Origin of the sequence: Salinarimonas sp. NSM (assembly GCF_052380005.1) — a bacterium.
Classification (GTDB): Bacteria; Pseudomonadota; Alphaproteobacteria; order Rhizobiales; family Beijerinckiaceae; genus Salinarimonas.
Window position 1 is genome coordinate 1 of record NZ_JBQTCJ010000012.1, and the last position, 85135, is coordinate 85135.

92 protein-coding genes and 1 riboswitch are annotated in these 85135 nt (G+C 71.8%); of the genes, 35 read left to right on the forward strand and 57 right to left on the reverse strand.

The window, feature by feature from the left end:
- On the forward strand, positions 1-386 hold a 386-nt coding region (locus ACTZWW_RS06875; protein WP_444780202.1), incomplete at its 5' end, for a helix-turn-helix domain-containing protein.
- Between the two features lie 6 nt (positions 387-392).
- Here ACTZWW_RS06875 and dcd read toward each other — a convergent pair.
- The 5 genes from dcd to ACTZWW_RS06900 form a co-directional block, all read right to left on the reverse strand.
- Positions 393-950: a dCTP deaminase gene (dcd, locus tag ACTZWW_RS06880; protein ID WP_444780203.1), complete on the reverse strand. Its 558-nt coding sequence runs from the start codon at positions 948-950 to the stop codon at positions 393-395.
- 25 nt (positions 951-975) lie between these two features.
- Positions 976-1230: a hypothetical protein gene (locus tag ACTZWW_RS06885; protein WP_444780204.1), complete on the reverse strand. Its 255-nt coding sequence runs from the start codon at positions 1228-1230 to the stop codon at positions 976-978.
- Positions 1231-1503: 273 nt separating this feature from the next.
- Positions 1504-1893, reverse strand: a complete 390-nt coding sequence (locus ACTZWW_RS06890; RefSeq protein ID WP_444780205.1) for a VOC family protein — start codon at positions 1891-1893, stop codon at positions 1504-1506.
- Positions 1894-1983: 90 nt separating this feature from the next.
- Positions 1984-2433 carry a hypothetical protein gene (locus ACTZWW_RS06895; RefSeq protein WP_444780206.1) on the reverse strand — a complete coding sequence of 150 codons (450 nt, stop codon included), beginning with the start codon at positions 2431-2433 and terminating at the stop codon, positions 1984-1986.
- Positions 2434-2547: 114 nt separating this feature from the next.
- A complete protein-coding gene (locus ACTZWW_RS06900; protein WP_444780207.1) occupies positions 2548-3255 on the reverse strand; it encodes a metal-dependent hydrolase in 708 nt (235 codons plus the stop codon).
- Between the two features lie 105 nt (positions 3256-3360).
- Here ACTZWW_RS06900 and ruvX point away from each other — a divergent pair, with 105 nt between their 5' ends.
- On the forward strand, positions 3361-3861 hold the full coding sequence (gene ruvX / locus ACTZWW_RS06905) for a Holliday junction resolvase RuvX (RefSeq protein ID WP_444780208.1): 501 nt from the start codon (positions 3361-3363) through the stop codon (positions 3859-3861).
- On the opposite strand, the gene ACTZWW_RS06910 is transcribed toward ruvX, so the two are convergent.
- Both ACTZWW_RS06910 and uvrC read right to left on the reverse strand, forming a co-directional pair.
- Positions 3858-5174: a replication-associated recombination protein A gene (locus ACTZWW_RS06910; RefSeq protein WP_444780209.1), complete on the reverse strand. Its 1317-nt coding sequence runs from the start codon at positions 5172-5174 to the stop codon at positions 3858-3860. The two genes, ruvX and ACTZWW_RS06910, sit on opposite strands and share 4 nt — an antisense overlap.
- An 85-nt stretch (positions 5175-5259) precedes the next feature.
- Positions 5260-7374 (reverse strand): excinuclease ABC subunit UvrC, encoded by a 2115-nt coding sequence (uvrC, locus tag ACTZWW_RS06915; protein ID WP_444780210.1) that lies wholly within the window; start codon positions 7372-7374, stop codon positions 5260-5262.
- A gap of 305 nt (positions 7375-7679) precedes the next feature.
- Here uvrC and ACTZWW_RS06920 point away from each other — a divergent pair, with 305 nt between their 5' ends.
- A complete protein-coding gene (locus ACTZWW_RS06920; RefSeq protein ID WP_444780211.1) occupies positions 7680-8612 on the forward strand; it encodes a ribose-phosphate pyrophosphokinase in 933 nt (310 codons plus the stop codon).
- Positions 8613-8625: 13 nt separating this feature from the next.
- Positions 8626-9336, forward strand: coding sequence for an SDR family oxidoreductase (locus tag ACTZWW_RS06925; protein ID WP_444780212.1), 711 nt, complete (start codon positions 8626-8628; stop codon positions 9334-9336).
- A gap of 13 nt (positions 9337-9349) precedes the next feature.
- Here ACTZWW_RS06925 and ACTZWW_RS06930 read toward each other — a convergent pair whose 3' ends face one another.
- The 12 genes from ACTZWW_RS06930 to ACTZWW_RS06985 all read right to left on the reverse strand — a co-directional run bounded on the left by ACTZWW_RS06930 (position 9350) and on the right by ACTZWW_RS06985 (position 22763).
- Positions 9350-10135, reverse strand: coding sequence for a TVP38/TMEM64 family protein (locus ACTZWW_RS06930; protein ID WP_444780213.1), 786 nt, complete (start codon positions 10133-10135; stop codon positions 9350-9352).
- A 73-nt stretch (positions 10136-10208) separates the two neighbouring features.
- Complete coding sequence (locus ACTZWW_RS06935) at positions 10209-10925, reverse strand: thiamine ABC transporter ATP-binding protein (protein WP_444780214.1); 717 nt, start codon at positions 10923-10925, stop codon at positions 10209-10211.
- Positions 10919-12496: a thiamine/thiamine pyrophosphate ABC transporter permease ThiP gene (locus tag ACTZWW_RS06940; protein WP_444780215.1), complete on the reverse strand. Its 1578-nt coding sequence runs from the start codon at positions 12494-12496 to the stop codon at positions 10919-10921. The genes ACTZWW_RS06935 and ACTZWW_RS06940 overlap by 7 nt, the downstream gene beginning before the upstream one ends.
- Entirely contained in the window at positions 12493-13530 is a 1038-nt protein-coding gene (thiB, locus tag ACTZWW_RS06945) for a thiamine ABC transporter substrate binding subunit (RefSeq protein WP_444780216.1), read from the reverse strand. Before thiB ends, ACTZWW_RS06940 begins: the two co-directional genes overlap by 4 nt.
- 63 nt (positions 13531-13593) lie before the next feature.
- Positions 13594-13701: riboswitch (TPP riboswitch) on the reverse strand.
- Positions 13702-13776: 75 nt separating this feature from the next.
- Entirely contained in the window at positions 13777-14601 is an 825-nt protein-coding gene (trpA, locus tag ACTZWW_RS06950) for a tryptophan synthase subunit alpha (RefSeq protein ID WP_444780217.1), read from the reverse strand.
- Between the two features lie 58 nt (positions 14602-14659).
- Positions 14660-15901, reverse strand: coding sequence for a tryptophan synthase subunit beta (trpB, locus tag ACTZWW_RS06955; RefSeq protein ID WP_444780218.1), 1242 nt, complete (start codon positions 15899-15901; stop codon positions 14660-14662).
- Positions 15898-16596: a phosphoribosylanthranilate isomerase gene (locus ACTZWW_RS06960; protein WP_444780219.1), complete on the reverse strand. Its 699-nt coding sequence runs from the start codon at positions 16594-16596 to the stop codon at positions 15898-15900. The genes trpB and ACTZWW_RS06960 overlap by 4 nt, the downstream gene beginning before the upstream one ends.
- Before the next feature lie 135 nt (positions 16597-16731).
- Positions 16732-19410 carry a DNA ligase D gene (ligD, locus tag ACTZWW_RS06965; RefSeq protein WP_444780220.1) on the reverse strand — a complete coding sequence of 893 codons (2679 nt, stop codon included), beginning with the start codon at positions 19408-19410 and terminating at the stop codon, positions 16732-16734.
- Positions 19411-19423: 13 nt separating this feature from the next.
- A complete protein-coding gene (gene ku / locus ACTZWW_RS06970) occupies positions 19424-20467 on the reverse strand; it encodes a non-homologous end joining protein Ku (protein ID WP_444780221.1) in 1044 nt (347 codons plus the stop codon).
- Between the two features lie 169 nt (positions 20468-20636).
- Positions 20637-21644 carry a glucokinase gene (locus tag ACTZWW_RS06975; protein WP_444780222.1) on the reverse strand — a complete coding sequence of 336 codons (1008 nt, stop codon included), beginning with the start codon at positions 21642-21644 and terminating at the stop codon, positions 20637-20639.
- A gap of 160 nt (positions 21645-21804) precedes the next feature.
- Complete coding sequence (locus ACTZWW_RS06980; RefSeq protein ID WP_444780223.1) at positions 21805-22425, reverse strand: exopolysaccharide biosynthesis protein; 621 nt, start codon at positions 22423-22425, stop codon at positions 21805-21807.
- A gap of 68 nt (positions 22426-22493) precedes the next feature.
- On the reverse strand, positions 22494-22763 hold the full coding sequence (locus ACTZWW_RS06985) for an usg protein (RefSeq protein WP_444780224.1): 270 nt from the start codon (positions 22761-22763) through the stop codon (positions 22494-22496).
- 348 nt (positions 22764-23111) lie between these two features.
- On the opposite strand from ACTZWW_RS06985, the gene groES reads away from it, so the two are divergent.
- Both groES and groL read left to right on the forward strand, forming a co-directional pair.
- Positions 23112-23426, forward strand: coding sequence for a co-chaperone GroES (groES, locus tag ACTZWW_RS06990; protein WP_444780225.1), 315 nt, complete (start codon positions 23112-23114; stop codon positions 23424-23426).
- A gap of 44 nt (positions 23427-23470) precedes the next feature.
- On the forward strand, positions 23471-25096 hold the full coding sequence (gene groL / locus ACTZWW_RS06995; protein WP_444780226.1) for a chaperonin GroEL: 1626 nt from the start codon (positions 23471-23473) through the stop codon (positions 25094-25096).
- Between the two features lie 94 nt (positions 25097-25190).
- Here the strand turns inward: groL and ACTZWW_RS07000 are convergent, their stop codons facing one another.
- Both ACTZWW_RS07000 and ACTZWW_RS07005 read right to left on the reverse strand, forming a co-directional pair.
- Complete coding sequence (locus tag ACTZWW_RS07000; RefSeq protein WP_444780227.1) at positions 25191-25577, reverse strand: DUF2852 domain-containing protein; 387 nt, start codon at positions 25575-25577, stop codon at positions 25191-25193.
- Positions 25578-25679: 102 nt separating this feature from the next.
- The gene (locus ACTZWW_RS07005; protein WP_444780228.1) at positions 25680-26321 is read right to left on the reverse strand and encodes a TetR/AcrR family transcriptional regulator; all 642 of its coding nucleotides are present in this window, start codon (positions 26319-26321) and stop codon (positions 25680-25682) included.
- Positions 26322-26553: 232 nt separating this feature from the next.
- Between ACTZWW_RS07005 and guaB the strand changes: the two genes are divergently transcribed.
- From guaB to ACTZWW_RS07025, 4 genes are all read left to right on the forward strand, one after another.
- Positions 26554-28047 (forward strand): IMP dehydrogenase, encoded by a 1494-nt coding sequence (guaB, locus tag ACTZWW_RS07010; protein WP_444780229.1) that lies wholly within the window; start codon positions 26554-26556, stop codon positions 28045-28047.
- Positions 28044-28478, forward strand: coding sequence for an MAPEG family protein (locus ACTZWW_RS07015; RefSeq protein ID WP_444780230.1), 435 nt, complete (start codon positions 28044-28046; stop codon positions 28476-28478). Before guaB ends, ACTZWW_RS07015 begins: the two co-directional genes overlap by 4 nt.
- A gap of 77 nt (positions 28479-28555) precedes the next feature.
- A complete protein-coding gene (locus ACTZWW_RS07020; protein ID WP_444780231.1) occupies positions 28556-28867 on the forward strand; it encodes a hypothetical protein in 312 nt (103 codons plus the stop codon).
- A gap of 1 nt (position 28868) precedes the next feature.
- Positions 28869-29429, forward strand: coding sequence for a type II toxin-antitoxin system VapC family toxin (locus ACTZWW_RS07025; RefSeq protein WP_444780232.1), 561 nt, complete (start codon positions 28869-28871; stop codon positions 29427-29429).
- A gap of 18 nt (positions 29430-29447) precedes the next feature.
- Here ACTZWW_RS07025 and ACTZWW_RS07030 read toward each other — a convergent pair whose 3' ends face one another.
- The 3 genes from ACTZWW_RS07030 to ACTZWW_RS07040 form a co-directional block, all read right to left on the reverse strand.
- A complete protein-coding gene (locus tag ACTZWW_RS07030) occupies positions 29448-30929 on the reverse strand; it encodes a type II toxin-antitoxin system HipA family toxin (protein WP_444780233.1) in 1482 nt (493 codons plus the stop codon).
- Positions 30926-31228, reverse strand: coding sequence for a helix-turn-helix domain-containing protein (locus ACTZWW_RS07035; protein WP_444780234.1), 303 nt, complete (start codon positions 31226-31228; stop codon positions 30926-30928). Before ACTZWW_RS07035 ends, ACTZWW_RS07030 begins: the two co-directional genes overlap by 4 nt.
- 117 nt (positions 31229-31345) lie before the next feature.
- Positions 31346-32602, reverse strand: coding sequence for a branched-chain amino acid ABC transporter substrate-binding protein (locus ACTZWW_RS07040; protein WP_444780235.1), 1257 nt, complete (start codon positions 32600-32602; stop codon positions 31346-31348).
- 204 nt (positions 32603-32806) lie between these two features.
- Here ACTZWW_RS07040 and ccoN point away from each other — a divergent pair, with 204 nt between their 5' ends.
- From ccoN to ccoP, 4 genes are read left to right on the forward strand one after another with little or no spacing between them, the layout of a single operon-like run.
- Complete coding sequence (gene ccoN / locus ACTZWW_RS07045; RefSeq protein ID WP_444780236.1) at positions 32807-34435, forward strand: cytochrome-c oxidase, cbb3-type subunit I; 1629 nt, start codon at positions 32807-32809, stop codon at positions 34433-34435.
- A 15-nt stretch (positions 34436-34450) separates the two neighbouring features.
- Complete coding sequence (gene ccoO / locus ACTZWW_RS07050; RefSeq protein WP_444780237.1) at positions 34451-35188, forward strand: cytochrome-c oxidase, cbb3-type subunit II; 738 nt, start codon at positions 34451-34453, stop codon at positions 35186-35188.
- Between the two features lie 10 nt (positions 35189-35198).
- Positions 35199-35351, forward strand: coding sequence for a cbb3-type cytochrome c oxidase subunit 3 (locus ACTZWW_RS07055; protein ID WP_029029263.1), 153 nt, complete (start codon positions 35199-35201; stop codon positions 35349-35351).
- Between the two features lie 4 nt (positions 35352-35355).
- Entirely contained in the window at positions 35356-36231 is an 876-nt protein-coding gene (gene ccoP / locus ACTZWW_RS07060) for a cytochrome-c oxidase, cbb3-type subunit III (RefSeq protein WP_444780238.1), read from the forward strand.
- Between the two features lie 74 nt (positions 36232-36305).
- On the opposite strand, the gene ACTZWW_RS07065 is transcribed toward ccoP, so the two are convergent.
- Positions 36306-36560, reverse strand: a complete 255-nt coding sequence (locus tag ACTZWW_RS07065) for a hypothetical protein (RefSeq protein ID WP_444780239.1) — start codon at positions 36558-36560, stop codon at positions 36306-36308.
- 131 nt (positions 36561-36691) lie between these two features.
- Complete coding sequence (locus tag ACTZWW_RS07070; RefSeq protein ID WP_444780240.1) at positions 36692-38092, reverse strand: hypothetical protein; 1401 nt, start codon at positions 38090-38092, stop codon at positions 36692-36694.
- Positions 38093-38393: 301 nt separating this feature from the next.
- Between ACTZWW_RS07070 and infA the strand changes: the two genes are divergently transcribed.
- Genes infA through ACTZWW_RS07085 form a run of 3 tightly spaced genes read left to right on the forward strand, consistent with a single transcriptional unit; the run spans position 38394 to position 39350 of the window.
- On the forward strand, positions 38394-38675 hold the full coding sequence (infA, locus tag ACTZWW_RS07075) for a translation initiation factor IF-1 (protein WP_029029259.1): 282 nt from the start codon (positions 38394-38396) through the stop codon (positions 38673-38675).
- Positions 38676-38730: 55 nt separating this feature from the next.
- Positions 38731-39045: a hypothetical protein gene (locus ACTZWW_RS07080; RefSeq protein ID WP_444780241.1), complete on the forward strand. Its 315-nt coding sequence runs from the start codon at positions 38731-38733 to the stop codon at positions 39043-39045.
- On the forward strand, positions 39045-39350 hold the full coding sequence (locus tag ACTZWW_RS07085; RefSeq protein ID WP_444780288.1) for a type II toxin-antitoxin system RelE/ParE family toxin: 306 nt from the start codon (positions 39045-39047) through the stop codon (positions 39348-39350). Before ACTZWW_RS07080 ends, ACTZWW_RS07085 begins: the two co-directional genes overlap by 1 nt.
- A gap of 124 nt (positions 39351-39474) precedes the next feature.
- Here the strand turns inward: ACTZWW_RS07085 and ACTZWW_RS07090 are convergent, their stop codons facing one another.
- The 7 genes from ACTZWW_RS07090 to ACTZWW_RS07120 form a co-directional block, all read right to left on the reverse strand.
- On the reverse strand, positions 39475-39684 hold the full coding sequence (locus ACTZWW_RS07090; RefSeq protein ID WP_444780242.1) for a cold-shock protein: 210 nt from the start codon (positions 39682-39684) through the stop codon (positions 39475-39477).
- A gap of 268 nt (positions 39685-39952) precedes the next feature.
- The gene (locus tag ACTZWW_RS07095) at positions 39953-41170 is read right to left on the reverse strand and encodes an NADP-dependent isocitrate dehydrogenase (protein ID WP_444780243.1); all 1218 of its coding nucleotides are present in this window, start codon (positions 41168-41170) and stop codon (positions 39953-39955) included.
- Between the two features lie 152 nt (positions 41171-41322).
- The gene (locus ACTZWW_RS07100; protein WP_444780244.1) at positions 41323-41958 is read right to left on the reverse strand and encodes an RES family NAD+ phosphorylase; all 636 of its coding nucleotides are present in this window, start codon (positions 41956-41958) and stop codon (positions 41323-41325) included.
- Positions 41955-42596, reverse strand: a complete 642-nt coding sequence (locus tag ACTZWW_RS07105; RefSeq protein WP_444780245.1) for a hypothetical protein — start codon at positions 42594-42596, stop codon at positions 41955-41957. The genes ACTZWW_RS07100 and ACTZWW_RS07105 overlap by 4 nt, the downstream gene beginning before the upstream one ends.
- Positions 42597-42701: 105 nt before the next feature.
- Positions 42702-43397 carry a retropepsin-like aspartic protease family protein gene (locus tag ACTZWW_RS07110; protein WP_444780246.1) on the reverse strand — a complete coding sequence of 232 codons (696 nt, stop codon included), beginning with the start codon at positions 43395-43397 and terminating at the stop codon, positions 42702-42704.
- Positions 43397-43621 (reverse strand): DUF1289 domain-containing protein, encoded by a 225-nt coding sequence (locus ACTZWW_RS07115; RefSeq protein ID WP_444780247.1) that lies wholly within the window; start codon positions 43619-43621, stop codon positions 43397-43399. The genes ACTZWW_RS07110 and ACTZWW_RS07115 overlap by 1 nt, the downstream gene beginning before the upstream one ends.
- Before the next feature lie 14 nt (positions 43622-43635).
- Positions 43636-44475, reverse strand: coding sequence for an adenosylcobinamide-GDP ribazoletransferase (locus ACTZWW_RS07120; protein WP_444780248.1), 840 nt, complete (start codon positions 44473-44475; stop codon positions 43636-43638).
- 173 nt (positions 44476-44648) lie between these two features.
- On the opposite strand from ACTZWW_RS07120, the gene cobT reads away from it, so the two are divergent.
- Positions 44649-45686, forward strand: a complete 1038-nt coding sequence (gene cobT, locus ACTZWW_RS07125; protein ID WP_444780249.1) for a nicotinate-nucleotide--dimethylbenzimidazole phosphoribosyltransferase — start codon at positions 44649-44651, stop codon at positions 45684-45686.
- 546 nt (positions 45687-46232) lie between these two features.
- Here cobT and queG read toward each other — a convergent pair.
- Together queG and ACTZWW_RS07135 are read right to left on the reverse strand one after the other, a co-directional pair.
- The gene (gene queG / locus ACTZWW_RS07130) at positions 46233-47405 is read right to left on the reverse strand and encodes a tRNA epoxyqueuosine(34) reductase QueG (RefSeq protein WP_444780289.1); all 1173 of its coding nucleotides are present in this window, start codon (positions 47403-47405) and stop codon (positions 46233-46235) included.
- Positions 47402-48094 (reverse strand): glutathione S-transferase family protein, encoded by a 693-nt coding sequence (locus ACTZWW_RS07135; RefSeq protein WP_444780250.1) that lies wholly within the window; start codon positions 48092-48094, stop codon positions 47402-47404. The genes queG and ACTZWW_RS07135 overlap by 4 nt, the downstream gene beginning before the upstream one ends.
- A gap of 184 nt (positions 48095-48278) precedes the next feature.
- Here ACTZWW_RS07135 and ACTZWW_RS07140 point away from each other — a divergent pair, with 184 nt between their 5' ends.
- Positions 48279-49085 (forward strand): undecaprenyl-diphosphate phosphatase, encoded by an 807-nt coding sequence (locus ACTZWW_RS07140; protein ID WP_444780251.1) that lies wholly within the window; start codon positions 48279-48281, stop codon positions 49083-49085.
- A gap of 223 nt (positions 49086-49308) precedes the next feature.
- Here ACTZWW_RS07140 and pepN read toward each other — a convergent pair whose 3' ends face one another.
- A complete protein-coding gene (pepN, locus tag ACTZWW_RS07145; RefSeq protein ID WP_444780252.1) occupies positions 49309-51948 on the reverse strand; it encodes an aminopeptidase N in 2640 nt (879 codons plus the stop codon).
- 208 nt (positions 51949-52156) lie between these two features.
- Here pepN and ACTZWW_RS07150 point away from each other — a divergent pair, with 208 nt between their 5' ends.
- Complete coding sequence (locus ACTZWW_RS07150) at positions 52157-52360, forward strand: hypothetical protein (protein WP_444780253.1); 204 nt, start codon at positions 52157-52159, stop codon at positions 52358-52360.
- Positions 52344-52748, forward strand: coding sequence for a type II toxin-antitoxin system VapC family toxin (locus tag ACTZWW_RS07155; RefSeq protein ID WP_444780254.1), 405 nt, complete (start codon positions 52344-52346; stop codon positions 52746-52748). Before ACTZWW_RS07150 ends, ACTZWW_RS07155 begins: the two co-directional genes overlap by 17 nt.
- Positions 52749-52755: 7 nt before the next feature.
- On the opposite strand, the gene ACTZWW_RS07160 is transcribed toward ACTZWW_RS07155, so the two are convergent.
- Positions 52756-54288: an acyl-CoA carboxylase subunit beta gene (locus ACTZWW_RS07160; RefSeq protein ID WP_444780255.1), complete on the reverse strand. Its 1533-nt coding sequence runs from the start codon at positions 54286-54288 to the stop codon at positions 52756-52758.
- A 241-nt stretch (positions 54289-54529) separates the two neighbouring features.
- Between ACTZWW_RS07160 and ACTZWW_RS07165 the strand changes: the two genes are divergently transcribed.
- On the forward strand, positions 54530-54979 hold the full coding sequence (locus ACTZWW_RS07165; protein WP_444780256.1) for a hypothetical protein: 450 nt from the start codon (positions 54530-54532) through the stop codon (positions 54977-54979).
- Positions 54976-55407: a type II toxin-antitoxin system VapC family toxin gene (locus ACTZWW_RS07170; protein WP_444780257.1), complete on the forward strand. Its 432-nt coding sequence runs from the start codon at positions 54976-54978 to the stop codon at positions 55405-55407. The genes ACTZWW_RS07165 and ACTZWW_RS07170 overlap by 4 nt, the downstream gene beginning before the upstream one ends.
- A gap of 6 nt (positions 55408-55413) precedes the next feature.
- On the opposite strand, the gene ACTZWW_RS07175 is transcribed toward ACTZWW_RS07170, so the two are convergent.
- From ACTZWW_RS07175 to ACTZWW_RS07190, 4 genes are all read right to left on the reverse strand, one after another.
- Positions 55414-56208, reverse strand: coding sequence for an ATP12 family chaperone protein (locus ACTZWW_RS07175; RefSeq protein ID WP_444780258.1), 795 nt, complete (start codon positions 56206-56208; stop codon positions 55414-55416).
- Positions 56209-56291: 83 nt separating this feature from the next.
- Positions 56292-56960, reverse strand: a complete 669-nt coding sequence (locus ACTZWW_RS07180) for an HAD-IA family hydrolase (RefSeq protein ID WP_444780259.1) — start codon at positions 56958-56960, stop codon at positions 56292-56294.
- Position 56961: 1 nt separating this feature from the next.
- Positions 56962-57306: a hypothetical protein gene (locus ACTZWW_RS07185; RefSeq protein ID WP_444780260.1), complete on the reverse strand. Its 345-nt coding sequence runs from the start codon at positions 57304-57306 to the stop codon at positions 56962-56964.
- Positions 57303-58583, reverse strand: a complete 1281-nt coding sequence (locus ACTZWW_RS07190) for an RluA family pseudouridine synthase (RefSeq protein ID WP_444780261.1) — start codon at positions 58581-58583, stop codon at positions 57303-57305. The genes ACTZWW_RS07185 and ACTZWW_RS07190 overlap by 4 nt, the downstream gene beginning before the upstream one ends.
- Positions 58584-58722: 139 nt before the next feature.
- Between ACTZWW_RS07190 and ACTZWW_RS07195 the strand changes: the two genes are divergently transcribed.
- Both ACTZWW_RS07195 and ACTZWW_RS07200 read left to right on the forward strand, forming a co-directional pair.
- Positions 58723-59901 carry an Acg family FMN-binding oxidoreductase gene (locus tag ACTZWW_RS07195; protein ID WP_444780262.1) on the forward strand — a complete coding sequence of 393 codons (1179 nt, stop codon included), beginning with the start codon at positions 58723-58725 and terminating at the stop codon, positions 59899-59901.
- A 3-nt stretch (positions 59902-59904) separates the two neighbouring features.
- Positions 59905-60390: a MarR family winged helix-turn-helix transcriptional regulator gene (locus ACTZWW_RS07200; protein ID WP_444780263.1), complete on the forward strand. Its 486-nt coding sequence runs from the start codon at positions 59905-59907 to the stop codon at positions 60388-60390.
- A gap of 6 nt (positions 60391-60396) precedes the next feature.
- On the opposite strand, the gene rpoH is transcribed toward ACTZWW_RS07200, so the two are convergent.
- From rpoH to ACTZWW_RS07220, 4 genes are all read right to left on the reverse strand, one after another.
- A complete protein-coding gene (rpoH, locus tag ACTZWW_RS07205; protein ID WP_444780264.1) occupies positions 60397-61308 on the reverse strand; it encodes an RNA polymerase sigma factor RpoH in 912 nt (303 codons plus the stop codon).
- A gap of 231 nt (positions 61309-61539) precedes the next feature.
- Positions 61540-61968: a CBS domain-containing protein gene (locus ACTZWW_RS07210; RefSeq protein WP_444780265.1), complete on the reverse strand. Its 429-nt coding sequence runs from the start codon at positions 61966-61968 to the stop codon at positions 61540-61542.
- A gap of 107 nt (positions 61969-62075) precedes the next feature.
- Positions 62076-62936: a rhomboid family intramembrane serine protease gene (locus ACTZWW_RS07215; protein WP_444780266.1), complete on the reverse strand. Its 861-nt coding sequence runs from the start codon at positions 62934-62936 to the stop codon at positions 62076-62078.
- A 71-nt stretch (positions 62937-63007) separates the two neighbouring features.
- Positions 63008-63898 (reverse strand): hypothetical protein, encoded by an 891-nt coding sequence (locus ACTZWW_RS07220; RefSeq protein ID WP_444780267.1) that lies wholly within the window; start codon positions 63896-63898, stop codon positions 63008-63010.
- Between the two features lie 130 nt (positions 63899-64028).
- Here ACTZWW_RS07220 and ACTZWW_RS07225 point away from each other — a divergent pair, with 130 nt between their 5' ends.
- Positions 64029-64625, forward strand: coding sequence for a nitroreductase family protein (locus ACTZWW_RS07225; protein WP_444780268.1), 597 nt, complete (start codon positions 64029-64031; stop codon positions 64623-64625).
- 11 nt (positions 64626-64636) lie between these two features.
- Positions 64637-65242 carry a flavin reductase family protein gene (locus ACTZWW_RS07230; protein ID WP_444780269.1) on the forward strand — a complete coding sequence of 202 codons (606 nt, stop codon included), beginning with the start codon at positions 64637-64639 and terminating at the stop codon, positions 65240-65242.
- A 6-nt stretch (positions 65243-65248) separates the two neighbouring features.
- On the opposite strand, the gene ACTZWW_RS07235 is transcribed toward ACTZWW_RS07230, so the two are convergent.
- The 3 genes from ACTZWW_RS07235 to ACTZWW_RS07245 are packed head-to-tail and all read right to left on the reverse strand — an operon-like array spanning position 65249 to position 67013.
- Positions 65249-65719 (reverse strand): ribonuclease toxin HepT-like protein, encoded by a 471-nt coding sequence (locus ACTZWW_RS07235; RefSeq protein ID WP_444780270.1) that lies wholly within the window; start codon positions 65717-65719, stop codon positions 65249-65251.
- Positions 65716-66066, reverse strand: a complete 351-nt coding sequence (locus ACTZWW_RS07240) for a nucleotidyltransferase family protein (protein WP_444780271.1) — start codon at positions 66064-66066, stop codon at positions 65716-65718. The genes ACTZWW_RS07235 and ACTZWW_RS07240 overlap by 4 nt, the downstream gene beginning before the upstream one ends.
- A gap of 59 nt (positions 66067-66125) precedes the next feature.
- Positions 66126-67013, reverse strand: a complete 888-nt coding sequence (locus ACTZWW_RS07245) for a branched-chain amino acid aminotransferase (protein ID WP_444780272.1) — start codon at positions 67011-67013, stop codon at positions 66126-66128.
- Between the two features lie 196 nt (positions 67014-67209).
- Here ACTZWW_RS07245 and ACTZWW_RS07250 point away from each other — a divergent pair, with 196 nt between their 5' ends.
- Genes ACTZWW_RS07250 through ACTZWW_RS07260 form a run of 3 tightly spaced genes read left to right on the forward strand, consistent with a single transcriptional unit; the run spans position 67210 to position 70045 of the window.
- Entirely contained in the window at positions 67210-67848 is a 639-nt protein-coding gene (locus ACTZWW_RS07250) for a MarR family winged helix-turn-helix transcriptional regulator (protein WP_444780273.1), read from the forward strand.
- Complete coding sequence (locus ACTZWW_RS07255) at positions 67845-68600, forward strand: response regulator (protein WP_444780274.1); 756 nt, start codon at positions 67845-67847, stop codon at positions 68598-68600. The genes ACTZWW_RS07250 and ACTZWW_RS07255 overlap by 4 nt, the downstream gene beginning before the upstream one ends.
- Positions 68601-68605: 5 nt before the next feature.
- Positions 68606-70045: an ATP-binding protein gene (locus ACTZWW_RS07260; protein WP_444780275.1), complete on the forward strand. Its 1440-nt coding sequence runs from the start codon at positions 68606-68608 to the stop codon at positions 70043-70045.
- A gap of 6 nt (positions 70046-70051) precedes the next feature.
- Here ACTZWW_RS07260 and ACTZWW_RS07265 read toward each other — a convergent pair whose 3' ends face one another.
- From ACTZWW_RS07265 to ACTZWW_RS07280, 4 genes are read right to left on the reverse strand one after another with little or no spacing between them, the layout of a single operon-like run.
- Complete coding sequence (locus tag ACTZWW_RS07265; RefSeq protein WP_444780276.1) at positions 70052-70669, reverse strand: ABC-type transport auxiliary lipoprotein family protein; 618 nt, start codon at positions 70667-70669, stop codon at positions 70052-70054.
- 55 nt (positions 70670-70724) lie between these two features.
- Entirely contained in the window at positions 70725-72974 is a 2250-nt protein-coding gene (locus ACTZWW_RS07270) for an MlaD family protein (protein ID WP_444780277.1), read from the reverse strand.
- A gap of 9 nt (positions 72975-72983) precedes the next feature.
- The gene (locus tag ACTZWW_RS07275; protein ID WP_444780278.1) at positions 72984-73796 is read right to left on the reverse strand and encodes an ABC transporter ATP-binding protein; all 813 of its coding nucleotides are present in this window, start codon (positions 73794-73796) and stop codon (positions 72984-72986) included.
- Between the two features lie 4 nt (positions 73797-73800).
- On the reverse strand, positions 73801-74877 hold the full coding sequence (locus tag ACTZWW_RS07280; RefSeq protein WP_444780290.1) for an MlaE family ABC transporter permease: 1077 nt from the start codon (positions 74875-74877) through the stop codon (positions 73801-73803).
- A gap of 218 nt (positions 74878-75095) precedes the next feature.
- On the opposite strand from ACTZWW_RS07280, the gene dgcA reads away from it, so the two are divergent.
- Both dgcA and ACTZWW_RS07290 read left to right on the forward strand, forming a co-directional pair.
- The gene (dgcA, locus tag ACTZWW_RS07285) at positions 75096-76082 is read left to right on the forward strand and encodes an N-acetyl-D-Glu racemase DgcA (RefSeq protein ID WP_444780291.1); all 987 of its coding nucleotides are present in this window, start codon (positions 75096-75098) and stop codon (positions 76080-76082) included.
- 239 nt (positions 76083-76321) lie between these two features.
- Positions 76322-77551: a phenylacetate--CoA ligase family protein gene (locus ACTZWW_RS07290; protein ID WP_444780279.1), complete on the forward strand. Its 1230-nt coding sequence runs from the start codon at positions 76322-76324 to the stop codon at positions 77549-77551.
- 363 nt (positions 77552-77914) lie between these two features.
- On the opposite strand, the gene ACTZWW_RS07295 is transcribed toward ACTZWW_RS07290, so the two are convergent.
- From ACTZWW_RS07295 to ACTZWW_RS07310, 4 genes are all read right to left on the reverse strand, one after another.
- Entirely contained in the window at positions 77915-78262 is a 348-nt protein-coding gene (locus tag ACTZWW_RS07295; RefSeq protein ID WP_444780280.1) for a NirD/YgiW/YdeI family stress tolerance protein, read from the reverse strand.
- Between the two features lie 40 nt (positions 78263-78302).
- The gene (locus tag ACTZWW_RS07300; RefSeq protein ID WP_444780281.1) at positions 78303-78440 is read right to left on the reverse strand and encodes a hypothetical protein; all 138 of its coding nucleotides are present in this window, start codon (positions 78438-78440) and stop codon (positions 78303-78305) included.
- Positions 78441-78522: 82 nt separating this feature from the next.
- Positions 78523-79869 (reverse strand): sensor histidine kinase, encoded by a 1347-nt coding sequence (locus ACTZWW_RS07305; RefSeq protein ID WP_444780282.1) that lies wholly within the window; start codon positions 79867-79869, stop codon positions 78523-78525.
- Positions 79866-80543 carry a response regulator transcription factor gene (locus ACTZWW_RS07310; RefSeq protein ID WP_444780283.1) on the reverse strand — a complete coding sequence of 226 codons (678 nt, stop codon included), beginning with the start codon at positions 80541-80543 and terminating at the stop codon, positions 79866-79868. The genes ACTZWW_RS07305 and ACTZWW_RS07310 overlap by 4 nt, the downstream gene beginning before the upstream one ends.
- A 255-nt stretch (positions 80544-80798) precedes the next feature.
- On the opposite strand from ACTZWW_RS07310, the gene ACTZWW_RS07315 reads away from it, so the two are divergent.
- The 3 genes from ACTZWW_RS07315 (at position 80799) to ACTZWW_RS07325 (ending at position 84869) form a co-directional block, all read left to right on the forward strand.
- Positions 80799-82232, forward strand: coding sequence for a glycoside hydrolase family 68 protein (locus ACTZWW_RS07315; RefSeq protein WP_444780284.1), 1434 nt, complete (start codon positions 80799-80801; stop codon positions 82230-82232).
- On the forward strand, positions 82222-84312 hold the full coding sequence (locus ACTZWW_RS07320) for a LamG-like jellyroll fold domain-containing protein (protein WP_444780285.1): 2091 nt from the start codon (positions 82222-82224) through the stop codon (positions 84310-84312). Before ACTZWW_RS07315 ends, ACTZWW_RS07320 begins: the two co-directional genes overlap by 11 nt.
- Positions 84313-84401: 89 nt before the next feature.
- The gene (locus ACTZWW_RS07325) at positions 84402-84869 is read left to right on the forward strand and encodes a DUF1203 domain-containing protein (protein WP_444780286.1); all 468 of its coding nucleotides are present in this window, start codon (positions 84402-84404) and stop codon (positions 84867-84869) included.
- Positions 84870-84885: 16 nt separating this feature from the next.
- Here ACTZWW_RS07325 and ACTZWW_RS07330 read toward each other — a convergent pair.
- The coding region (locus ACTZWW_RS07330; RefSeq protein WP_444780287.1) for a hypothetical protein at positions 84886-85135 on the reverse strand (250 nt) is incomplete at its 5' end.

Sequence of the window (85135 nt, forward strand, 5' to 3'; positions counted from 1 at the left end):
CCGCGGACGCGGCGGCGATCCTCGCCCGCCTGCCCGAGATCGCGCCGCGCGCGTCGCGGCTGGAGGAGGCGCTCGCCTGCCTCGCGCAGGCCCGCGACGTCGTCGGCGCCGCGGCGCTGGCGGGTGTCGCGCCGCGCACGCTCCAGCGGCTCGTGCGGGACGAGACGGGCCGGCCCCCCGACTTCTGGCGCCGCCTCGCCCGCGCCCGCCGCGCCGCCCGCATGCTTCTCGCGGGCGCGCCGCCCGCCGAGGCCGCCTTCGCCGCGGGCTACGCCGATCAGCCCCACCTCACCCGCGAGCTCGCCCGCTGGCTCGGCACGACGCCGGGCCGGCTCGTGCGCGACGAGGCCGTGGCGGCGATGGTGCTGGCGACGGGGTACGGGTGAGGGGGGTCAGGCGGGTTTCGCGGCCAGGCCGGCGGCTGTCTGATCTGCGAAGATGCCCGTGTACCCGCGATCGGGGGTGCCGACCGTCTGCTCGAACACCAGCTGGCAGATGAACATTCCCGGATCGAGCATCACCTGATGCGGACCGAAGTTGAAGATCTCCAGCTGGATCTGGCCCTTGAAACCCGAATGGATGATCGGGGCGGTGACGTGGATGCCGACACCAAGACGTGCCAGAGAGCTCTTGCCCTCGACGCGCGCCGCGAGACGCGAGAGGTGCGGGATCGCGACCTTCTCCAGCGTCCAGGCGAGCACGAAGCTCTTCGGCTCCAGCGGATAGGAGCCGTTGTGCTCGACCTGGAACTTCGCGAAATCCGCGTAGCTGTAGCTTCGGTCGCCCGGACGGACCAGGAGCCCGCCCGTCGCCTGCCACTGCATGAACCTGCTCGCGAGGCGCAGGTCGATGGCCGTCGAGCTCACGGCCACGTCGAGATCGGGTAGCGGATCGATCTCGACCATCCGCTGCGTCAAAGCGATGCGAATCTCCCGATCGGTCAGGATCACGGCCCGCTCCTGTGAGGTGGCCGACTCAAGCCACTTCGTGAGCGTTAGCAAACTCCGACTGCGAAATCCACACGCGCACACGCCCGGAGACGGATTCTCGCGGAAGCTCGATCAGGGCGAGCCCGTCGCGCATTCCGACGATCGGTCCGACATCGAGCGCTCCACCGACGACGAGGCTCGAGTCGACGATGATTTCCTCGGCACCATCGCGGGTCTCGATGCGCACGAGGGCCTCCGACGGACCCGGCCCTTCCAGCAGGCGCTCGCACTTCACCAGCATCGACTTCTCCTCGCTTCTTCGATTCTCGCCGCGTCGGGTGCCGAGCATAGCGTGTGCACTCGAGCACGCCACCGCGAGAGTGAAACACTCAACATGAATCTCGGGTTGCAAACCTGGTTTGCGGATCACGGCCGGTCGACCCTAGAGCCCTATCCGACCTGACGGAATCAGGTCGAATGGGGCTCTAGATTCCTCGTCGGAGCATCATCTCCTCCACCAACCGGATTCCACGTGGTGGGATGGTGCTCTAGCAGCTGCGTGTGAACGCCGCGCTTACGCCGCCCCGCCCACCGCCGAGCAGATCTCCACCAGATAGCCGTCGAGATCCGTCACGTAGGACGTCGTCTGCCCCCACTCCTCCCGCCGGGGCGCCTGCTTCGGGATAGCGCCGGCGGCGACCGCACGGGCGAAGGCGCCCTCCACGTCGTCCGTCTCGAAGGCGATCTCGAAGCTCGGGCGCAGCGGGTCCGGCGCCGCCGGGTCCTTGCCGAGCGTGCGCATCAGGCGCCGGGAGGAGAAGGACAGCGTGGTCGAGCCGGTGGCGAGCTCGCCGTAGTCGTCGGAGGGGTGCAGCATGCCCCGCGCGAGGCCGAAGGCGCGCTCGTAGAACGCGAGCGTGGCGGGGACGTCCTCGACGTAGAGGATCGTGTACCTGAGCTTCATCGTGATCTCCGTTGCGGATGCGGGCGCCACCCTGCTCCCGGCGCGCCGCCCCGTCTTGAAGAATCGCGACAGGTTCTCGGGAACGGGCCCTCAGGACGCCCGCGGGACGACGAAGGCGATCGCGTGGCCCGGCGGCGGGAACGGCGCCTCGATGGCGTCGCGGGTCACCCGTGGCAGCGCCGGGGGACCGAGCACGTGCAGCGCGAGGATGACGAGGATCGCCGTGAGCACCGCGATCCGTATGCGGCTGTCCGCGGCGGCGGCGCGCAGGCGTCGCGCGAGGTCCGCGTGCGCGTCCGGCCTCCGCCTCGCCACCGGCGCGAGCGCCGTCGGCACCGGGGACCGCGGCGGGCGCGGACGCGCGCCCGCCAGATCCGTGGCCGAGATCACCGGCGCCGCCAACGCGTGGCGCACGGCGGTGCTCACGACCGGCCGCACGACCCGGCTGCCGGGATCGAGGTCGAGCACCGGCAGGATCATGTCCGCAGCCGGAACGGCGCGGCGCGCGACCTTCGGCGTTGGGACTATGGTCTCGGGCAAGGCGGCCTCGGCGCGTTGGTTAAGCGATCCTTAACGCGCGACCCTGCCAGAGCGTCGCGCGGCGTGCCAGCGCGGCACGCGATCATGGTTAACGCCCCTGAACCAAGAGCCCGGTCATCCCCCGATGCGCACCGGCATGCACTTGTGCGGCACCACGACCTGCGTCGCCGCACCCTGCATCGCGGCGACGAAGCCGTCCGCCGTCGCGGCGATCAGCGGGAACGTGCCGTAGTGGCAGGGGATCGCCGTCCCGGCGTCGGGGAAGTAGCGCCTCATCGCCAGCGCCGCGACCTCGGCGCCCATGGTGAAGCGGTCGCCGATCGGGACGAGCACGACGTCGGGCCGGTGCAGCTCGGCGATCAGCGCCATGTCGGAGAAGATGTCGGTGTCGCCCATGTGATAGACGGTCGGCTCGCCCGGCGCCTTGACGATGAGGCCGTTGGCGCTGCCGAGCGGGAAGCCGACGCCCTGCTCGACCAGCCCGGCGGAATGGTCGGCCCGCACCATCGTCACCGTGAAGCCGCCCTGGTCCACCGTGCCGCCGGTGTTCATCGGGTCGAACGCCTCGACGCCCTGCGCGGCCAGGTACATGCACAGATCGTAATTGGTGACGACCTTGGCCCCATGCTCCTTGGCGATGGCCACCGCGTCGCCGACGTGGTCGCCGTGGGCGTGGGTGATGAGGACGTGCGTGACGCCCTTCGTCGCCTGCGCGAGGTCGCCCTCGAAGGCGGGGTTGCCGGAGAGGAACGGGTCGATCAGGACGACGGCGTCGCCGAGCTCGAGCCGGAAGGCGGAATGTCCGAACCAGGTGATCTTCATGGGTCGCGCTCCCTCGTCGCTTGCCTTATGAACGCATCCGCGCGGCGGAGGCTCCGTCCCGCCGACCCGGACCACGGACATGATTCGCGATCGAGACGATAGCGCATGAGCGCGGAGCTGGAGACGCTCGCCGCGACCCTGCCGCCCCGCGGGCGGCTGATCGGCGTCGACCTCGGCACGAAGACGATCGGGCTCGCGCTCTCCGATCCCGATCGGCGCATCGCGAGCCCGCTCGAGACGATTCGCCGCTCGAAGTTCGGCCCCGACGCGGCGCGCCTCGCCGCGCTGGTCGCCACCCACGAGGTCGCCGCGATCGTGGTGGGGCTGCCGCTCAACATGGACGGCAGCGCCGGGCCGCGGGTGCAGGCGACGCGCGCCTTCATGCGCAACCTCGCGCCCCTCGTCCCGTGCCCGATCGTGCCGTGGGACGAGCGGCTCTCGACGGTCGCGGTCACCCGCATGCTGATCGAGGCCGACGCGTCCCGCGCCCGCCGCGGCGAGGTCGTCGACAAGGTGGCCGCGGCCTACATCCTGCAGGGGGCGCTGGAGCGGCTCGCGGCGCTGGCGCAGAGGCGGGACGATCACGAGGACCGCCCGGGGGACTAGCCGCCCCGACGCTCGCGCCTGAGCTTCTCCCACCAGTCGAGCCGTTTCCTCACCTCGCGCTCGAAGCCGCGGTCCACCGGCTCGTAGAAGCGCTGGCGCCCGAGCGCCTCGGGCCAGTAGTCCTGGCCGGAGAAGGCATCGGGCGCGTCGTGGTCGTAGGCGTAGCCGGCGCCGTAGCCCTCGCTCTTCATGAGCTTGGTCGGCGCGTTGAGGATGGTCTTGGGCGGCATCAGGGAGCCGTGCTCCTTCGCCGCCCGCATCGCCGCCTTGTACGCCCCGTACACCGCGTTCGATTTCGGTGCGGTGGCGAGGTAGACCGTGGCCTGCGCGAGCGCGAGCTCGCCCTCCGGCGAGCCGAGGAAGTCGAACGCGTCCTTGGCGGCGTTGGCCACCGCCAGTGCCTGCGGATCTGCGAGCCCGATGTCCTCCACCGCCATGCGCACGAGCCGGCGCGCGATGAACAGCCGGTCCTCGCCGGCGTCGAGCATGCGGGCGAGGTAGTACAGCGCGGCGTCGGGGTCCGATCCGCGCACCGTCTTGTGCAGCGCGCTGATCAGGTTGTAGTGGCCCTCCTGCCCCTTGTCGTAGAGCGGCGCGCGGCGCTGGACGATCTCGATCAGCGTCTTCGTGTCGAACGTCTCCCCCGCCCGGGCCGAGCGCCAGACCTCCTCGGCGAGCGTGAGCGCGGCGCGCCCGTCGCCATCCGCCATGCGCGCCAGCGCGGCGCGAGCGTCCGCGTCGAGCGGCAGCGGCTTCCCCTGAGCCTCCTCGGCGCGGGCGAGCAGCCGCTCGATCGCGGCCTCGTCGAGGGAGCGGAAGGTCAATACGCGGGCGCGCGAGAGGAGCGCGGCGTTGAGCTCGAAGGAGGGGTTCTCGGTCGTGGCGCCCACCAGAGTGATGGTGCCGTCCTCCATCACCGGCAGGAAGGCGTCGAGCTGGGCGCGGTTGAAGCGGTGGATCTCGTCGACGAAGAGCAGCGTGCCCAGCCCCATGGCGCGCCGCTGCCGTGCGGCCTCGAACACCTTCTTGAGGTCGGCGACGCCGGAGAAGATCGCCGAGATCTGCACGAAGTCGAGCGCGGTCTCCCCGGCGAGCAGACGCGCGACCGTGGTCTTGCCGGTCCCCGGCGGCCCCCAGAAAACGAGCGAGCCGAGCGAGCCCGAGGCGATCAGGCGGGTGAGCGCCCCGTCCGGCCCGACGAGATGCTCCTGGCCGACCACCTCGGCGAGGGTCCGCGGCCGCAGCCGATCGGCGAGCGGGCGGGCGAGATCGGCGTCGGGCGCGGGGCCGGCGGGGGAGAAGAGGTCGGGCATGAGGGCAATCTACCGCGCTGCGGGCGCCGGGCGCCAGCGCCACCGCCGCACGCGCGCGGGGACGAGGCGGACGGCAGGGGGCGCGTCAATCGTGGAAGTGGTCGTAGACCGCCTTGGCCGTCGCGGCGTTGACGCCCGGCGTCTTCATCAGGTCCTCGAGGGCGGCGCGCTGGATGGCCTTGACCGTGCCGAAGTGATGGAGGAGCGCGCGCTTGCGGGCGGGGCCGATGCCGGCGATCTCGTCGAGGGGGTTCTGCACCATCGCCCGCTTGCGCTTGGCGCGATGGGTGCCGATGGCGAAGCGGTGGGCCTCGTCGCGCAGGCGCTGGACGAAGTAGAGCGCCGGGTCGCGCGGGGGCAGCTTGAACGGGCTCCTGCCCTCGACGAAGAAGGTCTCGCGACCCGCATCGCGGTCTCGCCCCTTGGCGATGCCGACGACGGCGACGTCGGTGACGCCGATCCCGGCGAGCGCCTTGCGCGCCGCCGCGACCTGCCCGGCGCCGCCGTCGATGAGCACGAGGTCCGGCCAGGCGGGGAACTCCTCGTCGGAGGAGGCTGCGGCCTCGAGCGCCTCCTCCTCGTTCTCGGCGTCCTCGGCGATGTCCTCCTCGGCGACGTCTTCGGCGATCAGCGCCTCGTCGATCTCGCGCGCCTCCTCCGGCTCGTCGGCCACCGCCTCGTCGCGCGCGTGCACGAGCCGGTCCGGATGCTCCTTCACCAGCCGCGCGAAACGCCGGCCGAGCACCTCCTGCATCATCCCGAAGTCATCCCCGGGCGTCAGGTCCTGCGACTTGATGTTGAAGGTGCGGTAGTGCTGCTTCATGAAGCCGCCGACACCCGCGACGATCATGGCGCCGACCGCGTTCGTCCCCATGATGTGCGAGTTGTCGTAGACCTCCACCCGCCGCGGCGCGCGCGCCAGGCCGAAGGCCTGGGCGAGCACGTCGAGCAGCTTCGCCTGCGAGGAGCGCTCCGCGAGGCGCCGGCCGAGCGCCTCCTTGGCGTTGCGCAGCGCCGCCTCCACCATGGCGCGGCGCTCGCCGCGCTTGGGGGCGTGCACCTCCACCTTGTGGCCGGCCTTCAGCGTCAGCGCCTTCTGGACGAGGTCGCGCTCCTCGATGTCGTGGGAGAGCAGCACGAGGCGGGGCGGCGGCTTGTCGGCGTAGAACAGCGAGACGAAGGAGGCGAGCACCTCCTGTGGGGCGAGGCCCTTGTCGGCCTTGGGGAAGTAGGCCCGGTTGCCCCAGTTCTGCCAGTTGCGGAAGAAGAACACCTCGACGCAATAGGCCCCGGCCTGCTCGTCGATGGCGACGACGTCCGCCTCCTCCACGGACTGGGTATTGATCCCCTGCGAGCCCTGGATGGCGGAAAGCGCCGCGATGCGGTCGCGATAGCGCGCCGCGCGCTCGAACTCGAGCGCCTCCGCCGCGTCCTGCATGTCCGCCGCGAGCCGCTCCTTCACCGCGGTGGAGCGCCCGGCGAGGAACGCGTGCGCCTCCTCGGCGAGCGCCGCGTACTCGTCCTTGCCGATCTCCCCCGTGCAGGGGCCTGCGCAGCGCTTGATCTGGTGGAGCAGGCAGGGCCGCGTGCGGTTGTCGTAGTAGCTGTCCGTGCAGGTGCGCAGCAGGAAGGCGCGCTGGAGCGCCGTCATCGTGCGGTTCACCGCCCAGACCGAGGCGAAGGGGCCGAAGAACGCGCCCTTGCGGTTCCGCGCCCCGCGATGCTTGACGAGCTGCGGCGCGCGCTCGGCATCCTCGGTGAGCAGGATGTAGGGCAGGGACTTGTCGTCCCGCAGCAGCACGTTGTAGCGCGGCTTGAGCTGCTTGATCAGGTTCGTCTCGAGCAGCAGCGCCTCGGTCTCGGTCTGCGTGGTGACGAACTCCATCGCCGCCGTGTCGACGATCATCCGGGCGATGCGGTTCGAGTGCGCGTAGCCGCGCGCGTAGGAGCCCACGCGCGACTTCAGGTTCTTGGCCTTGCCGACGTAGAGCACCTCGCCCGCCGCGTCGATCATGCGGTAGACGCCCGGCGCGTTGGGTAGCGTCTCCCAGAAGCGCCGGATCACCGACATGCCGGCCTTCAGCTCGGCGGGCGTCTCGAAGTCGAAGGCCGCGCGCGTGCCTTCGGCGTCCGCGGCTTCCGGCGGACGCGGCGCGTCGGGATCGGTGTCCGGCGGGGGGGATTCGGGGTCGTCGCTCATCGTGGGCGAGATGTATGCGACCGCCGGGCGAGGGGGAAGGGCGGCGATGCCGCGGCGGAAGCGGCCTGTCCAGACGGCAATGGGCTCATGGAGGCGGCGCGCCGGCCCAGACTTTGTGCGCCGCACCGAATTGACAAACATCCCGGCAGGACGTTCGATGCAACCCGTACTCGTCGAGCTGCGACCGGACGAGAACGCGCGCGGCACGACTGCTTGCCCGATGGCGGCCTACCCGATATGACCCCTCGCGACACGCGCGCGGGTCCGCTCCACGCGCCCACCGAAGCACGAAGGCTCCGTGATCGATGAAGCTCGTCGCCGGCAACTCCAACCGCCCGCTCGCCGAGGCGATCGCCGCCTACCTCGACGTCCCGCTCGCGCGCTGCCTGGTCAAGCGGTTCGCGGACATGGAGATCTTCGTCGAGCTCCAGGAGAACGTGCGCGGCGAGGACGTGTTCATCGTCCAGTCGACGTCGTTCCCGGCGAACGACCACCTGATGGAGCTCCTGATCCTGATCGACGCGTGCCGCCGCTCGTCGGCCAAGCGCATCACGGCGGTGATCCCGTATTTCGGCTACGCGCGCCAGGACCGGCGTACCGCCGGCCGCACGCCGATCTCGGCCAAGCTCGTCGCGAACCTGATCACCGAATCCGGCGCCGACCGCGTGCTGACGCTCGACCTGCACGCCGGCCAGATCCAGGGCTTCTTCGACATCCCCACCGACAACCTCTTCGCCGCCCCCGTGATCACCCGCGACATCAAGGAGCGGCTGCCCGCGGGCGAGCGCATGGTGGTCTCGCCGGACGTCGGCGGCGTGGTGCGCGCCCGTGCGCTGTCCAAGCGCCTCGAGACGACGCTCGCCATCGTCGACAAGCGCCGCGACCGGCCGGGCGAGTCCGAGGTGATGAACATCATCGGCGAGGTGCGCGGGCGCTCCTGCATCCTCATCGACGACATCATCGATTCGGGCGGCACGCTGTGCAACGCCGCGGAAGCCCTGCTCGCGGAAGGCGCCACCGAGGTCTCCGCCTACATCACCCACGGCGTGCTCTCCGGCGGGGCGGTCTCGCGCATCGCGAACTCCAAGCTCAAGGAGCTCGTGATCACGGATTCGATCATGCCGACCGAAGCCGTGAAGGTCGCCCGCAACATCCGCGTCGTCTCCATCGCGCCCCTGATGGGCGAGGCCATCGCCCGCACCGCGAGCGAGAGCTCGGTGTCGAGCCTGTTCGATTGAGGCGGGGGCGGGCATGAATGCGTCTGCGCGGAAGGTCGCCCTCGTCACCGCCGGCGGGTCCGGCATGGGGGCGGACGCCGCGCGTCGCCTCGCGGCCGACGGCTTCCGTATCGGCATACTGTCCTCGTCCGGCAAGGGCGAGGCGCTCGCCGGCGCGCTCGGCGGGTTCGGCGTCACCGGCTCGAACCAGGTGGTGGCCGATCTCGCGCGGCTCGTCGACGGCGCCATGGCGCGCTGGGGCCGGGTGGACGTGCTCGTGAACTCCGCCGGGCACGGGCCCAAGGGCGACGTGCTCGCCATCCCCGACGAGGACTGGCACGCGGGGATGGACGTCTACCTCCTCAACGTCGTGCGTCCGACCCGGCTGGTGACGCCGATCATGCAGGCGCAGGGCGGGGGCGCGATCGTCAGCATCTCCAGCTTCGCCGCCGTGGAGCCTGACCCGGTCTTCCCGACGTCCGCCGTGTTCCGCGCCGGGCTCGCGGCCTTCACCAAGCTCTACGCGGATCGCTACGCGCCGGACAACATCCGGATGAACAACGTGCTCCCGGGCTTCGTCGACAGCCTGCCCGAGAGCGAGGCGCGCCGCGCCCGCATCCCGATGGGGCGCTACGCGAAGGCCGCGGAGGTGTCCTCGCTCGTCGCCTGGCTCGCCTCGGAGGAGGGCGCCTACATGACCGGGCAGAACCTGCGCCTCGACGGCGGGCTGACGCGCTCGCTGTGAGGGAGGCGCGCGGTCACCCCCGCGCCGCCCGCTCCCGCCAGCGGCGCACCACGACGGGGATCAGCGCCAGCACCGCGAGACCGACGAGCGCGGTGATCACCTCCGGCGTGAGCACGCCCCGCGCGGAGAGCTCGCCGCCCTGGGCGATCACGCTCTCGAAGCCGGCTCCCACCGAGGCGAAGACGAAGGCGCCGGGCACGATGCCGATCAGCGTCGCCACGACGTAGGTGCGCAGGGGAACGCCCAGGAAGGCCGGGGCGAGGTTGACGACGAAGAATGGGAAGACCGGGACGAGCCGCAGGAAGAGCAGGTAGTTGAACGCGTCCTTTCGGAAGCCCTCCGCCATGCGGGCGATCGCGCCGCCCGCCTTCTCGCGCAGGGCGTCGCCGAGCGCCGTGCGCGCGATCAGGAAGACGCCGGTCGCGCCGATCGTCGCGCCGACGACCGCGAAGGCGGTGCCGGCGAAGACGCCGAACAGGAAGCCCCCCGTCATCGTCAGCACCGCGCCGCCCGGCAGCGAGGCCGCCACCACGATCGCGTAGACCGCCACGTAGGCGAGTGCCGCCAGCACGAAGCCGTCGGCGACGAAGGCCTGCAGCCGCTCGGAATTGGTGCGCAGCGTCTCGAAGGAGACGTACTCGTCGAGCCCCAGCGCGAAGGCGCCGGCGATCACCGCGGCGAGCACCGCGAGCGGGCCGAACCGGCGCAGCATCCCCCGGGCGGGCCTGGCCCCGGCTCGGCCGGAATCGGCGGAGGCGCCGGCGCGCGTGTCGTCCTGTGTGTCCTGCATCGCGGTCATCGTCTTTCTCCCGGTGTCGACGCTGCTTCGCACGGGCACCGGGCTTGTAACGCGTGGGCGGTTCGGGGGCCGGTCACGACTTCGCGGGCGCGCCGTGACCGACGAAGGCGGCGATCGCCGGATCGCGTGCCGGGTCGAGCGCGGCGCGGGGCACATCCTGCACGAGGACACGCCCGCGCGCCACGAAGGCGAGGGAATCCGCCCGGTCGAGCACGTCCTCGGGCGTGTGGATCGTGATCAGCACGGTGATGCCGCGGGCCCGGCGCAGGGCGTCAACGATGGCGATCATCTCGCGGCGCAGGCCGGGATCGAGGGCGCCGAACGGCTCGTCGAGGAGCAGCAGGGGCTTCTTCGACACGAGCGCGCGCGCGAGCGCCACGCGCTGGCGCTGGCCGCCGGAGAGCTGCTCGGGTCGGCGTTCCGCGAGCCCCGCGAGGTCGACCGCCGCGAGCGCGTCGGCCACGCGCGCGCGATCGGCCTCGCCGAGGCGCAGCGACGGGCGGATGCCGAGCGCGACGTTCTGCGCCGCGGAGAGGTGCGCGAACAGGTTGTTGTCCTGGAACATCATCGCCACCGGCCGCTCGGCCGGCGAAAGCGGCAGGAGATCGCGCCCGTCGAAGGCGAGCCGGCCGGAGAGAGGCGTCTCGAAGCCGGCGATCATGTTGAGCAGCGTCGTCTTGCCCCCGCCGGAGGGGCCGACGATGGCGAGCATCGCGCCGGGCGCGGCATCGAGCGTGTAGAGCGCTTCGAAATCCGGCCAGGCGAGGCGGCAGGCGTCGACGATCAGCATCGGGCCATCCGTGTGGCGAAGGCGGAGAGCGCGAAGGCGGCCGCGACGAGCAGGAGCCCGATCGCCGCCGCCTCGTCGAGCCGGTAGGCGCCCAGGCGCTCGTAGAGCAGATAGGGCAGGGTGCGCAGCTCCGCCCCTCCGAAGAGCGCGACGATGCCGAAATCGCCGAAGGAGATCGCGGCCGCGAAGGCGGCGGCGCCGGCGAGCGGACGGCGCAGCACCGGCCAGTCGACGATGGCGAGGCGACGCAGGCCGGTGAGCCCGAGCAGGGCCGCCAGCCGGCCGTGGCGCTCGGCGCTCGTGGCCAGCGCCGGGGCGAGGAATCGGTAGGCGAAGGGCAGGGCGCCGATGGCGTTGACGAGGGGGAGCAGCAGGAAACCGGCCTCCGTTGCGCCGACCCGTCCGCGCAGGAGCAGGAAGAGCCCCGCCGTCAGTGCGAAGGGCGGGATCGCCAGCACCAGCGCGGGCAGCACGTCGTAGGCCGCAGCGAGCCGCCCGCGCCGTCGCTCCCGCGCCGCCTGCGCCGCTCCCGCGAGGGCGATCGCCATCGCGCAGGCGAGCACGGCCGAGACGAGCGCGATCGCGAGGCTCGTCGTCGCGGCGCGGGCGAGGTCGCCGTCGAGCACCCGCGGCAGCGCGGCTGCGCCCTCGAGCGTCGCTGCGAGCAGCGGCAGGACGAGCGCGCCGCCGAGGAGGAGCACCGCCGCGTCGAGCCGGCGCAGGCGCCGGTCGCCGGCGTCCGGGCGCGCGATCGGCAGGCGCTCGGTCGGGGCGACGGGCGCGCGCGTCACCGCCCAGTGCAGGACGAGGGTCAGCGACAGGCAGACGGCGAGCTGGAGGCCCGCGAGCATCGCCGCACGGGCGAAGTCGAGCTCGACCCGCAGCGCCGAGAAGATCGCCACCTCCAGCGTCGCCTTGCCCGGCCCGCCGCCGAGCGTCAGCACTATGGCGAAGCTCGTGAAGCACAGTAGGAAGACGAGCCCGGCGAGGCCCGGCGTCTCCCGCTTCAGGATGGGCCAGTCGAGATGCGCGAAGGTCGCCCGCGGCCCGAAGCCGAGGATCGCGGCGAGCCGCCAGTGCTCCGCGGGCGCGCGCGACAGCGCGTCGAGGTAGACCCGCGCGGCGAGCGTCGCGTTGAGGAAGACGTGGGCGATGAGGATGCCGGGCCAGCCGAACGGGTTCGGCCGCAGCGGAAGCCCCGCCGCCTGGAGCCCCGCCGCCAGCCATCCCGAGCGGCCGTAGACGGCGACGACCGAGAACACGACCACGATCGCCGGCATCACCGCCGCCGCGCCGAGCGCCGCCAGCGCGAGGCTGCGCCCCGGGAAGCGCCGCCGCGCCAGCGCCAGCGCCAGCGCCGCGCCGAGGGCGAGCGACAACAGCGTCGAGAGGGTGGCCTGGCCGAGCGAGAAGACCAGGATGCGGCGCAGGTACGCGTCGAGCGCGAGCACGCTCGGCCGGTCCTGCGCCGCCCCGATCAGCGCGCCGAAGGCGGCCGCGGCGAGGGCCGCGAGCGCGAGCGCGACGAGCGCGCCGGGATGCGGCGGGCGCAGGCCGCGCGCGCGCCTCACCGTGTCGTCGCCTCGAGCCAGGCGTCGATCAGCGCCCGGCGCTCGGCGGAGACGCGTTCGGGATCGAACAGGAAGGCCGCATCCGGCGCGATCAGCCCCTCGAAGCTCTCCGGCAGCCCGTCGTCGGGCAGGCGCGCCGGGTACATCCAGTTGCCTTCGGGGATGAGGCTCTGGAAGCCGTCCGAGAGCATGAAACGCAGGAAGTCGCGGGCGAGCTCGGGCGTGTCGGTCGCGCGCGTCGCGCCGGCGATCTCGACGTGCAGGTAGTGCCCTTCCGTGAAGCGGGCGGCCTCGTAGCGGGTCTCCCCCTCGACGGAGCGATGGTAGGCGGGCGAGGTCGCGTACGACAGCACCATGTCCGCCTCGCCCTCGAGGAACAGGCCGTAGGCCTCCGACCAGCCGGTCGTGAAGGTCACGACGCGCGGCGTCAGGGCGGCCCAGGCGTCGGCCATCCCCTCCCCGAAGACGGCGCTCGACCAGAGCAGCAGCCCGAAGCCCGGCGCGCTCGTGCGCGGGTCCTGGAGCACGACGCGCGGCCCGTCGGGGTCGTTGAACAGCGCCTCCAGGCTCTCCGGCGGGGCCGCGAGCCGGGTCGTGTCGTAGACGAAGGCGAGATGGCCCCAGTCGTAGGGCAGGAAGATCTCGTTCTCCCAGGCGACCGGCATGTCGAGCGCGCCCGGGTCGACGCCGTGGGGCGCGAACAGGCCGAGCGCGCGGGCTTCCGCCGCGAGGTTCATGTCCAGGCCGAGCACGACGTCGGCCTGGGTCGAGGGACCCTCCAGCCGCAGGCGGCCGAGCAGCGAGCCGGCGTCGTCGGCGGTCACCCAGTCGAGATCGCAGCCGCAGGACGCCTCGAAGCGCTCGGCGATGGCCTCGCCCGGGCCGTAGCGGCCGACGAAGGAGGAATAGGTGTAGACCGTGAGCGTCGGTCGGTCCTGCGCGGCGGCTGGTGCGTAGGGTGCGACGAGCGCGCCGCCGAGCAGCGCGGCGAGGATGGGGAGACGGGCGGGAACGAGGCGGGCTCGGGTGTGCATCGGCGGCTCCGGTTCGCGAGAGCCGGGGCGCGACGGGCGACGATGTGCGGAGGCGGCCGCAGCGCGCGGCCCGTCGCTCATCCCTACGCCGGCACGACCCGGATCAGGTTCGACGGGTTGGCGCGCACCCGCGCCTCTCAGCTCCCGTGCGGAGCACCCCGTGAGACAGCCCGGGTGTAGACCCGCCCGCGCGCCGGCGCAAGCGTCCCCGTACGACATCTTCCGTTCAGAGAGGAGCCGGGCGGGTCAGCGGGCGGCGCTGCGCACGCCCTCGGCCAGCTCGCCCACGAGGCGGGCGACGCCCTGCACGGTCTCGGCCGTCGCGGCGCCGTCCTCGAGGCTCGCCTCGAGCGTCGCGACGAGCGCGGAGCCGACGACGACGCCGTCGGCGCCCTGCGCGATGGCGGCGGCGTGGGCGCCGGTCTTGACGCCGAAGCCGACCACCACGGGCAGGTCGGTGTGGCGCTTGATGCGCTCGACCGCGCTCGCGACCTTGCCGAAGTCCGGCGTCGCCGCGCCGGTGATGCCGGTGATGGAGACGTAGTAGACGAAGCCCGCCGTGTTCGCGAGCACCGCCGGCAGGCGCCGGTCGTCGGTCGTCGGGGTGGCGAGGCGGATGAAGGCGAGGCCCGCCTCGAGGGCGGGGAGGCACAGCTCGGCGTCCTCCTCCGGCGGCAGGTCGACGACGATCATGCCGTCGACGCCCGCCGCCTTCGCGTCGGCGAGGAAGCGCGGCACGCCGTACTGGTAGATCGGGTTGAAGTAGCCCATCAGGATGACGGGGGTCTCGGCGTCCTCGGCGCGGAAGCGGCGCACGAGATCGAGCGTCTTCGCGGTCGTCTGCCCGGCCCTCAGCGCGCGCAGGCCCGCGGCCTGGATCGCCGGGCCGTCCGCCATCGGGTCGGTGAAGGGCAGGCCGACCTCCAGGATGTCCGCCCCCGCCTTCGGCAGGGCGCGCAGGACCGCGAGCGAGGTCTCCGGGTCGGGATCGCCGGCCATGACGTAGGTGACGAGGGCGGCGCGGCCCTCCGCGCGGGCCTTGGCGAAGCGGGTGTCGATGCGGGCGGTCATGGCGTGCGTTCCGATGGGCGGCGGGCGGGCGGCTCGGCGAGCGGCTTCGCGAGCGGGCTCACAACCCGCCCCGCAGATGCTCCGCCACGGTGAAGATGTCCTTGTCGCCGCGCCCGCACAAGTTGATCACCATCAGGTGGTCGCGCGGCTTGTCCGCGGCGATCTCCACAGCCTTGGCGATGGCGTGGGCCGGCTCGAGGGCCGGGATGATGCCCTCGAGCTTCGACATCAGCTGGAAAGCGGCGAGCGCCTCGTCGTCGCGCGCGGAGAGGTAGGTCACGCGCCCGACGTCCGCGAGCCAGGAATGCTCGGGGCCGATGCCGGGATAGTCGAGCCCCGCCGAGATCGAGTGGGCGTCGGTGATCTGCCCGTCCTCGTTCATGAGGAGGTAGGTGCGGTTGCCGTGCAGCACGCCGGGCCTGCCGCCGGAGATCGAGGCGGCGTGCTCACCGGTGTCGACGCCGCGCCCGGCCGCCTCGACGCCGTAGATCGCGACGCTCTCGTCGTCGAGGAAGGGGTGGAAGAGGCCGATGGCGTTCGAGCCGCCGCCGATCGCGGCGATCAGCGAATCCGGCAGGCGGCCTTCCGCCTCCTGCATCTGCCAGCGCACCTCGTCGCCGATGACGCACTGGAAGTCGCGCACCATGGCGGGGTAGGGATGCGGGCCGGCGACCGTGCCGATGCAGTAGAACGTGGTCTCGACGTTGGTCACCCAGTCGCGCAGGGCCTCGTTCATCGCGTCCTTGAGCGTCTTCGAGCCGGAATGGCAGGGCACCACGGTGGCGCCGAGCATCTCCATGCGGAAGACGTTGGGCTTCTGCCGCTCGACGTCGACCGCGCCCATGTAGACGATGCACTCGAGCCCGAAGCGCGCACACAGCGTCGCGGTGGCGACGCCGTGCTGGCCCGCGCCCGTCTCGGCGATGATCCGCTTCTTGCCCATGCGCCGGGCGAGCAGGATCTGTCCGAGCACGTTGTTCACCTTGTGCGCGCCGGTATGATTGAGCTCGTCGCGCTTGAGGTAGATCTTCGCGCCCTTGTCGGGCGCCGCCGTCTCGCGCACGTGCTCGGTCAGCCGCTCGGCGTAGTAGAGCGGGCTCGGACGGCCGACGTAGTGCGTGGCGTAGGCGCGCAGCTCGCGCTCGAACTCCGGGTCGGCCTTGGCCGCCTCGTAGGCCGCCTGGAGCTCGAGGATGTTCGGCATCAGGGTCTCGGCCACGAAGCGGCCGCCGTAGATGCCGAAATGCCCGGTCTCGTCCGGGCCGTTGCGGAAGGAATTGGGCTTCTGCGGAGCGGTCACGGCGTTCCTGCCTCGTCCTGTGCGCGCCAGGCGGCGCGGGCGGCGGCCCCGAAGGCCGCGATGGCGATGGGGTCCTTCGATCCCGGCGCGGTCTCGACGCCGGAGGAGACGTCGACGGCGCGCATGCCCGTGGCTGCGATCGCGGCGCCGACGTTGTAGGCCGTCAGCCCCCCGGAGAGCATGGCGGGCCGGCCCGGATCGAGGGCGGCGACGAGCCGCCAGTCGAAGGCGAGCCCGTTGCCGCCGGGCAGCGCCGAGGGGTCCTTCGGCGGCTTGGCGTCGAACAGCAGGCGGTCGCACACGGCGGCGTAGGGCGCCACGCGGCCGAGGTCCGCCTCCTCGGCGATGCCGATCGCCTTCATCACGGGGATGCCGAAGCGCTCCCGGATGGCGGCGACCCGCTCGGGCGTCTCGCCGCCGTGGAGCTGGAGGAGATCGGGGCGCACCCGTTCGGCGAGGGCGCAGAGGAGGTCGTCGTCCGGATCCACCACGAGCGCCACCGCCTCGGCGCGCCCGCGCGCCCGCTCGGCGAGCGCGGCGGCGGCGTCGAGCGCGACGTGCCGGGGGGAGCGGGGGAAATGCACGAGCCCGACCATGTCGGCGCCCGCCGCGAGCGCCGCATCCAGCGTCTCGAGCGTGCTCAGGCCGCAGATCTTGACGAGGCCGGTGGCGCTCGCGGAGGAAGGGCTGCTCATGGGCGAGAGGCTTACGTCAGGGGGCGGGGCTTGTGAAGGGGGCGGCCGGTCGCGGGCGCGGCGCTCGCGCCGTCCGGCGACCCCGCGTCCTCCCCGCAGGGAAGGAGGCCGCGCGGAGGTGGCGGTCGGTGGGCGTCATTTGCGCCGGCGCGGGGGCTTCGGCAGCGTCTGCTTCGTCTCCGCCAGGCCCGCCCAGGGGTCTCGCTTCAGATGCGCGAGGCGGGCCGGGAGGTTCTCGACCGTGAAGTGGTCCGGCGCGATCTCGGGGCCGAGCTCGTCCCAGGCGAGCGGGGTCGCCACCGGCGCGCCGGGGCGCGCGCGGGTGGAATAGGCGGCGACGGCGGTGGCGCCGCGGCCGTTGCGCAGGTAGTCGATGAAGATCCGGCCCACCCGGGCCTTCCTGGCGAGCGTGTCTGTGTAGCGAGCGGGCTCGTCCTTCGCCATCGCGCGCGCGAGGCCCGCGGCGTACGCCTTGGCCTCCTCCCACCCCGCCTTCGGCACGAGCGGCGCGACCACGTGCAGGCCCTTGCCGCCCGTGGTCTTCACGACGCTCTCGAGCCCGTCGGCGGCGAGCCGCTCGCGCACGGCGCGGGCCGCCTCGATCACCTCGGGAAAGCCGACGTCCTCGCCCGGATCGAGGTCGAAGACCAGCCGGTCGGGCCGCTCGGGGTCGTCGAGGGTCGAGCCCCAGGGGTGGATCTCGAGGACTCCGAACTGGACGAGGCTCACGAGCCCGCGCAGGTCGCGCACGGCGACGAGCCGGTCGTCGCCGACGGTGGGCGTCATCACCGCCCGGTCGAGGCCGGCCCAGGGGTGCTTGGCGAAGAAGCACTCCTTCTGCGCCCCCGCGGGGCAGCGGATGACGGCGAGCGGACGGTTGGCGATCTGCGGCAGGATCCACTCCGCCACCTCGACATAGTAGTCCGCCAGCCCCTGCTTGGTGATTCCCTGGCCCTCCCAGAGGATGCGGTCGGGGCTCGTGAGCTCGATCCCCGCGTAGGCATCGCCGTCGCTCGCGCCCATGGCCTTACCTCCAGCCTTTCCTCGGGCCTTCCCGCGGGCACGCCTCGCCGGCTCGTCCGCCGACGGCGGCGGCGCCTCGCGCACCACCTCGCGCGGGTCCTTGTCCTCGCGCAGGCCCTTGTAGGAGGCGTGCCGCAGGAGGCCGTCGGGCGTCCAGCCCCGCAGCTCGACCTCGGCGACGAGCTCGGGCCGGGCCCAGCGCACCTTCGCGGCGGCGGCGCGCGGGAGCGGCTCGGCGAAGGGCGGCGCGTCCGCGTGCACGGCCTCGATCGCGTCGTGGAGCGCCTTCGCGTCCGCTTCCTTGAAGCCGGTGCCGACCCGGCCGACGTGCACGAGGTCGTCCCCCTCCCAGACGCCCAGCACGAGCGAGCCTACCGCGTTGCGCCGGCTCGTCGCGGGGACGTAGCCGGCGACGACGAATTCCTGACGCGCCGAGCATTTGGTCTTGCGCCAGTCCTCGCCGCGGCCCGAGCGATACGGCCGGTCGGCGCGCTTTGAGATCACGCCCTCGAGGCCGATCCGACAGGCGTGGCGTACCATGGCCTCGCCATCCGCAGCGATGTGCTCCGACAGGCGCACCCGCCCGCCCGCCGGCGCGTCGTCGAGGAGGAGCGCGAGCAGGCGCTTGCGCTCGGCGAGCGGCACGCCGCCGAGATCGACGCCGTCGAGATGGAGGAGATCGAAGGCCTGGTAGACGATCGCCGACGTGTCGCCGGACTTCAGCGCCGCCTGCAGCGCGCCGAAGTCGGACACGCCGCGCGCGTTCTCCACCACGGCCTCGCCGTCGATCAGCGCGGTGCCGAGGCCGAGCCCCGCCAGCGCTTCCGCGAGCGGGCCGAATCTCCGCGTCCAGTCGAGGCCCTTGCGGGTGAGGAGCGCGACCTCCTCCCGTTCGATGCGGGCCTGGAGGCGGTAGCCGTCGAACTTGATCTCGTGGAGCCATTGCGCGCCAGAGGGCGCCTTCTCGGAGAGGGTCGCGAGGCAGGGCGGGACGAAGACGGGGAGCGCGCCCGGCTTCGCGCCGGGGAGGTCGGCGTGGGAGGGCGGCGCCGTCCGCGTGGGCGACCGGCCGGAGGTCTCGCGCACCGGAGGCTTCTTCGCCGTAGGCTTCGCCTTCGGGTCCGCGAGCTTCGTGTCCCAGTCGGCGCGGCGCACGTCGCCGGCCTTCAGGTCGGCGATGGTGCGCCCCGAGACGACCGAGGTCTCCTCCTCGGCCAGGATGTCGCCCGTCCCCGCGGGGCGGGCGGCCTCGTCGTCGGACTTGATCAGGAGCCAGTTCTCCTTCGAGCTCGCGCGGCGCTCCTTGCCCGCGCCGGTGCGCACCAGATGCCAGCGCCCGCCGAGCCGCGCGCCGCGAAGCGTGAAGGTGAGGCGCCCGCGCTCCATGCCGGCCCGCGGGTCGCCCTCCGGCTCCCAGACGCCCTCGTCCCATACGATCATCGCGCCGCCGCCGTAGGAGCCCTCCGGGATCAGGCCCTCGAAGGTGAGGTAGTCGAGCGGGTGGTCCTCGGTGCGGACGGCGAGGCGTCTGTCGCCGGCGACGAGGCTCGGGCCGCGGGTCACCGCCCAGGAGAGCAGCACGCCGTCGAGCTCGAGCCGCAGGTCGTAGTGCAGCCGTCGTGCCGCGTGCTTCTGCACGCAGAAGCGCAGCCCCGCGCGCCCGCTGCGGGCGGCGGCGCGGCCGCTCGGCTCCGGCGTAGCGGCGAAGTCGCGCTTGTCGCGATAGCGCCCGAGTGGATCGTCGCCGACGCGAATGGCTTCGCGAGCGGCCTCGGCGATGCGGCGTGCCATCGGGGCCCCCCGCTCAGCTCGCCTTGCGCTGCTTCGCCGCCGGCTTGCGCGCCGAGGTGCGGGCGCCCTGCGTCTCGCCCGAGGCGCTCGCCTTCGAGGCCGAAGCCTTCGAGGCAGAAGCCTTGGACGTCGAGGCCTTGGACGTCGAAGCCTTGGACGTCGAAGCCTTGGACGTCGAAGCCTTGGAGGAAGCCTTGGAGGAAGCCTTCGAGGCCGACGCCTTGGGCGCCGTCGCCTTCGTCCGCCCCGGCGAACCCTTCCGCGTGGGTTCGCCGTCCTCCTCCGCCGCGAGCGAGCGCTTGAGCGCGTCCATCAGGTTGACGACGTTCGAGGGCGGCTGTGCCTTCGGCCGCGGCGCGTCGGCGGCGCCCGCCTGCTTGGCGCGGATCATCTCGACGAGCGCGTTCTCGTAGCGATCCTCGAAGGTCTCGGGCTCGAAATGCCCGGTCTTGGTCTCGACGATGTGGAGCGCGAGGTCCTTGACCTCGTCGGGATAGTCGACGTCCGGAATGTCCTCGAACACCTCCTCCTCGCCGCGGATCTCGTAGGCGTAGTGCAACGTCGTGCCCATCAGCCCGTCGTCCAGGGCCTCGAGCAGGATCAACCGCTCGCGCCGCGCCATCACGATCCGCCCGATCGCGACCATGCCCTTCTCGCGGACGGCATCGCGGATCACGGCGAAGGCCTCCTGCGCCACCTTGTCGTCGGGGACGAGGTAGTAGGGGCTGTCGAGGTAGCGCTCGTCCACCTCCTCGCGCGGAACGAAGGTCTCGATGTCGATCGTGTGCGTCGACTCGAGCTTGAGGGCGTCGATCTCCTCGTCCTCGACCTGGACGTACGCGTTCTTGCCGACCTTGTAGCCCTTGACCTGATCCTCGGGCTCCACCGGGTCGCCGGTCTCGGCATCGACGTAGACCCGCTTCACGCGATTGCCGGTCTCGCGGTTCAGGGTGTTGAAGCGCACCTTCGAGGACGACGTCGCCGCGGGGAAGAGCGCCACGGCGCAGGAAACAAGCGAAAGCTTCAAGTAACCTTTCCAGATCGCGCGCGCGGCCATGAGGTGATCTCCAGATCTCGACCCGCATTCGCGAGTCGAGACGACTCGGGCGCGGAGTCGATCGACTCGCCAGGCGACTCGAACGTGATTCGCCGCGAGTCGTTCCGGGGGTGCGAAGACTCTCGCATGTCAAGAAGAAACTCGTCTCCGCCCGAGCGAGGGGAGCCGGTCAGATCCGCCAGAGGCGCGACGCGTAGTCGATGACGAAGCGGTCCGGCTGCGCCCCCACGGCGGCCATGGCGCGCAGGATGACGTCGTCGGAGGGCAGGCGCATCAGGGGCACGGCGCGGGCGAGGGCCTCGACCGGCGCCTTGTCGTCGAACAGCGCCCGGAAGCGCGCCTCGTCGATCAGCGGCGCCAGCGAGGCGATCACGCCGCCGCGGATCACGACGCCGCCCGTCGCCGAGAAGACGATGCCCATGTCGCCCGCGAATCGCGCGAGATGCTTGAGGAAGGCCGCGACCGTGGCGCGGGCGTGCGCGCTCTCTCCGGAGACCGCCTGGGCGGCGACGCGAGGCGGGTCGCTCTCGACGGCGGCCGGGTCGAGCCCGAAGTCCGGCGCCATCGCCTTGTGCAGACGCACCAGCCCCGGCCCGGAGAGGATCGCCTCGGAGGTGATGCGGCCGAAATGCCGCTCGAGTCGCGGGAAGACGCGGTAGTCCTCCTCGTCGAGCGGCCCGAAGCCGACGTGCCCCGCCTCTCCCGGCAGCGGCGCGGCGCGCCCGGCGACGGTGACGAGCGCGGCCATGCCGAGCCCCGTCCCCGGCCCCAGCACGAGCTTGGGGCCGCCGCCGGGCGGGACGGGCGGCCCGATCGGGATCGCGTCCTGCGGCTCGAGCACGGCGAGCGCCAGAGCGGCCGCCTCGAAGTCGTTCAGAAGCAACCCTTGAGCGAGGCCGAAATGGCGCGCGAGATCCGCGCCGTCGAAGGTCCACTGCGCGTTCGTCAGCCGCGCCTCGCGACCGAGCACCGGCCCGGCCGCACACAGGACGAGGCTCCGCGCCCCCGAGGGCGTCGCCGCGATCGCCTGCTCCACCGCCTCCCACGCGGTCGGCGTCTCCTTCGTGCGCAGCCGGCACACGGGAACGAGCGGCGCGCCCGGCGCCTCGGCGAGCGAGAAGCGGGCGTTCGTGCCGCCGACGTCGGCGACGAGGAGGGGATGGGGGAACGAAGTCATGACCTCTCAACGCGCGAGGGGCGGAAGGGGTGTCCTCGACCGTGATAGGCGACGGGAGCGGGCTGGGGCAACAGTCGGGGCGGCTCGGGACGGACCGTCGTCGATCAAGGGCGCCGACCGCCACCTCCCCTCCGCGGCCCCCGCGGGGGAGGCAGGGTGGCTAGAACGGGCGGGCGGCGAGCCAGCTCGCGGGGACGAAGGCCTCGAAGGCAGCGGTGAGGCCGAGCCCCAGGCCGGCGATCAGGCCGATCGCCAGGAGGCCCACCGTCACGCCCGCGCCGACGAAGGCGCCGTCGCGCTCGATCATGCCGAAACCCATCAGCACGATCGCGATCGCCGGCGGCGTGTTGCCGACCACGGGGATCGGCAGCGCCATGATCGCGGCGAGGACGAGGATCAGCACGCCGAGCGGTCGGCGGGCGCGCAGACGCGTGAAGGAGATCGCCCGCGGGCGCGACCAGCGCTCGATCCGCCGCAGCTTCGGTGTCGTCCAGGCGACGACCCGCTGGAGGAAGGCGGTACGCACCGTCCGGCGCGCGAGCCGGCGCGGCATCCACAGCGATCGCCGCAGCGCCAGGAACTGGAGGGCCACGAGCACGATCAGCGCCGCCGCCAGGGTGGAGAAGCCCGGCGGCGTCGGGATCAGCATCGGCGCCGCGAACAGGATCAGCAGCACGCCGAAGGAGCGCGCCCGCAGCCGCGTGACGATCTCGCCTAGGGTGAGCGTCTCGGACGTCTCGTTCTCGACGAGGCGCTCGAGGATCTCTGAGGTGCGCTGCACGGGACCGGCCGGGGGTGCGAGTTCGAGCGCCCCTCAGATAGGAGTGCGCCCGCCCGCACGCCAGCCTGTCAATGCAGCGTCACGATCCCCCCCACCGCCTTGAACTCCGCGGGGCGGATCAGCGCCTGGTGCGCCACCGTCACCGAGTGGAGCGGACCCTCGAGCTCGCGCCGCCAGAAGGCGAGGAAATCGTTGAGCTCCGGGAAGGTCGGGGCGAGGTCCCAGTCCTGCCAGACGTAGGTCTGGAGGATGCCGGGATGGTCGGGCAGGCGATACAGGATGTGGGCCGTGGTCAGGCCGTAGCCTTCGAGCTGCTTCGCGAACGCGGTCGACGCCATGCGGGGGCCTCCGAGCGTGTGACGGCACTCGCCGGCTCGCCCAGGTGGCACTCCCGACGCGAACGCCGGCCCGTCGATGATGCCACAGAGGGCGGCGGTTGCAAGCCGCAAAAAAGAATTGCCATGCGATCTCAATATATTGGCAGCGTTAGTTCTCGAGTGCTGCCACGTTGCGAGAGTGCTCTGCTAGCACTCCGGACAAGCGAGTGCCAAAATTTTCGCGACCCCCTCTTGAAGCGCGGCCGTGGCCGAATTACCTCCGCGCTCGGGCGGGGGCGGCGCGACATCCGCGCGCACCCGCCGCGTGAGGATCATGACGATCTCGCATCATTCGGAGACTGAGAAGCCATGAAGTTCCGTCCCCTGCACGACCGGGTGGTCGTTCGCCGCATCGAGGCCGACACCAAGACGGCCGGCGGCATCATCATCCCCGACACCGCCAAGGAGAAGCCCCAGCAGGGCGAGGTGGTGGCGGTCGGCCCGGGCGCCCGCGACGAGAAGGGCGAGCTGGTCGCGCTCGAGGTGAAGGCCGGCGACCGCGTGCTCTTCGGCAAGTGGTCGGGCACCGAGGTGCGCATCGACGGCGAGGACCTCCTGATCATGAAGGAGTCCGACATCATGGGCGTGCTCGACGCCGCCGAGGCGGCGCGCAAGGCCGCCTGATCCCCCCGAACATCAACGTCATGTCTCTTTCGGAGTGACGACAAATGGCTGCCAAGGACGTCAAGTTTTCCGCCGACGCGCGCGAGAAGATGCTGCGCGGCGTCGACATCCTCGCCGACGCGGTGAAGGTCACGCTCGGCCCGAAGGGCCGCAACGTCGTGATCGAGAAGTCGTTCGGCGCGCCCAGGATCACCAAGGACGGCGTCACCGTCGCCAAGGAGATCGAGCTTTCCGACAAGTTCGAGAACATGGGCGCCCAGATGGTGCGCGAGGTCGCGTCCAAGACCAACGACCTCGCCGGTGACGGCACCACGACCGCGACCGTGCTCGCCCAGGCCATCGTGAAGGAGGGTGCCAAGTCCGTCGCCGCCGGCATGAACCCGATGGACCTCAAGCGCGGCATCGACATGGCCGTCGAGGCGATCGTGGCCGACCTCAAGAAGAACGCCCGCAAGATCGCCAACAACGACGAGATCGCCCAGGTCGGCACGATCTCGGCCAACGGCGACGCCGAGATCGGCCGCTTCCTCGCGGAAGCCATGGCCAAGGTCGGCAACGAGGGCGTGATCACGGTGGAAGAGGCCAAGAGCCTCGAGACCGAGCTCGACATCGTCGAGGGCATGCAGTTCGACCGCGGCTACCTCTCGCCCTACTTCGTCACCAACGCCGAGAAGATGCGCGTCGAGCTCGAGGACGCCTACGTCCTCATCCACGAGAAGAAGCTCTCGAATCTCCAGGAGCTGCTCCCGGTCCTCGAGGCGGTCGTCCAGTCGGGCAAGCCGCTCGTCATCATCGCCGAGGACGTCGAGGGCGAGGCGCTCGCCACGCTCGTGGTCAACAAGCTGCGCGGCGGCCTCAAGATCGCGGCCGTCAAGGCGCCGGGCTTCGGTGATCGCCGCAAGGCCATGCTCCAGGACATCGCCATCCTCACCGGCGGCACGGCGATCAGCGAGGACCTCGGCATCAAGCTCGAGAGCGTCACGCTGAACATGCTCGGCCGCGCCAAGAAGGTCGTGATCGAGAAGGAGAACACCACCATCGTCGACGGGGCCGGCTCCAAGGCCGACATCGAGGCGCGCGTCACGCAGATCAAGGCGCAGATCGAGGAGACCACCTCGGACTACGACCGCGAGAAGCTCCAGGAGCGTCTCGCCAAGCTCGCCGGCGGCGTCGCGGTGATCCGCGTCGGCGGCGCGACCGAGGTCGAGGTGAAGGAGCGCAAGGATCGCGTCGACGATGCGATGCACGCCACCAAGGCCGCGGTCGAGGAGGGCATCCTTCCGGGCGGCGGCGTCGCGCTGCTGCGCGCAGTCAAGGCGCTGGCGAGCCTCACGCCCGCCAACGACGACCAGAAGACCGGCATCGAGATCGTGCGCCGCGCGATCCAGGCACCGGCCCGCCAGATCGCGCTCAACGCGGGCGAGGACGGCTCTGTCATCGTCGGCAAGGTGCTGGAGAACGCGGACTACGGCTTCGGCTTCAACGCCCAGACGAGCGCCTACGGCGACATGTTCTCCTTCGGCGTGATCGACCCGGCGAAGGTCGTGCGCACGGCGCTGCAGGACGCCGCCTCCGTGGCCGGCCTCCTCGTCACCACCGAGGCGATGATCGCCGAGAAGCCCAAGAAGGCCGCCCCGGCCCCCGGCGGCGCGCCGGACATGGACTTCTGAGGTCGCGCACGGTTCGATCGTGCACGGAAACGAGGAGGGGCCGTCCGCGGGAGCGGGCGGCCCCTTCTTCCATTCTTCACCGGCAGACCGATCGTCAGGCGGCGTTGCCGCCGCCGTTGCGGCGCGCCATGAACTGATCGAACTCGGCGCGGTCCTTGGCCTGGCGCAGCTCGTCGAGGAACGACATGAACGCGTCGCGCTCCTCCTCGAGGCGCTTGAGGGTCTCGGCGCGATAGCTGTCGAAGGCGGCGTTGCCCGTCGCGCCAGACACCGCGTGCCGGTTCCGCCGGCCCCAGCCCTTGCATGCCATCCGCTTGCTCCCGATCATGTAGAGAAGAAGGCCCAGGCCGATGGGCCAGAAGACGATGAACCCCGCCACGATGGCGGCGATCCAGGCGCCTTTTCCGCGTTCGTCGAGCCAGTCGCGACAGCGGACGATCCAATCCGTCGCCGAGCTCATGCTCATGGTCGTGGTCTGCATAGCGCACCTTTCGATGTGAATGTTATTCACATTCACATAAATGGACGCGGGCCCGCGAACTGTCAAGCCGGGAGGCGCGAACTTCGTGGAGGACCGCGACGGTCAGGGAATGAGGCCGAGGCCGCGCAGGTAGATGGCGGTGCCGCTCTCCAGCATCTCCTCGGCGGAGTAGGGCGCGCGTGATCCCGGGCGGCCTCGTCCGAACAGCTCGACGACGCCGTGGCTGAAGGCCCAGATGTGGTTCGCGACCATGCCCGCCGGCGGGCGCTTCGCCGCGGGCAGATGCGCGGAGAGCCGCTCGGCCGACAGGCGCAGGACGGCCATCGCCCGGTCCGCCATTCGGTTCAGCTGGGCATTGGCGGAGATCGCGACGCCCGATTCGAACATGGCGATGTAGTAGCCCGGGTTCGCCCGCGCGAAGTCGAGATAGGCGTTACCCGCCGCCGTGAAGGCCTTCAGCGGGGCGCTCTCGCCGCCCTCGGTGGCGCGCTCGAGCCGCTCGGCGAAGAGGGTGAAGCCCTGGAGCGCCACCGCCTCGATCAGCTCCTCGCGCCCGGCGAAATGCCGGTATGGCGCCGCCGGGCTCACCCCCGCCGCGCGCGCCGCCTCCGCCATGGTGAAGCCGAGCGGGCCCTTCTCCTCGATGAGCACCCGCGCGGCCTCGACCAGCGCCTCGCGCAGGTTGCCGTGGTGATAGGTCTTGCGCCGCCCGGCCTCGGGCGGCTCGTGCGGCTCGGTGTCCATCGCACCGACGTAGAGCCTGCCGGTCTCCGCGGCAAGCCGGCGACGCCGGCCGTCCTCGGCCGGTCTCGCGCACGGCGGGGCGGCACTCTTCTTCGTTCCACACGCCATGCCGTGCTGCGGCGCGAGAGCCTCTCGACCGGCCGTCATCGGCGTGATACGGACCCACGCCAACTCAGGGCCGCGGGCGCGCGACGCGCCGCGCTGCCGTTCCCGCCGCGAGGGAGTTGGATCCATGGCCCGATTGATCGAAGACCGACTGACCGAGGGCCTGACCTTCGACGACGTCCTGCTGCGCCCAGCCCATTCCGAGGTGCTGCCCTCCCAGGTGGACGTGCGCACCCGGCTCACCAGCCAGATTCGCCTCAACCTGCCGATCGTCGCCTCGGCGATGGACACGGTCACCGAGGGCCGGATGGCGATCGCCATGGCCCAGATGGGCGGTATCGGCGTCATCCACCGCAACCTCGAGCCCGACGAGCAGGCCAAGCAGGTCCGTCTCGTCAAGAAGTACGAATCGGGCATGGTGATGGACCCGATCACCATCCACCCCGACGAGACGCTGGCGGACGCGCTCGAGCTGATGAAGCGCAACCACATCTCCGGCATCCCGGTGGTGGAGCGTGGCCCCTCCGGCCGCAAGGGTAAGCTCGTCGGCATCCTCACGAACCGGGACGTGCGATTCGCCGACCGCATGGACCAGCCGGTCTCCGAGCTGATGACGAAGGACCGGCTGATCACCGTCCGCGAGGACGTCTCCCAGGACGAGGCGCGCCGGCTGCTGCACCAGTTCCGCATCGAGAAGCTGCTCGTCGTCGACGACCATTATCGCTGCACCGGGCTGATCACGGTCAAAGACATCGAGAAGCAGGTCGCCTTCCCCGACGCCGCGAAGGACGCGCAGGGGCGCCTCCTCTGCGCGGCGGCGACGACGACGGGCGACGCCGGCTTCGAGCGCTCCGAGCGGCTCGTCGAGGCGGGCTGCGACGTCATCGTGGTCGACACCGCCCACGGCCACTCGGCGGGCGTGCTCGCCTCCGTCTCGCGGGTGAAGACGCTCTCGAACCACGTCCAGGTCATCGCCGGCAACGTGGCGACCTACGACGGCGCGCGCGCCCTGATCGACGCGGGCGCAGACGCGGTGAAGGTCGGCATCGGGCCGGGCTCGATCTGCACGACGCGCATCGTCGCGGGCGTCGGCGTGCCCCAGCTCACGGCGGTGATGGACGCGGTGCGCGCCGCCGAGAGCACCAGGACGCCCGTCATCGCCGACGGCGGCATCAAGTTCTCCGGAGACGTCGCCAAGGCGCTGGCGGCGGGCGCCTCCACCGTGATGGTCGGCTCGCTGCTCGCAGGCACCGAGGAGGCGCCCGGGGAGGTGTTCCTCTACCAGGGCCGTTCCTACAAGGCCTATCGCGGCATGGGCTCGGTCGGTGCCATGGCGCGCGGCTCGGCGGACCGCTACTTCCAGCAGGACATCAAGGACCAGATGAAGCTCGTGCCCGAGGGCATCGAGGGTCAGGTGCCCTACAAGGGGCCGGTCTACGCGGTGGTCCACCAGCTCGCCGGCGGCCTGCGCGCGGCCATGGGCTATACCGGCGCCCGCACGCTGGAGGACTTCGCGGCGCGCGCTGAGTTCGTGCGCATCACCAATGCCGGGCTGCGCGAGAGCCACGTCCACGACGTGGCGATCACGCGCGAGAGCCCGAACTACCCCTCGCGCACATGATCGGCGAGCCCGTCTCCACGGGCGCGCTGATCGCGCCCGTGCTGGTCCTCGTGGCGATGACCTTCGGGCTCCTCGTCTGGGGCGGGCGGATGCGGTTCGCCGCGGTGGGCCGCGGCGAGGTGAAGATGCGCGACATTGCGCTACGCGAGCCGCACTGGCCCAAGCGCATTCTCCAGATCGGCAACTGCTTCCAGAACCAGCTGGAGCTGCCGGTCCTGTTCTACGTCCTCGTCGCGCTCCTGCTCGTGACGGGGGAGGGGGGCCTCGTCGACCTCGTCCTCGCCTGGGCCTTCGTCGCGGCGCGCATTGCGCATGCGGCCGTGTTCGTGACCTCGAACGACCTGCGCAAGCGCGGGCCCATCTTCGTGGTGGGGATGGCCGTGCTGATCGCGCATTGGGCGTGGTTCGCGGTGGGGCTGTACGCGTTCTGATCCGCATCGCGCTTGCGGGGAGGGTCCCGGGGCGCTATGTTGCTCGCCGAACGTAGATGCAGCTTGCGAGACGGGTGATGACGAGCGGGCGCCCCCCGGGCTTCGAGGAGAACGCGGCGTTCGAGGACGAGCCGGTGCTCGCGCCGCGTGTGCCCGTCGTGCTGCGGACCGCCAGGGAGGCCGGCCATTTCGGCGGCGTGCCCGAGGCGCTGCGCATCGACGTCGACGCCAAGCTGCTGGCCACGGTCCGGCGGCTGACCGGCATCACGGACGGATCGGAGCTGTTGACCTTCGCGCTCGCTCATGTCGCGTGGGACGCGGATTGGCTGCTCGATTTTCAGGCGTCCCGCGGCACGCTCGATCCGGACATCGATCTGGACCTCTCGTGACATGTCCACCTTCGACCTGGATCGTGCCCTGCGCCGGCTGCGCCGGCGCGGCGGGACGCGGGCGCGCCGGCCCGACGTCGAGCTCGCCTTCTTGCGGCCGGGCATCGAGGCTGGACCCCTTCTGCTCGACACCTGCGTCTACGTGGATCAGATGCGCGGCGTCGTCCCGGACGAGATGAAGGACCTCCTTCGCGGCGGACGCCTCCACCACTCGACGGTCGCCATGCAGGAACTCTTGCATGCGATCGGAGCGCTCGATCCCGCCGACCCGAGATCCTCGAAGGCGATCGAGGCGATCAGAGCGCGGCTCGAGGACTTCGACAGCCACCGCCTCCACGTCCCGGACGCCGACATTCTCGGCCGCGCCGCCCTTCTCGCCGGCGTCGTCTGCCGTGTGCAGGGCTACGCCCGCGACGGCCGGCTGCGCGCCCTGCACGATTGCGTTCTCTTCGTGCAGGCGCTCAAGCACGGGCTGACGGTCATCACCGCCAACGTCGGTGATTTCGACGTGCTGGCGCAGCTGGAGCCGCGGGGGCGGGTGCTGTTCTACCGGAGGGCGTGAGCGAGGCGGAAGGAGGGCTCATCCTCCCGCGAGGCGCCGTGCCCTCTCGACGAGGGCCGCCTCGAGCCGCGGCACGATCGGGTGCACGCCGCCCGCAGCGCGAAATGCCGCGATCTCGTCCGACAGGCGGTCGGGCAACTCCCGGGCCATCGCTCGGGCGCGCGCGACGATTCGCTCGGCATCGGCTCCCAGCGTCGCAGCGAGCGCAGTCCACTGCCGCCAGCCGACGTCGCGCATCCGGTAGGTGTCGCCGATCTTCATCGCGAGCTTGATCCGGTCGGCGTCGACGTCCGAGTAGGGGAGGATGCTCGCCACGTCGTAGAGCGGAGCGAGGCGCACCAGCCCGCCCGCGCCGAGGATGACGGCGTAGTTTTTGGCATGCGCGTCGGTCCCTCCGATGATCCAATTGTAGACCAGCGCGTCGATGAAGGTCTGCTCGTCGTCGGGATCGTCCCTGCGATCGTCGGGCTCGTCCTTGGTGCGGCTTCGACGCATGCGGGGATCCGCGACGGCGCGCAGCAGCCGGACGATGTCGATCGGCCCCGGCCCCCCGTCGCGCTGGTACTTGCGCGCCGGGTGGCTACCCAGCGCTTGGCACAGGTCCTCCTGATGAGCGCGGAACACGAGGGTCGTCTCGGAGAACATACGCATGACGCGTGCCGCCTCTATTGCTTCCGCAAGTTCCGCTGCGGAAACCGCAGCGGCGAGGGCGCTCGTGCGCGCGTCGTCCGAAGCCGCGTGCATCGCGGCCTTGGCCGCATTTGCGGCAACCCGCGCCTCTTCCGCTGCTGCGAGGTCTGCGGTTCGCACCCGGTCGTATCGCTCCAGCACGATCGCCGTCACGTCCTCGAACCGCATCACCTCAGAGGTCGCGGTCGGGAGGCCGAGCGCGCGGGCGAGGCGCAGGCAGAGATGCTCGTTCTCCGCATGCCCGTCGAGGTCGGGCGTGGGAGGCTTGAGGATGTGCGTCGTGGGCGTGCGCCCCTGCGGGACGCCCCAGCGACTCCCGTCGCGGAGCAACGCCGTCTTGGGTTGCGCGCCGGCGAGCGAGAACTGCCCGATGTCACCGGGGGCGCGCCAAGCCGAGATGTCCGCGCGCAGGCGGCGCAGGCGCTCGGCGACCTCCGCCTCGCTCAGCCACGCGACCTCCGCCGGCCCCTTTCGGGTCGCCGCCTCCAGGCGCTCCGGCCGCACGAACTGCACGGCGCCCGGGCAGTCCTCGCCGACCTGCCCGACGAGGGCGAAGGCGTTGCGGGCAGAGACCTGGAAGCGCCGCCCCCAGGCGGCGAGCACGCGCTCGTTGTCGGGCAGCAGCCCCCAGATGAACGAGTCGATCGCCGCATGCGGATGTTCCGCGGCGGCGAGCGGCATCGAGAGCGAGAGCGGGTAGGCCCCCGGGGCCTCGCGCCAGCTCGCGGCGTAGCCGAACGTCAGCCGTCCGCGTGCCTGCCGCACCACGCCCGCCTCGCGGCCGTCCATGAGGACGACGAGCTCGCTCACGGGCCGCGGCCCCGGGCGCGGGTGATGATGGCGTCGATGTCGGGCGCCGTCACCGGCTCGCGCGCCGCGTCGGTGCCGCCGCCGCGCGCGTCCGGCGCCGTCAGCGCGACATCCAGCGCGGCGAGCACGCGCAGCACGAGCCCGAGGCTCGCCCCCGGCTTGCCGCGCTCGACCTCGCCGAGCCACAGCCGGCTCACGCCGACGCGCGCGGCGAGCGTCGCCTGGTCGAGGCCCGCGGCACGACGCCGGGCGCGAATCAGCGCGCCGACATCCGCCGGGGTGCGGAGCGGTACGTTCATGGCCGCGCATCCATGCGAGCGATCGCTTCCATCCCTAGAAGTAAGCGATAGCTTACATCACAGGATGCAAGCGATCAATGACATTCAGCGTGCCCCCAGCGTCGGCCGACACGCGGGTCAGCGCTCCGCCTCCACCACGTTCCCGGCATAGTCCAGCCGTCCCAGGGGCCCCGGCCGCCATTCGTGCACGGCGAGCAGCTCGAGGTCGACCTCGCCCGCCGCGTCGAAGCGCACGGGGCCGAGCGCGGTGTCGACCGGTGCCTCGCGCAGGCGCGCGGCGATCGCCTCGCCCTCGGCGGGGCCGACCGCGTTCGCCGCCGCGGCGATCGCCTCGACCGCCGCGTAGGCGCGCAGCGCCATCGGGTGGAGCGTCTCGATGACGTCCTCCGCGGCGAGGATGGGCACGACGCTCGGCGCAGAGACGACCGCGGCCGACGCCTCGGTCTCCTCTGCGGTGCCCTCGCTCGCCTGCGCGGCCGCCGCCGCCTCGGCGAGTATCGCCCCGGCGATCGTCGTCGCGGCCGCGTTGCCGGCGGTATCGCCGGCGGCCGTCATCAAGGTGCCCGCGGCGAGCGCCGGGTCGAGATCCGCGAAGACGGGGGAGACGATGGCGTCGGTCGCGACCAGCACCGCCCGCGAGCCCGCGGCGCGCAGGTCGCGCAGCAGCAGCGCGGCCTCGGGCGCGAGCCCGCCGAAATAGACGAAGTCCGGCTCGGCCGCGGCGATGCGCTCGGCGAGCCCGCGATAGGACGGCTCGCCGGCGTCCAGCCCCTCGTAGAACACGTCGACGATGCCGGCTGTGTCGAGGGCGGCACGGGTGGTGTCGGCGACGCCCTTCCCGAAGCCGGTCTTGTCGTGGACGATCGCGACGCGCGCATCCGGGTCTCGCGCCGCGACGTGCCGGGCGGCGAGCGTGCCTTGCGCCGAATCGGAGGGCGCGAGGCGCAGCACGTTCCAGGCCGCGCCCTCGGTGAGTCGGGGCTCGCCGACCGCGGGGGTGATCATCGGCACCCCGGCCTGCGCATAGATCGGCGCCGCCTCGAGCGAGGGGCCGGCGGTGACGTGGCCGATCACCGCGACGAGGTCGGGAACCTCGGCGACGAGCGCGCCCGCCACCGTGCGCGCCCGGGTGGGGTCGCCGATGTCGTCTCGCACGATGATCTCCACCGGCTCGCCGCGGATGCCGCCGCGCGCGTTGATGGCCTCCGCCGCGCGGGCGGCGCCCGTCTCCAGCATGGCGCCGAAGGCGGCGAGCGGCCCGCTCTGCGGGGCGACGACCGCGATCGGCGCCTGCGCGCGCGCCGGCGCGGACGCGCAGAGCGCCGCGACCAGGACGGCGGCGGGGACGGCAAAGGCCGGCGGCTTCGGCATCATCGCGATTGGTTCCCTTCCGCTACGCATTTCCCGGCCGAGAATGCCCTCTCATTGACCGAGATCAAGGCCCGATCGGGGCCGTTCCAACAATGGTTCCCGCAAGGCCCGGACCACCTCGTCCGGGCGCGTGTCAGTCACGGCAGCATCTCGAGGGGATTTCCCATGGCCTCCATCGGCGCATCGCCGGTCGCTCCAGGCAAGAGGATGACGCTCGGCGAAGGGGGGAGCGCGCTCGCGTTCGCGGCGCTCGCGCTCCTCTCCATCGTCGTCGCCGCCAAAGCCTGGGAAGCGGCCTACGCCTTCCACGCCTACCTGTTCGCGGCGGCCTCCGTCGCGGCGGTGTTCGCGATCATGAACCGCTACAACGATCGCCCCGCGACGCTGCCGCCGCAGGAGATCGACGGCAAGCCCAACTACAACATGGGTCCCGTCAAGTTCGCGACCATCGCGGCCATGGTCTGGGGCATCGCCGGCTTCACCGTCGGCGTGCTGATCGCGTTCCAGCTCGCCTTCCCGGCGCTGAACTTCGATCTCGCCTTCCTCAACTTCGGCCGCATGCGCCCGCTGCACACATCGGCGGTGATCTTCGCGTTCGGCGGCAACGTGCTGCTGGCGACCTCGCTCTACGTCGTGCAGCGCACGAGCCGCGCACGGCTCGCCGGCGACATCACGCCCTGGTTCGTGGTGCTGGGCTACAACTTCTTCATCCTGATCGCCGGAACGGGCTACCTCCTCGGCATCACGCAGTCGAAGGAGTACGCCGAGCCGGAGTGGTACGCCGACCTGTTCCTCACGGTCGTGTGGGTCGCCTACCTGCTGATGTTCCTCCTCACGCTCAGGAAGCGCAAGGAGCCGCACATCTACGTGGCGAACTGGTTCTACCTCGCCTTCATCGTCACGATCGCGATCCTGCATCTCGGCAACAACGCCGTGATCCCGGTGTCTCTGTTCTCGTCGAAGTCCTACCAAGTCTGGTCGGGCGTTCAGGACGCGATGGTGCAGTGGTGGTACGGCCACAACGCCGTGGGCTTCTTCCTCACCGCCGGCTTCCTGGCGATCATGTACTACTTCGTCCCGAAGAGGGCCGAGCGGCCGGTCTACTCCTACCGCCTGTCGATCATCCACTTCTGGGCGCTGATCTTCCTCTACATCTGGGCCGGCCCGCACCACCTCCACTACACCGCCCTGCCGGACTGGACGCAGACGCTCGGCATGGTCTTCTCGATCATGCTGTGGATGCCCTCCTGGGGCGGCATGATCAACGGCCTGATGACGCTCTCGGGCGCCTGGGACAAGCTGCGGACCGACCCGGTCCTGCGCCTGATGGTCGTCTCCATCGCCTTCTACGGCATGTCGACCTTCGAGGGCCCGATGATGTCGATCAAGGTCGTGAACTCGCTGTCGCACTACACCGACTGGACCGTCGGCCACGTGCACTCGGGCGCGCTCGGCTGGGTCGCGTACATCTCCTTCGGCGCCATCTACTGCCTCGTGCCCTGGCTCTGGAACCGCGAGCGGCTCTACTCGCTCAAGCTGGTCAACTGGCACTTCTGGATCTCGACGCTGGGCATCGTGCTGTACATCTCGTCCATGTGGGTCGCCGGCATCATGCAGGGCCTGATGTGGCGTGCGTACACCGCGCTGGGCTTCCTCGAGTACTCGTTCATCGAGACCACCGAGGCGATGCATCCCTACTACGTGATCCGCGGCCTGGGCGGGGTCTTGTTCCTGTCGGGCGCACTCATCATGGTCTACAACCTGGTCATGACCGTTCGCGCGGTGAAGCCGGTCGCCGAGGCCGAGCCGAAGTCGCCGCTCGTCGCGGCCGAGTAAGGGGAGGGGCGGAAAATGTCTCTCTGGAACAAGCACGCGATCTTCGAGAAGAACTCGGTCGTCCTGGTGGCCGGCATCATCGGCGTCGTCGCCATCGGCGGCATCGTCGAGATCGCCCCGCTCTTCTATCTCAAGAACACGATCGAGGAGGTGGAGGGCATGCGGCCCTACAGCCCCCTCGAGCTCGCCGGGCGCAACATCTACGTCCGCGAGGGCTGCTACAACTGCCACAGCCAGATGGTGCGCCCGCTGCGCGACGAGGTGGAGCGCTACGGCCACTACTCGCTCGCGGCCGAGTCCATGTACGACAAGCCCTTCCAATGGGGCTCGAAGCGCACGGGGCCCGACCTCGCGCGCGTCGGCGGAAAGTACTCGGACGCCTGGCACGTGGCGCACCTGGTCGACCCGCGCTCCGTCGTGCCGGCCTCGATCATGCCGGGCTACCCCTTCCTGTTCGAGACGCCGCTCGACTTCGACACGATCGGCACGGATCTCGCCGTGCAGGCGGCGATGGGCGTCCCCTACACCGAGGAGATGATCGCCAACGCCCGCACGGACGTGATCATCCAGGCCACCCTGGACGATCCCGACCAGGCCGGCCTGCTCGAGCGCTACCCGAAGGCGCAGGCGCGTTCCTTCTCGGGCCGCACCGACGGGGTCGTCACCGAGGGCGACGCGCTCGTCGCCTACCTGCAGACGCTGGGCACGCTGGTCGATTTCTCGACCTACGACGGCCAGGCGAACGTGCGCTGAGGAGGCCGCCATGGAGACCTATTCGCTTCTCGCCTCCTTCGCGCAGACCGGCGGGCTCCTGATCTTCATCTTCGGGTTCCTGCTCGTCATCGCCTACGCGCTCATGCCGTCCAACCGCTCGACCTTCGACAAGGCCGCGCGGACGCCGATCGAAGAGGATTGAGGTCATGGCCCAGAACAAGCAGGACATCGACAAGGTGACCGGGGTCTCGACCACGGGTCACGAGTGGGACGGCATCACCGAGCTGAACAACCCGCTGCCGAGGTGGTGGCTGTGGCTGTTCTACATCACCATCGCTTTCTCGGCGATCTACGTGCTGCTCTACCCGGCCATCCCGCTGGTAGGGTCGGCGACGGGCGGCATCCTCGGCTGGAACTCGCGCTCCGCGGTGGTGAACGACCTCGAGCGCCTCGACGCCTCCCGCGGCGGGGACATCGCGGCGCTGCGCGACGTCGAGCTCGCCTCGATCGAGGAGAACCCGCAGCTCCTCGCCTTCGCCCAGGCCTACGGGCGTGCGGCCTTCGGCGACAATTGCTCGGCCTGCCACGGCGCCGGCGGCGGCGGGGCGACGGGGTTCCCCAACCTCGTGGACGACGATTGGCTCTGGGGCGGCTCGCTCGACGCGATCCACCAGACGATCACCTACGGCATCCGCTCGACGCCGATGGAGACGCGCTTCGGCAACATGCCCGCCTTCGTCCGCGAGGGCTGGTTCGGCCGCGAGGACGCGATCGTGCTCGCCGACTACGTGCGGTCGCTGTCCGGCCTCGAGACGTCGGCCGGCTTCGATCCGACGCAGGGTGCAGAACTCTTCGCCACCAACTGCGCCGCCTGCCACGGCGAGACCGGCGAGGGCATCCGCGACCTCGGCGCCCCGAACCTCACCGACGGCATCTGGCTCTACGGCTCGGAGCGGGAGGTGATCCTCGAGGGCCTCGTCAACGGCCGCGGCGGGATGATGCCGCACTTCGGCGAGCGCCTCGACGACGCCACCGTGAAGGCGCTGTCGGTCTACGTGCACACGCTGGGCGGCGGCGAGTGAGCCGCGGCCGACGATCGGCTGGATGACGACGAAGACCGCGGCGGGTCCCATGGGGCCCGCCGTTTCTCTTGGGCTCATGCCTCCTGTCGGCCCGACCCGCTTTGATCCCGCCGGGCCTCCGCGCGCCGCTCCGCGAGGAAGGAGTCCACGCTCGCTTCGCCGCGCGTGGCGATGGAGCGCGCGATCGCTCGCGCTTCCGCGAGGTTCTCGTTCAGGGTCTCCCGAGAGACCGCCTCGCCCGTCGCAGGACGGCGCACGTCGCTGCTCGGCTCCACTATGGGCTTCGATGGACTGTCGTCTTGACCGTCCAGTGGGTTCGAGGTCGTCACGGTCGTGCCTCCGTCATTCGGCTCGTCGCGGGCCTGCCAGCCTCGCGACCATGGATCTTGGCGGGCTCGACCGGCGGGCCGCCGCGCCCGGCGAGGCGAGCCGCAGCGTCGGACGCGCTTTCGGAACACCCTCACTCCTGCACGGGCACGAGCCATCCGTCCGCGGGCCCGCCGTCCTCGCCGCCATCGCCCTCGCTCGCCTCGGCGAGCGCCTCGACGCTGACGCTCTCGGGCTCCGCACGGTCCTCTCGCAGGCGCGGCGCGCGGGGCTGCCAGCCCTTCAGGTGCTGACCCACGCGCTCGTAGAAGCTCGGCACGGCGGCCTCGAGCTCGGAGATGAACTTGTTGCGCTGGGCGAATCGGGCCGCGAGATCGCGCACGAGCAGGATCTCCATGGACACGAGCTCGGGCGCGTCGCGCCCCCCGGCGATCTCCTCCGCGTCGGCGCGCGCCTCCGCCAGCGATGCCTGCCGCGAGGGGGCGCGGCCGATGTAGTGCAGGCGCACGTGCAGGCCGTCAGGCTCGTTCGTCTCGAGCTGCTTGAGCAGCCAGCCGAGCCGCGCCCGGTTGCTCCGCCGGTCCTCCGGCGCGCGCACCCGCATCGAGACGACGATCGCACGCGCCCGCAGATCGGCGCGGATCTCGATCGGCGCGGCCGCGTCGGGCACGCGCAGGCTGGCCGCGAGGCAATGCTCCTGGCACAGCCGCTCGGCATCGGCCTTGAGGCGCGCCTGCGCGTCCGCGCGCTGCGTGCGCGGCACGACCGGCTCGACCTCGGTCGTCAACTGGCGGCTGAGGATGAGGGAGAGGTCGCGCACCTCCTGGTGCCAGGCGCCGACGGTCTCGCGGACCGCCTCCGTGCCCGGCGACATCGGGGCGCCCGCCTGCGCCTTCGAACAGATGTCCGGCCAGGACGCCGGCATCCGGTCGAAGCCCTTCACGCCCGTGCTCGGATGCGCGAGGAAGCGTACCAGCTCGGCGAGGATGAAGGCCTGGTCGGTATCCGCGACGTCCTCGCCGTCGATCAGCAGCGTCGCGTGCGTGAGCACGTTCATCCACGACCAGTGGTACAGCTCGACCCTCTTGAGCGCGGCCGGGGGCAGCGCGACCGGATGATGCGACGGCAGCGCGGCGAACTCGTTGGAAAGCGTCACGACCGCGTCGATGCCGTAGCGCCGCGCCACCTCGCAGTAGAGCTCGACCTGCGCCGGCGAGAGATCGGCAGCGCCGACCTTCGCCTCGACGAGCGCCGTCCAGCGGCGCGAGCCGACCCGCAGCACGAGGATCCCGTCGGGCCGGGCCGCCGTTTCGCCGTGCCCCATGGGGAAGCTCACCTCGGTATAGGCCGCGATCTGCGCGCGGCTGCCGACGCGCTGGCCCAGGCTCGCCATCATGACGCGGCCGAACTCGTGCACGCTCACGAGACAGGCGAGGAGGATCGAGGTCGCACGGCCCTCCTTCGAGGTCTCCGCGAGCACCGGGAACAACCGCGCGCGATGGCTCTCCTTGAGCACGCTCTCCAGATCACCCATGCCCGTCGCCCCCTCCGCGTGCGTCGCCCCGAGTCGTTCGTGCAGATTGCAGAAGGTTTCGCCGGCGATCAACCTGCACGCTCGCAGGGCGGCGCCGGCGCCTTGCGCAGCGCCGGATCGCGCACCATCTGAACGGTCGAGACAGGCGCGCCCCGATCGGCGCGCGGCCGTTCGTCCGCCCGGGAGCGCGCGCTCCCGGGCGTTTGACCTTGCGCGGCCGCGGGTTTAAAGCCAGAGCGCAAATTCGGCACCGCCGCCCGCGGGGCGTGGCGGTGGTTTTCGCTGATCAAAGGATGACCGTATGGCGAAAGAGGAGCTGATTACCTTCGAGGGCGTCGTGACCGAGGTTCTCCCCGACGCGAAGTTCCGGGTCGAGCTCGAGAACGGCCACGAGGTGATCGCCTACACCGCCGGCAAGATGCGCAAGTTCCGCATCAAGACCATCGCCGGAGATCGCGTCACCGTCGAGATGTCGCCCTACGACCTCGACAAGGGCCGCCTCGTGTTCCGTCACAAGGACGACCGTGGCCCCGTCGGCCCGCGCCCGGGCGGCTCGCGCCCCGGCGGCCCGCGCCGGCGGTGACGCCGGCGCCCGGGGGCGCTGTCCCGGGGGCCCGGGACGCGGTATCCTCGCCGGGATGCGCGAGGAGGCCGGGATGGACGCTGTGACCACTCTGGCGGTCGAGCTCGAACCGGAGCTGCGCGACGCCTTTCTCGGCGCGGCAGCGATCGACGACGTGCCCCCGAACGAGGTCCCGCGCGCGCTGGTGCGCGGCTACGTCGCGGAGAAGCGCGGCGAGCGCGAGCCCCCGACGCCCGCGTACGAGGCGTTCCTGCGGCGCAAGGTCGAGATCGCGATGGCTTCCTACCGAGCGGGTGACGTGATCTCCAACGAGGATGTCGGGGCCGAGTTCGCCGAGCGACGGCGCCGGCTCGTTGTCGATCTCACGTAATCGTCCGCTGGGCACCCGAAGCGGTCCAGGATCGACGCGACATTCTGAGCTACGTCTCACGAAACAAGCCGAGAGCGGCCACTGGGCTCGACGAGACGTTCTCCGACGCCGCCTCACGGTTAGCCGATCTGCCCTTGCTGGGGCACGCCGGCCACCTGCCGGGGACGCGCGAGCCGTTCCCGCATCCGAGCTATCGCCTCGTCTACGAGATCGACGGGCGGGTCGTCTTGATCCTGGCGCTCGTCCATGCGGCACGCGTGTGGCCACCGGCTCGGCAGGCGAAGTACGACGTTCTGCGGGACTGAAGTCCGAGGGATGCTCGCGGGCACGAAGGCTACCGGCCAAGAGAAAGGGCGCCTGGCCTCGCGGCCGGCGCCCTTCTCGCGTTCTCATCGATGGCGGGCGGCCGGAAGGCGGCCCCGCGCCGGCTCACGCCACCGCGAGCTTGTCCGCCGAGGACTTGCCGGTGCGGCGGTCGGCGACGACCTCGAAGGACACCTTCTGGCCCTCGTCGAGGCCGCGCAGACCTGCGCGCTCCACGGCGGAGATGTGCACGAACACGTCGCCACCGCCCTCGTCGGGCTGAATGAAGCCGTAGCCCTTGGTCGCGTTGAACCACTTCACGGTACCGGTCTGCATGGCGATCTCCTGTCGAGGCATGCGTGGGTTGTCGGACACGCGCGAACGCGCGCCCACGAATATCGATGTCTCGGAGAAGGTCGTCAGCCACGCACCGGAACCCGTTTCGAGGCGGTGCGCATCCTGGCCAAGTCGTCCGGCCTAAAACTCGATGATCTTCAGATACACCCGGATCGTGTCGATTCCAAGGTCATCCGGGGAGAAACCGAGGCGGCGAACGAAAAAGCGCCGGCCCGGCCAGCGTGGCCGGGCCGGCGGGCACCGGGGTTCAGCCCGCCGCCATCGCCTTTTTCAGGTTCTCGTCGACCTTGTCGAGGAAGCCCGTCGTCGTCAGCCAGCGCTGGTCGGGGCCGACGAGGAGGGCGAGGTCCTTCGTCATGTGGCCGGCCTCGACCGTGTCGATGCAGACCTTCTCCAGCGTATCGGCGAAGCGGTCGAGCTCGGCGTTGCCGTCGAGCTTGGCGCGGTGCTTGAGGCCGCGCGTCCAGGCGAAGATCGAGGCGATCGAGTTCGTCGAGGTCTCCTTGCCCTTCTGGTGCTCGCGATAGTGGCGCGTCACCGTGCCGTGGGCGGCCTCGGCCTCCACGGTCTTCCCGTCGGGCGTCATCAGCACCGAGGTCATCAGGCCGAGCGAGCCGAAGCCCTGGGCCACCGTGTCGGACTGCACGTCGCCGTCGTAGTTCTTGCAGGCCCAGACGTAGCCGCCCGACCACTTCAGCGCCGAGGCGACCATGTCGTCGATCAGGCGATGCTCGTAGGTGATCCCGGCCGCCTTGAACTTATCCGCGAACTCGTTCTCGTAGACCTCCTGGAACAGGTCCTTGAAGCGCCCGTCATAGGCCTTGAGGATGGTGTTCTTGGTCGACAGGTAGACCGGGTACTTGCGGTTCAGCCCGTAGTTCAGCGACGCACGGGCGAAGTCGCGGATCGAGTCGTCGAGGTTGTACATCGCCATGGCGACGCCGGCGCCGGGGAAGTTGAACACCTCCTTCTCGATGACGGTGCCGTCCTCGCCCTCGAACTTGATGGTCATGCGGCCCCGGCCGGGGACCTTGAAGTCGGTGGCGCGGTACTGGTCGCCGAAGGCGTGGCGGCCGACGATGATCGGCTGCGTCCAGCCCGGCACGAGGCGCGGCACGTTCTTGGCGATGATCGGCTCGCGGAAGATCACGCCGCCGAGGATGTTGCGGATCGTGCCGTTGGGCGAGCGCCACATCTGCTTGAGGCCGAACTCCTCGACCCGCTGCTCGTCGGGCGTGATGGTGGCGCACTTCACGCCGACGCCGTGCTTCTTGATGGCGTTGGCGGCGTCGATCGTCACCTGGTCGTCGGTGGCGTCGCGGTGCTCGACGCCGAGGTCGTAGTACTCGAGGTCGATGTCGAGATAGGGGTGGATGAGCTTCTCCTTGATGAAGGCCCAGATGATCCGGGTCATCTCGTCGCCGTCGAGCTCCACCACCGGGTTCGCGACCTTGATCTTCGCCATCGTTCGACCTCTTCGGCTCTCGCGTTCGGGACGCCGCGCGCCCCCCTTCCGGGCCGCGTCTTAGCCCGCCTTCGACGACGGGGGAAGCCCGGCTTTCGCCGGAGCCGGGGGGCGCGGGGCAGAGTGCGGCGCTGGGAGCGCGGCCGCTCCGGTCACACCGTGAGCACGATCCCGGCGCGGAGCCCCGCTTCGCGCACCGCTGCCAGCACGACCTCGTCTCCGGCCTCGGTCGTGGCGAGGCACTCCAGCGCCTGTGTCTCGACTCGGTCGCCGAACAGGAGCATCGCGCTGTCAGGATCGCAGCGGTTGGAGGTCCACGCCAACCCGTCGAGCCTCGGAAAGTGGTCGTGGAGAGCCTTCGCCCAGAGCGCGGTTCGCTCGTACTCGCTCGCAGGTGCCGAGACGAGCTCGCGGTGGCTCATGCCCCACTTCACGAGGTCGGGAGCGCGCAGCTCGGCCAGCACGAGTGGCCGCCTCGTGGCGAGCAGGCTGTGGCTGCGCGTCAGCACGTCCGCGAGCCGAACCGTCTTGAACGGCGCCGCGATCGGGACGTCGTGGAAAACCGTCTCGAAGATGGCAGCCTCGCGCGACGTCGCCGCGTAGAGCGACGGCACGCAGCGCCCCTGTGCGTCGACGATCGGCGCAAAGCGGGTGGGGCGGCCGAGGCAGGGGTTGAAGGCGGCTCCGCCGAAGCGCGAGTCGTGGATACGGTGCAGGCGGCTGCCGGCAGGCAGGGTGGAGGTATTGGGAGCCCGCAGATCGGCCGGCGGCGAGGGAACCGCGCTCACCCGATGGTGCCCTCCCGCATGCGCTCCGCGGCCGCCACGACGGCGCCGACGTCGTCGAGCCTGTCCTGCGGTGCGGCATCTGCGAGCCATCCGTTCCCCGACGCGAACCAGAACGCGATCTCCCAGGGCGCCATGTCGTCCGGCAGGGCCGCGAGCACCCGACGGATCGCGGGGCGGGGGCGCCCCTCCGCGAACTGGAAGGCGGGAAAGCGGTCGATACCCTTGTGGGTGATCGCGAAGACGCGACCTTCCTTCTTCCATCCCGCGGCGAGCGCGCTCCGGTTGGTCGCCGCGCTTCCCGCGGCGTGATGGAGCTCCGCAGCCGTCAGGGTGGGGACCCTCTCGAGATAACGCGCCCTCAGCGCTGCGTTGTCCGCCTCGATGTCGGCCTGCATCGACGACAGCGGCTCGTCGTCGATGAGCGCATCGACGAGCCGGTCGATCCTCTCGGACTGGCGCATCGCCCGCCCCGGCGCCGTACGCACATCGAGCGCCTGGATCGCACGGCGCGCCAGCGCGAGGTCACGCTTGCTTTCGGCGTGGACGATCAAGGTGTGTCCGGCTTGCAGGACCCGGGCGTCCTCCCGCACCAGCTCCACCGTCTCGATTGCATAGGCATGCTCGCGGACCCGGGTCACCAGAATGCTCCTTCAAGACTGGGCTTCAGCTTCTCGATCCTGATATCCATGATGTCATGCTCGGATCATGAAAATCAAGGCCGTCGATGGGAGCGTCGATACGGATCACCCCCGCCCCCGCAGCACCAGCTCGTCACGCCGCACCTCGTAGGATTCCAGCCGGTCCAGGAACGACATGCCGAGCAGGTTGCCCGGCAGCGCGTCGGGCTGCGCGACGAGCGCGCGCACGCCGGTCTCGACGATGTCGCCCACCGCGAGCGTGTCGAGCACGATCGGGGCGGCCATTGTGCGGCCGTTGGCGGTGAGCACGGGGACGCGGTAGGCGAGGTCGTCCGCGCCGTAGCCGAGCCGCGCGGCGGTGTCCGCGGTGAGCACGACCACGTTCGCGCCGGTGTCGAAGATGAAGTCGAGCGCCGTGTCGTTGGCGGTCCCGCGCACGACGAAGGCGCCGTCGAAGCCGCGCCGCACGCTCACCTCGCCCGGGGCGATTGTGACCGCCGCGCCCGGGCGCAGCTCCGCCATCACCCGCAGCGCGACCGCCTCGAGCTCGACGCGGTGCGTGTAGAGCACGATCAGCCCGATGAAGATCACCACCCAGGAGACGAGGTGGCCGACGAAGGCGGCGAAGCGCCCGCGATAGCGCGAGAACAGCGAGCCGGAGATGAGCAGGACCAGCGCGGTGAGCGCTGTGAGCCGCGCGAACTCCTCCGGCGGCAGCCCCAGGATCGCCCGCTCCCCGTGCGTCCAGACCAGTGCGGCGAGCCCGAAGGCGAGCAGCGCGAGGCCGATCGCGCCGGGCATCAGCCGGCCTCGCCCCGGACCCCGACCTCGTCCCCCGCGACGTCCTCGCCCAGGAAGGCGCGGCGCATGCGCCGCTCGAGCCCGGCCATGATCGTCAGTCGCTCGTCCTCGGGCATCCGCCCCCAGGTCGCGATCTCGGCGCGGGTGCGCCCGCAGCCTTCGCACAGGCCGGTCTCCTCGTCGATGAGGCAGACCTTGATGCAGGGGGAGGAGATGGTGCTCATGCGTCCATATCTCGTCAGCGCGCGAGCGCGATCAAGAGGGCGAGCGCGGCGGCGATCTCCGCGACCTGCTGGGCGGCGCCGGCGACGTCCCCGGTCTGGCCGCCGATCTTCGCCACCGACCAGCGGGTGATCGCCCATCCGGCGAGCGCCGTGGCGAGGCACGCGCCGAGCATGCCGGCGAGCGGGAGCCCCCCGGCCAGCGCCAGGGCGAGGGCGATCCCGGTGGCGATCCCGCCCGCGATCGAGAGCGTCGCCCGCGGCAGACGCCCGACGGAGGCGGAGGCGCCCTCCGCGCGGGCGGGGTCGGCGAGCGCGAGCGGCACCAGCGTCGCGGTGCGCGAGAGCGTCGAGAGCGCGCACAGCGCCGCCGCGGCGCCGAGTACGCCCGCGCCCTCGACGAGCGCCGCGAGCGCCCCGACGCGCAGGATCAGCGCGAGCGCGAGCGCCGTCGCGCCGAAGGCGCCGACCCGGCTGTCCTTCATGATCTCGAGGCGCCGCGCGCGGGTCGTCGCGCCGGCGAAGGCGTCGGCGACGTCGGCGAGCCCGTCCTCGTGCAGCGCGCCGGTCATCGCCGCGAGCGCGCCGAGGGCGAGCGCTGCGGCGACCAGCGGCGGCAGGCCCGCGAGGCTCGCGCCGGCGAGAACGAGCGCGCCGAGGGCACCCAGGATCGCACCGGCGACGGGGAGCATGCGCGCCATGCGGGCGAAATCGGGCAGGGCGTGCGGGTCCGTCTCCCAGGGCAGGGCCGGGACGGGCAGGCGCGAGTAGAAGCGCAGCGCCCGCGCGACATCCGCGATCGGGCCGGTCACCGGCCCCTCGCGTCCCGCCGGCCGATCGTCCGCCGTGCCATGCATGCCCTCGCGCGCTCCGTCCGTTCTGGTGCCCGTGCCCTCGCCCGTGCCCTTGCCCTTGCGCCGCCTTCAAAGATGCGGCTCGCTCCTCTATACGTCGCGGCGCGACTCGTTTCACCCGGCGCGTGCGGCTCTCCCCGTCCTTCGCGCCCGTTCCACCGGCCACGGAGGCCAGCATGACCGACACGTCCGCCCTGCGCGAAGGTACGCCCTTCGACGACATCCGCGCGCTCGTCGCCGCCATGCCGGGGCCGGACGAGGCGGCGGTCGCCGCCGTGCGCGCCCGCGACGCGGAGCTGACGAAGCCGGCCGGCTCGCTCGGGCGTCTGGAATGGCTCGCCGAGTGGCTCGCGGCCTGGCAGGGCAAGCCGAAGCCGACGGTGGCGCGCCCGCTCGTCGCGGTCTTCGCCGGCGCCCACGGTGTCACCGCCCGCGGCGTCTCCGCCTTCCCCGACGCCGTGAACCGCCAGATGCTGGAGAACTTCGCCGCCGGCGGGGCGGCGATCAACCAGATCTGCGCCGCCCATGGCATCGGCTTCAAGGTCTTCGACCTCGCCATCGACATCCCCACCAAGGATTTCACGGCCGAGCCGGCCATGGGCGAGAAGGACGCGGTGGCCACCATGGCCTTCGGCATGGAGGCGATCGCCGGCGGCACGGACCTCCTCGGCATCGGCGAGATGGGCATCGGCAACACCACGGCGGCGGCGGCGATCTACTGCGCCCTGTGGGGCGGCGAGCCGGCGCACTGGGTCGGCCGCGGCACGGGCGTCGACGACGCGGGCCTCGCGCGCAAGATTTCCGCGATCGAGGACGCGCTCGCGCTGCACGGCGCGGCGCTCGCCGATCCGCTCGAGGTGCTGCGCCGGCTCGGCGGGCGCGAGATCTGCGCCATGGCCGGCGCCATCCTGGCGGCACGCGCCGAACGCGTCCCGGTCGTCATCGACGGCTACGTCGCCACCGCAGCCGCGGCGGTGCTGCACGCGCTCGACCCGCGCACCCTGGAGCACTGCGTCGCCGGCCACCTGTCCGCCGAGGGCGCCCACCGCGAGGCGCTGGAACGCATCGGCAAGACGCCGCTGCTGGCGATGAACATGCGCCTCGGCGAAGGCTCCGGCGCGGCGCTGGCGATGGGCGTGATCAAGGCCGCCTGCGCCTGCCACGGGGACATGGCGACGTTCGAGCAGGCGAAGGTGTCGAAGAAGGACGGGTGAGGGCGCTCCCCGGGACGACGTGGCCTCGATGGGCCGCAGCCTCGACGACGAGCGATCGGCGGCTCCCCTCTCCCTCGCGGAGAGGGGCGGGGGGTGTGGGGCGTACAGGATCGAGCACGCCGTCGATGCAGGGCTTTGCGGCTGACACGCGGGCTCGGCGTCGCGCACGTACTGCGGGCCCCACACCCCCGACCCCTCTCCACGAGGGCTAGTCGATTCACACGTCGCTGCCGGTGCCTGTTCCAGGCGCGACGTCGGCGCAGACCTTTCCTTCCCCCTTGTGGGGAAGGTGCCCCCGAAGGGGGCGGATGGGGGTCGTAATGCAGCGCGAGCCACGTCCGAGCTGTCGCGACCGTGATCGCCGCTGCATCGGCGTCGAGCACGTTCTGCGCGCCCCCCACCCCCGGCCCCTCCCCACGAGGGGGAGGGGAGAACGTCGGCGGGTTGCATCCAGGGCGTGCGTAACGACTGCTGCCGCTGTCCGTTCCAGCGAGATGTGTGCATCGACGAGCCACGAGGGAGAGGGGAGACCGTCGGCTGCCTGCATCAATGGTCGGCATCTCGTCCTGCACCGCCGAAGGCGAGGGGGCGGGAGCACCATTCCGCGCGCACGTCTGTGTCGGTCTCTGCGTCGAGGCGGGCAGTGCGCAGCGCGGCGAAGCCCGCTTCCGGCAGCAGGCGGGCGAGCGCCCAAACCGCCATGCCGCGCACCAGCGGCGAGGCGTCGTCCAGCCGCTCGCGGGCGACGTCGGCGAGCGCCCGCTCGCCGCTGTTGCCGACGGCGATCAGCACGTTGCGCACGAAGCGGTCGCGGCCCGTGCGCTTGATCGGCGTGCCGGCGAACAGCGCCCGGAAGGCTGCGTCGTCGAGGCGCGCGAGATCCGCGAGCGGCAGCGAGGCGAGGTCGCGGCGCGCGACGAGCTTCTGTTCCCGCGCGGCCTGCGCGAACTTGTTCCAGGGACACACCGCGAGACAATCGTCGCAGCCGTAGACGCGGTTGCCGATGCCCGCGCGCAGGTCCTCGGGGATCGGGCCGGCGTGTTCGATCGTCAGGTAGGAGATGCAGCGGCGCGAATCGAGGACGTAGGGCGCCGGGAAGGCGTCGGTCGGGCAGGCGTCGAGGCAGCGGCGGCAGGAGCCGCAATGGTCGCGCTCGGGCGCGTCCGGCGGAATGTCCGCCGTGGTGAAGATGGCGCCGAGGAAGAGCCAGTTGCCGAGCTCGCGCGACAGCAGCACCGTGTGCTTGCCCTGCCAGCCGAGCCCCGCCGCCTGCGCGAGCGGCTTCTCCATGACCGGCGCCGTGTCGACGAAGACCTTGACCTCGGCGGCGGCGCGCGAGGCCAGCACCCCGGCGAGCTCCTTGAGCCTTCCCTTGATCACGTCGTGATAGTCGCGCCCCTGGGCATAGACCGAGATCGCGGCCCTGGTACGCCGGCGCACCGCCTGCAGCGGGTCCTCGTCCGGCCCGTAGCTCATGCCCAGCATGACGATGGAGCGGACCTGCGGCCACAGCGCCCGAGGGTCGGCGCGACGCGCGGCCGTGTCGGCCATCCAGCCCATCGTGCCCTGATGCCCCGCCTCGAGCCAGGCGGCGAGGCGCGGGCCGAGGTCGGGCACGGCGTCCGGGCGCGTCACCGCGAGCGCGTCGAAGCCCAGCGCGCGGGCGCGCTCGCTCAGGTGCTGCTTGAGGCGTTCGGGGCTCGGGCGTTCGGCTTTCAGAAGTCCAGATCCGCGTAGCTGTCGGCAGGCGCCATGCCGGGGACCTTGTCGGCGAGGAGCGCGCGGAAGCTCGGGCGGCTCTTCACCCGGGCGTACCACGTCCTCGCCGCCTCGTCCTCGCCCCAGGGCGCGTCGCCGAGATAGTCGACGCAGGAGATATGGGCGGCGGCGGCGAGATCCGCATAGGTCAGCGCGTCCCCGGCGAGGAAATTCCGGCGCTGGACGAGGAATCCGACGTAGCGCAGGTGGTAGCGCACATTCGCCCGCGCCGCGCGGATCGAGGCCATGTCCGGCGGTCCGCCGCCGTTCGCGCGCGGCACGAAGCGCTTGTAGATCTTCTCGTTGACGAGGTAGCCCGTCACCTCGTCCCAGAACTTGCCGAGGAACCAGCCCGTCAGCCGGCGCACCTCGACCCGCGCCGCCGGGTCCGACGGCATCAGCCGCCGCTCGGGCGACTGCGCGCCGACCGTCTCGTCGAGCCATTCCGCGATGACCCCCGCGCCGGGCACGACGAGGCCGCCGTCGGCGACGAGGACCGGCGTCTGGCCGGCGGGATCGAGCGCGAGGAAGGCGTCGCGGCGCTCCCAGGGGCGCTCCTCGACGAGCTCGACCTCCTGCCCGAGCTCGCCGAGCGCGAGGCGGGCGAAGCGCGAGTGCGGGCAGAGCGGGTAGTGGTGGAGTATGGCCATGAGCCCTGAGAGCGCTGGAGACGGGCGACATTAAGGCCGCCGAGGGTTAAGGCGCGGTAACGATCTTTCGCGGTGCGGCGCGTCGGCGGGCTGGCGCTCGCGCGGCGGGCGGTCTAGACCGCGCTCGATGCCGCGGTGTCGAATCGCCGCCGCAGCGGCCGGACGAAGGACGAGCGCGAAGACCATGACACTCCTCGAGGCCTTGAAGGCCGTGTTCCTCGGCCTGCTCGAGGGCGCGACCGAGTTCATCCCGGTCTCCTCGACCGGCCACCTGATCCTGCTGCAGAGCCTCTTCGGCCTCGACAGCCATGCCGACAAGACCTTCGCGATCCTGATCCAGTTCGGCGCGATCCTGGCGATCCTGTCGGTCTACTTCGTCCGGCTGTGGAAGATCGCCGTCGCGCTGCCGAGCGATCCGCAGGCCCGGCGCTTCGTCCTGGGCGTGCTGATCGCCTTCCTCCCGGCGGCCGTGATCGGCGTGCTCGCGCGCGACTTCATCCTCGGCGTCCTGTTCGACCCTCGCGTCGTGTGCACGACGCTCGTGATCGGCGGCATCGTGCTGCTCGCGGTCGATCGCATGGCGCTCAACCCCCGCCACGAGGAGGCGACGCGCTTCCCGCTGCCGATGTACCTGGCCATCGGCGCGATCCAGTGCCTCGCGATGATCCCCGGCGTCTCGCGCTCGGGCGCCACCATCGTCGGCGCCATGCTGATGGGCTCCTCGAAGCGCGCGGCCGCCGAGTTCTCGTTCTTCCTCGCCATGCCGACCATGGCCGGCGCCTTCGTCTGGGAGCTCGGCCAGTCCTGGCGCGACCTCTCCGCCGACGACGCGACGATGATCGCGATCGGCTTCGTCTCGGCCTTCGTGGCCGGGCTGTTCGTGGTGAAGTCGCTGCTCGACTACGTCTCGAAGCACGGCTTCGCGCTGTTCGCCTGGTGGCGCATCCTCGTCGGCGGCATCGGCTTCGCGGCGCTGATCGCCTTCGGCTGATCCGCGGAACGCGCGCGAAGCATGTCATCCCGGATGCCGAAGGCAGTCCGGGACCCAGAACCGCCGGAGCCTCGAAGGGCGGCGCGCCAGCGCCGTGGCGTGCCACGCCTTCATCGGCGTCTCGGGGACGCGCGCATGCTCATCGACGCTCGGCGGATCCGGGCCCCGGGCTCGGCCATCGCGACCCGGGGTGACCACAAAGCGATCGCTTCTCGCCCGCCCCTCACCCCAGCATCCGCCCCACGATGTCGGACACGTCCCGCGAGAGCCCCGGTCGGTCGGCGATCGCCCGCAGCGTCGCCTCGGCCTTCGCCCGGCGGCCCGGCTCCATAGTGCGCCAGGTGTTGAAGGCGGTGAGCACGCGCGCGGCCGTCTGCGGGTTGGTGCCGTCGAGCGCCGTCACCTTGTCGGCCACGAAGGCGTAGCCGGCGCCGTCCGGTCGGTGGAACTGCGTGGGGTTCGAGAGGGCGAAGGCGCCGATCAGCGCGCCGACGCGGTTGGGGTTCGACAGCGAGAAGGCCGGGTCCGCCATCAGCCGCTCGACCCGCGCCAGCGTGTCCGGCTGCGCCATCGTGGCCTGGAGCGCGAACCACTTGTCGAGGACGAGGGGCTCGCCGTCGAAGCGGCTGCGGAAGTCGGCGAGCATCTCCTCGCGTCGGGGCGTCGGCGGCGTGTGGGCGGCGACGCCGAGCGCGGCGAGGCGGTCGGTCATGTTGTCGGCCGCCTCGTACTGCGCCGCCGCGGCGGCGATGCCGGCCGCGGGGTCGGCGGCGGCGACGAGGTCGAGCGCACCGTTGCGCAGCGCGCGACGCCCCGCGCTCGCGGCGTCAGGCGTGTAAGGCGCGCGCGAGGCGAGCCGCTCGCGCAGCGCCGTGAGCCGCGGGCTGAGGGCCTCGCCGACGAGCGTGCGCATGCGCTCGCGGGCGGCGTGGATCGCGTCGGGATCGACGTCCGCGCCGATGTCCTGCGCGACGTCCGGCTCGCCGGGCAGGGCGAGCACGAGCGCGGCGAAGGCCGGGTCGCCCTCGCCCTCGGCGTCGAGGAAGGCGGCCAGCGCGTCCGAATAGGCCCGCACCGCCTCCTCGGCGAGCGTGCCGTCCACCGCCGCGCGGGTGAGGAGGCGAATCGCCACGGTCTGGGCCGACTGCCAGCGGTTGAACGGGTCGGGATCGTGGCGCAGCAGCGTCAGCAGGTCTGCCTCGGAGAGGTCGCGCGAGACGCGCACGGGGGCCGAGAAGCCGCGCAGCACGCTCGGGACGGGGCGCACGGCGACGTTCTCGAGCACGAGGCTGTCGGACGCCGTGTCGAGCACGAACACGCCGTCCTCGCGCAGGCGCGGGGAGGTGGCGGGGATCTCGCGGCCGTCCTCGGCGACGAGGCCGAGCCGGATCGGTATCAGCGCGGGGCGCTTCGTGGGCTGGCCGGGCGTCGCCGGGATCGATTGGGCGAAGTCGAGGCGGTAGGTCCGCGCCGCCTCGTCCCAGTGCCCGGTCACCGCGAGCCGTGGCGTGCCGGCCTGCGCGTACCACAGGGCGAAATGCGCGAGATCGCGCCCGCTCGTCTGCGCGAAGCAGGCGAGGAAGTCCTCCACCGTCGCCGCGGAGTTGTCGCAACGCGTGAAGAAGAGGTCCATACCCGCCGCGAAGGCCTCCTCGCCGAGGAGGGTGCGCAGCATGCGGATCACCTCCGCGCCCTTCTCGTAGACCGTCGCCGTGTAGAAGTTGTTGATCTCGCGATACTCGCTCGGCCGCACCGGGTGGGCGAGGGGACCGGCGTCCTCGGCGAATTGCCGCAGGCGCAGCGCCCGGACCTCGGCGATCCGGTGGACGGGCCGCGAGCGCATGTCGGAGGAGAATTCCTGGTCGCGGTAGACCGTGAGCCCCTCCTTCAGGCAGAGCTGGAACCAGTCGCGGCAGGTGATGCGGTTGCCGGTCCAGTTGTGGAAGTACTCGTGCGCGACGATCGCCTCGATGTTGGCGTAGTCGGTGTCCGTGGCGGTCTCGGGGGAGGCGAGCACGTACTTGTCGTTGAAGATGTTCAGGCCCTTGTTCTCCATCGCGCCCATGTTGAAATCGGACACGGCGACGATATTGAACACGTCGAGATCGTACTCCCGGCCGAAGACCTCCTCGTCCCAGCGCATGGAGCGCTCCAGCGCGTCGAGCGCGTAGCCGGCGCGGCCCTCCTTGCCGGGCTCGACGTGGACGGCGATCTCCACCGTGCGCCCGCTCTTCGTGGTGAAGGGCTTCGATATCTTCGCGAGCGTTCCGCCGACGAGCGCGAAGAGGTAGGTCGGCTTCGGATGCGGATCGCGCCACAGGGCGTAGTGCCGCGTGCCGTCGCCGACGGGGCCGCTCGCGACGAGGTTGCCGTTGCCGAGCAGCGTCGGCGCCTGCGCGGCGTCCGCCTCGATGCGGGTCTCGTAGACCGAGAGCACGTCCGGGCGGTCGAGGAAGTAGGTGATGCGCCGGAAGCCCTCGGGCTCGCACTGCGTACAGTAGACGCCCCGGGACCGGTACAGCCCCATGAGCTTGGTGTTGGCCGTGGGGTCGAGGCGGGTCTCGACGGCGAGCGTGAAGGGCCGGCGCGGCGGCCGGTGGATCACGAGCCCGTCGGCACTCGCGGTGTAGGCCTGCGCGTCGAGCGGGGCGCCGTCGAGACTGATCGCGACGGGCACGAGGTCGTCGCCGTCGAGCGCGAGCGGCACGTCGGCACGGCCGAGCGGGTTCGGCTCGATCTCCAGCGTTGCGCGCACCCGCGTGGCGTGCGGATCGAGCGCGATGTCGAGCGCGACCCGCGGGATCAGGAAGTCGCTCGGGCGGTACTCGGCGAGCTTCACGGTCTGGGGTGTCTCGGTTCGCATCGGGGGCCTCGTCCTCGGAAGGCCTCCGTTGTAGCGCCGGCGGGGGGCCGATCGCAATGCTGCGGGGCGGATGGGACGAGGCCGGGAACAATCTCGGCCTCGCGGCGTCTCTCGTGGAGGTTGTTTTGAAGATACAATCGCAACAATGCTTTTCCCCGGTCGCGAGAGTTGCTAACGTGTTCATGCACGGAACGAGGAAGCAGGCGTGATGACGGTGCGCGGCATGATGGGCAGCAAGCATGAGCGGCGCAGCGCGGGGCGCGACGCGTCGCCTCCCGATGCCGCGATGTCGTCGACGCGTCGCGAACTGGTGGAGGAGGCGCGGGAGATCCGCCGCGCTGGCCGCCGATACGCGGGAGACAGCACGGCGCTCGTCCGCGAGGACCGGGACGACGATGGCCCTCGTCGTTGACGCGTCCGTCGCGCTGAAATGGTACGTGGACGAGGACGGCGCGGACGAGGCGGAAGCGATCCTCGCGGGACCCGATCTCCTCTGCGCGCCGAACCTGATCCTCTTCGAGGTCGGCAACGCGCTGCGGAAGCACGTCCTGCGCGGGACGATGACCGCGGCCTACGCGATGCGGAGCGTTCGCTCGCTCGGAAGGGCGATCCGCGACCCGCAGCCGCTTTCGCGCCTCGCCTCGCGGGCGCTCGAGCTCAGCCTCGAGCTCGGGCACCCCATCTACGATTGCGCCTACATCGCACTCGCTCTGGACATGCGGCACGCCCGCCTCGCGACCGCCGATCGGCGGCTCGCGAGCCTCGCCGAGCGGACCGGAATCCCCGTCGTCGCCCTCTGACCCGCCCTCACAGCGGCAGGTTGTCGTGCTTCCGCCACGGCTCGTCCACCTCCTTCGAGCGGAGCATGGCGAGCGCGCGGGAGATGCGCCGGCGGGTCGAGTGGGGCATGATCACCTCGTCGACGTAGCCGCGCTCGGCCGCCGCGAAGGGGCTCATGAAGCGGTCCTCGTATTCCTTGGTGCGCGCGGCGAGTTTCTCGGGATCGCCGATGTCCTGGCGGAAGATGATCTCCACCGCGCCCTTGGCGCCCATCACGGCGATCTGCGCCGAGGGCCAGGCGTAGTTCACGTCGCCGCCGATGTGCTTGGAGGCCATGACCACGTAGGCGCCGCCATAGGCCTTGCGGGTGATCACGGTCACCATCGGGACGGTGGCCTGGGTGAAGGCGAAGAGCAGCTTCGCGCCGTGCTTGATCAGCCCGCCGTATTCCTGCGCCGTCCCCGGCAGGAAGCCCGGCACGTCCACGAACGTGACGATGGGGATCGAGAAGGCGTCGCAGAAGCGTACGAAGCGTGCCGCCTTGCGCGAGGCGTCACTGTCGAGCACGCCGGCGAGCACCATCGGCTGGTTCGCGACGATGCCGACCGTGCGGCCCTCGATGCGGCCGAAGCCGGTGACGATGTTCTTGGCGTAGCTCTCCTGGAGCTCGAAGAAATCCCCCTCGTCCACGACCTTCAGGATCAGCTCCTTCATGTCGTAGGGCTTGTTGGGATTGTCCGGCACGAGCGTGTCGAGGGAGTGCTCGATGCGCTCGGCGTCGTCGAAGCTCTCCCACTCGGGCGGCCCGTCCATGTTGTTGGCGGGCAGGAAGTCGACGAGGCGGCGGATCTGGAGGAGCGCCTCGACGTCGTTGTCGAAGGCGCCGTCGGCGACCGACGACTTCGTCGTGTGCACGGAGGCGCCGCCGAGCTCCTCGGAGGTGACGGTCTCGTTGGTGACGGTCTTCACCACGTCCGGGCCGGTGACGAACATGTAGCTCGTGTCGCGCACCATGAAGATGAAGTCCGTCATCGCCGGCGAGTAGACGTCGCCGCCGGCGCAGGGGCCCATGATGACGGAGATCTGCGGGATCACGCCCGACGCCTTGACGTTGCGCGCGAACACCTCGCCATAGCCCGCGAGCGCCGCGACGCCCTCCTGGATGCGGGCGCCGCCGGCGTCGAACAGGCCGATGATCGGGGCGCGCATCTTGAGCGCCATGTCCTGGATCTTGATCATCTTCTGCGCATGCGCTTCCGAGAGGGAGCCGCCGAAGACCGTGAAGTCCTTGGAGAAGACGAAGACCGCGCGCCCGTTGATCGTGCCGTAGCCGGTGATCACGCCGTCGCCGGGAACCTTGTTGTCCTGCATGCCGAAGTCCGCGCAGCGATGCTGCACGTACATGTCGAACTCCTCGAAGGACCCCTCGTCGAGAAGCAGCGCGATGCGCTCGCGCGCGGTCAGCTTGCCGCGCTCGTGCTGCGCCTTGATGCGCCGCTCGCCGCCGCCGAGACGCGCCTGGGCGCGCGCGTCCTCGAGCCTCTCCAGGATGTCCTTCATCGACGCCTCGTCTTCCGGATGCCGTGTGGATGCGGCTTAGCATGCGCGGGGCGAGGGGGGGAATGGGAAGAAAGGGGGAGGGGAGGACGGCGGGCGTTCGCCTCGTCCCGGCTCAAGCGTTCTGTTCGGACCGGAGCCGGCCGCGGAAGTGGCGAAGCCGCTCGACCGCATCACTCGGGGCGGTGGAGTGCTCGTCATCTCGTCTGGACTGCGCGCCGGTGGCGTGGACTAACCCCTTTCCGTGACCGGTGCCGACCGTCCATGGCAATCGCGCATGGATCCAATCGCCAAGCCATCCGCGAGCCATTCGAGCCTCCCTCCAGGCGTCCGCCATCTTGCCCCTCGTCAGCGCACAGACTATACCTGGACATATGCCCGGGAGGAAGCTTTGCCGCAATCTCGTGATCGCGCCGTCGCTCGATATCGCGCTCGCCTCGACGAGCGCGGGATCGCACGGTTCGAGGTTCTCGGCCGGAAGGCGGATCGCGATCTGATCCGCAGCGTCGCTCGTCGGCTTGCCGAAGGGTCGCCAGAGAGCGAGGAGCTCCGAGGCGTGCTCGGGCGTGCCTTGCGCCCGGCGGCCGGGGAGCCCGGCGGCATCTACCGCGCCCTGCGCGCTTCGCCGCTCGTCGGCGTCGACCTGCAGGTGTCAAGGCCATTCGAGGGCGGACGCGAGATCGATCTCGAATGAGCCGCTACCTCCTCGATACGAACATCATCAGCGCTGCCGTCCGGCCAAATCCGCCGGATTCGCTATCCAGGTGGTTCTCCGAGCGCCACGACGAAGAGCTCTACGTTTCGTCATTGACGATCGCCGAGCTGCAGCGTGGAATTCTTCAAATGCCTGCCGGAAGGAAGCGCGCCGGCTTGGAGGCTTGGTTCGCCGGGCCCACGGGGCCGCGGAACCTGTTCGCAGGGCGAATTCTCTCATTCGACGAGGAGGCCGCCCTCATCTGGGCGCGGCTCATGGCGGACGGCGTCGCGCGGGGGAGGCCGCGCAGCGGGCTCGACACGATCATCGCCGCCGTAGCGGAAGCGAACGCGTGCGTGTTCGTGACGGAAAACGCTCGCGACTTCCCCGGCCTGGATATCCTCAACCCGCTCCGCAATCCGTCCTGATCGTCCTCACCCCGCCTCGCGATACAGCAGCACCGCCGCGTCGAACTCCCGCCGCCGCGCCGCCCGGCGCTCCGTCGCGATCGCGTCGGCGCCCCAGACGCGCTCCTGGTAGAGCTCGTCCGCGTGCGCGGCCTGCCAGGCATCGTCCGCCGCGAGAGCCCCGTCGGCCACCGCGAGCGCGATCAGGGCCGAGCCGGTGAGGGTCGTCGTCACGCTGAGTGCCGCGAGCGCGAAGGGGGAGGTCTCGCGGGAGACGCGCTGCGCCACCGCCGCGAGCGCCTCGCGAGGCTGCTCGACGAACATCACGCCCTGCGCCAGCACGAACCGCGCGCCGAGCCGCTCGCGGGCGAAGGCGAGAACCGGGTCCCAGGCCTCTCCCTGCGCAGCGACGAGGGCCTCGGGATCGCCCGCGCGGTAGCAGACGAGGTCCGAGCCCGCGTACTTCACGATCTCCTCGGCCACCGGCCCCATCGCCGCGCCGACCGCGTCGATGGCGACGTTGAGGAGTCGCGTCAGCGGCATCGCGGTGGGATCGATGCGCTCGCCCTGCGCCTGCCATTCGGCGGCGAGCGCGTCGCCCGCGCCGCGGGAGGGCGCAACGAGAGGTCGCTTGCCCGGGGTCTTCGCGGGGCGCCCGTCGAGGTTGAGCGCGAAGCCGCCGTCCGGATGCGGCTCGGCGGTCGCACGCTCGTAGAAGCGCCTGGGCAGCTCGGGCATCATCGCGGCGCGGGCCGCCTCGCGCGGATCGCGCCGCGTCTCCCCGGGCTCGGGGGCGAGATCGCGCCAGAAATCGTCGGGCATGCTGCTCCTCTCGGGGCTTCGGGAAGGGGCTCGGGGACGATGACGTCACATAAGCCCGCACGCGCACGGCGCAAGCCGGCGGCTCACGCGCGCCACAACCCGTCGAGCGTGGGCAGGACGTCGGGGAAGCGGTCGACGATGACCTGCGCGCCTCGGTCGCGCAGCGCGCCCACCCCGTGGAAGCCGTACGAGACGCCGATCGCGTGGATGCCCGCGGCGCGCGCCATCTCCATGTCGAAGGTCGAATCGCCCACCATCGCGGCGTCGGGCGCCGCGACGCCCGTCTCGGCGAGCGCCTGGAGGATCATGCCGGGATGGGGCTTGGAGGGCGCGTCGTCGGCGGTCTGGATCGTGGCGAACAGGCCCTCCCAGCCCTCGCGGGCGACGAGGTGGGCGACGCCGCGCCGGCTCTTGCCGGTGGCGATGCCGATCGCGAGATCCTCGCGGCGCGCCAGCGTCTCCAACGTCTTGCGCACGCCGGGATAGAGCGGCTCCTCGAGGGTGGCGTCCGCGCGCAGGGCGAAGAACATCTCGCGGTAGGTCTGCGCCATGGCCGCCCACGGCCCGTCCTCGCCGACGAGGACGCGGAAGGCTTCGGGCAGCGACAGGCCCACGATGGAGAGCGAGCGCTCTCGGGTGGGCGGCGCGAGCCCGTGCGCGCGGAAGGTGCGCGCCTGCGCCTCGACGATGATGGCCTGGCTGTCGACGAGCGTGCCGTCGACGTCCAGGATGACGAGGCGCAGGCGGGACATGTCAGTCCTCGTCCTCGTCGTCCTCGTCGAGGCCGTCGATGGGGATGAGGAACATGACGATCGGCTCGTCGTCCTCCTCGGGCTCCTCGTCCATCTCGGCCTCGTCGAAGGAGTCGATCTCGTCCTCGGTGGCGGGGCGGACATGGAGCGGGCTCTCGCCGTCCCAGATCTGCTTGCCCTCGCTCTCGAGCTCGATCATCTCGTCGGCGAGGCTCTCGAGCAGCTCGCGGGCTTCCGCCTCGGGGGTGGCGTCGGTGATGGCGACCGCGCGGCCGCCGATCTCGAGGGTGAACATCGTCGTCTTTCCTTTCGGCCCGTCCGGCCGGTTCGGGGTCGTCTCGTTCACTCCTCCGGGGCCTCGACGATCGGATCGTAGGCGTCCGTCTCGAGGCCCAGGAGGTTGAAGGTCTGCTGCATGTGCGGCGGCAGCGGCGCGGTGACGTCGATCGGCTTGCCCGTGCGCGGATGCGGGATCACGATCCGCCGCGCCAGCAGGTGGAGCCGGTTCTGGATGCCGCCGGGCAGCTCCCAGTTCTCGACGTTGAAGTATTTCGGGTCGCCGATGATCGGGTGCCCGACGGAGGCCATGTGGACGCGCAGCTGGTGCGTGCGCCCGGTCACCGGCTTGAGGGAGACCCAGGTGAGCTTGCGCGCCGACTGCTCGATGACCGCGTAGTAGGTCAGCGCGTGCTCGGCCCCGTCGTCCCCGTGCTGGGCGACGCGCATGCGGCTGTCGCCGTCGGGCAGCATCTCCTTGGCGATGTAGGTCGAGACCCGGCCCTGGCGCGTCTTCGGCACGCCGGCGACGATGGCCCAGTAGACCTTGCGCGTCACGCGCGAGCGGAAGCTCTTGGCGAGCACGCTCGCGGCGAAGCGCGACTTCGCCACGACGAGGCAGCCGGCGGTCTCCTTGTCGAGGCGGTGGACGAGGCGCGGCTTCTCGCCCTTCTCGTCGCGAAGCGCCTCGAGCAGCCCGTCGACGTGGCGCGTCGTGCCCGATCCGCCCTGCGAGGCGAGGCCGGCGGGCTTGTTGAGCACCAGGACGTCCTTGTCCTCGTAGAGCGTGATCGACTGCAGGAACGCGGCGTCGCTCTCGTTGCGCGTGGGCGAGCGCGGGCGCTGCTCCTCCATCTTGAGTGGCGGCACGCGCACGCTCTGGCCGGCGGCGAGCCGCTCGTTGGGCTTCATGCGCTTGCCGTCCACCCGCAGCTGGCCGGTGCGGATGATCCGCTGGATGTGCGTGAAGGCGAGCTGGGGGAAGCGCGCCGAGAGGAAGCGATCGAGCCGCATCTCGCCTTCGTCGGGCTCGACGAGAAGGGTCTGGATGCCGGTGGCGAGGGTCGCCGCCGCGGCGGCGCGCTGGACGCGCTTGGGCGGGAGGGCGGCGGAGGGAGCGGGCGCGCCCGGGCGCGGGGCGGCGGAGCCGGGCTTGGCGGCGGCGGGCTTCTGGGCCGCCTTTCGAGGCTTGCTCGGCGACGGTTTGCTCGCGGGCGAGGGCTTGCCGGCCTTGCCCGTTCGAGGCCCCGCGTCCTTGCGCGCATCCTTGCGCGCGCCGGCGTCCTGCCGCGCGAGCTTGCGCGAAGTCGGGCGGGGACCGCCGCGGGGTGATCTCGTCTGCGTCATGCGCGAGGCTCTAGCACCGCGGCGCGGCGGCGGCAAACGGGATCGCGCGGACGCAGGCGCCGAGGGGTGGCGTACCGCGGGCTTGCATATCGTTCGATATCGTACTAGATGGTTTGACATCGAACTAAAGGAGATCGCCATGAGCCTCGACCGTCGTCGGTTCCTCGCCCTGATCGGCGCGACCGCCATCCTCGCAGCCGACATCCCCGCCGCCCGTCGCGCCCGTGCGTCCTCTCCCCCGGGGACACCCTCGGCGCTCGCCCCTTGGTTCGCGGCCGGCACGGGCGAGACCGAGATGCGCCGTCGCGCGCTGGCCTGGGCGGTCCTCGCGCCCAGCCCCCACAATCGCCAGCCGTGGAGCGTCGCGCTCGAGGGCGACGACGCCCTGACCCTGTACTGCCGCGTGGACCGGCGGCTGCCGCACACGGATCCGTACGACCGCCAGATCACGATCGGCCTGGGCGCCTTCCTGGAGACGCTCGTCCTCGCCGCGGGCGAGCAGGGCGCGGGCGCCGAGGTCTCGCTCTTTCCGCAGGGCGAGCCGGGCCAGCGGCTCGACGAAAGGCCGGTCGCGCGGGTGCGCTTCGTGCCCGGAGCGGGACGGCCCGATCCTCTGTTCGAGGCCGTTCTCGACCGACGCTCGAACAAGGCGCCCTACGCCATGGATCGTGCGATCCCCGCGCACACGCTCGGGCGCCTGACGGCCTCCGCGTTGCGGGGCGGGCGCGTCGCGTCCGCGACGGACGCCGCCACCGTCGCCGCGATCCGCGAGGTCGCGCTCTCAGCCATGCGCCTGGAGATGGAGACGCCCGCCACGGCGCAGGAGAGCATCGACCTCTTGCGCATCGGCCGCGCGGAGGTCGACGCCTCGCCGGATGGGATCGACCTGACGGGCGCGATGATCGAGGATCTCGCCGCGAGGGGCATCCTCACGCGCGAGAACGCCGGCGCGGAGGTCGCCTCGGGCGCGCCGGGGCCGATCCTGCAGCAGATGACGGCCTACGGGCTCGCGCCGATCGAGGCGTCACCGTCGTTCCTGTGGGTGACGACCGGCGGCAACGCCCGCTCCGACCAGATCGCCGCCGGTCGCGACTGGATGCGCCTCAACCTCGCCGCCACGTCCCTCGGCCTGGGCCTTCACCCCCTGAGCCAGGCGCTCCAGGAATTCCCGGAGATGGCCGATCATGCCGCGCGCATGCGCGCGCGGCTCGACGTTCCGCCGGGCGAGACGCTTCAGATGCTCGGCCGGCTCGGCTATGGTCCGGAGGTTCCGCCGAGCCCGCGTTGGCCCGCGGCGGCGGCGATCCGGGAGGGGTGATGCATGGCGGGGGAGGGGAGCGAGCGTGAGACCTCCCGCGGTGCGGCGGGCGATCCCCTCGTCTTCCGGCTGATCAACGAGATCGCCATCATCGACCAGCTCGCCTCGCGGCTGTTCGAGCGGGTGATGCCCGGCGATCTCACCCTGCCCCAGTTCGTGGTGCTGAACCATTTCGTACGGCTCGGCCGCCCCTCGAGCCCGCTGCGCCTCGCTCGCGCCTTCCAGGTGACGAAGAGCACGATGACGAACACCCTCCAGCACCTCTCGCGTGCCGATTACGTGACGATCGAGCCGGATCCCTCGGACGCTCGGGCCAAGGTCGTCGACATCACGCCTGCCGGCCGGGCGGCCCGGGAGGCCGCGATCGCCGCGCTCGCGCCGTCGCTGGCCGATCTATCGACGGGCATCACCGAGGGCGAGATCGAGGCGGCGCTGCCGCTTCTTCGCAAGCTGCGGGCAAAGCTCGACGCGGAGCGGGACGGGAGCTGAGCCCGCTCACCCCGCCCGCGCGTCGGTCAGCTCCCGCGGACGCCCCGGCGCGGCCTCGATCGCGGCGATGTTCTTCTTCACCGCGTCCTGCACCTTCTCGAAGGCGCGCACCTCGATCTGGCGCACGCGCTCGCGGGAGACGCCGAACTCGGTGGAGAGGTCCTCCAGCGTGATCGGGTCGTCCGAGAGCCGCCGCGCCTCGAAGATGCGGCGCTCGCGCTCGTTGAGCACGCCGAGCGCCTCGCGCAGGGCGGCGAGGCGGTTCTGGCCCTCCTCCTCGGCGGCGAGGATCGTCTCCTGGGAGGCGGCGCCGTCGACGAGCCAGTCCTGCCACTCGCCCTCGCCCTCCTCGCGCAGGGGCGCATTGAGCGAGGCGTCGCCGCCGAGGCGGCGGTTCATGTCGACCACGTCCTGCTCGGTGACGCCGAGCCGGGTCGCGATCTCCTTCACCTGGTCGGGGCGCAGGTCGCCCTCGTCGAGCGCCGAGATGCGGCTCTTGGCCTTGCGCAGGTTGAAGAAGAGCTTCTTCTGGTTCGCGGTCGTGCCCATCTTGACGAGCGACCACGAGCGCAGGATGTATTCTTGAATTGCCGCCTTGATCCACCACATCGCATAGGTGGCCAGCCGGAATCCCTTGTCGGGCTCGAAGCGCTTGATGGCCTGCATCAGGCCGACGTTGCCCTCCGAGACGACCTCCGAGATCGGCAGGCCGTAGCCGCGATATCCCATGGCGATCTTCGCCACGAGGCGCAGGTGGGACGTGACGAGCTTGTGGGCGGCCTCGGAGTCGCCATGTTCCCGCCAGCGCTTGGCGAGCATGAACTCCTCGGCCGGGTCGAGCATCGGGAACTTGCGGATCTCGTCCAGATAGCGGGACAGACCGCCTTCGTTGGCGAGTACGGGTAGCGCGCCGGCCATGTCTTCTCCTCCTTCGGTCCCCGCGACGGGCGGACCCCACGCGGCCTCCTCAGGACGACCGCGCCATCACCGGAATATAGGACGCGAATCGAGCGTTTTGAAGGTCGGGACGGACCCGAGCCCACGGAGGGTAACGCGTGAGTGAAGATTGGTTCGCCGGTTCGCGCGAAATCGTACGGCGGCGCGTGGCCGCGGGCCGGCGCGGGGAGGCGGTCGTGGCCGCGCGGCGCGTCAGCCCGCGATGTATTCCTTGAGCATCTGCGCCTCCGCCTCGATCGCGGCGACGCGCCGCTTCACCACGTCGCCGATCGAGACGATGCCGACGAGACGGCCCTCCTCGACGACGGGCACGTGGCGGAACTTGCCCTGCGTCATCGTCTGCATCAGGTCGTCGATCGCCACCTCGCGGGCGCAGGTCACGACCTCGCGCGTCATCCAGCTCTCCACCCGCGCCTCGAGCGCGCCGGCGCCGTCTCGGGCGACGGCGCGCACGATGTCGCGCTCGGAGAGGATGCCGTCGACCCGCCCGTCGGCGCCGCTGACGACGACTGCGCCGATCCGCCTGTCCGACAGCAGACGCGCCGCCTCCGCGAGGCTGCAATCGGGCGACAGCGTCACGACGCCTTCGCCCTTCTCGGCGAGAACCTGCCTGACCGTCATCGTTTCCTCCACGAAACTCTTGTCGCGCCTCGTGTCGCCACGCGCGGCTCTTCGTGGCCGCTCCGCCCGGCGACGGCACGCCAGGATGGAAGACGATGGCGGCTTTTTCAAGCGAGGTCGCGCGGCCGCCGGGGCAGCGGGTCGAACAACGGAAACAGCAGGAGCCCCGCGAGGAAGCCCCCGACGTGCGCCTCCCAGGCGATGCCGCCGCCGTCGGCGAGGCCGAGCGGCACCGCGGCGACGCCGAAGACGAGGTTGATCGCGAGCCAGACGCCGATGAACAGCATGGCGGTGCGGTTGCGCAGCATCTCGCCGAGCCCGAGCCGCGGGGCGAGATGGGGCGGCAGCCAGCCGAAGCCCCGCGGCGTGAAGGCGAAGCGTGCCGCGGCCGCCATCATCCCCGAGACCACCGCCGAGGCGCCGATCATCGGCGTGACGTCGTAGGCGTGCGCCGCCCAGTGCATCAGCGCCCCCGCGATCGCGGTGAGCGCCGCGAGCCAGAGGAAGCGCTCGGGGCCGAGGCGGCGCGCGATCGGCGTGCCGAAGGCGGCGAGCCAGACGGCGTTGAGCCCGACGTGCATCCACGACCCGTGCAGGAAGGCGTAGGTGAGGAGCGTCCAGACGCCGCCCGAGCCCTCCTGCATGATGATGCGCGCGAAGCCCATGTCGCGCTGCATGGCGATCGGGTCGCCCTCGAGGATGCGCCGCGCGATCTCGCTCGTCGCCTCCGCGTCGAGCCAGGAGGTCCAGAGCGCCGGCACGAAGCCGAAGTCGATGAGGATGCCGAAGCGGCCCTCGATCCCGATCAGCCCCAGGATCGCGTGGATCGCGACGAGGAGCCCGATCGAGGCGAGGACGACGCCCGGCAGGTTGAAGGCCGGCTCGCGGGGCGGCTTGCGGGGCGGGTTCTCCGGGGGCTGTCCCGGCGGGCCGGGGGGCGGGGTGGTCTCGAAGCGGTCCGGCTGCATGCTCTCTCCGGGGGCGGGCGTCCCTCAGTGCGGCGAAGACGCCCGCGACGCAAGCGCGGACGAGGGGTGCCTCACCCCTCCGCGAGGACCTCGATGTCACGGTCGAGCCCGCTCTCGACCCGGAACTCGCGGGTGAAGACGCGCCCCTCGTGGCGGGCGATCAGCACGTAGTCGCCCTCCGCCAGCACCACCGAGGGGAAGGCGCCGATCGCCTCGCGCACCACGTCGCCGCCGGGCGTCAGCACCGAGAAGGCGGTGCCGGCGAAGGCCTCGCCACCCTCGTCGGCCACCAGCTTGAGGGTCACCCGCGCCGCGCGGTGGTTCAAGGTCGCGATCGTCACCTCTCCCGCCGCGACCGAGAGGTCGGCGCGCATGGAGGCGTTGGCGTCGCCGTAGGTGGAGACGACGTGGTACTCGCCCTCGGGCAGGCGCACGAGGTCGGAGGGCCGGGCTTCCGCGACGACGAGACGCCCCTCGGCGTCGTCGCCGATCGGCAGGTAGACGGCATAGGTGAGGTCGTTGCCGGGGATCGGCCGGTCGCCGACGACGCCGCGAACCTGCAGGCCGCCCGCGCTGATCACGAGCCGCTCGACCACGTCGCCCCAGTGCATCGTCACCTGCCGCATGGCGGAGGCGAAGCCCCAGGAGACGTGGACCATGTAGTTGGCCGGCGGCAGGGACACCCGCGGCGTCGCCGCCTCCTCGCGCGCGACGAGCACGGGCGCCCCCTCGCGCAGCTCGAAGACCCGCCAGATCAGCCCTTCGAGGATCGGCTCCCCGGTCTCGGCGTGGAAGGCGGCGAGCGCCAGCTCGCCCGCCTGCGGCAGGACGGGCAGCGCGTCGATCGCCTCGGACGAGCCGCCCTGCGCCCTCGCGGGCGCCGGAACGGCGAGCGAGAGCGCGGAGAGCGCGAGGAGGAGCGCCGCGAGGAGCGCGGGGAGGGCGGTGCGCGTCGGGGGCATCCGGCACGGGAGCTGCATCGGGGCCTGTGCTGTGCGATCGGCGAGGGGGACCATGCACGCGCGCGGCTCGCGCCCGTGCCTCGAAGCGCTTATACCGATCGACATCGATTGTGGACAGACGATGGACGACATGACCCTTCCCGACGCCCCGCCCCTTCTCGACGCCCCACTCCTCCTCGACGCCCTGCGCACCCGCCGCTCGAGCCCCACGAAGCAGCTCGGCGCGCCCGGCCCCGATGCGCAGACCCTCGACGACATGCTGCGCATCGCCGCGCGCGTGCCCGACCACGGCCGGCTCGCGCCCTGGCGCTTCCTGGTGATCGACCCCGCCGCCGGCGCGCGGATCGGCGAGACCATCGAGGCGGCCTTCCTGGCCGACAAGCCCGAGGCCAGCGAGGAGGAGCGCGTCTTCGAGCGCGGGCGCCTCGTGCGCGCGCCGATCTGCGTCGCCGTGGTCTCGCGCGCGGCGCCGCACCCGAAGATCCCGGAATGGGAGCAGATCCTCTCGGCCGGCGCCGCCTGCCAGAACCTGCTCCTCGCCGCGCAGGCCCACGGCTTCGGCGCGACCTGGATCACGGAGTGGATCGCCTTCGACCGGCGCGTCCTCGACGCGCTGGGCCTCGCCCCGCACGAGCGCATCGCCGGCTTCGTCCACGTCGGCACGGCGGCGACGAAGATGGCGGACCGGCCACGCCCGGAGCTCGCCGACGTCGTCACGCGGCTTTGAAGGGACCTGCGATGTTCTACGAGACCGCCACCGGCCACCCGCTCCCGCACGACCCGTTCAAGGCCATCGTCGCGCCGCGCCCGATCGGCTGGATCAGCGCGGTCGACGCGCAGGGGCGCGTCAACCTCGCGCCCTACTCGTTCTTCAACGCCGTCTCCGACCGGCCGCACATGGTGGCCTTCTCGTCGGACGGGGAGAAGGACGCGCTCGCCTTCGTGCGCGAGACCGGGGAGTTCGTCTGCTCGCTCGCGACCTGGGACCTGCGCGAGGCGATGAACGCGACCTCCGCCCCGCTGGCGCGCGGGCAGAGCGAGTTCGCCCATGCCGGGCTCACGCCCGCGCCCTCGCGCCTCGTGGCGCCGCCGCGGGTGGCGGAGAGCCCCGTCGCGCTCGAATGCAAGCTCCTGCAGATCGTGCCCCTCACCGCGCTCGACGGCACGACGCGCTACACGATGGCGATCGGCCAGGTCATGGGCGTGCACATCGACGACCGGTTCCTGGTGGACGGGCTGCTCGACACCGCCGCCATGAAGCCGATCGCGCGCGCGGGCTACCGCGACTACTTCGTGGCCACCGCCGAGACGCGCTTCTCGCTCACCCGCCCGCCGGGCGGGTGAGGGCGCTCACCCGTCGAGGGCGCGGCGGAATGCGGCGATCGCGTCCGCGAGCCCATCGTGCACGACGCGCGCCGCCGCGACCGCGGGCTCGGCACGCGGCACCTCGAAGCCGTCGTAGGCTTTGCGGGCGACGTGCCGGAACCGGTGCGTCTCGTCCACGGCGCGCGCGAGCGGCCCCGAGAGGATCGCGGGACGCGCGCCGGGGATCGGCGTGGAGACCCGCCTGACGAGGTCTGCGTGATAGCTGTCGGACGAGACGGGCTTCTCCTCGCCGAGGAGGACGAGCAGGCGCTCCAGCGCCGCCTCCAGCGAGGTGTGGCCCGCCTGCATCGCCTGGAGGAGGGCCATGCGGCTCTTGTAGGCCTCGAGGTCGTCCCCGTCGAGGCCGCCCGCCTCGAAGATCTCGACCGCGCGGCCGAAATGCGTCAGAGCGGAGGCGACGTCGGCGTCGATCTCGATCCAGCGCGCGTCGCTCATCCCAGCGCCACCCAATCCGCTGCCACATGCGCGCGGAAGCGCTCGGAGCACCAGGCCAGCGGGCGGATGTCGGCGGGCAGCCGGGCCCGCGCGCAGGCGTCCTCGGCGAACCGCCAGGCGTCGGCGTGGAGCGCGGCGGGGAAGTCGACGAGGAGGTCGAGATCGCTGTCGTGGCGCATCGCGCCGCGCGCGGCCGAGCCGTAGAGCAGGTAGCGCCCGCCATTGGCGCGGGCGAAGGCGGCGAGCCGCGACGACACGGCCGCCACCGCGGCCGCCCGCCGCCCCGCCTCGCGCGCCTTGCGCTCCGGGAAGGTCAGGACGGCGGACGGTTGGGCGGCCTCGGTCATGGGGGGAGGATAGCGCAGCGGAGAGCAGCGCGGAAGCGTGCGCCGCTCTCCCGAGTCCCTCACGCCGCCTGGGCGCGGGGGCGGACCTCCGACATGTAGTCTTCCATGAGCGTCATCGTGATGTTGCCCGGCGTGAAGCGGTGCGGGCCGATCTCGGAGACGGGGGTCACCTCGGCGGCCGTGCCGGTGATGAAGCACTCGTTGAAGGTCGAGAGCTCGTCGGGCATGATCCGGCGCTCCACCACCTCGAAGCCGCGGCGCTTGGCGAGGTCGATCACCGTGCGCCGGGTGATCCCGTCGAGGAAGCAGTCGGCGATGGGCGTGTGGATCGCACCGTCGCGGGTGAAGAACACGTTCGCGCCGGTGCACTCCGCGACGCGGCCCTGCCAGTCGAGCATCAGCGCGTCGGCGTAGCCCTTGCGCTCGGCGGCGTGCTTGGAGATCGTGCAGATCATGTAGAGGCCCGCCGCCTTCGAGTGGCAGGGCGCCGTCGCCGGGTCGGGGCGGCGGTACTGCGCCATGTCGAGGCGGATGCCCTTCATGCGCTCCTCGGGCTTGAAGTAGCTCGGCCAGTCCCAGGCGGCGATGGCGAGGTGGATCGTGTTCGCCTGCGCGGACACGCCCATCATCTCCGAGCCGCGCCACGCGACAGGGCGGATGTAGGCGTCGACGAGGCCGGCCTTGGCGAGGACGAGCTCCTTCGCCGCGTCGATCTCCGCCACCGTGTACGGGATCTCGAAGTCGAGCACCTCGGCGGAGCGGCGCAGGCGCTGCGAATGCTCGGTCGACTTGAAGATCACGCCGCCGTAGGCGCGCTCGCCCTCGAATACGGAGGAGCCGTAGTGCAATCCGTGAGAAAGCACGTGCAGCTTGGCCTCGGCCCACGGCACCAGGGTGCCGTCGAGCCAGATCAGGCCGTCCCGTTGATCGAAGGGCAGAGGGGACATGAGACCGCTTCTCCTTGAAATGCGGGCCTTTGCGCGGTGGGGCGGCTCCATGTCGCAAGTCGTCTCCGTAGCGACACGGGATTACCCATATGGAGCCCAGAACGATCGATCATTTCGTCGTTCCGGCTTGACGAGTAACAATCCGCCTGAGATATGTCAACAAGGCTGACATAACCGGGGAAGGAAATTTTCCGACGTGACCGAGGCGACCGCCAGGACGGCAGACGACGCGCGAGATCCCGCAGCCGCCGAGAGCGCGGCGTCCGAGCGCGTGCGCGCCGCCGCGCGCGCCCACGCCCGCGAGGCCGCCGGCGCCGACCCGGACGTGCCGGCCTACGACCTCATCGAGCTGTTCTTCTTCGCGTACCGGGACTTCGTCTCCGATCCCGACCGCATCCTCGACGACTACGGCTTCGGGCGGGCGCATCACCGCGTCCTGCATTTCGTCTCGCGCAATCCCGGCCTCACGATCGCCGAACTCCTGGAGATCCTGCGGATCACCAAGCAGAGCTTGAACCGCGTGCTGAAAGAGCTGATCGAGAAGGGCTTCGTCGAGGCCCGCCCGGGGACGACCGACCGCCGCCAGCGCCTGCTCTTCGTGACGCAGGACGGCGGCGCGCTGGCGCTGCGCCTCGCGCGGCTGCAGACGCGCCGGGTCGGCCGCGCGCTCGCCGACACGCCGCCGGAAGGCCGGGCGGCGGTGGTGGACTTCCTCCTCGCGATGATCGATCCCGACGCACGCGCCGCCGTGACGCACCGGGTCGGCGGGCCGGACGGCGGCAAGGAGGGCGGCGCGGGTGGCGGCTCGGGCGCCGGTTCCGGAGGAGCGACATGACGGACGCGCAGGGGACCGGCACCGGGATCGCCGCGGCGGAGGCCCGCATCGAGGTTCCCGATCACGCGCCGCACGTGCTCGTCGTCGACGACGACCGGCGGCTGCGCGACCTCATCTCCAAGTACCTCGCCGAGAACGGATTTCGCGTCACCACCGCGGCGAGCGCCGCCGAGGCGCGGGCCAAGTCCGAGAACTTCGTCTTCGACGCGCTCGTCCTCGACGTGATGATGCCCGGCGAGACCGGCTTCGACTACGCCCGCGCCGTGCGCGAGACCTCCGACACGCCGATCCTGATGCTCACCGCGCGCACGGACGCGCAGGACCGCATCACCGGCCTCGAGATCGGCGCGGACGACTACCTTTCGAAGCCCTTCGAGCCGCGCGAGCTGGTGCTGCGGCTCGGCAACGTCTTGAGGCGCGCGGCGCCGGCGGCGCCCGCGGGGGATGCGGCGCCGGGCGAGGAGATCCGCTTCGGGCCTTTCGTCTTCCGGCTCGACCGTGGCGACCTCAGGCGCGGCGACGAGGCGGTGCGGCTCACCGAGCGCGAGCGCGAGATCCTGACCATCCTCGGGTCGCGTGCGAACGAGAACGTGCCGCGCGAGGACCTCTCGGGTGCAGGCGCGGCGCTCAACGAGCGCACCGTCGACGTGCAGATCAACCGCCTGCGCCGCAAGATCGAGGTCGATCCGGCCAACCCCCTCGTCCTGCAGACCGTGCGCGGGGTCGGCTACCGGCTCGTCGCGGAGCGGTGAGCGGCATGGACGGCGCCGGCGCCGCCCCGAAGGAGACGATACCGCGGGAGGCGACCGCGCCGCCCGGCCTCCTGCGCCGGACGCTCGGCGCCTTCGGCGCGCCGATCCGCACCTCGGGACGCGTCTACGGGCGCGGCGCGCGCTGGCTCGGCTCGATGATGCCCAAGGGCCTCTACGCCCGTTCGCTCATCATCGTCATCGTGCCGATCGTGCTGCTCCAGTCGATCATCGCCTACGTCTTCATGGAGCGGCACTGGCAGACGGTGACGATGCGCCTCTCGTCCGCCGTCACCGCCGACATCGCGGCGCTGATCGACGTGTGGGAGACCTACCCGCAGGACGAGGAGGGCCGCACGCTCCGGCGCATCGCCACCCAGCGGCTCGGCCTCGACGTCGAGATCCAGCGCGGCGTCGACCTGCCGCCGCCGGGGCCCAAGCCCTTCTTCTCCATCCTCGACGCGGCGCTCTCCGAGCAGATCGCCCGGCAGATCGGCCGGCCGTTCTGGATCGACACGCTGGGGCGCTCGAACCTCATCGAGATCCGGATCAAGCTCGACAACGCCGTCATGCGGGTGGTGGCGCGCCGCAGCCAGGCCTACGCCTCGAACTCGCACATCTTCCTCCTGTGGATGATCGGCTCGTCGCTGGTCCTGATGGCGATCGCCATCCTCTTCCTGCGCAACCAGATCCGCCCGATCCTCACCCTCGCCGAGGCAGCCGAGAGCTACGGCAAGGGACGCGAGACCGACTTCCGCCCTCGCGGAGCGCGCGAGGTGCGCCAGGCCGGCCACGCCTTCATCGAGATGAAGCGGCGCATCGAGCGCGCCCGCGAGCAGCGCACGACGATGCTCAACGGCGTCTCGCACGACCTGCGCACCATCCTCACCCGCTTCAAGCTCTCGCTCGCGCTGATGGACGCGCCGGACGTCGAGGACCTGCGCCGCGACGTCGACGAGATGACCCGCATGCTCGAGGGCTATCTCGCCTTCGCCCGCGGCGACGCGGGGGAGAGCGCGGTGGAGGTCGATCTCTCCGGGCTCCTCGAGGAGGTGGTGTCCGACGCCCGGCGCCAGGGCCATCCGGTGACGCTCGCCATCGAGGGCGACGCCGGCATCATCGTGCGGCCGGACGCGTTCCGGCGGATGCTGACGAACCTCGTCTCCAACGCCGCGCGCCACGGGGACACGATCGCCGTGCGCGCCGTCCACGAGGGCCGCTGGCTGACGATCACGGTCGACGACGACGGACCGGGCATCCCCCAGGAGATGCGCGAGGAAGTGTTCAAGCCCTTCGTGCGGCTCGACGAGGCGCGCAATCAGGACGAGGGCGGGTCGGGGCTCGGCCTGCCCATCGCCCGCGACATCGCCCGCGCCCACGGCGGCGACATCGCGCTCGAGGACGCGCCGCTGGGCGGCTTGCGCGCCGTGGTCCGGCTGCCCGGCTGACGCGCCTCAGGCGTTGCCGCCGCCGGTGCCGGCGAAGCGCACGATGTCGAGCATGACCTCGGCGAGCGCCGCCTCGAGCCCCTGCATGGCCGTGCGGCCCTCGATCGCCGCCACGGGCACGCGGGCGGTGAACACCCGCGCGGCCCCGACGCGCCCGTTCGCCTCGGACACCGCACGCACGGCGATCTCGACCACGGCCTCGCGCGCGGTGACGTCGACCCAGAAGGTGCGGATCGAGGAGTTGAGCTGCCAGTCGGGCGTGACTCGGTCGCCCGGGCGGGCGACGCCGCCGAGCCGGCTCGCGTTCTCGAACGTCTCGACGAGGCGCGTCTGGACGAGGGCGGGGAGCTGGTCGGCGTATTGGACGCCGGGGAGGTAGGACAGCGCCCCGTCGGGCTCGCGCACGACGACGCGCTCCGTGGAGTAGAGCTCGATGGCCGAGGGCTCGACCACGAGGACGAGGCCCGGCAGCCGCATCGGTGCCGAGATCCGCTCCGCCGGCGCGGCGAGCCCGTAGGTCACGAGCGCGGGCGCGGAGGCGCATCCGCCGAGCAGGGCGACGGACCCCAGCGCCAGCGCGGCGGCCAGGATCCGCCCGCGTCCCTCGTGTCGTGTTCCGCTCATCGCTTCACGCCCCCCGAAAACTCGACGCCATCCGAATACGAACCGAGCCGGCGGGTCAACGCCGGCCCTGGTACTCGCGCACGCCCCCGCCGCCGTCGCCGCCGAAGATCACCTGCGACGGGTCGCGCTCGAACGAGCGCACGGCCCGGCCGATGTCCTCGAGCGCGCGTCGGCCCTCCTCGGCGAGCCCCCGCACCTCCTGGATGCCGGTGCCGGTGAAGCTGCCGATGTTGTCGGTCAGCGCCTGCGTGCGCACGTCGAGGTTCTCCGCGAGCACCCGGATCGCGGCGGCCGCCTCGCGGATCTCGTCGAACAGCGCCTCGCCCTCGTCGCCCGCCGCGGTGCCGAGGAAGTCCTCGGCGGCCTGGAGCACGCGGTCGACCCGCCCGGCGGAGGCCTCGAGCTGCTCGGAGATCGAGACGGCGTTGGCGATGACCTGGTCGACCTCCTCCGAGTTCGCGTCCAGCGTCTGCGAGAAGCTCTCGACGTTGGCGATGACCCGCTCGATGCGCTCCGAATCGATCGCCTGCGCGATGCGGCCGATCTCCTCCAGCGCGAGGGTGACGTTCTCGCGGTTGTCGGCGAGGGTCTGCGAGAAGGCGCGGGCGTTCTCGACCGTCGCCGAGACGGCGGCCGGGTCGACGGCGCCGACGAGCGTCTCCACCCGGTCGATGGCGCCGTCGAGCCGCGTCGAGGTCTGCGCGAGCGTCTGCGTCAGGCTCTCCGCGTTGGCGATCACGCGGTCCACCGCCTCGCGATTGGTCGCCAGCGTCTGCGAGAAGGCCTCGACGTTGCCGAGCGTGGACTGCACCACGGCCGGGTCGATCGCCGCGGCGATCTCGCGCGCCTCCGCCAGGGTGGCGGCGAGGTCGGCGCGGGTGTCCGCCAGCATCTGCGAGAACACGCGGGCGTTCTCCAGCGTGGCGGCGACGGTCTGCGGATCGACCGCCGCGACGAGCGCGTCCACCCGCCCGACCGTGCCGTCGAGGCGCGCGGCGGTCCCCTCCAGCGTCTGCGTCAGCGAGCGAGCGTTGGCGATGACGGCCTCGACCTCCCCACGGTTCTCGGCGAGGGTCTGCGAGAAGGCCTCGACGTTGGCGAGCGTCGTCTCGACGCGCGCCGGGTCCACCGCGGCAACGAGCCCGTCTATGCCGTCGAGCGTGGTCTGCAGCGTCTCGGAGGCCGAGGTGAGGCGCGTCGTCAGCTCCGCCGCCTGGCTCAGCACGCGGTCGATGTTGTCGCGGTTGGCGGCGACCGTCTCCGAGACGCCCTCGACGTTGGAGAGCGTCGCGTCGAGCCGCTCGGAGGAGCGCGCCAGCGTCTCGGTGAGGCTCGCGGCGTCCTCGATCACGGCGGCGACCGTCTCGCGGTTGTCGGCGAGCGTCTGCGAGAAGGCGCGCACGTTGACCACGGTGGCGTCGAGCGCCTCGGCGTCGAGCGCGGCGACGAAGGTGCGCACGTCCGCCACCGTCGCCTCGACGCTCGCTGCGGTCTCGTTCAGTCGCGAGACGAGGGCGGCCGCGTCCTCGAAGGCCTGCGCCACCTGTGCCTCGGAATCGGCCAGCGTCTGCGTGAAGGTCGCGACGTTCTCGACCGAGCGCGCCACGCTCTCGGGATCGATCGCGGCGACGATGTCGTTGACATTGCGGGAGAGCTCGTCGAGCGAATCGGCGAGCGGCCCGATGCGGCCCGCCGCCTCGCCCACCTGCTCGAGGAAGCGGTCGATCGCCGGCGCGTTCTCGGCGAGCGCGCGGGAGAAGGCCTCGACGTTCTGGACGGTGGAGGCGATCGCCTGGTCGTTCTCGGCGACGAGCGTGTCGAAGCGGTCGAAGACGTCCGAGGCGCGCCGGGCGATGTTGCGGGCGCTCTCGATCAGGTCCTGGAAGTCCGAGGGCTCGGCCATGATGACGGGCGGCCCGGGCTCCGCATGCGGAAGGAGCGGCTCGGCCTGCGCGCTGCCGCCGGACAGCGCCACGGACGCGATGCCGGTCAGGCCCTGGAACTCGAGCCGCGCGGTGGTGTCCTGGCGCAGCGGTACCGACGGGTCGACGGTCACGTCCGCGACGACGCGGCTCGGGCTGTCATCGGCGATGGCGAGGTTCGTCACCTCGCCGACCCGGATGCCGTTGAAGTTCACCGGCGCGCCCCGCGAGAGGCCGGCCACCGAGCCCTCGAAGACGATGCGCACCTGCGCGCGCGCGCCCGCGCTCTCGCTCACCGCGAACCAGTAGACGAACAGGAACGCCGCGGCGACGACGAGGAGGGTGAAGAGCCCGATGATGGCGTAGTTCGCACGCGTTTCCATGATCGTCCCTCACGCGCTCTCGGATGCGACCGCGCGCGCGCGCTTGCCGTGGAAGTAGGATCGCAGCCACGGATGCTCCGAGGCCAGCATGGTCTCGATCGGCCCCTCGGCGATGACCCGCTGCTCGGCGAGCGCCGCGATCCGGTCGCAGACCGTGAACAGGCTGTCGAGGTCGTGGGTGACCATGTACACGGTCAGGCCCAGCGTGTCGCGCAGGGTCGCGATCAGCTCGTCGAAGTCCGCCGCGCCGATCGGGTCGAGACCCGAGGTCGGCTCGTCGAGGAAGACGATGTCCGGGTCGAGCGCCAACGCCCGGGCGAGCGCCGCGCGCTTGATCATGCCGCCCGACAGCTCCGAGGGAAACTTGTCGGCGGCGTCGGGCTTGAGGCCGACCATCTCGATCTTGAGCATGGCGAGATCGTCCATCATCGCCTGCGACATCTCGCGGTGCTCGCGCATCGGCATCTGGACGTTCTGCTTGACGGTCAGGCCGGAGAACAGCGCCCCGTTCTGGAAGAGCACGCCCCAGCGGGTCTCCATCGCCTGGCGATCGCGCGCCGAGAGCCCCGCGCGGTCCCGCCCGAAGATCTCGATCGAGCCGGCGCGCGTGGGCAGGAGCCCGAGGATCGCGCGCGTCAGCACGGACTTGCCGGTGCCCGAGCCGCCGACGAAGCCGAGGATCTCGCCGCGATAGACGTCGAGGTCGAGGTCACGGAAGATCGTCTTCTCGCCGAAGCCGACCTCGAGCCCGCGCACGCGGATGATGCGCTCGTGGCCTGCCGGCGGAGGGGCGAGGTCGTCGATGCGGCGAGGCTCGTCCATGGGGTCAGAAGTCCAGCGCGGCGAAGAACATGGCGAACAGACCGTCGAGGACGATCACCATGAAGATGGCCTTCACCACGGACGCGGTCACGTGCTGCCCGAGCGATTCGGCCGAGCCCTTGACCGCGAGTCCCTCGATGCAGGCGATGATGCCGATGATCAGCGCCATGAACGGTGCCTTGATCAGGCCCACCAGGAAGGTCGACAGGTCGATCGCCTCGCGCAGCCGGGCGACGAAGACGTCGGGCGCGACGTCGCCGTAGACCCACGCCACGAGCCCGCCGCCGAGGATCGCCGACATCGAGGCGCAGAAGGCGAGCAGCGGCAGGCCGATGACGAGCCCCAGCAGCCGCGGTACGACGAGGACCTCGATGGGGTCGAGGCCCATCACGCGCAGCGCGTCGATCTCCTCGCGCATCTTCATCGCGCCGATCTCGGCGGTGAAGGCGGAGCCCGAGCGGCCTGCGACCATGATCGCCGACAGGAGCACGCCCAGCTCGCGCAGGACCAGGATGCCGATCAGGTCGACGGCGAAGGTCGCGGCGCCGAACTGGCGCAGCTGGAAGATGCCCTGCTGGGCGATGATCGCGCCCACCACGAAGGAGATGAGCAGGATGATGGGAAGGCCGCGCAGGGCGATCTGGTCGATCTGGTTGACGAGCGAGGTACCGCGAAAGCGCCACGGCCTCGCGGCGACCCGCAGGAGCGCCATCATCACCTCGCCCAGGAAGACGATGCCCGAGACGAGGTCGCGCCCCGCCTCCGTCATCACCTGACCCACCTGGACGAGGAAATCCACGAACGGGGAGGTGCGCGCCTGCTCGGGCAGGTCCAGCCCGGCGCGGGCGACCTCCGCGAGCAGCGTGGCGTGCCGGTCGCTCGCCCCGCGCAGGACGGGCTCGGCGCCGGCCGCGGCCATGGCGCGCCGGGCCCTCTCGATCGCGACGGCGCCTGCCGTGTCGAGGCGGCCGAGGTTCGCGAGGTCGAGCGTCGTCGTTCCCTTGGACGCGGCGGTGTCGACGATGGTGTGCGCGACGCGCTCGAGCGTGGTGCCGAACTCGGCCGTCCAGTCCCCCGACAGGGCGAGCGCACCCGAGGCGGCGTCCGCCTGCGGAGCCGGCCGGCGCTCCTCCTCGGGAGCCGTCGCCTGGGGCGCGACGCTTCGGGGTGGGTCGCTCCGGGGCGCGTCGGTCGCGGACACGTGGGCTCGACCCGTCATTCGCCAATACGCATGGTGCATGGGTGATAGCGCGTACGGGCTTCCCGAGTCGAGGCCGGCCGGTCTATTCCTGTGGCATGATGCACCGAAGCCTCACCGTCGCCGCCGAAGCCTTCCCCATCGCCGGCCGTTTCACCATCTCCCGCGGATCGCGCACGGAAGCGGTCGTCGTCCTCGTCACCCTCGCCGAGGGCGGGGCGATCGGCCGCGGCGAATGCGTGCCCTACGCCCGTTACGGCGAGAGCGTTGAGGGCGTCGTCGCGCAGATCGAGTCCGTTCGCGCGGCGCTCGAGGGCGGCATGAGCCGCGAGGCGCTGCAGGACGCGCTTCCCGCCGGAGCAGCGCGCAACGCCGTCGACTGCGCGCTGTGGGACCTCGACGCGAAGCGTTCGGGGGTGCCGGCCGCCGTCACGGCGGGCGTCGACCGGCTGCGGCCGGCGACGACCGCCTACACGATCTCGCTCGACACGCCCGAGGCGATGGAGGAGGCCGCCGCCAAGGCGTCCGCGCGGCCGATCCTCAAGATCAAGCTCGGTGCGCCCGAGGGCGACGCCGCGCGCATCGCCGCGGTGCGCCGCGGCGCGCCGGACGCGACGCTCATCGCCGACGCCAACGAGGGCTGGAGCGTCGAGACGCTGCCCGCGCTGATGGCCGCGTGCGCCGACGCGGGGTTCGCCCTCGTCGAGCAGCCGCTCCACGCCTCGACGGACGAGGCGCTGCGCGGCATCGACCGGCCGGTGCCGCTGTGCGCCGACGAGAGCGCCCACGATCGCGCCGGCCTGGAGCGGCTCGTCGGGCTCTACGACCTCGTCAACATCAAGCTCGACAAGACCGGCGGCCTCACCGAGGCGCTGGCGCTGGCCGAGGCGGCGCAGGCGCGGGGCATGGGGATCTTCGTCGGCTGCATGCTGGCGACCTCGCTGGCGATGGCACCCGCCATGCTGCTCGCGCCCCGCGCCCGCTTCGTCGACCTCGACGGGCCGCTGCTGCTCGCCCGCGACCGCGAGCCGGCGCTCGTCTTCGAGGGCTCGCTGGTGCATCCGCCGGAGCGGGCGCTCTGGGGCTGAGAGGTCGCCCGCGACGCCTCCGGAGGCCGCCGCCGCCTCCCCGGAGGCGAGGACGGAGGCCGAAGGCCGGAGGGCGGGGAGGACGGCGGGCGGCGTGACCAGCCGTCGAACGGCCCCACCGTCCGCGCTCCGCGCGGACTCCTCCCCGCCGGGGAGGAAGCCGCGCGAGGCGCCTTGCGGATCGTGGCGCGCGTCGCTCTTATGGGCGCCAACCACGAGAGATCGCGAGGAGACGCCCGATGAGCGAGTTCTACGACGCGCGCGACACGCGCGACCCCGCCGCGCGCGAGGCCGACCTGTTCGCCCGCCTGCCCGGCGTGATCGAGGCGGCGCTGCGCGCGCCGGGCTGGCAGGCGCATCTCGGCCATGTCGACTGCGCCGCGGTGACGAGCCGCGAGGCGCTCGCGCGGCTCCCCGTGCTGCGCAAGTCGGACCTGCCGCGCCTGCAGAAGGAGAGCCCGCCCTTCGGCGGCTTCCTGCCGGACGGCACCCACGGCCTGCCGCACCTCTTCACCTCGCCCGGCCCGATCTACGAGCCGGAAGGGGAGGGGGCGGACCCCTGGCGCGCCGCCCGCGGGCTCCACGCCATCGGCCTGCGCCCGGGCGACATCGTGCTCAACACCTTCTCGTACCACCTGACACCCGGCGGCTTCATCATGGATTCGGGCGCCCGCGCGCTCGGCTGCTCCGTCATTCCGGCCGGGCCCGGCAACACGGAGGCGCAGCTCGACCTGATCGAGACCCTGCGCCCCGTCGCCTATGCCGGCACGCCCGACTTCCTCAAGATCCTGCTCGACGCCGCCGCCGAGAAGGGTCGCGACGTCTCCTCCATCACGAAGGCGGTCGTCTCCGGCGCGGCCTTCCCGAAATCCCTGCAGGCGGAGCTCGCCGGCCGGGGCGTCGTCGCGCGCCAGGCCTTCGCCACGGCCGACATCGGCTTCATCGCCTACGAGACGTCGGGCGGGGAGGGGATGGTCGTCAACGAGGACGTCATCCTCGAGATCGTCGGGCCCGACGGCCTGCCCGTGCCGCCCGGCGAGGCCGGCGAGATCGTGGTGACGACGCTCGAGCCCCGCCATCCGGTGATCCGCCTGGCGCTCGGCGACCTCACAGCCGCGCTCCCCGCGCCGAGCCCGTGCGGCCGCACCGCCATGCGGATCAAGGGCTGGATGGGCCGCGCCGACCAGACGACGAAGATCAAGGGCATGTTCGTGCGGCCCGAGCAGGTCGCCGAGATCGTCCGTCGCCATCCGGAGATCGAGAAGGCCCGCCTCGTGGTGCGCCGCGCCGGCGAGAGCGACGCGATGACGCTCGACGCGGAGACGGCGCAGGCGACGCCGGCGCTGAGGCAGGCACTCGAGGAAACCGTGCGCGCGGTGCTCAAGCTGCGCGGCGAGGTCGCCCTCGTCGCCCCAGGCAGCCTGCCGCAGGACGGCAAGGTGATCGCCGACGAGCGCCCGATCGGGTGACCATCGAGGCGGCGACTGCCCGATCTTCGAGCGCAGAAAGCGCCACGAACCCCCTTTCCGCTCGGCGATTCGCCGCCTATCATCCTCCTCGTCGTAACCAAGCGAAAGGAGGTGATCCAGTGTCTCTTTGTCAGCGCTGTCACCTCGCCGGGGCTGCCCGCTGAGGTCTTCGGACCCCGACTGGCCTCACGCGTGAGCACCTCGGTGCTTAGCACGGCGAGACATCGTAGAGCCCGCCGGGAGGGAGACCCCCCGGCGGGTTCGTCGTTTCGGAAATTCGGGTGTCGAGACGAGTCGTCTCGTCGAACAGGCTGCTGTTCGCGCGATTGTCGGGGTGCGCGCCGCCGTCGGCGCCCCCGCGGGTCAGTCGTACCGCCGCTCGAAAGCGACGACGGTCCCGTCGGCGCGGGTCAGGGTGCGGGCGTAGATCTCGCGTGGGCCCAGGCCGTCGTCCACGAAGCCGCTCACCGTCACGACCTCCCCGACGTCCGCGGGCACCCAGTTCGGTCCGACGTAGACGCGGATCGTGCCGCTCGCGTCGGCGAGGCGGAACTCGTCCTCGTCGGTGATGCGCTCGACCGTGCCCCGCACGGTCACCATCGTGCCGCGCTGGGCCTCCGCGATGGGCGTGACCGCGACGGGCTGGGCCGCGATCGGGGACGTCACGAGGGGAATGGCGAGTGCGAGCGCGAGGGCGGCGAGGGTCTTCACGACGGATCTCCTTGAGAGCGGGGTGGCACCGGCGGCGGGTTCAGTCGAAGGCGAGGAGGACGAGGACGCCCAGCGCCACCGCGCCGGCCGCGAGCCAGGTCTTCGGCACGCGGATCTCCACCTCGCCCGAGAGCCACGCGCCCGCGCGCCGCACATCGATCTTCTCGATCTCCTTCATCGCTCTCTCCGTGTTCGGTGGGTCGCCTCGCGACCCGACGAGGCCGTTCTACGCAATTCCCCTGACGGTAGCCTGACGGGCGTCAGCGATCGGCGGAACGAAAGCGCAGGACGAAGGCCGCGCCGCCCCCTTCGGCGGATGCGACCTCCGCGGACCCGCCCTGCGCCCGTTGAACCCGCTCGACGATGGCGAGCCCGAGACCCGCGCCGCCCGGCGGCGCGTTCTCGCCGCGCCAGAACGGCTCGAACAGGTTCCCGCGCCCGCCCGGCGGTACGCCCGGGCCGTGGTCGCGCACGCGGATCTCGGGTCCCGGGCCCACGACGATCTCGACGGCGCCCGGCCCGCCGTGGACGATGGCGTTCTCGACGAGGTTCGAGAGTGCGAGCGCGACTCCGTCCGCATCGCCGCGGGCGAGGACGGGCGCGGCGGGGCGCTCCAGGGCGAGCGCGACGCCCTTCCCGTGCGCGAAGGCGGCCAGGTTCGCCGTCACGACCTCGGCCACGGGGCCGAGATCGACGGTCGCCGCCTCGTCCACCGCGAGCGCGTCGGCGCTGGCGGAGGCGAGGACCTGGCGCACGGTGCGGGAGAGCGCGGAGAGATCGGCCCGCAGGCGATCCGCCGTCTCGCCGGGCGGCAGCGCGTCGAGACGCGCGACGAGGACGGCGACCGGCGTGCGCAGGGCGTGCGCCGCCTCGGCGGCCCGGCGCTTCTCGGCGGCCAGCGCGGCGTTCAGGCGATCGAGCGAGCGCTGCGTCGCATCGACGAGATCGGCGATCTCCGCGGGAACCCGCTCGCGTGGGGGAGGGGGCGCCGGCGATCCCGGCCGGACGGCGCGCGCCCACGCCGCCGCGGCCGCGACGGGCGCGAGCCCGCGGCGGACGAGGACGGCGTTCGCGCCGATCAGGATGAGCACGACCGGCACGATCGGCAGCCAGATGTGGCCGACGAGCTCCGCGAGCAGCGCGCTGCGCAGGAGCCCCGCCGGATCGCCGCCGGACATGACGAGGACGAGGCGCAGGTCGTCTCCGGAGGCGACCGCGTGCGCGGCGACGACGGTCCGGCCGCGATCGCTCGCGACGCGCGCGACCCAGTCGTCCGCGAAGGCGCCGGTTTCGAGGGCCTCGGCCGGGACGAGCGCGGGATTCTCGGCATCGAGGACCGCGCCGGTCCGGTCGACCAGGGCGAAGGCGTAGGCCCCCGGGTGCCGAGCGAAGATCTCGCGGGCCGATGCGTCGACGCGGGGCGGCGCGCCGGCGAGCGCCGCCTCGAGCCGGGCCATCACCCGCTCGATCGCCTCCTCCTCCAGCGCCTGCCGGTCCGAGCCGTAGTAGACGCCCACGACGAGCGCGTTGATCGCGAGTGCGGCGAGCGCGATCCAGGCGAGGCGCCGCGTGAGGATGCGCGCCAGCGGGGGCGCCGGCGCCGTCACCGCGCGACCTCCGTCGCGAGCAGCCAGCCGACGCCGCGCACCGTGACGATCGGCAAGGGGCATCCCGCAGCGTCGAGCGCCCGGCGCAGCCGCGAGACGGCGGCCTCGAGCGCATTGGGCGTGACGTCGTCGTCGAGCGCGTAGATCGCGTCCTCCAGCGTCCGACGGGGGACGACGCGGCCGGGTGCCCTCATCAGCTGCTCGAGCACGCCGGCCTCGCGGCGCCCCAGCTGGATGGGAGCATCGCCGACGTCGACGCTGCGCATGACCGTGTCGAGCGCGATGGGACCGACCCGCAGGACGGTGTCGGATCGATCGCCGGGCCGGCGCAGCACGGCCCGGCAGCGGGCGACGAGCTCGGGCATCTCCACGGGCTTGACGACGTAGTCGTCCGCACCGCCGTCGAGGCCGGCGAGGCGGTCGGCGAGGGCGTCGCGGGCCGTGAGGACGATGACCGGCACGCGCCCGCCGGCGCGCAGGGCGGGGAGGAGCGCGATGCCGTCCCCGTCCGGGAGCCCGAGATCGAGGAGCGCGAGCGCGTAGGGCGCTTCGGCGGCGAGCGCGCGGGCGTCGGCCGCGGTGCGGGCGTGGTCCACGGCGAAGCCGGCGCGGCGCAGCGCGTCCGCCACGGCCTCCGCGAGGGGCGGGTGATCCTCGACGAGGAGAATGCGCATCGGGTCCTCCGATCGGCGCCCGGCGGCCGGGAGCGGCCTCCCGGCGAGGCGGAGATCCATAGCGCGGCTTCCTGACCGAAACCTGACCGCCCTCGCTCCGGCGGAGCACGCGGCGGGGAACGGAAGCCGCGCCGCGAAGTTGACCGTTTTCCTAGCCGCCGGAACGGTTCGAGGAGACCCGCGGGGAACGCCCGCGACGTGGCCTCGTGCGTCGGTCGATCGAGAGCGGCCCCCCCCCCATCAGGGAGCTACCGCATGAGACATCCGACCCAGCCTGCTACCGCCGTCGCCGCCATGGCGATCGTCCTCGCCGCCACCGCCGCATCCGCCTCGCCGCCTTTAGCCTCGGAGGTTCCCCGGGCAGAAGGCGCGCGCCTGATCCTGGCGCAGGCCGACGGCCAGGCGACGCCGACGCCCGCCTCGCAGGCGGAGCCGAGCGACGCAGGCCCGGACCAGAGCGGGCTCGAGACGCCCGCCGCCTTTCGCTTTCCCGGCCACATGGCCTCCGTCTGGTCACGGGCGGACGTCGAGGCGATCCACCAGGACACGCCGGTCACGCTGCCGCTGATGATCCACGATCGCGAGCCCTTCGAGCAGGGCGTCACCGTGTGGGACGCCTGGCCGGTGCGCACGCCCGACGGCGCCGTCGCGGAGATCGACGGCTGGGTGGTGATGGTGGGGCTCAGCGCCGAGCTCGCCGAGATCGAGGAGACGGGCTGGGACTTCTACACGCTCTCGACCTGGCGCTACTGGTACACCCGCGACGGCGCGTGGCGCCCGGGTGGCGTCGTCTTCACGCGCGAGGAGGCGCTCGGCTCCCGGCAATGGGCCGGCTCGACCTTCTACGACCCCGACACGCGCGAGATCACCTTCTATTACACGGCGGTCGGCCGGCCCGATGCGGCGAGCCTCGCCGAGGACGAGCCGCAGCGCCCGATCTCGATCCACAACGAGGCCGCCGGCCGCCCCCTCGCCGAGCAGCGCCTCGCCTCGGTGACGGCCTCCCTTTCCGCGAGCGGCGAGGGCATCGCCTTCTCCGGCTTCGGCGAGCATCGCATCATCGGCGAGGCCGACGGCTTCTGGTACGACACGATGGAGACCTACCTCGCGAGCTCCGCCGTCTACGGCTTCCGCGACCCCGAATACATGGTCGATCCGATCACGGGGAGCGAGCACGTGCTGTTCACGGCGAACGGCGCCGGCATCGCCGGTCCGTACAATGGCGTCGTGGGCCTGATGACGCGCACGGACGAGGGTGATTGGCGGCTCGAGCCGCCGCTCGTCGTCTCCGCCGGCGTCAACTCGCAGCTCGAGCGCCCGCACGTCGTCTATCGCGACGGGCAGGCGTATCTGTTCTTCTCGACGCACGACTTCACCTTCGCCTCCGACATCCACGGCCCGCGCGGGCTCTACGGCTTCCATTCGCAGAGCGGGCGGCTGACGGGGCGCTGGACGCCGATCAACGAGCACGGGCTGGTCGCGGCGAACCCGCGGATCGACCCGGCGCAGATCTATTCCTTCCTCGTCCTGCCGGACGGCCACGTCATGAGCTACCTCAACGAGACCTGGGGCTTCGAGCTCGACCCCGGGAACGAGGAGCGCAGCTTCGCCGGCGCGCCCGGACCGATGTTCCGGCTGCGCTTCGACGGCGACATCGTCAGCGTCGGCGAAGCGAACAATGCGCGCTGATCGCGTCGCGGCCGCGCTCGTCGCGGCCGTCCTCGCGGCGGGGGGCGCATCCGCCCTCGGGCTCGAGGAGGAGCGGCTCGTGCTCGCGGCGCCGCAGGGCTGGCCCGCCTTCGTGGCGCGCACGCCCCATCGGCCGCTCGTCCCGGTCGTCGACGGCGAGGTCGCTTCGCTGCGCTTCGACGGCAATTCCACCTACGGCGAGAGCGTCGCCCCGGTGACGGTCGCGCCGCGCGAGGGCCTGACCGTCTCCGCCTGGGTCGCGCTCGCCTCGCCGCCCGTCGAGGCGGCGGCTGTCGTCTCGATCGCGACCGATCCCGGCGCGCCCGCCCTGCGGCTCGCGGTGGGGCCGTGGCGCCAGCCTGAATTCGTGGTGGGCGACCTGCGCGCCGCGAGCTTCGACGCCGTGCCGCTCGGCCGCTGGGTGCATCTCGCCGGCGTCGTCGACGCCGACGGCGCACGGCTCTACGTCGACGGGGAGCGCGTGGCCGAGAGCCCGGGCGCCCCGCCGGAGGCGATCACCGGTGGCGTCTCGATCGGCCGCGACCCGTTCGCGGGCGCGCGCGACGTGCATCCCTACGGGATCTGGAACGGGCTTCTCGGCGAGATCGCCGTGGCGCGGGGGGCGGCGGGCCCGCCGACGCCGCGCGCCGCGCCGGCGGATCGCGCGGCGGACGTCTCCGTCCCGCCCGCCTGGTTCGCCGAACGCTCCCTGCGCCCGCGCGTCCATCCGATGCCGCCCGCCGGCTGGACCAACGAGCCGCATGCGCTGATCCGCGACGGCGACGTCTGGCGGCTCTACCATCAGGCGAACCCGAACGGGGCGTTCTGGGACCACATCGTCTGGGGGCACCTCGCCTCCGAGGACCTTTCCCGCTGGGAGGCGCGACCGCCGGCGCTCCTCCCGAGCACGGGCTTCGACCGGCGAGGCGCCTGGGTCGGCAACTTGGTGCCCGGAAGCGATCCCCCGGCGATCCTCTACACCGGCGTCGACGGCCATCGCTCCGGCCTCGGCCGCGCCGAGTTGCAGGCCGACGGCGGCTTCCTGCGCACCGAGGACACCATCGCCTACGACACGCCGCCCGGCTGGCAGGACATGCGCGACCCCTATCCCGTCCGCACGCCGGAGGGCTGGCTCACCCTCGTCGGGTCGGGCCTGCCCGACGACAGCCGCGCGCTGATCCTCGCCTTCACCTCTCAAGACGGCGTCTCCTGGGACTTCGTCGGCGAATTCGACACGGGCGACGCGGCCATGCCGGGGCAATATTGGGAGCTGCCGGTGCTGCGCCGCTTCGGCGGACGCTGGCTCCTGATGGGCACGCCCGTGATCCGCGACGCGCACGCGCGCACGCTCTATTGGCTCGGCGATTTCGACGGCGTCGGCTTCGTCCCGGCACGGCCGCAGGGCATCGACTACAGCCTCTTCGGCACGATGCTCGCGCCGACGCTCGCCGACGACGGCGCGGGGCGCACGGTCGCCATCGGCGTCATTCCCGACGGCGGGCAGCGGCCGGAGCCGGAGCGGCGGGAGGCGGGCTGGGTGCACGCTCTGTCGCTGCCCTACCTGCTCTCGCCCTGCGCGGACGACGAGGGCGCGATCTGCGCGGCGCTCCCCCCGGCCCTCGTCGAGTCCTTCGAGCAGCCGCTCGCGTCGATCGAGGGGGTATCCCTCTCCGCCGAGGGCGAGACGATCGGATCGAGCGAGGAGCCCGTTCTCCTGCGCGCGACGCTCGCGATCCCCCCCGGCGGCGAGGCCGCGATCGACCTCCTCGCCGCGTCCGGCGGGGACGATGGGGCTGGGGAGCGCACGCGCCTGCGCCTGCGCCCCGCGGAGGGGATCGTGGTGCTCGACCGCACCCGCGCCTCCAACGCGCCGTGGGCGCAGAACGACGCCCGCACCGGCTCCGTTCCGGCCGGGGAGGTGGTGGAGGTCGCGATCGTCGTCGACGGCGCCGCCGTCTCCGGAACGATCGCCGGCAGGCCCTTCGGGGTCCTCGTCTACCCGCAGGACGAGGAGGCGCGCCGAATCGCCGTCGCGGGGGAGGGCGTGATCCGGGAGCTGACGCTCTCGAGCCGGCGGTGAGGAAACGGCGCGGCGCCATCGGGAACGGGTGGCCCGCCCCACTCGGTGCGTGCTGAGGTCACCGGCATCCCATCCCGGAGACTCCCGCCATGACCTTTCGCATCATCGGCCTCTCGCCGCAGCCCTTCCTGCCGCTCTACGGCCTCCCCGATGCCGAGCTCGCCGCGCGCGGCGTCCGGCGTCTCGTCGTCGACAGCGCCCCCGGATGCCCGGACCGGATCGAGATGCGCGATGCGCGCCCCGGCGAGACGGTGCTGCTGCTCAATCACGTCTCGCAGCCCGCGGACACGCCCTACCGAGCCTCGCACGCGATCTTCGTGCGCGAGGGCGCGCGCGAGACCTACGATCGGGTGGGCGAGGTGCCGGAGGTGATGCGGATCCGCCTCCTCTCGTTGCGCGCCTTCGACGCCCACGGCATGATGCGCGACGCCGACGTCGTGGACGGCGCCGCCGTCGAGCCCCTGATCGAGCGGCTCCTCGCGGATCCGGACGTGCGCACGATCCACGTCCACTACGCGAAACGCGGCTGCTATTCCGGGGCAATCGAGCGGGCCTAGCGACCGGCGCGCCGCGTCAGCGCAGGCGCGCGAGCACGGTCTCCACCGCCGCCTCGAGCTCGCGGGCCAGCGTCTGGGCGGCGCGCGCGTCGGCCTTGCCGTCGGTCGCGGCCCGAATGGCGTCGACATGGGCGGCGACGAGGGCCGCCGGCGTGCGGATCTGTGCACCCGCGAGGAGGCGTGCGAGGCTCGCGGCCATGCGCGCGACCTGCGGCGCCGCGACGCCGAGCGCCGTCCCGCGCAGGCGGTGGGCGGCGCGCAGGCAG

Excerpts from the sequence above, each read along its gene's own strand:
- ACTZWW_RS06885 (WP_444780204.1), bottom strand. The coding sequence starts at position 1,230 with ATGCTGGTGAAGTGCGAGCGCCTGCTGGAAGGGCCGGGTCCGTCGGAG.
- ACTZWW_RS06890 (WP_444780205.1), bottom strand. The coding sequence starts at position 1,893 with ATGAAGCTCAGGTACACGATCCTCTACGTCGAGGACGTCCCCGCCACG.
- ACTZWW_RS06900 (WP_444780207.1), bottom strand. The coding sequence starts at position 3,255 with ATGAAGATCACCTGGTTCGGACATTCCGCCTTCCGGCTCGAGCTCGGC.
- ruvX (WP_444780208.1), top strand. The coding sequence starts at position 3,361 with ATGAGCGCGGAGCTGGAGACGCTCGCCGCGACCCTGCCGCCCCGCGGG.
- ACTZWW_RS06910 (WP_444780209.1), bottom strand. The coding sequence starts at position 5,174 with ATGCCCGACCTCTTCTCCCCCGCCGGCCCCGCGCCCGACGCCGATCTC.
- uvrC (WP_444780210.1), bottom strand. The coding sequence starts at position 7,374 with ATGAGCGACGACCCCGAATCCCCCCCGCCGGACACCGATCCCGACGCG.
- ACTZWW_RS06920 (WP_444780211.1), top strand. The coding sequence starts at position 7,680 with ATGAAGCTCGTCGCCGGCAACTCCAACCGCCCGCTCGCCGAGGCGATC.
- ACTZWW_RS06925 (WP_444780212.1), top strand. The coding sequence starts at position 8,626 with ATGAATGCGTCTGCGCGGAAGGTCGCCCTCGTCACCGCCGGCGGGTCC.
- ACTZWW_RS06930 (WP_444780213.1), bottom strand. The coding sequence starts at position 10,135 with ATGACCGCGATGCAGGACACACAGGACGACACGCGCGCCGGCGCCTCC.
- ACTZWW_RS06935 (WP_444780214.1), bottom strand. The coding sequence starts at position 10,925 with ATGCTGATCGTCGACGCCTGCCGCCTCGCCTGGCCGGATTTCGAAGCG.
- thiB (WP_444780216.1), bottom strand. The coding sequence starts at position 13,530 with ATGCACACCCGAGCCCGCCTCGTTCCCGCCCGTCTCCCCATCCTCGCC.
- trpA (WP_444780217.1), bottom strand. The coding sequence starts at position 14,601 with ATGACCGCCCGCATCGACACCCGCTTCGCCAAGGCCCGCGCGGAGGGC.
- ACTZWW_RS06960 (WP_444780219.1), bottom strand. The coding sequence starts at position 16,596 with ATGAGCAGCCCTTCCTCCGCGAGCGCCACCGGCCTCGTCAAGATCTGC.
- ligD (WP_444780220.1), bottom strand. The coding sequence starts at position 19,410 with ATGGCACGCCGCATCGCCGAGGCCGCTCGCGAAGCCATTCGCGTCGGC.
- ku (WP_444780221.1), bottom strand. The coding sequence starts at position 20,467 with ATGGCCGCGCGCGCGATCTGGAAAGGTTACTTGAAGCTTTCGCTTGTT.
- ACTZWW_RS06975 (WP_444780222.1), bottom strand. The coding sequence starts at position 21,644 with ATGACTTCGTTCCCCCATCCCCTCCTCGTCGCCGACGTCGGCGGCACG.
- ACTZWW_RS06985 (WP_444780224.1), bottom strand. The coding sequence starts at position 22,763 with ATGGCGTCGACCGCGTTCGCGAAGCAGCTCGAAGGCTACGGCCTGACC.
- groES (WP_444780225.1), top strand. The coding sequence starts at position 23,112 with ATGAAGTTCCGTCCCCTGCACGACCGGGTGGTCGTTCGCCGCATCGAG.
- groL (WP_444780226.1), top strand. The coding sequence starts at position 23,471 with ATGGCTGCCAAGGACGTCAAGTTTTCCGCCGACGCGCGCGAGAAGATG.
- ACTZWW_RS07000 (WP_444780227.1), bottom strand. The coding sequence starts at position 25,577 with ATGCAGACCACGACCATGAGCATGAGCTCGGCGACGGATTGGATCGTC.
- ACTZWW_RS07005 (WP_444780228.1), bottom strand. The coding sequence starts at position 26,321 with ATGGACACCGAGCCGCACGAGCCGCCCGAGGCCGGGCGGCGCAAGACC.
- guaB (WP_444780229.1), top strand. The coding sequence starts at position 26,554 with ATGGCCCGATTGATCGAAGACCGACTGACCGAGGGCCTGACCTTCGAC.
- ACTZWW_RS07015 (WP_444780230.1), top strand. The coding sequence starts at position 28,044 with ATGATCGGCGAGCCCGTCTCCACGGGCGCGCTGATCGCGCCCGTGCTG.
- ACTZWW_RS07020 (WP_444780231.1), top strand. The coding sequence starts at position 28,556 with ATGACGAGCGGGCGCCCCCCGGGCTTCGAGGAGAACGCGGCGTTCGAG.
- ACTZWW_RS07025 (WP_444780232.1), top strand. The coding sequence starts at position 28,869 with ATGTCCACCTTCGACCTGGATCGTGCCCTGCGCCGGCTGCGCCGGCGC.
- ACTZWW_RS07035 (WP_444780234.1), bottom strand. The coding sequence starts at position 31,228 with ATGAACGTACCGCTCCGCACCCCGGCGGATGTCGGCGCGCTGATTCGC.
- ACTZWW_RS07040 (WP_444780235.1), bottom strand. The coding sequence starts at position 32,602 with ATGATGCCGAAGCCGCCGGCCTTTGCCGTCCCCGCCGCCGTCCTGGTC.
- ccoN (WP_444780236.1), top strand. The coding sequence starts at position 32,807 with ATGACGCTCGGCGAAGGGGGGAGCGCGCTCGCGTTCGCGGCGCTCGCG.
- ccoO (WP_444780237.1), top strand. The coding sequence starts at position 34,451 with ATGTCTCTCTGGAACAAGCACGCGATCTTCGAGAAGAACTCGGTCGTC.
- ACTZWW_RS07055 (WP_029029263.1), top strand. The coding sequence starts at position 35,199 with ATGGAGACCTATTCGCTTCTCGCCTCCTTCGCGCAGACCGGCGGGCTC.
- ccoP (WP_444780238.1), top strand. The coding sequence starts at position 35,356 with ATGGCCCAGAACAAGCAGGACATCGACAAGGTGACCGGGGTCTCGACC.
- ACTZWW_RS07070 (WP_444780240.1), bottom strand. The coding sequence starts at position 38,092 with ATGGGTGATCTGGAGAGCGTGCTCAAGGAGAGCCATCGCGCGCGGTTG.
- infA (WP_029029259.1), top strand. The coding sequence starts at position 38,394 with ATGGCGAAAGAGGAGCTGATTACCTTCGAGGGCGTCGTGACCGAGGTT.
- ACTZWW_RS07080 (WP_444780241.1), top strand. The coding sequence starts at position 38,731 with ATGCGCGAGGAGGCCGGGATGGACGCTGTGACCACTCTGGCGGTCGAG.
- ACTZWW_RS07090 (WP_444780242.1), bottom strand. The coding sequence starts at position 39,684 with ATGCAGACCGGTACCGTGAAGTGGTTCAACGCGACCAAGGGCTACGGC.
- ACTZWW_RS07095 (WP_444780243.1), bottom strand. The coding sequence starts at position 41,170 with ATGGCGAAGATCAAGGTCGCGAACCCGGTGGTGGAGCTCGACGGCGAC.
- ACTZWW_RS07110 (WP_444780246.1), bottom strand. The coding sequence starts at position 43,397 with ATGCCCGGCGCGATCGGCCTCGCGCTGCTCGCCTTCGGGCTCGCCGCA.
- ACTZWW_RS07115 (WP_444780247.1), bottom strand. The coding sequence starts at position 43,621 with ATGAGCACCATCTCCTCCCCCTGCATCAAGGTCTGCCTCATCGACGAG.
- ACTZWW_RS07120 (WP_444780248.1), bottom strand. The coding sequence starts at position 44,475 with ATGCATGGCACGGCGGACGATCGGCCGGCGGGACGCGAGGGGCCGGTG.
- cobT (WP_444780249.1), top strand. The coding sequence starts at position 44,649 with ATGACCGACACGTCCGCCCTGCGCGAAGGTACGCCCTTCGACGACATC.
- ACTZWW_RS07135 (WP_444780250.1), bottom strand. The coding sequence starts at position 48,094 with ATGGCCATACTCCACCACTACCCGCTCTGCCCGCACTCGCGCTTCGCC.
- ACTZWW_RS07140 (WP_444780251.1), top strand. The coding sequence starts at position 48,279 with ATGACACTCCTCGAGGCCTTGAAGGCCGTGTTCCTCGGCCTGCTCGAG.
- pepN (WP_444780252.1), bottom strand. The coding sequence starts at position 51,948 with ATGCGAACCGAGACACCCCAGACCGTGAAGCTCGCCGAGTACCGCCCG.
- ACTZWW_RS07150 (WP_444780253.1), top strand. The coding sequence starts at position 52,157 with ATGACGGTGCGCGGCATGATGGGCAGCAAGCATGAGCGGCGCAGCGCG.
- ACTZWW_RS07155 (WP_444780254.1), top strand. The coding sequence starts at position 52,344 with ATGGCCCTCGTCGTTGACGCGTCCGTCGCGCTGAAATGGTACGTGGAC.
- ACTZWW_RS07160 (WP_444780255.1), bottom strand. The coding sequence starts at position 54,288 with ATGAAGGACATCCTGGAGAGGCTCGAGGACGCGCGCGCCCAGGCGCGT.
- ACTZWW_RS07170 (WP_444780257.1), top strand. The coding sequence starts at position 54,976 with ATGAGCCGCTACCTCCTCGATACGAACATCATCAGCGCTGCCGTCCGG.
- ACTZWW_RS07175 (WP_444780258.1), bottom strand. The coding sequence starts at position 56,208 with ATGCCCGACGATTTCTGGCGCGATCTCGCCCCCGAGCCCGGGGAGACG.
- ACTZWW_RS07180 (WP_444780259.1), bottom strand. The coding sequence starts at position 56,960 with ATGTCCCGCCTGCGCCTCGTCATCCTGGACGTCGACGGCACGCTCGTC.
- ACTZWW_RS07190 (WP_444780261.1), bottom strand. The coding sequence starts at position 58,583 with ATGACGCAGACGAGATCACCCCGCGGCGGTCCCCGCCCGACTTCGCGC.
- ACTZWW_RS07195 (WP_444780262.1), top strand. The coding sequence starts at position 58,723 with ATGAGCCTCGACCGTCGTCGGTTCCTCGCCCTGATCGGCGCGACCGCC.
- ACTZWW_RS07200 (WP_444780263.1), top strand. The coding sequence starts at position 59,905 with ATGGCGGGGGAGGGGAGCGAGCGTGAGACCTCCCGCGGTGCGGCGGGC.
- rpoH (WP_444780264.1), bottom strand. The coding sequence starts at position 61,308 with ATGGCCGGCGCGCTACCCGTACTCGCCAACGAAGGCGGTCTGTCCCGC.
- ACTZWW_RS07210 (WP_444780265.1), bottom strand. The coding sequence starts at position 61,968 with ATGACGGTCAGGCAGGTTCTCGCCGAGAAGGGCGAAGGCGTCGTGACG.
- ACTZWW_RS07215 (WP_444780266.1), bottom strand. The coding sequence starts at position 62,936 with ATGCAGCCGGACCGCTTCGAGACCACCCCGCCCCCCGGCCCGCCGGGA.
- ACTZWW_RS07220 (WP_444780267.1), bottom strand. The coding sequence starts at position 63,898 with ATGCCCCCGACGCGCACCGCCCTCCCCGCGCTCCTCGCGGCGCTCCTC.
- ACTZWW_RS07225 (WP_444780268.1), top strand. The coding sequence starts at position 64,029 with ATGACCCTTCCCGACGCCCCGCCCCTTCTCGACGCCCCACTCCTCCTC.
- ACTZWW_RS07230 (WP_444780269.1), top strand. The coding sequence starts at position 64,637 with ATGTTCTACGAGACCGCCACCGGCCACCCGCTCCCGCACGACCCGTTC.
- ACTZWW_RS07235 (WP_444780270.1), bottom strand. The coding sequence starts at position 65,719 with ATGAGCGACGCGCGCTGGATCGAGATCGACGCCGACGTCGCCTCCGCT.
- ACTZWW_RS07240 (WP_444780271.1), bottom strand. The coding sequence starts at position 66,066 with ATGACCGAGGCCGCCCAACCGTCCGCCGTCCTGACCTTCCCGGAGCGC.
- ACTZWW_RS07245 (WP_444780272.1), bottom strand. The coding sequence starts at position 67,013 with ATGTCCCCTCTGCCCTTCGATCAACGGGACGGCCTGATCTGGCTCGAC.
- ACTZWW_RS07255 (WP_444780274.1), top strand. The coding sequence starts at position 67,845 with ATGACGGACGCGCAGGGGACCGGCACCGGGATCGCCGCGGCGGAGGCC.
- ACTZWW_RS07260 (WP_444780275.1), top strand. The coding sequence starts at position 68,606 with ATGGACGGCGCCGGCGCCGCCCCGAAGGAGACGATACCGCGGGAGGCG.
- ACTZWW_RS07265 (WP_444780276.1), bottom strand. The coding sequence starts at position 70,669 with ATGAGCGGAACACGACACGAGGGACGCGGGCGGATCCTGGCCGCCGCG.
- ACTZWW_RS07270 (WP_444780277.1), bottom strand. The coding sequence starts at position 72,974 with ATGGAAACGCGTGCGAACTACGCCATCATCGGGCTCTTCACCCTCCTC.
- ACTZWW_RS07275 (WP_444780278.1), bottom strand. The coding sequence starts at position 73,796 with ATGGACGAGCCTCGCCGCATCGACGACCTCGCCCCTCCGCCGGCAGGC.
- dgcA (WP_444780291.1), top strand. The coding sequence starts at position 75,096 with ATGCACCGAAGCCTCACCGTCGCCGCCGAAGCCTTCCCCATCGCCGGC.
- ACTZWW_RS07290 (WP_444780279.1), top strand. The coding sequence starts at position 76,322 with ATGAGCGAGTTCTACGACGCGCGCGACACGCGCGACCCCGCCGCGCGC.
- ACTZWW_RS07300 (WP_444780281.1), bottom strand. The coding sequence starts at position 78,440 with ATGAAGGAGATCGAGAAGATCGATGTGCGGCGCGCGGGCGCGTGGCTC.
- ACTZWW_RS07310 (WP_444780283.1), bottom strand. The coding sequence starts at position 80,543 with ATGCGCATTCTCCTCGTCGAGGATCACCCGCCCCTCGCGGAGGCCGTG.
- ACTZWW_RS07315 (WP_444780284.1), top strand. The coding sequence starts at position 80,799 with ATGAGACATCCGACCCAGCCTGCTACCGCCGTCGCCGCCATGGCGATC.
- ACTZWW_RS07320 (WP_444780285.1), top strand. The coding sequence starts at position 82,222 with ATGCGCGCTGATCGCGTCGCGGCCGCGCTCGTCGCGGCCGTCCTCGCG.
- ACTZWW_RS07325 (WP_444780286.1), top strand. The coding sequence starts at position 84,402 with ATGACCTTTCGCATCATCGGCCTCTCGCCGCAGCCCTTCCTGCCGCTC.